Consider the following 113,944-nt stretch of genomic DNA (forward strand, 5'->3'; position numbering starts at 1 on the left):
ACCGCCGTCCTGGTCACCCACGACCAGGACGAGGCGCTCCAGTTGTCCGACACCATGGTGATCCTCAACGAGGGGCGGCTGGAGCAGGAGGGCGATCCGCGCGAGGTGTTCCCCGCCCCGGCCAACCGCTTCGTCGCCGAGTTCCTCGGCTACGAGAACTTCCTCGACGTCCCCGGCACCGGCCCGGTGACGATCCGGCCCGAGCACGTCGTGCTGTCCCCGGCGGGGGACGCCGCGGGCGGGCCCGACGGGGCCGAACTCGCCGGGACGGTCACGGACGTCACCTACCAGGGCAGCCACTGCCTGGTCGGCGCGGCCGTCGGTGCCGACCGCGTGACCTCCGTGCACCCCGGGGACGACTTCCGGCCGGGCGACGCCGTGCGGGTCGTGCTGCCCCGGCACCGCCTGGTGGTGCTGGCGGAGACCGCCCCGGCGGGTGCGCGGTGAGGCGGGCCGCCGCCGCGGCGGCCGGGGCCCTCGCCGTCACCATGGCGCTGACCTCGTGCGCCGCTACCCGCGAGAACGACACCGACACCCTGGTGGTGAGCACCTTCGCCTTCGCGACCGAGGACTTCATGCGGGTCATCGGGGAACCGTTCGAGGAGGCCACCGGGATCAAGGTGGTGCTGGACACCGGCACCAACGCCACCCGGCTGACCAAGCTCCGGATCAACAAGGACCGGCCGGACACCGACCTGGTGCTCATCTCCGACTTCTACGCCCAGATCGGCAAGGACATGGGCCTGTTCGAGAAGGTGGGCCCGGCCGAGGTCCCCGCTGTCGAAGACATCGCCCCGTGGGCGGTCGACCCCGACGGCTACGGCCCCGCCTACACCTTCCAGCTCCTCGGGCTGATGTACCGCACCGACATGGTCGAGCGGCCGCCCGAGTCGTGGGACGCCCTGTACGGGTCGGCGGTCCCCGGCGGGTACGCGCTGCCCGACATCGCGGTCTCGGCCGGGCCCATGCTGGTCGAGGCGACCGCCGAGACCTACGGTTCGGGCCCCGCCGACACCGACGCCGGGTTCGAGCGGCTCGCTGCGGCCGGTCCCGGCGCGATGCAGTTCTACACCCAGACCACCGAGCTCACCAGCCTGCTGGAGCGGGGCGAGGTCGCGATGGCGCCCGGCCTGGACAACTTCGCGATGGACGCCGTGGAGTCCGGCCGGCCCATCGGCTTCGCTGTGCCCGACGAGGGGCGGGTGATGACCGCCAACACCGCCCAGATCGTGTCCGGCGCGCCGAACCGGGCCGGTGCCGCGAAGTTCATCGACTTCATGCTCGACCCGCAGGTCCAGTCCGAGGTGGCCGAGGTCATCTACGACAAGCCGGTCCACCCCGACGCCGAGGTCACCGAGCTGATGACCGAGGTCGCCGGGGACTCGGCCGTCGACCCGACCGGGAACGGCTACCACCAAGGCGACCTGGAGCGCCTCGCCGACGAGCGCACGGCCTGGCTCGACCGCTTCGTGGAGGAGGTCGCCTCGTGAGCACGCCGGTCCTCATCGACTGCGACCCCGGCGTCGACGACGCCATCGCGCTGCTGTACGCACTGGCGTCCCCGGAACTGGACGTCCGCGGCGTGACGACGGTCGCGGGCAACACCTCCCTCACCCACGCCACCCGCAACGCCGCCCGGGTGCTCGACCTCGCCGCCGCCCGCGCCGACCTGCCCTTCGTCGCGGGGCTGGCCGGCCCTGTCGCGCGGCCCGAGCGCATCCCCGACGAGCCGATCCACGGCGCGGGCGGCCTCGGCGGGCTCGACCTCCCCGACTCGGGCCGGGCCGCGGCCGAGGGCGCACCGGAATGGCTCGCCGCGCAGGCGCTCGCCGCGCCCGGCGCGCTGACCCTGGTCGCGCTGGGCCCGCTGTCGAACGTCGCGGCGATGCTCGCCCACCGCCCCGAGGCGGGGGCGGCGCTGCGCGAGATCGTGGTCATGGGCGGCGCCGCCCACTGCCAGGGCAACATCACGCCCGCCGCCGAGTTCAACTTCTTCGCCGACCCCGAGGCCGCCCGCACCGTCCTGGAATCGGGGCTGCCGGTGCGGATCGTCGGGCTCGACGTCACGCGCGCCGCCCTGGTCCCGCTGGAGGAGGCCGACCGGCTCGCCGCGCTGCCGGGCGCCGCTGCCGCCGCCGCGGGGACGCTGCTGCGCGGGTTCGCCTTGCGCTACGGCGAACGCTTCGGCGTCGCCGCGGCGCCGGTGCACGACGCGCTCGCCGTCACCGCGGTCGCCGACCCGGGGCTGCTCGACTACGAGAGCGGGTCCGCGACGGTCGAGTGCGACGGCGCGGTCACCCGCGGCGCCCTGGTGGCCGACCTGCGCCGGCCGGAGCGCACGCGCGCGGTGCGCGTCGCCCTCGGGGTCGACGCCGCCCGCTTCACCCGCCTGCTCGCCGACCGCCTCGCCGGGTACGGCGCCGCCCCGCGGCCGCCGGCCGGCACATGACGACCGAGGAACCCGACGTGCCCTTCTCCGACCCCGTCGACCTGCTCATCCGCAACGGCAGTGTGCTGTCGGTGCAGACCGGGGAGGTCTGGGCCGCCGACGTCGCCGTCGCCGCCGACACCATCCGGGCCGTGCTGCCCCCCGGCACACCGGTCGAGGCCGCCGAGGTGCTCGACGCGACCGGGCTCATCGTCGCGCCCGGGTACATCGACGCGCACATGCACATCGAGAGCTCGCTGCTCGCGCCGCGCGAGTTCGCGCGCATCACCCTGCCGCGGGGCACCACCACCGTGCTGGCCGACGCCCACGAGATCGTCAACGTCGCCGGGCGCGCCGCCCAGGCGTGGATGATCGAGCAGGGGCGCGGCACGGCGCAGACGATGCGCTGGGCCGTCCCCTCGTGCGTCCCCGCGCTCGCCGGGTTCGAGACCGCCGGTGCGGAACTGAGCGCCGAGGACATCGACGCGATGCTCGGCTGGGACGGCGTGACCACGCTCGGCGAGGTCATGGACTACCGAGCGGTCGTCTCCGGCGACCCGCGGATGCGCGGCATCGTCGCGGCCGCCCGCGCCCGCGGTGTCCGCCTCGACGGCCACTGCCCCAACCTCTCCGGCCGCGACCTGAACGAGTACCTGTGGGCGGGGATCGACTCCGACCACTGCAAGAACACCGCCGAGGTCGCCGTGGAGAAGGCGCGGCTGGGCATGCTGCTGATGCTCCAGGAGAAGTGCCTGACCCCCGAGGTCGTCGACGCGCTGCTCGCCCTGCCGCACCTGCCGGACCTGTGTCTGGTCACCGACGACGTCGCCGCCGACGCCATCCTCGAATCCGGGCACCTCGACCGCGTCGGCCATGTCGCCCTCGACCGCGGGATGGCGCCGATCGACGTGCTGCGGGCGCTGACGGTGCACCCCGCGCACCGGCTCGGCCTGCACGACCGCGGGGTGGTGAGCCCTGGTAAGCGCGCCGACCTGGTACTGCTGCGCTCCCTCACGGACCTCACCCCCGCTGCGGTGATCGCCGGGGGCGCTGTGCACGGCCGCGGCGGGCGGCCCGTGGACGCGGCGCCGGCCGCGCCCACCGGAAACCCCTTCGCGGACACCGTGCACCTGGGGCCGCGCGGGGCGGACGACCTGCTGTGGCGGGTGGACCTGCCCGACGGCGAGCACGTCTTCCGCGCACTGCGCGTCAACGAGGTCGACACCTACACCGAACCGGCCGAGGTCGTGCTGCCGGTCCGCGATGGCGTCGTCGATTGGGAGGGGCGCACCGCCGTCGTCGCCGTGCTGGAGCGCCACACCGGCCGCGCCACGATGTCGGCGGCGCCGGTGGTCGGCCACGACCTGGGCGCGGGGGCCTACGCCGGGACCTACGCCCACGACAGCCACAACCTCACCGCCATCGCGACCGACGGCGCGGCGCTGCTGACGGCCGTGAACGCGGTCATCGGGGCCGGCGGCGGCATGTGCGCAGCGATCGGCGGCGCCGACCCCGTCCTGCTGCCGCTGCCGATCGGCGGCGTGATGTCGGAGCGGTCCGCCGACGAGGTCGCCCGGGACGGCGCGGCGCTCCGCGCGGCGCTGCGCGCCTGGGGATGGCGCAACCGCAACGTGTTCATGAGCGTGTCGACGCTCACGCTCGCGGTGTCGCCCCAGGTCAAGATCACCGATCGGGGCCTGGTCCGGGTCGTCGAGCGTGCGTGGGAGCCGCCGACACTGGGCTGAGGGGCGGCGCAGGAATTCGCCGGAGCGCACTGTTCGCCGACTGGAAGCCGCCATAAGCTGGTCGAGTGACGGAACTCGGCGGCGCCGAACCGGCCCGCGGAAACCCCCAGCCCGTGGAACTCGACCTCGGCGACGGCCGCAGCATCTTCGTGGTCGCCCACACCGACCACGGATTGCGCGAGGTCGCCGCCACGCGGTTCTCGGCCGAGGACTTCGTCGCCTCCCTCGGCGAGTTCGCCCAGCTCGTGTCGGGTGCCGTCAAGGCCGCGTCGCCGGATCGCGTGAAACTGGAATTCGGCGCCCAGGTGAAGATCGCCGCCGGAAAGGCGACCGCCATGCTCGTCGACCTCGACGGCCGGTGCGATCTCAAGGTGACACTGGACTGGGGAGCGGCCGATGGCGGCTGACCCTCCCCCACCCGAATCGGCCTCCGTTGAGTTCCTCGTCCGGTCCGCCACAGTGCGGGTCGCCCCGCTCTTCGACAACCCCGGGACGCGCTCCCCGCACGGGACCGCGTTCTTCGTCACCCGGAACCGGCTGTTCACCTGTTCCCACGTCCTGGCCGGAGCGTCGCGCGCCCGGCTCGCACTCGGCGACGGCAGCACGCTGACGGCCCGCGTCGAGTCGGTCTTCGCCAACGGCAGGGAGGTGTTCCCCGACCTGCCGACCCGGTTCCCCGACCTCGCGGTCCTCACCGTGGACGGCTACGAGCGCAGCACATGGGCGATGCTGTCCACGGGACCCGTCTCGCCCGAGAACGCCCTGCACACCACGGGGTTCCCTACCGTTGGCGGATCGTCCCGGAACCCCATCCCGACGGCGTTCAAGGCCGCCGGCCGCGCCGGCCCGGACGACGCCTCCTACCTCAAGGGCCAGGGGGGCGGCATCGGTCCGGGCAACAGCGGCGGCCCCGTCTACGGCGCCTCACAGCAGAATCCGATGCCGGTGGTCGGGTGGATGGTCGCGACGAACGGGACCGACCACTACCTCGTGCCATGGGCTTCGCTCGACGCCGCGACACGCGCACACCCCGTCCTGAAGGCCGTGGCCGCGGAGAACCCGCCCAGCGGCGACGAGCACCGGCTGTGGACGACCGCCCTGTTCCCATCACCCCTGCCCGACCGGCTGCGCAGCCACGAACGGCTGATCGACCGGCTTGCGCGCAGGTTCGGCGAGATGTCCGCAAGCGACAGCGACCTCCACGCGGCACCGGACATCCCCGCACGGCTGCTCACACGGGCCCGGAAGACGCTGACCGGCAGCAGCGAATCCGTGCTCGCGGTCAACGACTTCTCCGGGTTCTGGCCGTCGTACGCGTTCATCGCGTTCACCACCAAGGGGATGCGCTACCACACGCGCTCCCTGGCGATGGAGGAATCCGTGTTCGTCCCCTACGCGTCGATGCGGACGAACCTGCTCGACGTGTCACACGAGACCCGGTTCGTCGCCCAAGGCCAGGCGAGCTACACCGAGGACCGCGTCCACCTTTCGGGGCGCGGTCCCGCCAAGGGCCTGATGACCGGCCGCAGCAGTGGGTGGGCCGTCACCTCCCTCATCAAGAGGGTCCAGGGCGAGGTCGACGAGGTCCTCGGGTAGTCCCGCGCCGCCGTGCGGCGGCGCGGGGCGGGGGTCACGGGCGGACGGCGCCCTTGAACTGGCCGTCCCAGTAGGCCGCGAGGTCGACGACCTCGACCGTCTTCCCGCTGCTCGGCGCATGCACCATCTTGCCGTTGCCGGCGTAGAGGCCGTTGTGCCCGATGTCATCGAAGAAGAACATGATGTCGCCCGGCTGGAGCTCGCCCCGGGACACCTTGTTCGGCATCTCGTACTGGGCGTAGGTCGTCCGCGGGATGGACACCCCCGCGGCCTTCCAGGCCGCCTGGGTCAGCCCCGAGCAGTCGTAGCCGTTGGGACCGGTCCCGCCCCAGACGTAGGGGGTGCCGACCTTGCCGTAGGCGAAGTCCAGCGCCGTGCGCGCGTTGCCGGAGGCCGATCCGTTGTAGGAGGCCCCGTTCCCGCTCGACTGCCCCTGCCCGGCGGAGGAACCGCCGTTCCCGCCGAGGCCGGCGAGGACCTCCTCCTGCTCGTCCAGCTTCCGCTGGACCTTCTCCTTGTCCTTCTTCAGGGCCTTGCGGTCCTTGTCCGCCTTCTTCTGCTTGTCCTCGGCCTCCTTCTTGAGCTTGATCAGCCGCTCGTTGGAACCGGTGAACTCGTCGAGCTGCGTCTTCTGGTTCTTCGACAGGTAGTCGATGTCCGCGTTGCGGTCGAGCAGGTCCTCGGGCTTGTCGATGGTGAGGGCCGATGAGGGGGCGTCGAGGTCGCTGTTGCGGTAGCTCGCGCTGGCGAACCCCGCGACCGTCTTGCGCAGCCGCTCGTACCGGTCCTCCTCCTCTCCGACCTGGTCGTCGAGGTCGGAGACCCGCTTGTCGGCGACCTTGAGGTCCTCTTTCGCCTGGTTGTAGTCCTGGACGATGGCGCTGGACTGCTTGGTCAGCTTGTCCACGCGCTTCTCGACGTCGGCGCGCGACGGCTCGGGCTCCGCGTTGGCGGTGCCGACCGGCAGGACCAGGCCGGTCGCGGCGGCCAGGCCGAGTCCGGCGGTGATCCGCCGGCGCATGGGTGAACGGGTGTTCTCGGTCACGGGAAACTGCACTCCTCAATGGCGAGGTGATCCGGGAAAAGGGCGGCCGTTGTCCGGCGCAGGCGACACGGGCGCACGCCCGCCCGCAGCGGGGGCAGGCGGTACGCGGCGCGGGTGGGGCGCGGCCGGGAGCGGTGTCGGCGACCGCGGCGGGACCGCGGCGCTGATCGGGCGCGGCCCGCGGGCGGGCCGGCGGATCACGGACGCGTCAGAACCGGTCGCGCTGTGTCACTGCGCGGGAAGGGCCGGTCTAGACCCGGCTGATGCAGAGGGTCACCAGCAGCGGGGCCGCGCCGTGGCGCCGCGGCCCGTACCGCAGGAACGGGCTCCGGATCCGCGGCTCGGCGCGGGCCAGCCACAGCCCGCCCGCGACGAGCACGCCCGCCAGGGCGGGCAGGAACAGCGCAGGCGGGGCCGCGCGCTGCTCGGCCGCCGCACCGCTGGAGTCGCACTCGTGCGCGGTGCCGTGGCCGTGCGCCGCCGGGGCGGCGGACGCGGTGGACGCCGTGGCCGCGGCGGGCTCGGCCGCGGTCGAGGCGTGGCTGCCATCGGCGAGGCAGAGGGAGCACAGCAGGTACATGCAGACCGCGACGAGCAGCAGCACGCCCCTGATCAGGGGGCGCCGCAGGACGGAGGCGGTGTGCTCGGACACGTTCGGAAGGGTACACAATGCGGCGGCCGTTCCGGTTGGTCCGCGTTCCGTCCCAGTTCAGTGGTGCCGGACGACCTGTGGGCATTGGGTACAGTTCAGCCGTGGTACGAATGGCGACGAGGAGGCGGCGGTCCGAAGCGCGGATCGTCGTCTCGATGCTGTTCATCGCCCAGTTCGTGTGCTCGCTCTGCTTCGGCGCCCCCGCGACGGCGGCGGCCGACGAGCCCGCCGCGCCGGCCACTGCCGCTCCGGCGGCGGCCGCCGACACCGCCGACCGCGACGACCGCGACGACGACAGCGCGGCGGCGCACGCGTGCCAGGCCGGTTCCGGTGTCGGCGTCGACAACCGCGCCCCCGCCGCGTCCGTCATCGCACTGCTCGGGTTCGCGACGGTGTTCACCGTCCTGGTGTGGGCGGTCCGCACCCCCATCGCCCCGTGGCGCGGCCGGCGCCCGCCCCCGCCCGCGCGCACCTGGACCCGGCTGCGCACCGCCCTGTGCGTGCAACGCGTCTAGCAGGCCGTAGAGCGAGCCCCGCGCGCCGCTGAGGCGCGCCCGCCGCGGCCCGCCGGTCCGCGCGCCCGCGCCGTCCCGGTGCCCGGCCCGCCTCCGGCGCGCCCGCGACCGCCGTCCCCTTGCCCGCGCCACGTCCGCCCGCACCCGGCCGTGGCCGCCTCTGAACGACCGCACGGAGAGACCATGCCCGACACCGCCCATGCCCCCTCCGCCCGGCGGGCCGCCGCCCGCCTGGCCGCGCTCGCGGCCCTCGCCACCGTTGTGGCCTGCTCCGACCCCGACGCCGGCACGTCGAACTCGGAGGAGACCGCCGCCCCGGCCGAACCCGCCGCCAAGGTCCGCATCACCCCCGAGGACGGCGCCACGAAGGTCCGCCCCGACCTGCCCGTCGTCGTCAAGGCCGACGACGGTGCCACGCTCACCGACGTCGCCGTCGACATCGGCGGGCGGAAGGACGCGGGCGCCGACGAGATGACCGGCAGCTTCACCAAGGACAAGACCGAGTGGCGGAGCGACTGGACCCTGCACCCCGGCTCCGATGTGACCGTCACCGCCACGGCAACGACACCCGACGACGAGGAGACCGAGGTCGTCAGCGAGTTCGCCACGCGCGAAGCCACCAAGGGCAGGCGCCTTGAGCTGAAGTCCAACTTCCCCTCCAGCGGGGACACCGTCGGCGTGGGCATGCCCGTCATCGTGAACTTCGACCTCCCCGTGGAGAACAAGGAGCGGGTCGAGTCGGCGATGGAGGTGACATCGGAGCAGCCGGCCGAAGGCGCGTGGAACTGGTTCGGCGACAAGACCGCGGTGTTCCGGCCCAAGGAGTACTGGGAGCCGAACCAGAAGGTCACCGTCGACATGCGCCTCGCGGGCGTCCCCGCCGCCAAGGGCGCCTACGGCACCAAGAACCACCAGCTGTCGTTCGAGGTCGGCCGCTCCCAGATCAGCACCATCGACAGCGATACCAAGCGCATGACCGTCGAGCGCGACGGCGAACAGGTCAAGGACTTCCCCACCAGCATCGGCAAGGCCAGCACCCGCGCCTACACGACGACCAGCGGCACCCACCTCACGATGGAGAAGTACGACAGGCTCACCATGGACTCGGCCACGGTGGGCGTGCCCAAGGGCCACCCCGACTACTACAAGCTGGAGGTCGACTACGCGGTCCGCTTCTCCAACAGCGGTGAGTTCACCCACGCCGCCCCGTGGAACGGCAGCCTCGGCCAGGCGAACCTGACCCACGGCTGCCCCAACCTCGCCGTCGCCGACGCCAAGTGGTTCTACGACAACTCGGTGATGGGCGACCCCCTGATCGTGGAGAACACCGACCGCGAACTGGAGGTCGACAACGGGTGGGGCTACTGGCAGCGCTCCTGGGACGAGTGGCTGAATGAGAGCGCCACCGGCGAGGCCGACGACACCTCGAAGGCGGGGACGCCGGGCTCGCCGCACGGCGGGTGACGCGCACGCCGCGGGCCCGGCCGGGCCCGCGGCGCCCCGCACCACTCCCCCGTCACGCACGCGCTCGCCGGGGCGCGGCGGCAGGGCGCCCAGCGTGGCTCCCCGACCGGCGCGCCGACCTGCGCGAAGATCGGTGGGCAGGGCCCGACCACCGTCCCTCGGGAGCGCCACGATGCAGCACGCACACGAACCGGGCGCCGCCCCCGGCGACATCGGCCGCCGGGTGGCCCGGCGCCGCGCCGAGCTCGGCCTGTCGCGCGAGGAGGTCGCCGCGCACGCCGGGATGGCGGCGGGCTACGTCGCCTACGTCGAGGAGCACCCGCCGCTGCTCAGCCGGTGGTCGCTGAACCGGCTCGCCGACGCCCTGCGGACCTCGCCGGAGCACCTCCTCGGCGCCGACTCCGAGGTGCCGCCCGGCACCGCGTCGACGGCCGTCCCTGCGCCCGAGCTGCGGACGCTGAGCACGGCGGAGTGCCAGGCGCTCATCGCGCCCGGCGGCGTGGGGCGGATCGCCTTCACCGTCCCCGGCGGCCCGGCGCCCACGGTGCTGCCCGTGAACTACGCGGTCGCCGACGCCGCGATCGTGTTCCGCACGTCCGCCTGCGGCGTCATCGCCACGCATCTCCCCGATGCCGCGTCATTCCAGGTCGACCGGCTCGACGGCGCCATGAGCGAGGGGTGGAGCGTGCTCGTCAGCGGGCGCGCCGAGCGCGTCGGCGCCGGGGACGGGCCGCCCGCGGTCCCGGTCCGCTCCTGGGCCGGAGCGGACCGGGACACCGTTGTCCGGGTCGTGCCCGTCACCATCAGCGGCCGCCGCATCACCGCCCGCGGGGCACCCGACGGCGGCCCTGCCGCCTGACGGGTGCCCGGAGCGCCGCGCCTCAGGTCGCGGCGGACTCCGACCGGCTGCGCTCGTCGGCGCCGGGCCGCATCCGGCCGAAGACCAGCAGTCCGAGCAGGAGCGTGACCGCGAGCAGGGCCGTCGACGCCAGCAGGAGCACGTTCGGGCCGTACTGGAGGATCAGCGGGATCTGGATCGCGGTGATCAGCCCGCCGCCGAAGAACGGCTGGACCGCGAGCTGCTTGTAGCCGAACGCCTCGAACGCCGGGGTCTTCAGGCCGGGGTCGGCGATGCGCATCAGCAGGAGGCCGGTGGCGCTGGTGCCGAGCGTCTGCCCCAAGTTGCCGATACCCCGCTCGAACCAGTAGGACGGCAGCATCCGCGGCCCGAGCAGCAGGAACGAACCGACGCACCAGATCAGGCCCGCGACGGCCAGGATCAGGAACGGGACGATGTTCGTGGCGAGGACCGACAGGGAGAGCGAACCGAGGGCGGCGATGATGAGGACCTCCAGCGTGAAGCCCTGGATCCGCAGGGTCGTCTCCTGGTCGACGAGGTCCCGCGGCGAGACCCGGTCGAGGACGAACCGGAGCGCGATGCCGCCGATCATCGCGAGGGGGAACAGCGGGATGTAGGCGAACAGCTCGACGGAGTCGATCCAGACCGCCCGCTCCAGCGCGCGGAGCCCCGACAGCATCCCCTGGCCGATGAGGATCGCGATCCCGATGAACAGCACGTGCAGCAGGAACGGCGCGATCGACGCCCGCGGCACCCGCCACATGGCGCCAAGGCCGCCCTGTCCGCCCTCGACCCGCCCCATCTGCTGGTTCACGTGCCGCGTGCCGCCGACGTAGAGCTCGGCGGTCTCGCCCTTGCGCACACCCCAGTTGATGAGGGCGATGCCGATGATGATCGAGGACACCAGGCCGAAGGTCGCCATGCCCACGGCGAGGTCGTGGCCCTCGGCGAAGCCGGCGCGGGCGAAGGTGTCGCCGAGCCCCGCGGCGGTGCCGTGCCCGCCTTCGAAGCCGACCTCGATCAGCACCCCGCTCATCGCGGGCAGCTGGAACACGGGGCCCAGGACCAGGATCGCCAGCAGGAGGCCCACCACGTACTGCCCGGCGCACTGCATGAACCCGAAGGTCACCTGCGGGCCGGCGATCCGGGCGGCGTCGGCGATCCGGGGCAGCCGGCGGCCGAGGAACAGCCCGGCGAACACGACGGTGATCAGCAGTTCGGGCAGCAGCCGCCACACGGCGACGACGTCCGCCCCGAACAGGCCGTTGCCGAGCATCCCCGCACCCAGGAGCGGCGCGATCCGGCCGAGCACGTCCGGACCGAGGAGCAGCGCGATGCAGCCGCCGATGATCGAACTCGGCACGAACAGTCTTCGCGGCAGGCGCCACCGCACCCAGATGAGCTTGGCTGTGACCAGCAGTATCCCGAGGAGGACAAGGGCGAGCGCCGTGAACAGGGCGAACATGCGAAACCTCACTGGTGGTTGCCTGGTAGGCGGGCCTGCGCTGCGTACTGCTCCGCACCGCCTCGGCCGCCGTTCCCCGGCGGAGCTACGGGGTCATGCGGGCGCGCACGGGGCAGGGGGCGTGTCGGTGCATCGCTGTGCCGGTGCCGCGGGCTCCGCCGCGGCACCAGGGCGCTGATCGCCGCGGTGGCCGCGGCGGGCGCCGGATCGAGGACGGCACGAGGGCTCGCGCCGCGGAACGGGACCAGGGAAGGACATCGCGGAACCGGTCGTGCGCCCCGTGTCCTTCCGGCGCTTGTCGAGCATGGGCTGTTCCCTATTGGCCGAGACGTCCCGCGCCGCGCCATTCGCCGAGGGGCGGTGAATGGCATGCGGTGCGGAGCGCGGGTGGTCGGGGTATTCCACCGGCCATGTTCCTTGGCGCGTGCCCGATGATCCTGGCATATGTCCCGGGTCCACCGGTTTTTCGCATAGGACGCTTAACGGGACTGGTGCAGCGCTGTTACACGACCGATTCGGGGCCGCCGCGGCCTCGGCGCCGACCGGTTTTTCGCAATTGAAGAGGTGGGATGAAAAACGTCGGACGAATGACGGATCGGCGCGTTTTCCGCGCGCATTCTCCGGGCGCGGCCGCGCGGTGCCCGCGGAACCGCGAATTCCACCGCGGCAACGGAATTCCCCCGCGACCTCCGCGCGTACGGGAATCCCCGCACCCGACCATTCCCACCCCCGCGCACCACCCGCCCGGAGCGGACGTTACGCACCCGCCGTTGACGTCCCGGCGGTGGATGCAGTGGAGTGAATGCGGTTCCGGATCCCCTGGGAAGGCCCGATGCACGAGCGCCAGCAGAACGCCGCGCACGGCGACGTGAGCGGTCAGGTCGTCCAGGTCGGCGAGGTCCACGGCGGGATCCACCTCCACGGCCGCGGGCGCGACGGCACATTGGCGGACGTCTCCCTCGACGCACCGCGGTCGGGCACGCCGATCCGCGGCCGCGACGCGCTGCTCGCGGAGCTGACCGGCGCACTGGACCGCCCCGACGGGCTCGTCCGCGTCCTGCACGGGCTGGGCGGATGCGGCAAGACCGCCGCGGCCCAGTCGGTCGCCGACCACGCCGCGGAACACGGGATCGCGGTGTTCTGGATCCGGCCGGAAGCGGCTCTCGACGCCATGCTGCGGGTCGCGGTCGAACTCGGCGCCTCCTTTGCGGAGGCCGAGCGGTCGAAGGCGACACCGACCGCGGCGCAACGGTGGGTGTGGCGCCATCTGCACGCCGCGCCGCACCCGTGGCTGCTCGTCTTCGACAACGTCGACGAGCCGGTGGAGTTCTGCGGCGGGCGGCGACCCGGTGACGGCGACGCGTGGATCCGCGGCAGCCGCGCTGGACTCACGATGGCGACCACCCGCGTCGGCCGACCGGAGCTCTGGCGTCCGGCGCTGCTGCTGGAGGTCGGGCCGCTGGACGAGCGCGACAGCGTCCGGGTCCTGTCCGACCACGCCGGCGGCCCCGATCCCGACGACCTGCCCGACGCGGTGCGGGAGGCCGCGCGCCGGGTCGGCGGCATCCCGCTGGCGCTGCGCCTCATCGGCGGCGTCCTCCAGGAGTACCGCACCGGGTCCTCCCGCTACGAGGACGTCCTGGCGGTACTCGGCCGCTCCCTGCGTGAACTGGACGCACTGGCGGCCCCCGTCCTCGCCGCCCGCGGCGACGGGCGACGACCCGAACGACGGATGCTCGGCGGGGTGTGGGCACTCTCGCTCGACCTGCTCCGGCCCGAGATCCCGCAGGCGCCCGCGCTGCTCCAGGTGCTGTCGTTCCTCGGCGCCGACGGCGTGGAGGTGCCCTGGGGGCGGCTGCCGCATTCGGCCCTTCGGGGCGGCATCGTCGACACCGGCCCCGAGGAGCTGACCGGCTGGTCACTCGACCGCGCGGTCAACGGCCTGCGCGCCCACGGCCTCCTCGACGTCCGCGAGTCGGCCGGGGTGGCGACCGTGGCACTGCACCCCCTGGTCGCCGAGGTCACCAGGGAGCGCCTCGGCGCCGACGGGCTCGCTGTCGCCGCAGCGGTGCACGCGCTGGTCTCCCACCCCGGTGGTGACGACCTCGCCGTGGAGCAGGCCGCCTACCGCGGCGTATGCGCGGTCCGCGAGCGCGAGCTCGGCGCCGCCCATCCGCTGACGCTGGACGCGCGGTTCGGGCTGGCGTTCAGCACGCTGGAGCGCCGCTCCCTCGACGAGGCCGATACCCGCTTCCGCGCCCTGCTGCGGGACTGGGCACGGGCGCAGGGCCCGGAGCACCCCGGTGTGCTGCTCATCCGGCACGAACTGGGCCGGATCGCGATCCAGCGCCGCGACTGGGCCGAGGCCGAAGCGCAGTACCGCGCCGTCGAGGCCATGGAGGAGTCCGGCGTCCTCGGCTGGCACCTGTGGACGGGGCGCCACGGCCGCGCTCTCATCGCCTTCGAGCAGGGCGACCTCGCGGCGGCCGAGCGGCAGCTCCGCGAGGTCGTGCGGCTCCGGGAGCACGCGCGCGGGCCGCGCGACATCGGCACCATGATCTCCCGGCACGAACTGGGCCGGGTGTCGCTGGCCCGCGGCAACGCCGAGGAGGCCGAGGAGTCGTTCCGCACTGTCGCGGAGGTCCTCGACGACGTTCTCGGTCCTCTGCACCCGCAGACCCTCGCCTCGCGGTACGAACGGGCCCGGGCCGCCGCCGAGCGCGGCGCGGCCGACCGCGCGGCAGCGGAGTTCGCCGCCGTCGCACAGGCCCAGCGGCAGGTGCTCGGCGCCGACCACCCGGGCACGCGCAGGACCCGCGAGGCGCTCCAGGAGCTGCGGCGGCCTCGGCCGGAATGACATCGGGCCCGCGGGCGGGCGCGGTCGATCGAGTGAGGCGGCGGGGCCGTCCTACCGCGGGGTGTCGGGGCGGGTGGGGGCGCCGGGTTTGGGGAGGACGGCGCTGAGGTCCGGCGCGAAGGCCGCCGCCACCCGGTCGCCGGGGGCGGGCGGCGGGTGGTCCAGCGGCACCTTGGCGAGCAGCGGCGCCGCGCCTTCGAGTGCCACGGTCCAGTGGCCCGGACCCGGGGCGACCTGCGCCACGCGCATGGGGATTCCCGGCCCGTCGGCCGGTGCGAGGCGCACGCCGTTGCCGAAGACCGCGGCCGTCGCGGGGCCGGCGGGGCCGTGCCGGGTGAGCCCCGACGGGGCACCGCCGACGGTGACGGCGCCGTCGGCCTCGACGTAGGCGTCGACGAGGTTGTCGTAGCCGACCAGCGCGGCGACGCTCGCGTCGACCGGGCGCCGGGTGAGGACCTCGGGTGGCCCGATCTGGTGGACGCGCCCGTCGAGGAGCGCCATCACCTGGTCCGCGAGGAGCATCGCCTCCTCCGGGCGGTGGGAGACGTGCACGACCGTCGTCGCGCGGCCGGCCAGCGCCCGGCCGAGGTCGGCGAGGAACGCCGTCCGCGACTGGGCGTCGAGACCGGCCGCCGGCTCGTCGAGCAGCAGCACGTCGGGGTCGACGGCGAGGGCGCGCGCGAGGCTGACCCGTTGCTGCTCGCCGCCCGACAGGGCGGTCGCGGGGCGGTCGGCGAGGTGCGCGACGCGCAGCCGCTCCAGCGCGGCGGCGGCGACGGCGCCGCGGCGGCCCTTCGGCATCTTCCGCCAGCGCAACGGCAGCTCGACGTTGCGCAGCACGCTCGTTGACAGCAGGGCCGGCCGCTGCGTCACGTACGCCACGCGCCGCCGCAGCGCCACCCCGCCGTCGCGGGGGCTGATCCCGTCGATCGTGATCCTGCCCTGCCGGGGCGGCTCGACGGCGGCGACGAGCCGCAGCAGCGTCGTCTTGCCCGCGCCGTTGGGGCCGAGGACGCACAGCCGGGCGCCGTCGGCGACGTCGACGGCGCCCACGTCGAGCACGACGCGGCCGCCGCGGACGTGCCGCAGGCCGCGGACGCTCAGTTCCGCTCCCATGCCGCCCCCGTCCGCTGCACCGAGACGAGCAGGCCGTTGATGGCGAACGCCAGCGCCAGCAGGATCGCGCCGTAGCCGATCGCGACGCCGAACTCGCCGCGGCCGACGCTCTCGACGATGGCGGTCGTCATGAGCTGGGTGTGACCGTGGATGTTGCCGCCGACGATGGTCGCGGCGCCGACCTCGGAGACCGCGGTGCCGAAGCCCGCCATTGCGGCGGCGAGCAGCGACATGCGCGCTTCGAGCCACAGGCGCAGCACCAGCTGCACCCGGTTCGCCCCCAGCAGGCGCAGCTGTTCGGGCAGCTCGGGGGGGAGCATGCGGATGGCGGCCATGGTGATCGCCGCGATCAGCGGCGTGGCGATCACCGTCTGGGCGATGATCATCCCCCGCACGGTGTAGATCAGTCCGAGGCCGCCGAGGGGGCCGGTGCGCCACAGCAGCAGCGCGATGGCGAGGCCGGCGACGACCGTGGGGATCGCCATGCCGGTGTTGACGGCGGCGATCAGGATCCGCCGCCCGCCCACACGCGTGAGGGCCAGCGCGGTGCCCAGCGTGATGCCGATGAGCGACGCTATGGCGGTCGCGGTCAGCGACACCAGCGCCGATCGCGCCAGGACCTCGGTGAAGTCCGGTGCCATCAGTTCTTCGCGTCGGGGAAGAACAGCGGTTCGCCGTGCTCCTCGACGCCGAACTCCGCGATGTCCTGCTGCACGTCGGCACCGCGGATCCAGGCGGCGAACTCCTCGGCGCAGCCGGTGTTCGCCGCCTTCTCCGCCACGATCACGTGGTACTCGTTGTACAGCGCCTTCGTGCCCTCGAAGGCGATCTCGGACGCCAGGTTGCCGGTGGCGAGGTAGGTACCGCGGTCGGCCAGGGTGTACGCCTCCTTCTGGTTCGCGACCGTCAGGGTCTCGCCCATGCCCTGACCGGTCTCGACGTACCAGGACCCGCCAGGGTCGACGCCCGCCTGCTCCCACAGGGTGAGTTCCTTGGCGTGGGTGCCGGAGTCGTCGGCGCGCGAGGCGAACGGGGTCTTGCTCCGCGCGATCTTCTTCAGGGCCGCGGCTGCGTCGTCCTCGCCGCCGAGACCGGCGGGGTCGTCGGGCGGGCCGACGATGACGAAGTCGTTGTGCATGACCGCCTCACGGCTGGACCCGTGGCCGTCGGCCATGAACCGCTCTTCGTCCTCCGGCGAATGGACGAGCAGCGCGTCGGCCTCGCCCTTCTCGCCCATGGCCATGGCCTGCCCGGAGCCGACGGCGACCGGCTTCACGACGCAGTCGCCGCTCTTCTCGAACATCGGCACGAGTTCGTCGAGCAGCCCCGAGTTCTGGGTGCTGGTCGTGGTCGCGAGCACCATGGTGCCGTCGGCGCCGCCGGTCGCGCCCTCGGCCCCGCCGCCCCCGCATCCGGTGGCGGCTGCCACGGCCGCAGCGGCGGCGAGCGCGCCGAATACCGTCCTCAGACGCGTCCCGTGGATCATGCGGCCTCCCTGAGGTCGCCGGCGCGGCTGAGGTCGTAGCCCGCCATGGCGGACAGCCGGTGCCGGAAGGATGGGGTGGTGAGGACGTCGATGAGCGGGGCGATGGCGCCCAGGGACTCCGCGCCGACGGCGAGTTCGAAGTCCTCCCACTCGACCGGCACGAAGCCGGCGCCGACGGCATCGGCCGCCGCGCGGACGGCGAGCCCGGCGTCGGCGGCACCGGTGGTGACGGCGACGGCGACTCCGAGGTGCGATTCGCACAGTTCGCCGCCCGGCCCCGGTTCGGCGCCCGCCTCGCGCAGCAGCCGGCTCAGCAGCAGCCGCGACCCGGTGCCCGGGGCGCGGGTGGCGAGGGCGGCGCCGTGCAGGTCGGCGATTCCCGTGATGCCGCGCGGGTTGCCCTGCGGCACGACGATCCCCTGTTCGCGGCTCCACAGGTGGACCAGCGTCGCGGGGCGGCCGCCGAGGACGCGCCGCGCGAACGGGTCGTTGGCGCGGCCCGTGCCGACGTCGCGGAGGTGGACCGCTGCGGCGTCGACGGCCCCCTGGGCGAGCATGCCGAGCCCCGCGACACTGCCGCGCCCGGCGGGGGCGCGTTCGACGGCCGGCCCCACGAGGGTCAGCAGCAGATCGAGCGCGGGGTCGTCGCTGCCGGACAGGCGGGCGGCCCCGTCGCCCCCGGTGCGGGCCGCCATGGCGACGGCGCGCTCGGGCGCCTCGGCCGTGACGACGGCGTGCGCGCGCGGCGAGCCCTCGATCAGCCCGGCCTCGCGCAGGACGCTGTGCGCCCGCGCGGCCGTGCCGGGCGAGCAGCCCGCCGCCCGCGCGAGTTCGCGGACGGCGGGAACGGGATCGCCGGGTCCGAGGCGCCCGGCGATCATGTCGGCCGCGACGGCTGCGGCGATCTCCTCGGCTTTCTGTACCTTCTGTATCACTTATACAGTATACAGATCAGCGGATGCGGTGGCCAGTCTCCTCGGTGCCGTACCCGCCCAGCGCCTCCACCGAGGCGCGGAAGTCGGCCGAGCCCAGCAGCTCCCACAGCGGCGCGAGCATCGGATCGTCCAGGCTCTCCTCGTCGAGCACCAGGTCGTAGGGCTCCCGCGCCACCGGAACGAAGTCCAGTCCGAACGCGCGGGCCGCCGCCATGATCCCGAGGCCGCAGTCGGCCCGCCCCGCCGCGACCGCAGCGGCGACGGCGAGGTGGGTCGGCTCCTCGCGCGCGTAGCCCGCGACCGCCGCCGGATCGATCTCCAGGCCGCGCAGCTCGTGGTCGAGCAGCATCCGGGTGCCCGCGCCCCGCTGGCGGTTCACGTACGACAGGCCGCCGCCCGCGAGGTCGGCCAGCCCCGTGATGCCGTTCGGGTTGCCGGGCGGCACCAGCAGCCCCTGCTCCCGGTGCACGAGGCGCACGACGGCCGGCTTCCGGTCGGGCAGCATCTCATCGAGGTACGGGAGGGTGTACTCCCCCGTGGCGGGGTGCAGCAGGTGCGAGCCCGCCACGTGGCACAGGCCGTCGCGCAGCGCCACCAGCCCGCCGAGCGAGCCGACGTTGGACGACATCAGGGTGAGGGTCGGGTCTGCGGCGCGCAGGGCCGTCGCCGCGAGGTCGAGGACGAGGTCGTGCGACCCGATGGCGACGATGGTGCGCTCGATCTCCGGCAGCCTGCGCAGCAGCTCGACCGGGACCCGCGCACCGGCGCGGTGCCCCTCGACCGCCGACGGGACGACGAGCAGGCCGTCGGCCCGCACCAGCGAGGTCAGCACCCCGGCGCCGCGCGGCAGCGGGGTGGCGACGATCTGCCCGCCCACCGACCCCAGGCGCACCCGCACCCAGTCGTCCATGCCCAGCACCGACGGGAGCTTGCGGGTGAGCCGCGCCGTGACCTGCGGGCGGTGCGGCGGCGGCGCCCCCTCCAACTCGGCGAGCAGCGGCGCGGCGAAGATGTCGAACGTGAGCGCCGCCGAGACCGGGTAGCCCGGCACGCCGATCACCGGGGTCGACCCGGCCGTGCCCAGCACCACCGGGTGCCCCGGCCGCACCGCGACCCCGTGGACGGCGAGCGACCCGGCCGCGGCGACCACGCGCGCGGTGTGGTCGTCGCGCCCGGCGCTGGACCCGGCCACGAGCAGCACCAGGTCGGCCGCTGCCGCGGCGTCGCGGACCGCCGCGCCGATGATCTCGGCGTCGTCGGGCTGGATGGGCGCGGCCCACGCCTCGCAGCCCACCTCGCGCGCCTGCGCGAGCAGCATCAGCGAGTTGGTGTCGAGGATCTCGCCGTGCCGCGGCGGCGAGCCGATGGGCACGATCTCGTCGCCCGTGGGGATGACCGCCACCTTCGGCGGCCGCCGCACGGTCAGCTCGGTGGCGCCGGCGGCCGCGGCCGCGGCGACGTCGACCGGGCGCAGCCGGTGCCCCTCGGGCAGCAGCAGCTCGCCCGCGCTGACGTCCTCGCCGATGGAGCGCACGTGCTGGTACGGCGGGACGGCGGCGAGGAGCTCCGCGACGTCGCCCGGCGGGGCGTAGTGCACGTGTTCGCGCATGACCACGGCGTCGAGGCCGTCGGGCATCGGGTCGCCGGTGTCGACCACCCGGTAGGAGTCGGCCTTGAGGTGCAGTGGCGCGGTCTCCGACGCGCCGTGGGTGTCGGCCGCGCGGACCGCGATCCCGTCCATCGCGGCGACGTCGCCGACGGGTGAGGAGCGGCTCGCCCAGATCGGCCGCGCCGTCACCCGCCCGACCGCGTCGCCGACCGGGACGACGGCCTCGGGGATCCGCTCCGGGCAGCCGGCCTCGGCGCGGGCCCGCCGCCAGGCCGCGGTCGCCTCCTCCGCGGGCACGTCGTTCACGAAGGGGCTGTCGTGCACGCCTCCACCTACCTGTACATCGTCACGGTCACTTGGGCGTCCTCGTCGATCCCCGTCGCCGCCTCGGGGATGACGATGTAGCCGTCCGCGCTGGTGAGCAGGGACAGCAGGGCCGAGGCCCCGAACAGCGGTGTGGCGACGCCGTCGCGCACGCGCACCTGGACGACGTCGAGCCGCCCCGCGGCCGACGCGACGGCCCGGGCCATGGCCGCCGTGGCGGTCGGCTCGGCCGGTGGCAGCGCAATGCCGCCGACCCGCCGCAGCACCGGGAGGCCGACCTGGCGGAACACCACCAGGGCCGACAGCGGGTTCCCCGGCAGGCCGACGACCGGCACCCCGGAGCACTCGGCGAGCAGGGTGGGCTTGCCCGGTTTGATGGCGAGGCCGTGGCAGTACACGCGGGAGTCGGCCAGCGCCCGGACCGCGGCGGCGGTCTCGTCGCGCGCCCCGACCGACGAGCCGGCCGAGACCACGACGACGTCGCAGTCGCGCACCGCCGCGGCGAGCGCGGCGGCGAGGGCTTCGGCGTCGTCGGGGACGATCCCCCGCAGCGACGGCGCGCCGCCCGCCTCCTCGGTCAGGGCCGCCAGCGCAGACGCGGTCGCGTCGCGCACCTGGCCCGGGCCGAGGTCCGCGGTGTCGGGCGGCACCACTTCGTCGCCGGTCGAGATGATGCCGACGCGGGGCCGCGCGCGCACCTCGACCCGGGTGACGCCCGCGGCGGCGAGCAGGCCGAGGTCCTGGGCGCGCAGCGCACGGCCTGCCGGGGCGAGTTCGGCGCCGACGGCGACGTCCTCGTCGGCGCGCACGATGCCGCCGCCGACGGCGACCGGCCGCGTCACCTCGATGACGCCGGGCATCGTCACCTGCGTGTGCTCGACCATGACGACGGCGTCGGCGCCGGGCGGGATGGCGGCGCCCGTGGGGATCTGCACCGCGCCGCCGGGACGGACGGCGGCATCGGGAGCGCTGCCCATGCGCACGGCGCCGACGAGGTCGAAGTACGCGGGCAGCGCCTCACCGGCGCCGTAGGTGTCGGCGGCGCGGACCGCGTAGCCGTCGACGGTCGAGCGCGCGAACCCCGGCAGCGCCGCACCGGACGCGACCGGGGCCGCGGGCACCCGGCCGAGCGCGGCCGCGCGGTCGACCTCCTCGGTGCCGGTCCGCCGCAGCGGCCGGAACCCCGCCAGCGCCGCCGACACCGGCAGCGCCGTGAAGAACTCCGTTGCGCTCACTCCGCGCTCACTCCGCACTCATTCCGCGCTCACTCCGGCCGCCCCGCCGCACCGCTGCCGTTGAGGACGCTCACCACCGGGCCCATGGCGACCTGGCCCAGCCCGCAGATCGAGGTCTTGCGCATGACGGTCTCCAGTTCGAGCAGGCGCTCGCGGCGCTCGGCGCTCAGCTCCCCGCCGGACCGCAGGGTCTCGGCGAGCAGGTCGTGGGCCTTGGTGGAGCCGACCCGGCACGGCACGCACTTGCCGCAGGACTCGTTGCGGAAGAACCGCAGGACGTTGGTTGCCGCGGCGAGGGTGTCGGTGCCCTTGGCGATCACGACGAGCGCGCCCGACCCCAGCATCGACCCGGCCTCGGCGAGGGTGCCGAAGTCGAGCGGGGTGTCGAGGTGCGACGCGTCCAGGAAGTTGGACGAGGCGCCGCCCGGCTGGACGCAGTCGAGTTCGGCGCCGCCGGCGACGCCGCCCGCGAGGTCGACGAGGGCGCGGATGGTCGTGCCCATGGGCACGCAGTAGACGCCCGGCCGCTCGACGTGGCCCGACACCGAGAAGAACTTCAGCCCGCCGCTCTCGCCGATGCCCTGGTCCAGCCACCACTGGGCCCCGCGGGTGGCGATGACCGGCACGTCGGCGAAGGTCTCGACCGAGTTCATCAGGGTGGGGCGGCCCCACAGCCCGTGCACGCCGGGGAACGGCGGCTTGTTGCGCGGCTCGCCCCGGTGCCCCTCCATGCACTCGATCAGGGCGGTCTCCTCGCCGAGGATGTAGCCGCCGGGCGAGGTGAAGACGTCGACCACGAGCCTGCGGCCGGTGCCGAGGACGTCGTCGCCGGTGAGGCCCAGCGCGCCGAGCCGCTCGATCTCGGCGCGCAGGACGGCCTCCTCGGGGCCGTACTCGTGCCGGATGAACACCCACCCCTCCTCCGCGCCGGTGACGACCATGCCCATGAGCATGCCTTCGAGGACGAGGTGCGGCTGCTCGGCGAGGAGCTGGCGGTCCTTGAAGGTGCCCGGCTCGGACTCGTCGGCGTTGCAGATGGCGTACTTCACGCCGCCGGGGGCCTTGCGGACGAGGTCCCACTTCCGGCCGGTCGGGAAGCCGGCCCCGCCCATGCCGCGCAGCCCGGCCTCCTGGAGGTCCGCGATGACCTGCTCCGGGGCGACCGCGCCGGTCAGCAGCGCCCGCAGGGCGCCGTAGCGGTGCTCGGGGCGGTCGTAGGGGTCGTTGGGCCAGCCCTCGGCGGGGCCGTAGGCGACGGTCGCGCCGGGGTCGGCGTGCCCGCCGGACCCCGCGGCCAGCACGGCGGGGACGTCGTCGATGCGGCAGGGGGCGTCGTCGACGGTGGCGGCCGGGGCGATGTCGCAGCGGCCGGGGCAGGAGATCTCGGTGACGGCGACGTCCTCGGCGTCGCCGTAGCGCTCGCGCATGGCGCCGATGCGGCTCTCGGAGCCCTTCAGCCAGCACGCGAGGTCGTGGCAGAGCCCGACGGTGGCACCCTTGGGCTCCTCGGTGCGGAAGTGCGGATAGAACGAGACCAGGCCCTCGATCTCGTACAGCGGCCGCCGCTGCTCGCGCGCGAGCGCGGTCAGCTCCTCCCGCGGCAGCCAGCCGCGGCGCTCCTGGATGGCGATCAGCATCGGGATCAGGCTGGGGCCCCGGAACTTGCCCGCGCGCGCCTCCACGCCGGGGACCTTCGGCTGCTGGGCTTCCACTGTCACGACGCGCTACCTCCGGCTCGGGTGCTCACACGGTCCGCCGCGGGGGCCATCCGCACGGCGCAGAACTTGAACTCCGGGATCTTGCCCGTGGGGTCGATCTCGTCGATCGTCAGCAGGTTCGCCGCGGCCTCCCTGAAGTGGAAGGGGATGAAGATGTTCCCCTTGACCTCCCGGTGCGAGACCTTGACGTTGAGCACGATCTCGCCGCGCCGCGACTCCACCCGGGCGAAGTCGCCGTCGGCCAGGCCCAGCTCGGCGGCGTCCTCAGGGCTCACATACGCCTCGGCGCGCGGCGCGATGCTGTCGAGCGCGAAGGAGCGCCGGGTCATCGAGCCGGTGTGCCAGTGCTCCAGCAGCCGCCCGGTGTTGAGCACCAGCGGGTACTCCTCGCTGGGCAGCTCCTTGCCGGGCAGCCACTCGGCGGGGACCAGGTGCGCCAGGCCGTCGGCGGTGTTGAACCGCTCGTCGAACAGCACCACGGTGCCGTCGCTGCCATCGGGATCGGGGTTGGGGTAGAGCTTGCCGGTGGAGCCCAGGTTGTCGTAGTCGAGGTTGGCGTAGTCGGGCATGAGCGGGACCATCTCCTCGAACACCTCGCGCGGCGACGCGTAGTCCCAGTCGAGGCCCAGCCGCTGCGCGAGGTCCTGCACGATCTCCCAGTCGACGCGGGCCGCGCCGGGCGGGTCGAAGACCTTGTGCCCGAGCTGCACCCTGCGGTCGGTGTTGGTGTAGGTGCCGTCCTTCTCCAGGTACGACGACGCGGGCAGGATGACGTCGGCGAACTCGGCGGTCTCGGTGAGGAAGATGTCCTGCACCACGAGGAAGTCCATCTGCGACAGCGCCTTGCGGACCTTGTTGATGTTGGGGTCGGACATGAAGGGGTTCTCGCCCAGCATGTACATGCCGCGCACGCCGCCGTCGAGCACCGACGCGATGATCTCGGTGACGGTGAGCCCGTTCTCCGGGTTGAGATCGGTGCCCCACGCCTCCTCGAAGAGGACCCGCGACTTCTCGTCGCCCGCCGGCTGGTAGTTGGGGTAGAACATCGGGATCAGGCCGGCGTCGGAGGCGCCCTGCACGTTGTTCTGGCCGCGCAGCGGGTGCAGCCCGGTGCCCGGGCGGCCGACGTTGCCGGTGATGGAGCACATCGCGATCAGGCAGCGCGCGTTGTCGGTGCCGGTGGTGTGCTGCGAGATGCCCATGCCCCAGTAGATGACCCCGGCGCCGGCCCCGCCCCACACGCGCGCCACCTCGCGGATGGTCTCGGCGTCGATCCCGGTGATCTGCGCGGCGAGCTCCGGCGGGTAGGCCGCGACGGTCTCGGCGAGCCGCTCGTAGTTGGTGGTGCGCTCGGCGATGAAGTCGCGGTCGACCAGGCCCAGCCGGATGACCTCGTGCATGATCCCGTTGTACAGGGCCACGTCGGTGCCGGGCTTGAGCTGGCAGAAGATGTCGGCGTGGTCGGCGACCGTCCCGGCGCGCGGGTCGACATAGATGATCTTGGTGCCGTTGCGCCGCGCCTGCTTGAAGAACGAGGACGCGACGGGGTGGTTCGCCGTCGCGTTGCTGCCGGTGATGATGGCGACGTCGGCGTTGGCGATGTCGCCGTAGGTGGTCGACACCGCGCCGGAGCCGACGCCCTCGAACAGCGCCGCGACGCTGGATGCGTGGCACAGCCGGGTGCAGTGGTCGACGTTGTTGGAGCGGAAGGCCGTGCGGATCAGCTTCTGGAACAGGTACGCCTCTTCGTTGGAGCACTTCGCCGAGCCGAAGCCGGCGATGCCCGCCGACCCGCTCTCGGCGTAGATGCCGCCGAGCCGCTCCGCCACGAGGTCCAGCGCCTCGTCCCAGGTGGCCTCGCGGAAGTGCGGCAGCACCTCCTCATAGGGCACCAGGCCGCCGGGCCTGCGGCCGCGGCCGCGCTTCGCGAACCCGTCGAGTTGCGAATCGGCCCGCACGTCCGCGGAGAGCGGCCCCTTGGGGTAGGCGGAGTCGACGCGGATCAGGGGGGTGGTGAGCCGCTGCGGGGACGCGGCGTAGTCCCAGCCGTAGCGGCCCTTCACGCAGAGGCGCCCCTTGTTGCCCGGCTGGTCGCGGCCCTCGGCGAAGGAGATGCCGCCCCGCACGCGGTCGACGTAGTAGGTCAGGGCGCAGCCCACGCCGCAGTAGGGGCAGACGGTGTCGACCGCGTCGAGCTGGGCGCGCGGCTGGATGGGGATGTTGTTGATGGGCTTGTTGGTGAGCGCGCCGGTGGGGCACGCGGACACGCACTCGCCGCAGGTCACGCAGGACGACTCGCCCATGGGGTCGTTGAGGTCGAAGGCGATGCGGGTGTCGTAGCCCTTGCCGCTGCGCCCGATGACGTCGTTGCCCTGGACGTCGTCGCAGGCGCGCACGCAGCGGTCGCAGAGGATGCAGGCGTCGTGGTCGACGGCGATGACCGGGTTGGAGGTGTCGGTGCCGCGGCTCGGGCCCTTGAGCAGGTCGTCGATCGTCGCGATGGCGTAGGTGTCGGCGATTTCGAGCAGCTCGTTGTCCGCCGTGGTCGTCTGCTTGGGGTCGGCCTCGCGCGGCGGCTGGTCGGCGACGAGGAGCTCGGTGAGCACCGCCCGGCTGCGCTCGACCTCCGGGGTGGCGGTGGCGACCTCCATGTCCTGCTCGCACGGGCGGATGCAGGACGCGGCGAAGGCCCGGCCGCCGGTGTCGACCACGCACATGCGGCACACGCCCACCGGGTCGTAGCGCTCGTCGTGGCAGAGCGCGGGGATCTCGATCCCCGCCCCCTTGGCCGCCTCCCAGATGGTCGTCCCCTCGGGGACGCTGAGTTGCCGCCCGTCGATGGTGAGCGCCACGGTCTGCTGCTCGGTGCCGGCCGAAGCCGCCGGGGTCATTGTCATGGTCTCGACTCCGCTCTTGAATCGCTCGACGTCACCAGCGGCCGACCGTCCCGGCCCAGCCCGCGTTCGGCGTAGTAGGTATCGATCATCGCGCGCAGGCGCTCGGGTGGCAGCGTCGCCGTGCGGCCGGAGCCCAGTTCGAGCGAGCCGCCGAGGAAGCGCTCGGGCAGCCAGTCGTCGTCAGGGGTCCAGCCCTCCCGCAGGTTGTAGGCGCGTTTGGCGAGGACGATGCGGCGCGCGGTCGCGCGCAGCTCACCGCTGTCGACGTCCCACCCGGTGACCTGCGACAGCAGCCGCGCCCACTCGTCGAAGGGCGCGGTGAAGACGCCGCGGAGGAACTTGCAGAAGATCAGGGAGTCCATGATCGCCGCCCGGTCCTCGGTCTCGACGGCGGCCCGGACGTGCGCGGCCGTCCCGTGCATCCGGTCGAGGCCCCCGGTGAAGTCGGCTTCGTAGGCGCCCGAGCGGTTGTGGTCGGCGCCGCGCGCGTTGACGGCGAGGCCCAGCGCCATGGCCTGCATGGTGCGCGGTTCGTAGCCCGGCAGTTCCAAGCCCTTGACGTGCGGGGCGAACGCGCTCGAGCCCTGCCCGACGGTTTCGGCCGCGCGCCGGGAGCCTTCGGCGAGCAGGGCGCCGACGCCGGTGCGGGTGCCGATCTCCGCCAGGGCGCGCAGCAGCGCCGCGCCGTCGCCGAACCGCAGCCACGGGGCGTCGAGCATGCCGCGCTCGACGCACTCCATGGCCCAGGCGATGGTGCCGCCGGCCGAGATGGTGTCGATGCCGAGTTCGTCGCACCGGGCGCTCGCTTCGAGGACCTGGTCGGGGTCCGACACCCCGCACATGGGGCCGAGCGCGAAGACGTTCTCGTACTCCACCCGCGCCTTCGCACCCCCTTTCGAGGCGTAGATGTGCTCGCAGCCGATACTGCACGACGCGCAGCTCGACCGCGCCACCGACCGGCTCTCCGCGAGGTCCTCCGCCGAGAGCCTGGCCGCGTCGGCGAAGGTGGCGCTCTGGAAGTTGCGGGTCGGAAGGGTGTTGACGGCGTTGAAGGCGAGCAGGTTGGACAGCGTGCCGAGCTCGCGGTACTTCTCCGTCGCCGGGCCGAACGAGCGGGAGCGGAGGTCCTTCGCGGTGGCGAGCACGGCGTCGCGGTCGGCCACGGGCACCCGCCGGTCGCCCCGCACGGCGACGCACTTGATGTTCTTGGCGCCCAGCACCGCGCCGAGCCCGCCCCGGCCGGCGTGGCGGCCGTCGTGGGAGATGGTGGCGTAGCGGACCCCGCGCTCCCCCGCCGGTCCGATGCTCGCGGCGCGCCACTTGCGGCCGTGCCGCGCTCGGACGGACTCCTCGGCGTCGGCGGCCGACATGCCCCACTGCTCCGCGGCGTCGACGAGGCGGGCGCCGTCCTGGTCGATCAGCAGGTTGGCCGGCTCCCGCGCGCGGCCCACGACCACGAGGGCGTCGTGGCCGGTGAGTTTGCCCGAAATGGCGAAGTGGCTGGAGGACAGCGCGTCGTTGAGCAGGCCGGTGAGCGGCGACTTGGCGACCACGGCGAACTTGGCGCTGGTGGTCAGCGGGGTGCCGACCAGCGGCGAGAAGACGAACGCCAGTGGGGCGGCGGGGGCGAGCGGTTCGACGCCCGCCGGGCCGAGCTCGGTCAGCAGCCAGGTCCCCAGCCCGGCGCCGCCCAGGTAGCCGCGGAGCACGTGATCGGGCAGCGGCAGGACGGTGGACGAACCGTCGGTGACGTCGACGACGAGCGCCTGGCCGCAGTAGCCGCCGGGGGCGGGTCCCATGCCGCTCACCCGCCCGCGTCGGCCGAGAAGAAGGACACGGTGTCGCCCGCGAGCAGGGGCCACATGCCGTCGCCGCGGATCTGGTCGCCGTTGACGGCCGCCACCACGTGGCCGTCGAAGGGGACCCCGGCCTGCCGTGCCGCTGCGGCGAGGTTCGCGGCCCTGACCCGGGACGCGCCCCGGCCCGCGCCGCGGGTCGCCAGCACGCCGAACCGCTCCACGACGACCTCGGGGGCGGGGCGGCCGTGCGCGGCCGCGTACTCCTCGGGGGTGTTGGCGTTGACGACGGAGTCGAGGGCGGGGTCGGCCGCCGCGAGCCGGGGGTCGGCGCGCAGCCCGGCGTCGTCGAGCTGCCGCACGGCGCTCTCCTCGAAGAGGTGGGACGGGCGCAGCCGCCCTTCGCCGAGCAGCCGCTCGACGCGGGACGCGAGGGCGGTGCGGTATCCGGCCGCCATGGGCTGGCGGAAGCCGCCGACGAACGGCAGGACGACCTCCGGTGCCTCCGGCCAGCCGGCGTCCGGGTCCGGCTCGAAGCCGCGCAGCACCGCCTGCACGAATGCCGCGTGCAGGAAGGGGAGGTCGGTGGAGCACACGAAGGCGGTGTCGGCGTGGCGCGCCGCCGCGGCAAGGCCGACGGCGAGGCCCTGCATGGGGCCCCGGCCCTCCTCGGGGTCGTCGGCGACGACGACCTTGGGGTCGAGTTCCGGCAGCGGCTGCCCCGGCGCCCGCACGACGATCACCGGCCCGTCGACCGCGCGCTCGACAACGCCGGTGACGTGCCGCAGCAGCGTGGAACCGTGCCAGTCGAGTGCCGCTTTCGGGGCCCCCATGCGGGAGGAGCGACCGCCTGCGAGAACAACACCCGCACTCGGTTTCATACTGTAGACAGTATACGACATGTCAATACCCCTGCCTTGCTCTCACAGTCCCCAGTCAACGCCCTACCCACGCGTAGGCCCATAGCGTGATCACTCCCCTCCCGCGCGGATGCGACCTGCTCTCCCTGCACCGATCCGACCACAGCCCCGCCGCCGCGCCGGGCACCGCCCCCCGAGCCGCGGCCCCGCCGCCCGGCTCCCCGGCGCCATGGGCCCCGGGCTTGGGTGCACCACCGGCCCCGGCCCCGATCGGCGCCGGCGCGTTTCCCTTTCTTCCGCGATGATTCCGCCCGGCAATTCACCGATGCGGAGACCGGGATTTCGACGACGGCAGAGAACGCGTTGCATTCGCGCGGAAAAAGCCGTCGGCCGCCGTCAATTCCACCGCCGCCCCGCCGTGCCGACCCCGATTCGCGGTGTTCCGCGGTGTCGGCGCCGCGGCGCGGGCCCGGCGCACCCGCGGGACGGGCACCGGCCGCCCGAACGCGAACCGCGAATAACGCCCTCACCTGCCACGATACCAAGCAGGCTCGGCCATCGGCGGCGAGCCGTCCCCCATCCGGCGCGAATTCCGCAAACTGCCCGCGGCCGACAAGGACGAGGGAATACGATACGTACCTCGCCGCAGAGAATGGGAGCCGCAGGCACACGCCCCGTGCCCACCGGTCCCGGAATTCGCCGCGCAACGGCGGTTCCCGCCCACGGCGAGCACAGCGGCGCCCCCGATTCTCCATCGCCGGTTCCGCCCGACCCGAATGCTGTTCTGCCGCCGGCCGGACGCGAGGTACCTGATCTCATGTCGCAACAATCGCCCGCACGCCCCCCGGACCGCCACCGGTCCGGCGCCCGGGCAGTGCTCACCGCGCTCGCGGCCGCGGTCTGCGCCGGCGGACTCTGGGCCCTGGTGACCGCCGCCCTGACCGCGGAGGCCCGCGTCGCCGTCGGCGCCGCCGCCGCGGCGACCACCGTCCTGCTCGCAGGCGCCGTGTACGTCGCGGTGCGGCGCTCCGCCGACCTGGCGGCGGCAGAGGACGACGCCCACCGCGCCTGGGCGGAGCTGCACCGGGCGGGCGGCCGCCTCGACGCCGCCCGCGAGGAACTCGCGCTGCTGGTCGACCACACCCTGCCCGCCGCCGTCACCCGGCTCCGCGAAGGGGCCACCGCCGAGACCGTCCTGGCCGAGGTCGAGCACCCCGCCGACGCGGCGCACCACCGCGTCCTGCGCACCCTCGTCCACGAGATCGCGTTCGGCGAGCGCCGCCGTGCCGCCGCCACCGCCGCGTGCGCGAACGCCGCGGGGCGCGTGCAGGCGCTGTCCACCCGCACCCTCGCCGACCTGCGCACGATGGAGGACCGCTGCTCCGACGACATGCTCGGCGACCTGCTGCGGATCGACCACAGCACGGCGCAGACCGGCCGGACCGCCGACAGCATCGCCGTGCTCACCGGCGCGCGGTCGGGCCGGCGCTGGACCAAGCCGATCACCATGGAGAGCGTCATCCGCGGCGCCATGGGCCGCATCGGCGCCTACCAGCGGGTGCGCGTGCACTCCAGCAGCGCGAACGCCGTCGCGGGCTACGCCGCCGAGGACGTCATGCACGCGCTCGCCGAGCTGATGGACAACGCCACCCGCTTCTCGGCGCCCTCCGAGGAGGTCCACATCTACGTCGAGGACCTGCACAACGGCGCGGTCATCACGATCGAGGACGGCGGGCTCGGCATGAAGCCGCAGGCGCTCGCCAGGGCCGAGGCCGCCGTGTCCGACACCCAGCCCCTCGACATGGCCATGCTGTCGGGCACCCGGCTGGGCCTGGCCGTCGTCGGCTGCCTGGCGCGCAAGCACCGGCTGCACGTGTTCTTCCGGCCGTCCTCGCGCGGCGGCATCGGCGTCGTCCTGCGCATCCCCAACCACCTAATCACCCCGGTGCGCGAGGAGCCGTTCCCCGAACCCGTGCGCAGACCCGCCCCCGTCCCCGCGGCCGACCCGGCCCCGCCGGGCCCCGGGGCACACGCCGACCAGAGCGAACTCCCCAAGCGCCCGCGCGGCGCGACGCTGCGGGCCGCGTCGGCCCCACTCGCGCCGAAGGAGACCCGGGCCGCGGTCCCCCGCCCCGACGCCGGATCCCGGTTCGGCGCCTTCCAGCAGAGCCGCTCCCGCATAGGCGACCCCGGCGGCCCGCCCGCGGCGCCCCCCGCGGCAGCCGACGACGCCACCTGAGCCCGCCGTTCCGCCGCCGAACCGCGAGACCCCTGATTGGAGTGAGGGGCGGCCCCGGCACGCCGTGCCGCGGCCCGCCGCCCCGGAATCCCGATGGACGCGACGAACCCGAACCTCGAATGGCTGCTGGAGAACCTCGTCGGCAGCACCCCGGGCGCACTGCACGCGCTGGTGCTGTCCAAGGACGGACTCAAGCTGTGCCGCACCGCCGCCCTCGCCGTCGACCAGGCCGACCAGCTGGCGGCGATCGCCGCCGGCGTCCAGGCGCTGTCCCATGGCGCGTCGATGGAGTTCGGCGACGGCACCGGCGGCGTGCGCAGCTCGATGACCGAGTTCCACGGCGGCATCCTGTTCATCGTGGCGGCCGGGATGGGCGCCCACCTCGCCGTCATCGCAACCCAGGACGCCGACGTCGGCCTGATCGGCCACACCATGGACGAGCTGGTCGAGCAGATCGGCCCGTTCCTCACCGCACCGCCCCGCTACACCCCGTCCACCAGTCCGACACCATGAACCCCCGCGATGTCGCCGACGAGGACCCGGACCGGCTCTACACCGTCACCGGCGGCCGCAGCCGGGCCGACGGTCACGGCCTGGACCTCGTCACCCTGATCGTCAGCGAATCGGCCCCCGCGGCGGGGAGCCAGTCGGAGCACGTCCGGATCCTGCGGATCTGCCGCGACCCGACATCGGTCGTGGAGCTCTCCTCGGAGCTCGCGCTGCCCGTGAGCGTGGTCAAGATCCTGCTGACCGACCTCATCGACACCGGCCGCGCCTCGGCACGCCACCCCTCCTCCGCCGGGGACCCGCTCCCCGACACCGAATTCCTGCGGAAGGTGCTCGTTGGACTCCGCAAGCTCTGACCTCCCCCGGCGCAGGCCCCTGCGGTCCAGCGCCGCCGACGGCGTGAAGATCGTGATCGTCGGCGGGTTCGGGGTCGGCAAGACCACAATGGTGCGATCGGTCAGCGAGATCCGCCCGCTGAGCACCGAGGAGGTCATGACCCAGGCCGGGGCCGGTGTCGACCACAACGTCGGCGCGCCCGAGAAGACCACGACCACGGTCGCGTTCGACTTCGGCCGCATCAGCCTGGACGAGCGGATGATCCTGTACCTGTTCGGCGCGCCCGGCCAGGAGCGGTTCTGGTTCCTGTGGGACCAGTTGTTCGCGGGGACGCTGGGCGTCGTGGTGCTGGTCGACACCCGCCGGCTCGCCGACTCCTGGTACGCCATCGACCGCCTCGAACACCACGGGACCCCCTTCATCGTCGCGCGCAACAGGTTCGAGCCGCTGGCCCACGACCTCGGCGACGTCCGCAGCGCCCTCGACCTCTCCGCCGGCGTTCCGCTCGTCGACTGCGACGCGCGGCGGCGCGAGTCCGCCAAAGAGGTCCTGATCGCGCTGGTCGACCATCTCCACACCCTGTCCGCTGCCCGGGAGGCATCGCCGTGACCGACATCCACCCATCCGCCGGCACCGCCGGCACCGCCGGCACCGCCGGCAGCGCGGCCCCCGAGGAACGGGTCCGGTTGTCCGGCCCGCAGTTCCAGCAGGACCCTGCGGCGCTGTACGCGCAGATCAGGCGCAGGTTCGGCCCGGTCGCGCCGGTCCTGCTCGACGGCGACCTGCCCGCGTGGCTCGTCACCGGGTACCGCGAGGTCCACCAGATCACGGGCGACGCGCATCTCTTCGCGCGCGACACCCGGCGCTGGAACCAGTGGGACAACGTCCCCGCCGACTGGCCGCTGCTGCCCTACGTCCAGCACAACCCCTCGGTGATGTTCACCGAGGCCGCCGAGCACCGCCGACGCGCGGGCGCCATCGGCGACGCACTCGCCGGTGTCGACCAGTTCGACCTGCGGGCGCACTGCGAGCGGATCGCGGACCGCCTCATCGACGCGTTCTCGGGCAGCGGCGAGGCCGACCTCGTGGGGCAGTTCGCGCTGCGGATCCCGCTGCTCGCCGTCGCCAAGATGTACGGCATGTCCGAGTCGGCGACCCCGCAACTGGTGCGCGACGTGGCGATCTCGCTGGACGTCGGGCCGGACGCGATCCCCGCGTACCTGCGGGTGCAGGAGGCCATGGGCCGCCTCCTCGCCGCCAAGCGCGACGCGCCGGGCGCCGACGTGCCGTCGCACCTGCTGCGGCACCCGTCGCGGCTGACCGACGAGGAGATCGTCCAGGACCTCCTCGTGGTGACGGCGGCGGCCCAGCAGCCCACGGCGAACTGGATCGGCAACACGATCCGGCTGATGCTGACCGACAGCCGGTTCGCCATGACCCTGTCGGGCGGCCGCGGCAGCGTGGGCCAGGCCCTCAACGAGGTGCTGTGGTACGACACCCCGACACAGAACTTCATCGGCCGGTTCGCCACCCGCGACACCCACCTCGGCGGGCGGCGGGTGCGAACCGGCGACCTGCTCGTCCTCGGGCTGGCCGCTGCGAACGCCGACCCGCACACGTCCCTCGACATGTCAGCGGACCTGATGGGCAACCACGCGCACATGTCGTTCGGGCACGGCGAGCACGGCTGCCCCTACCCCGCGCCGGAGGTCGCCGAGGTCATCGCCAGGACGACGGTCGAGGTGCTGCTCGACCGGCTGCCGGACCTCGCCCTCGCGGTGCCGGCTGAGTCGCTGGTGTGGCGGCCGTCGGTGTGGATGCGGGGGTTGGAGCGGCTGCCGGTGGCGTTCACCCCCACCTACGCCGGGGGCGGCTGACGGCCGGTCAGGGCCGCCCGGGTTCGGTGCGGGGCCCGGGCACCGCGGCGGCCGGCGTGAACCGGACCGGCAGTGTGGCGGGGCCGCGGGTGAACACGCCCTCTTCCGCCGGTGTGTGGCCGTCGGCGATCCGGAGGTCGGGCATCGCGTCGAGGAGCTGGTTCACCCCCACGTCGATCTCTGCCTTGGCGAGGAGCGCGCCCACGCAGAAGTGCCGGCCGAGCGCGAACGACAGGTGGTGCGCCGCAGCGGAGAACGCGGTGTCGGTCGGCAGGTCGGCGCGGTGGATGTCGAAGGTGTCGGGGGCGGCGAACCGGCGGGGGTCGCGGTTCGCCGCGCCGATGAGGCAGGTGACCGTGCTCCCCGCGGGCACGGTGCCGCCGCTGAGCGCGATGTCCTCTGCGGGCTGGCGCATGATCATGTGGACGGGCGGGGAGTACCGCAGGGTCTCGGCGAACGCGTTGGCGACGAGGCCGCGGTCGGCGCGCACCTCGGCCAGCTGCTCGGGGTGTTCGAGCAGGTTCTTGAAGACGCCGGCGATGGCCTTGTCGGTGGTCTCGCCGCCCGCGGCGAGCAGCAGGCTGCAAAACGCCTTGACGTCCTCGTCGCTCATCGACGTGCCGTCGACCTCGGCGGCGCACAGGGTGGACAGCAGGTCGTCGCCCGGCTCGCGCCTGCGCCGCCGGATGACGGGGATGAGGTAGGCGGCGAGCTCCTCCCTCGTCCGGATCCCCGCCGCGGCGACCTCGGGGTCCTGAGCGAGATTGCCGAGGAAGCCGATGATGGCGGCGTACCAGACCTGGAACCGCGCGTGGTCGGACGGGTCGAGGCCGAGCATGTCGACGATGACGTTGATGGGGAAGTGCCGGGCGAAGTCGCCCACGAGGTCGGCCGAGCCGGTGGTGCGGAACCGGTCGATGAGCTCGCGGGAGTTGCGCTCGATGGCGGGCAGGAACCGCTGCTCCAGCTCCCTGCCGCGGAAGGCCGGCGCCACCAGCGCGCGGCGGACCGAGTGCTCGCGCCCGCTCATCTGGAGGATGGTGCGCCCGTGCGCGGGTTCGAGCTGCCAGGCGTAGTTGTCGGTGGTGAAGGCGGGGTCCTTGAAGGCACGGGCGACGTCGTCGTACCTGGAGACGATGTAGCTGCCCATGGCGTCGTGCCACGCCAGTGGGGAGTCCTGGAGCAGGGTCCGGTAGGCGGCGTAGGGGTCGGCCGCGAACTCGGGGGAAAGGATGTCCGGCGCGTGATCGACGGTGACCATGAAGCTCCCTCGTTCGCCGATAGGGCGTCAGAGTAGCCATCCCGGCGGCGGCCGCGAAAGAGTCCAAACGGTTGGATCGGTCTTCCCAGGAGGGTTCGCAACGATCGGCATCGCGTTCGGCGCGGCGGCGAGGTTTCGTAATGGTGCACGGGGGCGGTCGGCCGCACGCGGTGGGCAGGGGAACGCGGCGCGCGCCGTCCGAATGAGGCCGGCGCCGCGGATCCAAGGCAAGAATCGTCGGGCCGGGAATCGTCGGGTCAGGTGCGCGGGCCGTCGGGCCGCCACTCCAGCAGCAGGATCGTCGCGTCGTCGCTGAGGTGGCCGTGCTGGTGGTCGAGGATGGCGTGGATCAGCCGCCGCAGGGTCTCGGGGGCCGGCTCCTCGGCCGCTGAGGCGCGGGCGATGAAGTCGGTGAACCGCTCCAGGCCGAACAGGTCGCCCTCGGGGTCGCGCGCCTCGGTGACACCGTCGGTGTAGAACAGCACCTGGTCGCCCGGTTCGAGCGCGAACTCGTGCACCGTGCGCTCGGTCCCGGCCAGGACGTCGAGCCCCAGGGGCAGCTCCGGGGCGCGGTCCAGCGCTTCGTGGACCAGCCGCTGCCGCCGGAGCAGCAGCGGCGCCGGGTGGCCGCAGTTCGCCCACGACAGCGTCCCGCTCGACAGGTCGAGGCCGGCGAAGACCGCGGTGCAGAACCGTTCGGGCAGCCACGTGTGCAGCGCCTGGTCCACGTTGCCGACCAGGCGGGCGAGGTCGGCGCCGCTGCGGCGGGCATTGCGCGCCCCCGCCATCGCCACCGACGCCGTGAGCCCCGATGCGAGGTCGTGCCCCATGGCGTCGAGGATCACCGCGTGGAGGGTGTCCTTGGTGATCGAGTGGTCGAACGCGTCGCCGCCCAGCTCGTAGGCCGGTTCGAGGACGGCGGTCGACACCGCGCGCGTCGTGCCGAGCGTGCGCGGCGGGAGGAACGCGCGCAGCATCTCCGTCCGCAGCTGCATGGGCGCGGTGCGGGTGTGCCGGACGTAGGTGTCGCTGTAGGCGCGCTTGGCGGTGATGACCAGCGCCAGCAGGGCCGCGACCATCTGGCAGCGCCGCAGGGTGGGCTCGTCCAGCACCGGCGCGCTGATGTGCAGGACGCCCATGCGGTCGGCGCCGTCCATCAGCGGCAGCCACAGGCCCAGCTCGGAGCCGTTGCCCTCGGTCAGCCGCAGTGTCTCGCTCCGGTACGCCAGGCCGGCGTCGGTGCCGTCGATGGGCAGCGAGCCGCCGCCGGTGAGGGGGACGAGCAGGCGCTGCTGGAGGTCGACCAGGTAGACGGTGATCTCTTTCAGCCCGAGCGCGGAGCCGTAGTCGGCCGCCGTCTCCAGCACGTCGATCGGACCGCTGCGGTGGACGGAGCGGATGAGCTCCTCGAACAGCCGCTCGCTCGCCCCGATCGGGACCTGTTTGTCCATGTAGAGCAGTCTCACACCGGACTGGGAAAACCGCAGTTCACAGCGGCAGCGTGTCTCCCGGCCGGCCGCCTCGGCGCGTGCCCGCCGGCCGGGTACCGGACGCGGGACGCGCCGGGCGCGCCGCAGGGGCGGTCACTCCGGTGGGGCGGTCACTCCGGCGGGGCGTCGCAGGACGGGTTGAGGAGCTTGCGGACCTCCGGGGAGTCGACGTTGTCCTTGTCGATCACGACGGCGCCGGTGTCGGTATCGGGCGCCGTATCGGCCTTGCCGCGGATCTCGCCGATCGCCGCGTCGACCGAGTCGTAGCCCATCTTGAACGGGTTCTGCGCGATCAGGCCGGTGACCACGCCCTCGCGCAGCGCCTCGATCTCGCCCTCGGAGGTGTCCCAGCCGACGATCTTGACCTCGCCCGCCTTGCCGGCCTGGCGCACCGCCTCGGCCGCGCCGAGCACGCCCGGCTCGTTTCCGGCGTAGATCCCGTCGAGGTCGGGGTTCGCGGTCAGGATGTCCTGGGTGACCTGGAGGGCCGTGTTGTAGTCGCTCTTGCTGGACTGCCGGGCGACCAGCTCCAGCCCGGGGTGCGCCTCGAGGCCGCGCTCGAAGCCCTCCGCCCGCGTCTCGTTTGTGCTCGTGCCGGGCTGGAACTCGATGAACGCCACCTTGCCCGTCCCGCCGAGCTGCTCGGCGAGCACGTCCGTGCCCTCCTCGGCGGCGCCCACGTTGTCCGTTGCGTACACCGGGACGCCCTTGGGCTGCGGGTCGGTCCCCGAGTCCATGTTCACCACGGTCGTGTTCTGCTGCCGGGCGGTCTCGGTGACGTCGGCCATGGCCTTGGCGTCGGTGGCGGCGTAGACCAGGCCGTGGACGCCCTGCGCCAGCAGGTCCTGCAACAGGCTCTGCTGGCCGCTGACGTCGTCCTCCGAGGTGGCACCGTCCCAGTGCAGGCTGATGTTGGGGTGCTTGGTCGCGGCGCACTCGGCGCCCACGCGCACCTGCTCCCAGAAGTCGAACCCGATGGCCTTGGGCACGACGGCGATCCGGACGGTCTCGCCCTCCCCCGCCCCGGCGCCGGTGGGCTCGCGGACCTGCACGGTGCATGCCGCGGCGAGCGTCGGCACGAGCAGCAGGCTGATCGCCGACAGGACCTTGTTCATGGCACGGGCCTCCCTGGACATCGCAGTTAGCCGGTGTCACCGCTGAGCCTGCGGCGCTGGTACCGGTCCCACCACACGGCGAGCCAGATGATCACGCCGATCAGCACGTTCTGGTAGAAGGTGTTGATCTCCAGGTGGATCGCGCCGTTGCGGATGACCGCGACGAGGAACGCGCCGATCAGGGAGCCGAGCACGGTGCCCCTGCCGCCGAACAGGCTCGCGCCGCCGATGACGACCGCGGCGATCACGTCCAGCTCCAGGCCCTCGCCGAAGTTCGGCTGGCCGGAGTTGATCCGCGACGCCGCGACCATGCCGGCCAGCCCCGCCAAGGCGCCGGAGACCACGTAGACGGAGGTGAGGTGCTTTTTCACCGGGACACCGGACAGCCGCGCGGCCTCCCTGTTGGACCCCATCACATAGGCGTAGCGCCCCAGCCGGGTCCGGGTGAGGACGAGGTGCCCGGCGACGGCGACGGCGGCGATGATCAGGACCGGGATCGGGACAGCGGCGACGACGCCCTGCCCCAGCAGCCGGAAGGACTCCGGGGCGCCGAACACCGCGACCGCACCGGTGGCGATGAGGACCAGGCCCCGGCCGACGCTGAGCATCCCCAGCGTCGCGATGAACGGCGGGAGGCCGACGACCGACACCAGGAGACCGTTCACCAGCCCGGCGGCCATGCCGACGAGGATCCCGCCGAGGATGCCCAGCAGCGGGTCGAACCCGAAGTCCGCCATCAGCAGCACGCCGACCACGCCGGACAGCGCCGCCACCGAGCCCACGGACAGGTCGATCCCGCCGGTGATGATCACGAGGGTCACGCCGACGGCCATGACCGCGTTCACCGAGGTCTGGGAGCCCAGGTTGAACAGGTTGTCCGCCGTGAGGAACGACGGCGCGCCGATCGACAGCGCCACGAAGATCACGATCAGTGCGCCCGCCGCCGCGACCTGCGACACCGCGCCCGTGATCCGGGGGGCCAGGCCGCCGAGCCCGCCGCGCGGGCCCGCATCCGTCCGGTTACTCATGGCCGTCCTTTGCTCCGGTCGCGAGTGCGACGATGCGTTCCTCGGAGAAGTCCGCGCGGGCGACCTCGCCGACGATCCGGCCGGCCCGCATGACCAGGATCCGGTCGCACATGTTCAGCAGCTCGGGCAGGTAGCTGGAGATCAGCACGATCGCCCTGCCGTCGGCGGCGAGGGCGTCCACCTGCTGGAACATCTCCGACTTCGCCCCGACGTCCATACCGCGGCCGGGTTCGTCGAAGAACAGCACGTCGGCGCCGGTCTCCAGCCAGCGGGCCAGGACGACCTTCTGCTGGTTGCCGCCCGAGAGGAGCTGGACGGGGCGGCCCACCCGCGGCACGCGGATGCGCAGCCGGTCGCGCTCGCGCTCGGCGGTCCGCCGCTCGGCGCCGAGGTCGATCAGGCCGGCCCGCATCGGCAGCCGGGCGAGCGTGACGTTCTTGTCGAGCCCCAGTTGCAGGGCGAGGCCGTCGGTCTTCCTGCTCTCGGTGAGGTAGCCGATCCCGGCGGCGATCGCGTCGGCGGGGCCGCGGATCCGCAGCTCGGTGCCGTCGAGCGTGACGGTCCCCGCGTGAGGCGGTTCGGCGCCGAAGACCGCGCGGGCCAGCTCGGTGCGCCCGGCGCCGACGAGCCCCGCCAGTCCGACGACCTCGCCCGCGCGCACGTCGAACGAGGCGTCCCGGACGGCGGTCCCCCGGCTCAGGCCGCGCACGCTCAGGCGCACCGCGCCGGGCTCCCGGAAGGTCCTGGGGTACAGGTTGGCGACGTCGCGGCCGACCATGAGGCCGACCAGCCGGTTCTCGTCGAGGTCGGCGACCGGCTTCGTCGCCACGACGGAGCCGTCGCGCATCACGGTGACGGTGTCGCCGATCTCGAAGATCTCGTCCAGGCGGTGCGAGATGTAGAGGACCGCGATGCCCCTGGCGGTGAGGGTGCGGATGATCGCGAACAGCTCCCGCGCCTGCTGCTCGGTGAGGCTGGCCGTCGGCTCGTCGAGGATGAGCACCCCCGCGTCGACCGCCAGCGCCTTCGCGAGCTCCACCCGCTGCTGTTCGGCCGTCGACAGCCGGCCGACCCGCTGCCCCGGGTGGACGTCGAGCCCCACGGTGCGCAGCAGCGCGTCGGCGGCGCGGCGCTCGGCGCCGCGGGAGATCCAGCCGAACCGGCCGGGCTCCTGCCCGATGGAGAGGTTCTCGGCGACGGAGAGGTCGGGCGCGAGCGCGAACTCCTGGTGGACCATTGCGATCCCCAGCCGCCGCGCCTGCCCGGGGCCCTGGTAGTGCACTGCCGCGCCGTCGACCTCGATGCGGCCGGCGCTCGGCGGTTCGATCTGGGCGATCAGTTTCATCAGGGTGGACTTGCCGGCGCCGTTCTCCCCCGCGAAGACGTGCACGGCGCCCGGCTGGATCTCCAGGTCGACGTCCGAGACCGCCGCCACGCCGGGGAACCGCTTCGCCAACCCGCGCAGCACGACCGCGGGCGGTGGGTGCTCGGGTCGCGCGTTCGGCGCCACGGCGCCTCCCCATCGATCATTCGTGACCGGTTTCGACCGGATCGCGGCACGGCGGAGCCTACCTAGCCCGCCGACCGATCGATAGGGGTGCAGAACAAAATCGAGCAATCGATTTCTGACATCGGGCGGCCGGAGCGGTCCGCCGAGCGGTCGCCCGCACGCGGCCCGGCCCGGCGGCGGGTCGGGCCGCGCCCCGCTCAGTCCGCCGTGTGCTCGGGGCCGGGGCGGGTCACGACGACGGGCACCGCGGCATGGTGCAGGACCGCCTGCCCGACCGAGCCGAGCAGCAGGCCGCGGAAGCCGCCGCGGCCCCGGGATCCGACCACGACCAGGTCGGCGGACTCGCTCTCGGTGAGCAGCGCCTGGGCCGGATGCTCCTCGACAACAGCGACCCGCACCCGGACCCCGCTCTCCTCCTCGGCGAGGACGCCGTCGACCAGGCCGTGGACGCGCTTGCGCGCACCGGCGACGACGGCGTCGCGGTCGATCGCGTACCCCGATGCCAGCAGCATGGTCGAATCGGCGGCCGCCGGCGGCTGCCAGGCGTGCACCGCGACGACTTCGGCGCCCCTGTGCGCCGCGGCGCCGATGGCGAAGCGCAGCGCGGCGGTCGACGCCGGTGAGTCGTCGACGCCCACCACCACCCGGTGGTGCTCGGCGGTCTCGTGCGCCGGCCGGGGCGGGACGACGGCGACCGGGCAATCGGCGTGCGCGCTCACCCGTACGCTCACCGAGCCGAGGAACAGCGACGCCACACCGCCGAGCCCGCGCGAGCCGACGACGACCAGCGCGGCGTTCTTCGACGCGGCGAGCATGGCCGGCGCGGGCTCGTGCGCCGACACCGTGGTCTCGACCGTCAGCCCCGGGTACCCCCCGGCGAGGTGGTCGACAGCGGCGGCGAGCAGCTCCCCCGCCCGGTCCGCGATCTCCGGTGTGGGCGACATCCGCACCGGCCGCGACAACGGCATCGCGATCAGCGGCATGCTCACCGCGTGCACGACCCGCAGGACCAGCCGCCGCTCCCAGGCGGCGCGCGCGGCCCAGGCGAGCGCGGTCCTGCTCGGCGGCGACCCGTCGATCCCCACTGCGACCTCGCGCCGGGCGGGCCCGGGGTTTCCCGGCCCTGCCGACTCCGTGCCGTTCATCGGCCGGTCCTCTCGTTGGACGACGTTTCGGTGCCCGGCCCGGCGGGCGGGCGCGGGCCGCGGCCGACCGCCAACGGCCCCCGACCTGCGGCGGGGTTCCCCGGCCTCGCACCGCGGCGGTATCGCGGCCGGGCGGTTCGCGGCCGCACGCGGCCGGCCCCGGGGCCGTGCGGTGGTCCCAGTCTCGCCACGGCGCCCGCCGACCGCCAGTGTCCCGGCCCCCGTGTCGGGCCGCGGAACGGTCGCGGCCCGTGCGGCGTGGCGGCGGGCGAAAGGTTTGGCGAGCGGGGATCGTGAACAAGGAAGGGGGTACGACGGGAGGATCCGCGACCGCCCATCGGCGCCCGCCCATCTGCCCCACCACTCCGGGAGGCCGGCATGGCAGCGATCCGCCCCGGCGCGCTCGACCCCGCCCGGCCGCTCGCCGCGGTACCCCCCGGCGACCCCGGCGACCCCGGCCTCGCCGAATCCGTCGCACGCTGCCTGAACGACTTCTTCACCGCCCGGCGCGGCGCCGCCGATCCCACCGACCCCCGCTTCGACGGCGAGGTCGTGGCGCGGCTGGAGCGCTTCACCCTCCTCGGCGGCAAGCGGATCCGGCCGACGTTCGCGTGGTGGGGGTGGCGGGCCGGCGGCGGCCCCGGCAGCGGGCCCGGCGCCGCAGCGGCGCTGCGCGCCGTGTCGGCGCTGGAGCTCATCCAGTCCTGCGCCCTCATCCAGGACGACGTCATGGACGGTTCCCCGACCCGCCGCGGGCAGCCCGCACTGCACCGGGAGTACGCCGAGGCGCACCGGTCCGGCTCCTTGCGCGGCTCCCCCCGGCGCTACGGCGAGTCCGTCGCCGTCCTCGCCGGGGACCTCGCGCTCGCCTGGGCCGACGACATGCTCGACGACGCGCTCGACGGCACCGACCGGCGGGCGCGCGTCCGCGCGCCCTGGCGCGCCATGCGCACCGAGATGATCGCCGGCCAGTTCCTCGACCTGCACGCCCAGGCGCAGGCCGACGTATCCGAACCGACCGCGCTGCGGGTCGCCCGGCTGAAGACCGCCGCCTACAGCGTCGAGCGGCCGCTGGAGTTCGGCGCGGCGCTGGCCGGAGCGGGCAGCGGCGCCGTCGCCGCGCTGCGCTCCTACGGTTCCGACGTCGGGACCGCCTACCAGCTCCGCGACGACCTGCTCGGCGTCTACGGCGACCCCGCCGCGACCGGCAAGCCCATCGGCGACGACATCCGCGAGGGCAAGCCGACCCTGCTGCTGGCGATCGGGCTGCGCCGCGCCCGCGAGCGCGGCGACCCCGCCGCCGCCGACACCCTGCGCGGCGCCGTGGGCGACCCCGGCCTGACCGACGCCGACGTCCGCGCGGTCGGCGCCCTCCTCGACGACCTCGCCGCACGCTCCGCCGTCGAGGCGCACATGCGCGCCCTGCTCGACAGCGGGCTCGCCCACCTCGCCGGGGCCCCCTTCGCCGCCACCGCCCGCGACGCGCTCACGGCCCTGGCCGGGCACGCCGTGGCGCGCCTCCGATAGCACCCGAGACGAGGCAGCCCATGAACCCGCGGACGACACAGCAGCGCACCGTCCCCGGGCGCACCGACCACGTCGTGGTCGTGGGGGCGGGCATGGCGGGGCTCGCCGCGGCGCTGCACCTGCTGGGGGCCTGCCGGCAGGTGACCGTCCTGGAGCGCGACCCCCACCCGGGCGGGCGGGCCGGCCGCCTAGACGTCGACGGGTTCCGGATCGACACCGGCCCGACCGTGCTCACCATGCCGGAGCTGATCGACGAGGCGCTCGCCGCCGTCGGAGACTCGGTGACCGACCGGCTGGACCTCGTCCGGCTCGACCCCGCCTACCGCGCCCGGTTCGCCGACGGGTCGGCGATCGACGTCCACACCGGTGCCGAGGCCATGGCGGCGGAGGTGGAACGGGTCGCCGGCCCGCGGGAGGCGGCGGGGTACCTGCGGCTGCGCGACTGGCTCGGCCGCCTCTACGCGCTGGAGATGCGCCGGTTCATCGACACGAACTTCGACTCGCCGTTCGCGCTGCTGTCGCCGGAGCTGGCCCGCCTCGCCGCGATGGGCGGGTTCGGCCGGCTCGCGCCCGCCGTCGGCCGCTTCCTCTCCGACGAGCGGCTGCGCCGGATCTTCTCCTTCCAGGCGCTCTACGCCGGTGTCGCGCCGCAGCGGGCGCTGGCGGCCTACGCCGTCATCGCCTACATGGACACGATCGCCGGCGTGTACTTCCCCAAAGGGGGCATGCGCGCGCTGGGCGACGCCCTAGCCGGATCGGTCGCCAAGGCCGGCGGCACCCTCCGGTACAACACGCCGGTGCGGCGGCTGGAGCGCCGCGGCGACCGGATCGTCGCGGCCGTGACGGCCGACGGCGAGCGGATCGGCTGCGACGCCGTGGTGCTCACCCCCGACCTGCCGATGGCGTACCGGCTCCTCGGGCGCACGCCGTGGCGGCCGGTGCCGCTGCGCTTCTCGCCGTCGGCGGTGGTGCTGCACGCCGGAACGGACCGGCGCGACACCCGGTCCGGGCACCACACCATCTCCTTCGGGTCCGCATGGGAGCGCACCTTCGACGAGATCACCCGGCAGGGGCGCACCATGAGCGACCCGTCGCTGCTGATCACCCGGCCGACCGCCACCGACCCCGCGCTCGCCCCACCCGGCGGCGAGCTCTACTCCGTCCTCGCCCCGTGCCCCAACCTGCGCGCGGGCGGGCCGGACTGGGCGCGCGCGGCGGGGCGGTACCGCGATCACCTCGTCCGCACGGTCGAGGAGCGGGGCCTCGACGGCTTCGCGGCGTCCATCGTGGCCGAGCGGCTGATCACCCCCGCCGACTGGGCGCGCAGCGGCCTCGCGTTCGGCACGCCCTTCGCGACGTCGCACACCTTCGCGCAGACCGGGCCGTTCCGGCCGCGCAACCTCGTGTCGGGCACCGCCAACGCGGTGCTGGCCGGGTGCGGCACCACACCGGGGGTCGGGCTGCCCACCGTCCTGGTCTCCGGCAAGCTCGCGGCCGCCCGCATCGCGGGCGCCGCGGCCGTTGGGCGCGGGGCCCGGTGATGGGCACCGCCGCCGAACTCGACGCGGCCGGGATCACCGGCCCCGGGCTGCGCGCGGCCTACGCCGCCTCCCGTGCGCTGCACGCCCGCCACGGCCGCACCTACTACCTGGCGACCCGGGTGCTGCCCGCCGCACGCCGCCCCGCGATCCACGCCCTCTACGGATTCGCCCGTTGGGTCGACGACATCGTCGACGACATCGAGCCGCGGCGCACGAACGCCCAGCGCCTCGCCGTGCTCGACGCCGTCGAGGACGACCTGCGCACCGCGCTCCGCTCGGGCGCGGCCCGGCGGCCGGTGATCCGCGCCCTCGCCGACACCGCCGGGCGCTACGCGATCCCCGCCGAGTACTTCACCGCGTTCACCGCGTCCATGCGCGCCGACCTCACCGTCACCGAGTACGCCAGCTACGAGGAGCTGCGCGGGTACATGTACGGCTCGGCCGCCGTCATCGGCCTCCAGGTGCTGCCGGTGCTGGGGACCGTCGTGCCCAGGGCGGAGGCCGCCCCGCACGCCGCGGCGCTGGGCGAGGCGTTCCAGCTCACCAACTTCCTCCGCGACGTCGCCGAGGACCTCGAACGGGGCCGGGTCTACCTGCCGGCCGACGTCCTCTCCGCGCACGGCGCGGGCCGCGAGCTCCTGGAGCACTGCCGGCGCACCCGCGTCCAGGACCGCAGGGTACGCGCCGCGCTCGCCGAACTGGTCCGCATCAACCGGGAGGTGTACGGCAGGGCCGAGCCCGGCTGCGCCATGCTCTCCCCGGTGTCGCGCCCGTGTGTCACCACCGCGCTGCGGCTCTACCGCGGCATCCTGGACGCGATCGAGGCCGCCGACTACGACGTGTGGGTCCGGCGGCACCGCGTCCCCCGCTCCCGCAGGGCCGCGGTCGCGCTCCCCGCGCTGGCACGCGCGCTGGCGGCCCGCGCGACCGGCTGACGGCCCCCCTTGCCGACCGCACCGCTCCGACCACAACGGGAAGGACCCGACACCATGGCACTCCCGGACCCGGCCCCGCGGCGCATCCCCCTGCGCCGGATGCCGGCGACGACCTGGCAGCGGCAGCGCCCCACCTGGCGCGGCGCCGCCCCCGGCCTGATCGACGCCGCGCTCAAGCGCGCGCTCGCGCGGCCCTCCGGCAACTGGTTCGTCCTCGCGGCGAGCAGCGAGGTGCGGGACGACCGGCCGTTCGGCCGGGTCGTCGCCGGTACCGAGATCGTCGCGTGGCGCGGCGCCGACGGCGGGCTGCTCGCGGCCCCCGGCGCCTGCCCGCACCTGGGTGCCCCGCTGTGCCGCGGCGCGGTGGCGGAGGGGCGGCTGACCTGCCGCTGGCACGGGCTCTCCCTCGACGCCGGCGGGTTCCCCGGCTGGGACCCGTTCCCCGCCTACGACGACGGCGTCCTCGCCTGGGTGCGGCTGGACCGGGTCGGCGGGGAGCGGCCGCTGCCGCGCCCGGTGCTGCCGGTGCGGCCGGACCCGTCGGGCACCATCGCGGCGGTCGAGAGCGTCGCGGGGCGGTGCGAACCGGAGGACGTCGTCGCCAACCGGCTCGACCCCTGGCACGGCTCGTGGTTCCACCCCTACTCCTTCATCGGCCTGCGCGTCACCGAAACACCCTCGGGCCCCGATCCCGACCCCGATCGCATGGTCGTCGAGGTCGCCTACAAGGTGGCGGGGCGGTGGGGCGTGCCGGTACGGGCGGCGTTCAGCTGCCCCGAACCGCGCACCGTGGTCATGCACATCATCGAGGGCGAGGGCGAGGGCAGCGTCGTCGAGACGCACGCCACCCCGTTGGGCGTGCGCGACGGGATCCCGCGCACAGCGGTCATCGAGGCGACCATCGCCACCTCCGAGCGGTCCGGGTTCGCCGTCGCCCGCCGCCTCGCCCCCGCGATCCGCCCCCTGGTGCGCGCCGCGGCCCGCCGCCTGTGGCGCGACGACCTCGCCTACGCCGAACGGCGCTACACCCTCCGCACCACCGGCCGCTGGCCGGGATAGCCCGCATTCGACCGGAGACCCGGACGACAGGGGGTGGGCGGCCGTCGCGGCTGCGAAGCACCCGGCGGCACGAAACACCACGCTGGAGTTCTCCCACCAGTCCGGTCCACCGCATGGCAGCCATCCTGTGCGTACGGAACCGAGGAGGTGCCGGGGCGCGCTGTCTGCGGCGGTGGGGACGACCGGCTACGCGCCGCGCGCCCAGCGGGCGAGGGCGCGGAGCGGGGCGCTGCGCCCGCCGAGCGGGACGCTCCACACCGTGTGGCCGGGCAGCCCCCAGCGGCCCAGCAGGGCGTTCGCGGCGAGTGTCCCGCTGGTGGCCGCGCGCTCCATCAGCGCGACGGGCAGGCCGACCCGCACGTGGTCGCCCGCCACCACCAGGTCGGGGTCTGGCGTGCGGATTCCGGGGCGGTCGCGGTACCCGCCGGGCGGAAACAGCGGGCAGTCGGCGCGCAGCTCGTGGCGCTCGTCCACGATAACGGCCCGCGCGGTCTCGGGGTAGAGGCGGTGCAACTGGTCGAGCAGCCGCGCGCGCTCGGTGTGCTCGTCGCAGCCCTCGGGCAGGGCGTAGGCGTGCAGTTCCACTACCGAGCCGCCGGTGCGCGCCGCCCAGGAGCGCGCCTCGTCCTCGTAGCGGTCGAGCACGCTGACGTTGTCGAGCGTCGCGAACCCGGCGGTGCCCGCGAACCCCGGCCTCTCGGCGCGCACCGGGCGGTCCAGCCACAGCCGCGACACCAGGAACGGCGGTGCGCTCGGCGCCCGCTGGACCCGCGCCCGCCACTCCGATCCGGCGAGCCACGGCGAGGCGCCCGCGAGCGCGCGCAGGCTCGGTACGTCGGCGGCGAGCACCACGGCGTCGAACTCCCGGACGGGGTCCCCGTCGACGTGGACGGCGAACCTGCGCCGGCGGCCCGGCCCGACGCGCTCGACGTCCGCACCGGTGCGGACGTCGGCCCCCATGCGCTCCAGGTACGCCCCCATGGGGTGCCACAGCGCCTGCGGGAACGGCGACCGGGGGACGTCGAACACCAGTCCTTCGCTGGACCCGAGGAAGTAGATGTGGAACATGGCGGCCAGCTCCGCGGCGGAGAGGCGGCGCGGGTCGGCGAAGAAGCTGCGGGAGAACACCTCGAACGCGAGGTGCCGGGCGCTCGGCGGGAAGCGCACGGCGTCGAGGAGCGCCTGCGCGTCGAGGTGGTCGAGCCGGTCGTAGACGCCCGGCACGTCCACGTCGAGCAGTTGCAGCGCCGCCGCGATGTTGACGCGGGCCAGTTCGCGCGGCGGGAAGCTCCGGCTGCGTACCGCGAGCGCCGCGGCGTTCCACGGCGGGGTGCGGGGCAGCCCGGCGAACCGGTCGCGCGGGCCGTCGGCGTGGACCAGCGGGTAGTCGGCCAGGGGGACGAGCATCCCGAGCCCGGGGTCGGCGCGGCCCAGGAGGGCGCGCAGGTTGTAGTACTGCCGGAAGAAGGCGTGGAAGCCGCGGCTCATGGTGGCGGTCGTGCCGTCGCGCAGCACGGTGGGCCAGCCGCGCAGGCGCCCGCCGAGGCCGGGATCGCGCTCCAGGACGGTCGTGCGGACGCCGCGCTCGGCCAGCGCGGTCGCGGCGGCGATCCCGGCGATGCCGCCGCCGATGACCGCCGCCGACGGGGCGGAATCGCGCCGCGCGCCCATCGGGGCCGCCGGTGCCACGGCGACCGCGCGCGGGTCGCGCCGGCCGGCGTTCACGCGCCGCCGCGCGGTGCCGCAGCGGCGTCCGGCACGCGGCCGGTGAAGGTGTGCACGATGCCGTGCTGCCACCCCGGCATCGGCGCCGTGCGGACGCTGTCGAGGCCGGCCGCGCGCAGGCGGGCGCGCAGGGCCGCCGCGCCGTCGAAGTCCAGGACGCTGCGCCACAGGTAGCGGTACAGGTCGGCGCGGCCGGTGACGGCGCGGCCGAGGGGGATGATGATGCTCCAGCAGACCAGCGACCACACGGCGCGCGCCGCGGCGGAGTCGGCGACCGAGTACTCGTGCAGGACGATCCGGCCACCGGGGCGGAGCAGCGCGCGCATGGCGGCGAGCGCGGTGTCGGGCTCAGGGCAGTTGCGCAGCAGGTAGGCGGCGAGGACGGCGTCGGCCGGGCCGTCGATGTCGGCGGCCGACAGCTCCTCGGCGCGGGCGTGCACGAACCGGACGCGCGCCGGCCAGCGCTTCGCCCGGGCTGCGGCGAGCATGCCCGCCGAGGCGTCGACGCCGATGATCTCGGCCCGGGGCAGCACCCGGGCGAGGGCGGCCGTGGAGGCGCCGGTGCCGCAGCCGAGGTCGAGGACGCGCAGGCCTGAGCCGCCGGAAGGGAGACCCAGGCGCCGCGCGGAGATGCGCAGGTGGCGGTGGTAGCCCGGGTTGGCGCCGACGAGGCGGTCGTAGGAGGCGGCGTGGTGGTCGAACGCGTCGGTGACCGATACCGCTACCGCTGCTGTGTCGCTGCCGCGCATGCTCACCCGTTCCCGTGGAACCGCCCCGGCCGTGCGTGCAATGCTAGTCGGCATGCGCGAGTTCGACATCGCCGTCGTCGGCGCCGGAGCGGCGGGACTCTCCCTCGCCCACCGGCTCGCGCACTCGACCGCGCGGGGCCTCTCGGTCGCGCTGCTGGAGCCGCCCGACGGCCCGCTCCGTCCCCCCGAGCGCACCTGGTGCTACTGGGAGCGCGGCACCGGGCCGTGGGACCCCGTCCTCGCGGCCCGCTGGGACCGGCTCGCCGTTGTCGACCCCGCGGGCCGGCGGCTGCGCTCCGGCATCGCCCCGCTCGCCTACAAGATGCTGCGGTCGCGCGACTTCGAGGCGCACGTGCACGCCGGGCCGGCCGGCGGCGCCACCCGCTACCGGGCCGCGGTCACCGCGATCGAGGACGGCGCGGCGCGCGCCACTGTCCGTGCCGTCGGCGCCGACGGCGCGCCCGTGGAGATCGCGGCCCGCTGGGTGTTCGACTCTCGGCCGCCCAAACCGCTCCCCCCGGCGCGCACCACCCTGCTCCAGCACTTCCGCGGCTGGTTCGTGGCCACCGAGGCCGACGCCTTCGACCCCGGCGGCGCCGTCCTCATGGACCTGCGCACACCGCAGCCCCGCTCGGGCGTGTCGTTCGGCTACGTCCTGCCACTGTCGGAGCGCACGGCGCTGGTCGAGTACACCGAGTTCACCCGCGCGGTCATCGACGACGCCGGATACGACGCCGCGCTGCGCGACTACACCGGCCGTGTCCTCGGCCTGGGCCCGTTCACCGTCACGGCGTCGGAGCAGGGCGCGATCCCGATGACCGACGCCCGGTTCCGCACCCGCACGGGGCGCCGAGTGTTCCGCATCGGCGCGGCCGGCGGGGCCACCCGCCCGTCGACCGGCTACACGTTCAGCGGCATCCAGCGCCAGACCGCGGCGGTCGTGCGGGCGCTGGAGCGCGGCGCGGTCCCCGTGCCGCCGGTCCCCCACCGCCGCCGGCACCTGGCCATGGACGCGATCCTGCTCAGGGCCCTGGACCGCGGCCGGGTCGACGGCGCGGCGTTCTTCACCCGCCTCTTCGGCCGCAACGGGATGCGCGACGTCCTGGACTTCCTCGACGGCGCGTCGGCGCTGCCGCGGGAGCTCGCCATGGGCACCACGACACCGCTGCTGCCGATGGCGGCGACGACCGCCGAGCACGCCTGGTCCGCTGTGCGCCGCATCCCGCCCCGCGCAGCCGGCCGGGACCGGCCCCCGGCACGCTGACCTGCCGGACCGCAGCCTATGCGGGTTCGGCAAAAGCCCCCATGAGCCGACAGGGCTGCCGCCTATCCTGGTCTTCGGCTTCAGCGGAAGGCAGGTGCCCATGCCCGCGGACGACTCCCCCGACCCCGCAGGAACCGAATTGGCCTTCGGGCAGCGGCTGAAGCTGCTGCGCACCCGGCGCGGCATGACCAGGGAAGTCCTCGGCGGCCTGGTCGGCCGGTCCGGGTCGTGGGTGAAGGCGGTCGAGTGCGGCAGGCTGGCGACCCCGAAGCTGTCGCTGCTGCTGCGCCTGGCCGAGGCGCTGCGCACCCGCGACCTCGCCCAGCTCACCGGCTGCCAGTCGGTAGACGTCGACTCTTCCTCGCCTACCAGCCGGCACAGGACCTGCTGTGGCGGGTGGCCGAACGCGGAATGGTCGCCGCACAGGACTTCGGCGACCCCCACGCCATCGGCATCGCGTCCTGGCTCATGACCCAGGCGCATCGCGACTCCGGCGACTGGGACGCCGCCGACACCGTCACCGGCGAGACCATCGCGGCACTCGCACCCCACGTCGACAACGCACCGGCCGCCGTGCTCGCGATCTGGGGGGCGCTGCGGTTCGAGGCGGGGTACACCGCAGCCCGGCGGGGCGAGAGCGGTACGGCGTGGGGGCACTGGGACGCGGCCGACGCCATGGCGGCGCGGCTGCCCGGCGGCTACTACCACCCGGTGACCTCGTTCTCCCGGGCGATCATGGGGGCGCACGCCACGACCATCGCGGTGGAGTTGCGCGCCGGGGGCGAGTCCGTGCGCCAGGCCCGGCGCGCCGCCGCCCGGCTGATCCCCTCGCGGCCGCGGCGCGCGCGGCACGCCATCGAGCAGGCGCGCGCCTACCAGCTCGACCGGCAGCCCGACACCGCACTGGCGGTCCTGTCGGCGGCGCACGAGGCGGCGCCCGAGACGGTCCGCTACAACGGCTACGCCCGCCGCATCATCGTGGAGGAGCTGGAGACCGGTTCGGCGCAGCGCCGGAGCCGCGCCGCGGAGCTCGCCGACCACGTGGGCCTGCTCCACTGAGCCGCCCGGCACGAAGGGGGCACAGTTTGTGCCCCCTCTCCCGCCGCGGCGCCCTACCGTCGGCTGATGGTCTCCAGCTCCGATGACGCCGCGCTGGCGGCACTGCGGGAGAGGTACGGCGACAGGTACGGGATCCGGCGCGCCGGGTCCCTGTGGGTCGCCAACCCCAGACGCGAGTGCGACATCGTCGCCCCGACCATCACCGAGGACTCCGGGACGGCGCTCGCCGAGGCCCTGGACAATCCCCCGCTGCGCGCGGGCCGACCGCTGGCTGCGCTGGGGCTGGGGCCGATCGACGCCGAGGCGCCGCCCCGTCCCGCGCCGGCTCCCGCAGCAGAGGACGGCCCCGCCGCCGCCCCGGCGTGAGGGCGGGCCCGGCGGCGCCCCGGCCTGAGGCGGGCCCGGCGGTCCCGCCCGCTGCGGCGGGCGGCGTGTCACGGACCCGATGCCGCGGGCGGCAGCACGGCGAGCGCCTGCACCCGCGAGGCGGCGAAGCTGCTGCCGCACGCGGCGCACCCGTCGACCGGCCGGTGGGCGGACGCGGCGCGGTCCCCGCCGCCGAGCGCGCCGCCGGGGTAGACGCCGCGGACCGTCGTCCCGCAGACCCGGCACGTGAGTCGCTGGACCTCCGCGAACACGAGATCGCGCGCCTCACCGGCGGTGAGCGGCCCGCCGCCGGTGAGGCGCGGCACCGGGCGGTCGGGCGGCCAGACCGCGGCGTACGGGGCCCGCCTCCCCTCCCCTATCCGGAACCGGAGCAGGGCGGGGCGGAACCGGGGGCCGAGGGGCGCGAGGTCGCGGGCGAGGGTCCGCAGCTCCGGGGGCACCGGCTCCGCGGCGTAGACCTCGGCGGTGCCCCACGGTGCCTCGAATCGGCGCATGGCCGCTCCCATTGTCGGGACCGCCGAGCGGGCGGCGCGCACGGTCCGGCGGTGCCGCCCGCTGTCAGGCCGCTGTCAGGCGGGCTTGCGGGCGTCGATCAGGAAGCGCGCGGAGTGGGCGACGAAGGGCCCCTCGGCCTCGATCCGCTCGTGCAGTTCCCGCAGCCGGTCGCGGTGGCCGTCGACGGTGAATCCCGGCACCATCCAGACGACCTTGCGCAGGAAGTAGACGACCGCGCCGATGTCGTGGAACTCCATGCGCAGCGACTCGGCGCGCAGCTCGGCGACCCGGAGCCCGGCGGCCTCCGCCGCCGCGCGGGCGTCGTCGGGGCGGCGGGCGCGGCGCGCCTCCGGCTGCGGCCCGAGGAAGTACTCGACCAGCTCGAACACGCTCGCCGGGCCCACCTGCTGGGAGAAGTACGTTCCGCCGGGCCGCAGCACCCGGGCGATCTCCGTCCACCACACGGTCACCGGGTGGCGGCTGACCACCAGGTCGAACGCCTCGTCGGCGAAGGGCAGCGGCGGCTCGTCGGCATCGGCGACGACCGCGGTGCCGAGGGGGTGCAGCAGCCGGGTCGCCTCGGCGACGTTGGGCGGCCACGACTCCGTCGCCACCATCAGCGGCGGCCGCGCCGGGACACCGGCGAGGACCTCGCCGCCGCCGGTCTGGACGTCGAGGGCTGCGGTCGCCGCCGCCAGCCGCTCGCCCATGGCGCGCTGGTAGCCCCAGGAGGGGCGCTGCTCCGTTGCGCGGCCGTCCAGCCAGGAGAAGTCCCAGCCGTCGACCGACACGGCGGCGGCCTCGCCGACCAGGTCGTCGAACGTTCGCTTCATCGCGCGATCATGGCAGCCGGGCAGCCGGGGGCGCCACCGGGTTTTCCGCCGCGCCGGGGCGGACCGCCTGCGCACAGCTTTGGGGCGCCGGTCCGGCGTGCGTCCCGCGGACCGCCCCGGCCGGAGCCGCCCGGATCGGCGTCCCGCAGTCCGGTCAGGCGGTGGCCGGCGCCGCGGCCGGCCCCTGCTCGGCGTCCAGCTCCTTCAGCGGGGCGAGGTGGCGGCGGCGCAGCACCAGGATCCCCATGGCGACCGCGCAGCACGCCGCGCCGACGATGTAGGGCAGCGCCGGGGAGACCTCCTCCCCGAGCTTGGTGGCGATGAAGGGGGCGAGCGCGCCGCCCATCCAGCGCACGAAGTTGTAGCCGGCCGACGCCACCGGGCGCGGCGCGTCGGAGACCTCCATGGCCGCGGCGGTGAACACGGTGTTGTTCAGGCCGATGGGCACCCCCGTGAGGACGACGGCCACGACGATGCCGGCCTGCCCGCTGAACGCGACCACGAGCATCAGCGCGCCCAGCAGTGCGAGCGCGGTGTGCAGCACCGCCGCCGACCCGATGCGCCGTTGCAGCGCAGGCGCGCCGAACACCGAGGAGACCGCGACCATCAGCCCCCAGCCGAAGAACACCGCGCCGATCCCGTAGGGCGACATGCCCAGCAGGAACGGGGTGAACGCCAGCACCGTGAAGAAGGCGAAGTTGTAGAACAGCGCGGTGAACGCCGTCGTGGACAGGCCGCCGTGGGCGAGTGCGCGCAGCGGGTCGGCGAGCCGGATCCGCCGCTCGGGCCGCGGCGTCGCCTTCAGCCACGCGGCGATGCACAGGAAGCCCACGGCCATGAGGGTGGCGGTGCCGAAGAACGGGGCGCGCCAGTGCCAGTTGCCCAGCAGCGCGCCGACCAGGGGTCCGGACGCGATGCCGACCCCCAGCGCCGCCTCGTACAGCACGATGGCCGATTCCATCCCGCCCGCGGCCGACCCGACGATCACCGCAAGGGCCGTGGCGATGAACAGGGCGTTGCCGAGCCCCCAGCCCGCGCGGAAGGCGACGAGTTCGCCCACGGAGCCCGAGGCGCCGGACAGCGCGGCGAACACCACCACCAGCGTCAGTCCGAGCAGCAGGGTGGCCTTGCCGCCGATCCGGCTGGACACGAACCCGGTGAGCAGCATGGCGACGGCCGTGACGAGGAAGTAGCTGGTGAACAGCAGTGACACCTGGCTAGGGGTGGCGTCGAGGCCCTCGGCGATGGAGGGCAGGATCGGGTCGACCAGGCCGATGCCCATGAACGCGACCACGGCGGCGAAGGCGGTCGCCCAGACGGGGGCCGGCTGGCGCCACGGCGAGTCGCGCCGGGCGGCGGGGGCGGATAACGCTGCGTCGGAGGACGCGGACATGAGCACTCGCAATCATCGGATCATAGGATGTACTGGAGATGCGGAACAACCGGGGCGCGGAGCGGCGGTGCGGCTCAGCCGCCGGGGACGCGGGCGCCGACCGCGTCGGCGGGGCCCGGCTCGCACAGTTCGGCGAACGCGGGGAGGGCCCGGGCGATCGCCGCCCGTTCGGCTGCGCTCAGCGCGTCGAGGCGTTCGGCCAGGCGCGCCGCGCGGACCGCGCGGACCTCGACCAGCAGCCGCCGGCCCTGCTCGCTGAGCCCGATGTCGACGGCGCGGGCGTCGGCGGAGTCGGCGGTGCGGGTCAGCAGCCCGGCCTCCGCCATGCGCCCCAGGTGCGCGGTCATGGTCGGGGTCCGCACGCCGTGCTCCTCGGCGAGTGCGCCGACCCGCCGCGGGCCGTGTTCGAGTGAGCCGAGGATGGCGAGCTGCTGGGCGGTGACGGGCTGGTCGGCCGTTGCCTGGCGCATGAGCAGCACCAGGTCGCGCATTGCCCTGGTGAGGTGCTGGGCCAGCCCTTCCGACGTCGATTCCACCCGCCCAGCATATAGTTAGCTAGGCTAGCTAATCAAATGCCTCCGCTACGGACACCGCCCCACAACCCAGCCGCAGCGAGTAGCCGCCGGGCGTGGAGGGTGGGCGTGGGATGGGCCGGACTCCTTACGTCAACGGCATTGGGTCAGGGCGACCCCTACGCCGGTGGCGTCGCGGTCAGCCTCCTACCGGCGTCCGGGCGAGGTAGACGGTGTTGGTCGACTCGCGCTGCTGGATGGGGTTGGGGAAGCCGACGACCTCGGCCCGCACGTCGGTGAACACCTCGGCGAGCGCCGCCGTGTAGCCGTCGTCCGGCGGGTCGTTGGACCACAGGGCGAACACCCCGCCCGGGTGCAGCCGGTCCGCCAGGCGGCGCATCCCCTCCGGCTCGTAGAACCCCGCGTGTCCGGGGTGCAGCAGGTGGCGCGGCGAGTGGTCGATGTCGACGATGACGGCGTGGAAGCGCCGCTCCGGCTCCGCCGGGTCGAGGCCCGTCGCCCCCTCCACCATCGCGAAGAAGTCGCCGTGGACAAGGGTGCACCGGGGATCGGCCGCCAGCACGGCGCCTGCGGGGATCAGGCCGCGCCGATGCCAGTCGATCACCTCAGGGAGCGCCTCCACCACCGCCAGGGAGCCCACGTTCGGGTGTTCGAGCACGGTCTCGGCCGTGTAGCCGAGCCCGAGGCCCCCCACTGCGACGTCGAGCCCCTCGCCCGGCAGCTCCGCCAGCGCGAGCCGGGCGAGCTCGATCTCGGCGGCCGTGAACATGCTGGACATCAGGAAGTCGTCGTCGAGCTTGATCTCGTACACGTCGCCGCCGACGAGGGCGTCGTGGCGCCGCCGCAGGCTGATATCGCCCATCGGCGTCGCGCGCCAGTCGAGCTCCTGGAAGCGAGCACTCATCTGTTCCCCCGGCCTGTACGCATGGACGCCCGTCCCTCCCGACCCTAGAGCGTGTCCGCACCGCCGCGCGCCCGGATGCCGTGGTCGCCATGCCCCCGACCTCGTTATAACGTTATTGACTTATATAAGTGGAACCTGAAACAATGGAACCGCCGTCGGACGGCACCGCACGGCGACCCGCACCGGCCACCGGAGGAGAGCACGTGTCCGACAACCACGATCACATCAACGGGACCCACCGCGCGCTGGGCACCCGCCGCATCCCCGCCGGCGAGGGCACCGCCGTCCTGCTGCGGCGGCACTACGCCGCCGACGTGGCCGACGTCTGGGACGCGTGCACCGACCCCAAGCGGATCGGCCGGTGGTTCCTCCCCGTCGAAGGCGACCTCCGCCCCGGCGGCAGCTACCAGCTCGACGGCAACGCCGGCGGCGACATCCTCCGCTGCGAGCCGCCCCGCCTGCTCAAGGTGACCTGGGTGTTCGGGGAGGACCCGGGCGAGTCCGACGTCTCCGAGGTCGAGGTCCGGCTGACCGCCGACGGCGAAGGGACGCTGTTCGAGCTCGAACACACCGGGGTCGTCCCGCCGGAGATGTGGGCGGAGTTCGGTCCCGGCGCGACCGGGGTCGGCTGGGACCTCGGGCTGCTCGGTCTCGCCTGGCACCTGGCCGACGGCCGGACGGCGGACCCCGACACCTGGGCGGGGACCCCCGAGGGCCGGGAGTTCGTCACCGCCAGCAGCCGGGCGTGGGGCGCGGCCCACCGCGCAGCGGGCGCCGACGCCGAGACCGCCGACACCGCCGCGCGCAAGACCGCCGCCTTCTACGCCCCGGAGCCCGGCGCGCAGGGGTGACCGGCGCGCCCGGCCGAACCCGTCGGCGCGCCCCGGCCCCGCCCGGCGCCGTTCCGGCACGCCCGGTGCGATACTCCGTTGCGACGCGCACCGGCGCGCCGCTGAGACGGAGGAGCGGGCTGTGACCACGCGATGGACCGCCGACTTCTGGTTCGACCCGTCCTGCCCCTACACCTGGATCACGTCGCGGTGGGTCCTGGAGGCCGCCGCGGTCCGGCCCATCGACGTGCGCTGGCACGTCATGAGCCTCTCTGTCCTCAACGAGGGGCGCGACGACGACCCCGAAGGCGACCCCGAGGGCTACCTGTGGGTCCCCGTGCGCATCTGCGCCGCGGTGCGGCAGGAGTACGGCGGCGCGGCGCTCGGCCGCTTCTACACCGCGCTGTGGACCGTCGACGGCGCGGGCGACGACTGGGCAGGCCCGCTGGACGACGCGCTCACCATGGCGGGGCTGCCGCGCGCGCTGGCCGAAGCGGGGATGTCGACGGACTACGACGACGCGGTCCGCGCGTCGCACGCCGAAGGCATCGCGCTGGTCGGCGGGCACGTCGGCACGCCCGTGGTGGCGGCGACCGACCCCGCGGGCCGGCGGACGGCGTTCTTCGGCCCCGTGATCTCCCGGCTCCCGCGCGGCGAGCAGGCCGGCGAGCTGTGGGACGGCACCGTGCTGGTCGCGGGGACGCCCGGCTTCCACGAACTCAAGGGCGCCCCGCACGCCGACCCCGACATCGCCGGTACCCGCTGACCCGCGCCCGGAGCCGGGCGGTGCTCCGGCGCCGGGCCGGGCGGCGCGTGGTGTTACGGAGTCGGGTCGGGCGCGTCGGTGGCGGGGGCCGCGGCCCGCGCCGCGCGCCCGCGGAGGATGTCGGGCTCGATGTAGACGAGCCGGGCGATCGGCACGGCCGCGCGGATCCGCGCCTCGGCGCCGTTGATCGCGGCGGCGACCTCGCGCGCGTCGTCCTCCAGGTCGATGGCGATCTTCGCCGCCACCAGCAGCTCCTCGGGGCCCAGGTGCAGGGTGCGCATGTGGATCACGTGGTCGACGTCGTCGCCGGCCACGATCGCCTGCTCGATCAGGCGCACGTGCTCGTCCGTCGCCGACTCCCCGATCAGCAGGCTCTTGACCTCGATGGCGAGGACGATCGCGATGACGACCAGCAGGACGCCGATGGCGCCGGTGCCGAGTCCGTCCCAGATGCCGTTGCCCGTGATCAGCGTCAGGCTCACCCCCGCGAGCGCGAAGACCAGGCCGAGCAGCGCACCGGTGTCCTCCAGCAGGATCACCGGCAGCTCCGGCGACTTGGACCGGCGGATGAACTGCACCCACCCCGCCGAGCCGCGCACAGCGTTGGACTCGCGGACGGCGGTGCGCAGTGCCAACGACTCCAACACGATGGCGACGAGCAGCACCGCGATCGGGACCCACTGCCATTCGGTGATCGGGTGCGGATCGCTGATCTTGTGCCATGCCTCCCACAGCGCGAACAGCCCGCCGACGCTGAACAGCACGATGGCGACGATGAACGCGTAGATGTAGCGCTCGCGGCCGTACCCGAACGGGTGGTCGGGGGTCGCCCCGCGCCGCGCCCGCTTGCCGCCGAGCAGCAGCAGCGCCTGGTTCCCCGAGTCGGCGACGGAGTGGATCGACTCGGCCAGCATCGACGAGGATCCGGTGAGGACGTAGGCCACGAACTTGGTGACGGCGATCCCGAGGTTCGCGCCGAGCGCGGTCACCACCGCTTTGGTGCTGCCTTCAGTGCTCACGGATGTCAGGCCCTTCTGGTCGGTGCCGCACGCGTTCCCTTGGGGTGTGTCCCGGTGGGCCGTCGGCTCGCCAGGGCGCTGCGCCGTCCCGCGGACCGTGCCTGCTGCGCGGCGCCGCCGCGGGGCGCGAAAGCACAGGCTATCGGCCCCGCGGCGGCCGCCGGACGGACGGCGCTCCGCACGCCGACGGCCCCGCCCGCCGCCGCGGATCACGTCAATCCGCGCCGGCGGCCGCGTGCGGCAGCCGCAGCGGCGCCTTTCCGCTCATCCAGCGGGCGAGCCGCTCGCGGTCGACCAGGATCAGCACGCTGTGGCCCGCTGCGGTGCGCGCGGCGGCGGTGAACCCGCCGGAGGCGACGAACACGCCCGCGTGGCCCCGGTGGGTGGTGGCCAGCACGCCTTGGAAGTCGCGGATCTCCTTGGGCGGTACGGGCCGCTTCCACAGTTTGCACTGGACGGCGAACGGGACGCCGCCGGGTGTGCGGCCGGTGATGTCGACCCCGCCGTCCCCCGCCTTGCCGATCACCGCCACCCGGGTGCACCCGTCGCGGCGCAGCAGCATCGCCACGTGCAGCTCGAACGCCGGGCCGGTCAGCCCGTCGACGAAGCCGAGGTCGGCGTGGTCGGCGAGGTAGCGCCGCAGCCGCGCGTCGCGGAGGCGCCGGGTGAGCCAGACCAGGGCGACGGCGAGGACCGCGGCGGCGATCGCGACCGGCGCCAGCCACGGCAGCACCTCGGCGCGATTGCGCCACAGCCACGCCCCTGCCAGGAGCAGGAGCACCCCGGCGGCGGCAATGGCGAAGCGGTACTGCTCGGACCTGCGGCGGCTTCGCCGCCGCCTGCGGGCGGGTGCCACGGGGACCTTCCGGTGCGGGTGTCGCGGACCCCCATCCTCCTCCCCCGGCGCCCCGCACCGCCCGGCGGAGCCCGAATCGCCGCCGCCGCGATGCCGTTGCGGCGGCGGCCGGGCCGATCAGGGGCAGGGTTGGAACGGGGGCGCGGTGGAGGCGGGATCGGCGGCCCCCTCCGCGGGACGGCCGCGGGCCGCGACCCGGACCCCCGCCTCATCGATCACGCGTACCTGCAAGGACCCGCACCAGCAGCGCGCCCACACGGTCAGACCGGTCGCGGTCCGATGGCGCGACAGGGTCCGGAACGGGTGCGCGTCGGTCCAGCCGCAGTGCGGGCACCTGCCCATCGACATTTCGCCTCCCTGTTCCCGCCGTCCGGCGGGGCCTCCGTGCCTCGGAGTCCGCGTTCCAGCATGGAAGGCCGGGCGATACAGGTCCAGGTTGGATTTCCGCACTGAATTGTGAAGACTGACCTACATGATCGACCTTCGGCGGCTGCGGGTCCTCCAAGCGGTGGCGCACTACGGCACCGTCACCGCCGCGGCGAACGCGCTGCACATGACCCCCTCGGCAGCCTCCCAGCAGGTGCGCCAGCTCGGCCGCGACCTCGGCACCGTGCTGCTCGAACCGCACGGCCGCCGGGTCCGCCTCACGCCCGCGGCCCGCGGCCTGCTCTCCCACGCCGCCGCCATCGAGTCCCGCTGGCAGCAGGCCGCCGCCGAGCTGAGCGCGAGCAACGGCCGCCCCGCCGGGGTCCTGCGCCTGGCCGGGTTCCCCACGGCGATCTGCACCCTGCTCACGCCGATCTCCCAGGAGCTGGAGGACGCCAACCCGAACCTCACCGTCCAACTCCGGCAGGCCGAGTCGGCCGACTGCTTCGAGCTGCTCTTCAACGGCGGCGCCGACCTCGCCATCGTCGAGGCGACCCCCAGCGGCCCGGCGGCGACCGACCGGCGGTTCGACCAGCGCCCGCTCATCGACGACCCGTTCGAGCTGCTCGTCCCCGAAGGGCACCCGCTGGCCGCGCGCACCAGCGTCCGGCTCGAAGAGGCCGCGGAGGAGCGGTGGATCCTCTGCCTGCCGGGGAGCACATCGCGAGAGCACGTCCTCGCAGCGTGCAGCCCGGCGGGGTTCAGCCCCAGCATCGCCCACGAGGTGCAGGAGTGGACGGTCGCGGCGGGCATGGTCGCGCACCGGCTCGGGGTCGCCCTGGTCCCGCGGCTGGCCCAACTCCCGCCGGGACGGCCGGTGACGCACCTGCCCATCGCCGCCGACCAGGCACCGTCGCGGCGGTACCTCACCTGCACGCGGCGCGGCAGCCGCGGCAGCCCTGCGATCGCCGCCGCCGTCGACGCGCTGCACGCCCGCGCCGCGATCCTCGAAGCGGAACTGAAGACACCCGCCCGCTAGCCGAACGGACGGCCGGGGGTCCCGCCGCCGACCTCGGCGGAGTGTGCGCGACAGATGCGCGACAATCGCCGGATGACCGACGACCGCTTCATGCGGATCCACGACCCCGAGCTCCTGGCCAGGGGCGAGCGTGTGCTGGGTGTCGAGTTCACGGCGATGCACGAGAGGGTGCTGCGGGTCACCGAGCTGACCTCGCGCCTCAACGTCCTCCCGTTCGATGATGCGGCGGGGAAGGCGGAGCTGCTCGCGCAGATCCTGGGCGGCCCTCCCCCTGCGAACGTGACGATCTACCCGCCCTTCTACACGGACCACGGCCTCGGCTTGGACCTGGCGGAGCGCGTCTTCGTGAACCAGGGCTGCACGTTCCTCGACTACGCCGGAATCCGGTTGGGCGAGCGCGTGATGGTCGGCCCGAAGGCCACGTTCATCACCATGGGCCACCCCGTGGACCCCGACGAGCGGCGCCGCTTCCTCGGCGGCGCGCCCATCGACGTGGCGGAGAACGTGTGGATCGGCGCCGGAGCGACGATCCTGCCCGGCGTCAGCATCGGTCGCGACGCCGTTGTCGCGGCCGGGACGGTCGTCGCCGACGACGTACCGGCGGCGAGCCTGGTCGCCGGGCCCAAGGGCACGGTGCGCCGACGCTGGTAGTACCGGAGTCGCGCCGACCCCGGTCCTCGGTGGGATCCGCCGCCGCACGCACCACCCGACCGCGGTGACGCGGCACGGCGCACCCGACGTCTTGGCAGGGCGACGTCCCCCGGCCATGGGCACGCCCGCGGATGCGCCGATCCCCCGGCGGAGGACCGGCGCCCCGGCGGGCTCTCAGCCGTCCGGCGCGGGATCGCTCGCGCGGCGCGCGAGCAGGAGCAGCGCCAGCGGGATGAGGACCCCCACGCCCAGTGTCAGGACCTGCACGGTCGCCTCAGCGCGGGTGAAGTGCTCGGTGTGGGTCGCGTGGAACAGCACGTGCGACGACGAGTACATCAGGAAGGCCAGGAGCGCCGTCACGACGAACCGGCGTTCCAGCACCAGGGCGGCACCGGCGAGGACCACGCCGAGCGCCAGGTTCAGGCCGCCGAGGTCGCGCATCAGGTGGTCGTTGAACGGCGGGTACCGCGCCACCCAGTCGATGTCGTTGTAGAAGGATGCCGGCAGGAGCGCCTGCCACGCCCCGACGGTGAACTCGACCAGGGCGAGGCCGACCAGCCCGGCCCGGAGCCAGGCGCGGGCCGCCCCGGTCACCGCTCCTCGGTCCCGCCGCTCGCGGGCAGCCCCGGTCACCGCTCCTCCGTTCCACGGCGCGGGTGCGGACGCCGGGCCGCGAGGAACTCCTCGAAGCCGATCCGGCCGACCGCCGGCGCCAGATGCCGCCCCGCGCGGAAGGCCGCCATCGTCCGCCCGGGCAGCGGCGCGGGCATCAGTGGCCTGCGGCGCCCTGACCAGCGCAGGTAGCAGCGCATGAGGTCGGGGAACGTAGCGACGCGCGGCCCGCCGAAGTCGGCGGCCCGCCCTGCGGGCTCCCGCGTTGCGAGTGCCACCAACCGGTCGGCGACCTCTCCCGCGTCGACGGGCTGGAGGGGGATCAGCGGGACCACCGCCAGCGGCGCCTTCGCCAGCAGCGCGCAGATCTTCTGGACGAGGCCGTGGAACTGGGTGGTGCGCAGCAGCGTCCAGCCCAGGCCCGAGTCGGCCAGCGCCTGCTCCACCCGCAGCTTCGTCCTGTAGTACGGCAGCGGGCTGCGGTCCACTCCCGCGATGGAGATCAGCACCACGTGCGGCACCTCGGCGCGGCGGGCCGCGCCGAACAGGTTCGCGGCCGACCGCGTATCGCCGCCAGTGGGGGTGCTCGCCAGGTGGACGACGGTGTCGGCGCCCTCGACGGCCGCCGCCAGCCGAGGGCCGCCCGAGCGGAGGTCGGCCGCCAGCGTCGCGGCGGCCCCCGGCACCGCTTCGGGTGCGCGCCTGCTCAGTACGCGGACGGCGTGCCCTTCGGCGGCAAGCCGGTCGACCACCAGGCGGCCCACCATGCCGGTACCCCCGGTGACCAGGATCGTCTTCGTCACGGATGCTCCTTGTGCCGCCGCCGCGCCCCTGCCGGGCGGCAGGGCGCGGGCCGCGGCTCGTGCGTCACCCGCTAAGAACCGGGACCCACCGCCGGATGTGACAGCTCCGGGAGCTGCTCTTCGAGGTACCGGAGCTTCTCCGGGTTGAGAACGGCGCGCAGCGCGCTGACGCGGCCATCGGCGACGTCCACGACGAGCACGCCCATGAGCCGTCCGCCGCGGTGGCCGATGACCGCCGGGGCGCCGTTGACCTCCGCCATCGCGACCCGGACGTCGGTGCCGTACTTGGCGAGCCCGAGAGCGAGGAGCCGCGCGACGTTCGCGCGTCCGACCACGGGACGCCGGCCGGCCCTCGCCTTCCCGCCACCGTCGGACCAGGTCACGACGTCCTCGGCGAGCATCTGCTCCAGCGCGCCGAGGTCGCCCTCGCCCGCGGCCCGGAGGAATCGCTCGACGAGCCGCCGCCACTGCCCCATGTCGGGGGCGAACCGCGCGCCGGAGTCACCGAGGCGCAGCACGGCGCGGCGGTAGTGCTGGCGGCCGTTCGCCTCGGACACGTCCAGGATCGCCGCGATCTCGCGGTGGGAGTAGCCGAACGACTCGCGCAGCACGAAGGCGGCCCGTTCCACGGGGGTCAACCGCTCCAAGAGCGTCAGCATCGCCAGCGAGACGGACTCGCGCTGCTCAGCGGTGTCGAGAGGGCCGAGCGCGCCGTCGGCGGTCGCCACCGGTTCGGGCAGCCACGGGCCCGCGTAGCGCTCGCGCCGCGCCCTGGCGGAGGTGAGCCGGTTGAGGCACAGGTTCGTGACGACGCGCGCCAGCCATGCCGGCACCGCGATGATCGCCGCGTGGTCGGCGGCCGACCACCGGAGGTACGCGTCCTGGACGACGTCCTCGGCCTCCTCGGCCGAGCCGAGGAGGCGGTAGGCGAGCCCGAACATCCGGCCGCGCTGCGCCTGGAACTCGTCGACCGAACCCGTTGCCACGGGTTCACGGTAGCGCCGCCCGACACACCCCGGCACGCCGGTTCCCGCGGGCGCATGGCAAACCGGGCGGCGCCGTCCCCTGGCCGCGCACGCACCGGGTGGCGCCGTCCCCTGGTCGCGCGCGTCGTTGTCCGGCGCCTAGATTGGGTGCCGCACGGATCGGCGACCGAGAGGGACACCCGAAATGCCCAATGCCGCGCGCCACATCGTCGGCGCCGCCGTCGGACTCATCGCGTTCCCCCTTCTCGTACTCGGTGTCACCGAGACGATGGCCCTGCACTTCCGGGCGATCACGCGGTTCGAGTTCGGCGCCGGGGGCCCACTGCTCTGGCTCCTCCTCCTCGTCGTGGTCGGGATGCTCATCGGCGGCCTCGTCGGCCCCCGGGTCTCGCCACTGGCGTCGCTCATCCCCGGGGTGCTGCTGGTCCTCTTCTCCGCCGCGGCCAGCACCGTGGGCGAAACGGCCAGTCTCATAAGCGACATCTACGGCGGCCCGAACATCCTGACGTCGACACCGGCGCTGGGCGTCCTGGGCGGGCTGCTGATCGCCGCCTCGCTGTTCCCCTCGCGGTGGCGCGCAGCGCCGCCCGCGAACGCCTCCGGGTACCCGCCGCCCGGCTATCCCGCGTCCGCAGCGCACGGCCCGCAGCAGGGGTACGCCGGACCCGGCCACGACGCCGGCCAGGACTCGTACCAGTACGGCGGGCCCGGCCCGCACCCCTACGGCGAGGCCGCCCCGAGCCCCTATGGGGAGCCCGGCCAGGGCTACGGGCCCGGCGCGCCCCGCTGACGCCCGGCGTCAGGGCACCGCGGCGGCGCAGCGGGCCGCGCGGGTGAACAGGCCGCTGAACGCGATCCCCACGACCACCGCGATAGCCCCTGCCGCGAGGATCGGCAGCGCCAGGTCCACCCGGGCGAGCAGCCCGGCCCCCACCGCGGCGAGCGGCCCCAGGCCGCGGGCGACGACCCTGCGGACGCTGATCGCGCGCCCCAGGATCCCCGCCGGCGTGATCGCCTGCGTGATGGTCATCAGGTTGATGGTGACGATCATCGTGGCGATCCCGGTGAGGAACAGGCCGAGCACCGACGTCACCGGGTGCGGCAGTACCGCCATTTGCGCGGCGGACACGCCCAGGACCACGTAGCCGGAGACGAGGGCCCGTGCGCGGCCGGTACGGGCCGTCACCGCCTCGGACGACACCGCGCCGAGCACCGACCCCAGCGCGAGGGCGGTCACGAGCGCGCCGTACCAGGCGTGCGGGACCCCGACGCGCTCGACGGCGAACACCACGAGGACGGCGTTGAGCATCGCGCCCGCGATACTCACCAGGAAGCTCGTCACGCACAGGCCCCGCTGCACTGGATCGCCCCAGATGAAGGCCAACCCTTCCTTGATGTCGCGCAGCAGTGGGCCGCGCGCGGCCCGTTCCGCGGGTGCCCCCGCGCCGCCACCGGGTCCTCGCGGCATGACAGCGGCGCTCGCGACATAGGCGATGGTGTTGAGCCCCAGCGGCAGCAGCGGCGACGCCGCGAGGCCGAAGCTGGCGGCCGGGGCCGCGACGAAGCCTTCGGCGACCGTGCGGCCGCCCTCCAGCCTGCTGTTGGCGCGGCCCAGCAGCGGGGCCGCGACGTACTCCGGGACGATCGCGCGCCCGGCACTGTCCACCACGGTCTCGCACGCCACCAGGAGGAACATCGCCAGGTACAGCACCCAGATCCGCAGCCCGCCGGCCGCGACCACGGCGAGCAGCGCCAGCATCAGGGCGCCGCGCAGCGCATTCGCGCCGACGATGAGCCGGGTGCGGTCCATGCGGTCGGCCAGCGCCCCGGCGTGCAGCCCGAACAGCAGCCATGGCAGATACCACATGGCGGTCAGCCCTGATATCAGCAGCGGGTCCCGCGTGAGGGTGAGCGCCATGAGCGGCAGCGCGGTCAGCAGCACGCCGTCGGCGAAGTTGCTCGCGACGTAGCCGCCCCAGAGCCGGTGGAAGCGGTGTCCCAGTCGCGCGGGGACCGCGTCGTCAGCCACGGTTAAGCCTTCCGTTGCAGCCTTCGGATCTCAGCGGCCGCTCGCTAGAGGGTCAGCCGGAACGCGCCCGGCCCTGCCGGGCGGCGGCGCTGCGGGGCGTCCCCCGCCATGGGGTCGCCCGGCGCCACCCCGGCCGCGAGCACGTAGAGCGCCGTCTCCGAGACACCGTCGACGCCCAGCGCCGCCTCGACCGCGGCGTCGTCGAACGCCGCGGTCTGGAAGGGGCCGAGCCCCAGTGCCGTGGCCGTCAGGGCGAAGGTCTGGCCGAGGTGTCCGGCGTTCATCAGCATCACACGGTAGGCGCGGGCCGTGCGGTACTTCGCGGACATCCGGCCGATCACCCCGGTCAGGAACACGGCGAACCCGGCGCCGGAGACCCCCTCCTGGCCGGCGCACAGCGCGTTCAGCCCGGCGCGGTCGGCGCCCTCGGTGAGGAGTTCGAGCGCGTGCTCACGGGGGTTGTAGTGGTAGAAGCCCGCGGGGACGTCGGCGACGTCGAGGACGGCGACGTAGGCCTCGATCTCCTGGCGCGCCCCGCCCGCGGCGCTGGTCCGCAGCATCATCGCCCCGAAGCCCGGTGAGTCCACGAAGTCGCTCGGCCCGAACACGGCCGCCAACAGGGTGGCGAACGAGACCCGCGGCACCGGGCCCGGGGCGAAGGCGCGGTGGGTGCGCCTGCGGTACAGCACACTGTCGAACGCCTCCCCCGTGCTGAGCGGGCGGCGCGGGAGCAGGATCCGGTCGGCGTCGGGGTAGCTCTTGAACATCGGCGCGCGCTGGTCGGCGCCGACCTCGGCGCGCAGGCGCCGCTGCTCCTCCGGCGCCGCGAAGGGCAGGTTCCTGGTGCCGAAATGGAGCAGCGGCCCCGCCGGTGCCCAGTGCCGCCACTGCTCGGCGACGGCGTCGTCGGCGGCCGCGCGGGGATCGTCCTCGGTGAACAGCAGGGCGCATTCGCACAGCGCGTCGGCGGTCTTGGCGAGGTCGGCGGGGTCGTGCCCCAGGCGTTCGGCGGCGTCCTCGACCGTCGTCCAGCCGTCGAAGGCGGTCAGGACGGCGGCGGCGGCGGGGTCGATCCGCACCGTGTCGCCGGTGAGGTAGTTCGTGACAGCGAACCGGCCGTCGCGCCAGAAGCACGCGGTCGTGCGCGCTCGGCGCAGGCGCATAGGGGGATCCTTCGTTGTCGATGGCCGGTGCGGACGCCGGGACCGGCGGCATCCGCACCGGCGCGGTACCGCTCCTCCGCTACTCCTGCCAGATCCACAACGGGGTTTCCTCAACGCGTTCGATGTCCAACGGGCCCACCTCCCTCCTCTGCACGGCGCGGCAGGACTACGGGTGCCCTCACACTCGGCGTGCGGCGTAGAGACCGAGGACATCGTGCTCCTCGTCGAGGCCCTCGTGTGCGGCCCCGGCGCGGAACCCGTCCGCGCCGAGCGGCTCGAAGCCGGATTCGGCGAGAGCGGCGCGAACGGCGCGGTCGGGGAAGTGGTGGTACGGGTGGACGGTGCTGACGCGGGTCCAGGCGCCGTCGGCGCGCCGCACGAACAGGTCCATGTTCTGACGGACGGGTGAGGTCGCGGGGAACGCGGCGCCGATCTCGGTGCGCCACAGGGTGATGTTCGCGCCGCGGTCGCGGACCTTGGGCCCGGCGGCCTGGCGCTCCCAGGTGCGGGCGGTCAGCATGTCGAACACGAGGATCCCGCCGGGGGCGAGGTTGCGGGCGAGTCCGGCGAACGCCGCGCGCAGTCCCTGTTCGCCGTCCATGTAGTGCAGCGGCTGGTTGGTGCAGACGGCGACGTCGAACGCGCCGAAGGCGGGGAGGTCGCGGAGGTCGCCGTGGCGGAAGTCGATGCCCTCGTTCGCGGGGTCGGCGCGGGCCTGGTCGAGCATCTCCGGCACGGCGTCGACACCGGTGACGGCGTAGCCCAGGTCGGCGAACCGCACCGAGCTGAGCCCGGTGCCGCACCCGGCGTCGAGGAGCAGCTTCCCGGCGGGTCCGTGGCGCTGCACGATCCCGTGCAGCAGCCCCATCCACGCACCGTAGTCGGGGTCGGCGGCGAACGCGTTGTAGTAGGGCGCGATCTCCGCGTAGGCGCGCAGGGCCGCATCGGGGTCGGGGCTTGCCAATGCCGGGGCTCCGATTCGCTTGCGTGACACTGGGTGTTCGACTTGTACCGAAAGGTCCGGTTGAGATCTATCGGTCCGCATCCGCGCGCGTCAACCCCATGTCCGCATACGGCCGCGACAATTCGTTCCGGTGCAATGCGACCACGCAGAGTACACGGCCGGCCGCCCCCGCATCGCCCCGCTCCAGGCCGACCCGCCGCCGGGCCAGCAGCCAAGAATCACTCTCCGGTGAGGTTGCGGGGCCGCCCCACCGATCATGAACAGGAGCGGAGGTGGTGACCCTCATGACCGCACCACACAGGCTCGAACCCTTGGCGACCTTCTGCGGAAAGTGCGATTGCGGCTGCCCGCAGTTGTGGGTGGACCCCGGCGCCGAACCGGAACGACGGGTCGTCATCACCGACGACTTCGGCCAGCGCGTCCAGATGAGCTCGGGGCAGTTCGCCTCGCTCATCGAGCAGGCCCGTGCGGGCGAACTCGACCACGCGGCCCGCGAGCCGGTCGGCTGAGCCGTCGGGGCGCCGCCCGCAGGACGGGCGGGCGGCGCGCAGCGGACCCGCCCCGCGGCCCCGCGGCAGCGGCCCCTACACGTCCGGCGCCCGCATAGGACGCCCCGCCGATGGGCGGTGCGAGCGCGCCCGGCTCAGCGGGCCGGCTCGGCGTGCGCCCGGTCGTAGGCGGCTCTGGCCGAGGCGATCGACTCGCGGTGGCGCTCGGCCCACGCGGTCAGTTCGGCCAGCGCACCGTAGACCTCGCGGGCCCACTCCGTGGCGCTGTACTCGACCTTGGGCGGGACCGTGGGGTAGACGGTCCGGGTGACCAGGCCGTCGCGTTCGAGGTTGCGCAGGGTGAGGGTGAGCATCCGGCGGCTGATCCCCTCGACGCTCCGCTCCAGTTCGGTGAACCGGATGGGGCCGTCGACGGTGGCGACGATGATCGAGATGGCCCACTTGCCGCTGACCCGGTCGAGGATCTCGGCCACCGGGCAGGCCGCCGCGACGACCTGCTGGGACACATCGGTGTTCCGCTGTGACATGAAAGTGCCTTCTTCCGCTCCCGTCCATCGTCACAGATCATGCCTTCAGTAACAAGACGTGCCCTAAGGGCATCATGTGGAACGAAGGCATCTCATGATCGACACGAACGCCGCCGGCGCCGCCGACGACGCCCGCCCCGCACCGGCAGCGACGGTGCCGCCCGGACCGCCGCCGCGGTCCGGCCTCGTCCTCGCCCTGCTGGCGCTCACCCAACTGCTCATCGCCGCCGATTTCGACATCGTGTTCGTGGCGCTGCCGGAGATCGGGCGCGGCCTCGGTTTCTCCGCGCAGTCCCTGCAATGGGTCGTCAGCTCCTACGCCGTGGTCCTCGGCGGGTTCCTGCTGCTCGGCGGCCGGGCCGCCGACCGGATCGGCGCCCGCCGGGTGTTCATGCTCGGCCTGGCGCTGTTCGGCCTGTCCTCGCTGGCGGCCGGCCTGTCCGGCGGCGCGGCGGCGCTGATCGCCGCCCGCGCCGTGCAGGGGCTGGGCGGCGCGATGCTCATCCCCGCCGCGCTGAAGCTCATCAACACCATCTTCCCCGAGGGGCCGCAGCGCACCCGGGCGCTGGCGGCCTGGGGCATGGCGGGCAGCACCGGCGCCGCGATCGGCGCCGTCGGCGGCGGGGTCCTCACCGGCTCGCTCGGCTGGGAGTCGATCTTCTTCGTGAACGTGCCGCTGACGGTGCTCGCCCTCCTCGCGACCCCGTACCTGCTGCCCGCCGGGGCTCCCGCCGCCGACGGGCGCGGGTTCGACCTGCCCGGCGCGCTGATCGCCACCGCCGGATCCTCACTGCTGGTGTTCGGCCTCGTCAGCGGGCCGGAGGCCGGTTGGTCGGCCGCGCGCACCCTGCTGCCCCTGTTCGGCGGGATCGCGCTGCTCGGGATCTTCCTGCTGGTGGAGAAGCGCACCCGCGACCCGCTCATGCCCCTGCGGATCCTCGCCCACCGCGGCCTCTCCACGGCGATGGCGCTGATCTTCGTGTTCGTCGGGGTGATCGGCGCGCAGTACTACCTGACGACCACCTACCTCCAGGACGTCCTCGGCTTCGGCCCGCTCCAGGCGGGGCTCGGCTTCTTCCCGCTCAGCGCGCTGAGCGTGATCGGCTCGGGCGTGCTGTTCCCGCGGCTCCTCGCCCGGTGGGGGCTGCGCGCGACCCTGTTCACCGCCCTCCTCGGGGCGGGCGCCACCATGGCGCTCCTCGCAGCGGGCATGGCCTTCGGGGACTCCTACTGGGCGCTGCTGCCCGGGTTCCTGTGGGCCCTGTTCGGCGGGATCGGACTCCCGGCGCTCTTCCTCGCCGCGGCGTCCGAGGTCGCCCCCGCGGAGCAGGGGGTCGCCGGGGCGCTGGTGACGACCGCCCAGAACATCGGCGCGGCGGTCGGCCTGGCCGCGCTCCTCGCCGTCGCGGGGATCGCGGCGGACCTGACCGCCGGCACCGAGTCCCTCGTCCGCGGGCTCACCGCGGCGGGATTCACCGGAGCCGCCGTCATGGCGGCGGGGTCCCTCCTCGCCCTGCTGCTGAAGCGCACCGCCGCGCGCGGCTGAGCCCCCTCGCGGGCGGGCGGCGGGCGGCGGGCGGCGGGGCGCGGTGCCGGCGGGCGCCGACCGGCGGGCGGCGGGGCGCCCCGCTCAGCGCGCCGCGGTCGGGCGCGGCCCCGCCGCGAGCCGCGCCGCCGAGGTCCCCAAGCCGGTGGGCGGCCACGCGTAGGCGGCGGGGATCTCCGGCGGCATGTGGTGCCGGCGCTCCGCCTCGGTGTAGCGGACGCACTTGCGGTGCCACTCCAGGATCCCCGACATCCACTCCTTGTGGTCGTCGGCGTGGCGGGCGAGGATCCGGCGGACCGGTTCGTCGAGGCCGAACTCCTCGAACAGCTTCGGCAGGTCGACGGCGACGATGTGCTCGAACTGCGCCATCCGCGCCCGCATCAGGTCGGCCACCACGTCCCGCGCCTCGAAGCGGTCGACGCCGAGGAAGTTCTCCACGACCAGGACCATGTTGTGGACCTCCCCCTCGAACTCCACCTCCTTCTGGTAGGAGAAGAGGTCGTTGGTGAAGCAGGCGTAGTCCTGGGCCGCGGTATCGAGCTCGCGCATGACCCGCGTGTCGTAGATCTCCTGCGGGACGTCCCCGGCGTGCGCGAGCCGGGCGAGGCTCATGGTCATGTCCGACCCGAAGGTCTTGCGGCGCATCTCCATGTAGTCGATCGGGTCGGGCACGCGGTTCTGCGTCTGGTTGTCCAGCTCCCACACCCAGCTCGCGGTCATGTCCGCCACCGCCGCGCGGAACTGCGCCCGGGCGGGCGGCGCCATGGGGCCCGCCGTGCGGCGCCACAGGTCGTCGAGGCCGCGCTCGATGGGGTTCTCCGGTTCGGGGGTCGGCTCGCCGTCGAGCGGCATGAAGGCGGGCAGCCGCTCGTTGCAGAGCCGGGCCGCCGCCGGGTTCCGGGTCATCCCGAACACGAGGGGGAAGTAGTCGTCGCCGTAGGTCCCCCAGGCCAGCCAGTCCGAGGACAGGTCGAGCCCGTCCGGGTCGGCGTCGGCGTGGATCATGGCGGCGCAGTGCGGCAGGTCCAGGCCGATGAACCGCTCCTCGTCCCACACCCCGCCGTGCTCCACCCCCGGCACCGAGTCGAACATGCCCATGCGGCGCGCCCAGGCGACCGCGCGCACCCGCGCCCCGTCCAGATGCGGGCTGGTGCGGACGGGGAACGGCATGGGCAGCTCCGGCAGCGGCAGGTGCCCGACCGGGCGGAACAGCGGCTGGGATTGCTGCCGCGACCTGCGCCGCAGCCCCGGGACGGCCGAGGAGAACGCCGGCCGGGCGGTCGCGGTGCCCAGCCCGGTCGGCCCCGACAGCGAACCGGCCGGGCGGTGGGCCGCGCCCTCGTTCATGTACCGGCTGGACCGCGCGTGCCATTCGTGCCCGCCCGCCTGCCAGTCCTGGAGCCCCTTGACGTAGGCGGCGACCCCGGCCTGCCCGTCGGGACGCACGGTGTGCTCGCCGAACAGGACCGGCAGCTCCCCCAGGGCCGTGTTCTCGAACTGCACCAGCCGCGACGTCAGCAGCTCGTTGACCAGGTCGGCGGACTCCTGCGTCGAGCGGCCGAGGAACCGCTCGAAGACCAGCACCGCGTTGGAGTTCTCCCCCTCCTCCTGGACCTCGCGCTGGTAGGAGAACAGGTCGTTGCGCAGGTGCACCGCGTCCGAGAAGGTGTCGGCCAGCACCCGCATGGGCCGCGTCGCCGCGATCTCCGCGGGGATCTCGGCGCCGACCGCGACCTCGACGAGGTTGGCCGACCACGGTGCCCCGCCGACCCTGCGCCTCATCTGGATGTACTCGATGGGGTTGGCGACCCGGTCGAGCTCGATGTTGTCCAGCTCCCACATGGACTCGACCATGAGGTTGTGCGTGCTGGTGACGAAGCGCCGCCGCCAGTCCGCCGACATCGCGGGCACGGTGCGCCGCCACAGGTCGGCCAGCCCCGCTTCGGTGGCGTTCTCGGGTTCGGGCGGCTCCTCCCCCTCCTCTGTCATGAACCGTTCGAGGTGGTCGAGGTAGGTCTTCGCGCCCGCGAAGTCGCGGGAGTACTTGAAATGCGCGAGGAAGCAGTCGTCGAAGAAGAACACCCACACGTACCAGTCGGTGATCAGGTCGAGCATCGGGCCGTCGCAGTCCGGATGGGTGTAGGCGCACATCAGCGCGTAGTCCATCCCGGCGAGCGCCGCGTCGTCCCAGACCATGCCGCCGCCGGGTTCGGGCGTGTCGAGCATGCCCATCCGGCGGGCCCATTCCGTGCTGTGCTCGCGGGTCCGCTCCAGATGCGGGTTGAGCCTGGCCGGGTGCGGGAGGTAGAAGTCGGGCAGGTCGAATGCTTCCATTGGCGTTCCTGCTCTCGTCAGCCGACGGGGGCTGCGTTGGTCTCGAAGGTCGGCGGGGTCGGGCTGCGGCGGCGCGGCACGCCCGTGGCGCCCGCTGCGGGCGGCACGGCGATCCCCCGCGTGCGCGGCCCGGGTGGTGCCGTCCGGTGCCGTGCCGCTGCGCCGCGGGCCCGGGTCGGTGCCGGAGCCGTCAGTGGTCGCGCCGGATGGCGAGCCGGGCGAGCGTGCCGAGCTCCCCCGCGGGCCCGCTGCGCACGTCCGCGCAACGGAGCCGGTGCAGCGCCCGCGCCAGCAGGTCGTCGGCCTGGCTGCGGCTCCACTCGCGCCCGCCGGCGAGGTCGACCAGTTCGGCGGCGCGGGCGAGTTCCGCGTCGGAGAGCTCCCGGTCGGCGACGTGGAGCGCCGCGAGTTCCCGCCCCGCCGGGGTGCCCGACCGCAGCGCGGTCACCACCGGCAGGGACTTCTTCCGGCTGCGCAGATCGGAGCACACCGGCTTGCCCGTGGTCTCGGGGGACCCCCAGATCCCGAGCAGGTCGTCGACGTGCTGGAACGCCAGCCCGAGGTGCTCGCCGTAGTCGCGGAGCAGCGCGACGAGGTCGCGGTCGCCGCCCCCGTAGGCGGCGCCGAGCGCGCAGGCGCAGCCGAGCAGCGCCCCGGTCTTGCCTTCCGCCATGCGGACGCATTCGGCCACGTCGACGTCCTGCCGGCTCTCGAAGGCGAGGTCGGCGCTCTGCCCCTCCAGCAGCCGCAGCACCGCGGCGCTGAGCATCCGCATGCCGTCGGTCGCCGCCGGGCTCTCGCTCGCGGCCAGCACGTCCATGGCCAGGGTGAGCAGGGCGTCCCCGGCGAGGACCGCCGCGCTCGTGCCGAACACGGTCCACGCCGTGGGGCGGTGGCGGCGCGTGGTGTCGCCGTCCATGACGTCGTCGTGCAGCAGGGAGAAGTTGTGCACCAGCTCCACGGCCACCGCCGCGGGGACACCCGAAGCGGGGGTCCCGCCCGCCGCCTCGGCGGCGAGCAGGACCAGGACGGGGCGGAGCGCCTTGCCGCCGTCGGCGTCGTCCGGGTCGCCGTTCTCGTCGCACCACCCGAAGTGGTACGCGGCGATGCGCTGCATCGCGTCCGGCAGGGTGCGGACCGCGGCGCGCAGGGCCGGGTCGATCAGGTCGCGGCTCTGCGCGAGGACCTCGTGTGCCGAACGGCCCGCTGCCTTTTCCTCGATGGTGGCCATGTGCCCCTCCTCAGCGCGCGATCTCGACGTTTTCGAGGACCCCGAGCGCGTCGGGAACGAGTACGGCGGCGGAGTAGTAGGTGCTCACCAGGTAGGAGGTGACCGCCTGCTCGCTGGCGCCCATGAACCGCACGTTCAGGCCCGGCTCGTACTCGTCGGGGATCCCGGTCTGGCGCAGGCCGACGACGCCCTGGTCCTCCAGCCCGGTCCGCAGCACCATGATGGAGCTGGTCTTCGCCCCGGTGATGGGGATCTTGTCGCACGGCAGGAGGGGGACACCGCGCCACGACGGCATCGGGTGGCCTTCGACCTCGACCGTCTCCGGGTGGACGCCGCGGCGGCTGCACTCCCTGCCGAACGCGGCGATCGCCCGCGGATGCGCCAGGAAGAACCGCGACTTCCGCCGGCGCGAGAGCAGTTCGTCGAGGTCGTCGGGTGTGGGCGGGCCGGTGCGGGTGTGGATGCGCTGCTTCAGGGCCGCGTTGTGCAGCAGCCCGAAGTCGCGGTTGTTGACCAACTCGTGCTCCTGGCGCTCCCGCAGCCCCTCGATGGTCAGCCGCAGCTGCTGCTCGACCTGGTTCATCGGCTCGTTGTAGAGGTCGGCCACCCGCGTGTGCACCCGCAGCACGGTCTGGGCGACGCTCAGCTCGTACTCGCGCGGCGCCGCCTCGTAGTCCACGAAGGTCCCCGGCAGCACCGGCTCCCCGCCGTGCCCCGACGACATCCCGATCTCGGCCTCACCGTGCTTGTTGTGGGGCCGCCCCGGACCGGCGCGCCGCCGCTCGACGTGGGCGCGCAGCGCCGGGGAGTCGCCGCTGATACGGCGGGCCGCCTCCCGCGGCAGGGTCAGCACGATGCACGGGGTGCGGGCCTTGACGGTGCAGTCCCATTCCGACTCCGCCTCGGCCAGGGCCTCGCCGCCGAAGTGCGACCCGTCCGCCATGACGTCCAGGACGGTGTCGTCGCCGAACTTGCCCCGGCCGATCCGGTCGGCCTTGCCGTGCGCGAGGAGGTGGACGCCGTCCACGGGCCGCCCTGACTCCACGATCACCGCACCCGCCGGGAACTCCCGCTGCTCGAACCGGCCGGCCAGCTCCGCCAGCACCGCGTCGTCGCCGAACCCGCGCAGCAGCGGCAGCTCGCACAGCTCCTTCGGGACGACGCTGACGTCGGCACCGGTGTTGACGCACGTCACCAGGCCGTCGCCGAGTTCGTAGGTGAGGCGGCGGTTCACCCGGTACGCGCCGCCGCGCGCCTCCACCCACGGCAGCACCTTCAACAGCCACCGCGACGTGACGCCCTGCATCTGCGGCGCGGTCTTCGTCGTCGTCGCCAGATTGCGCGCCGCCGAGGTCCCCAGGCTCAGCCGGGCCTGCTCCTGTTCCCGTGTGCCGCTGTTCGATTCCGTCACAGTCACAACCAGATCCACCAATTCCGCTAGGGAGTGTCACGGCCGAGAGGCCGCTGCTCAGGGGCCGCCCCGGTGGCCGCCACCGGGGCGGCGCTCAGGCGTCCCTGCCGAGCTCGACGTCCTCCAGGACTCCCAGGGCGTCGGGTACGAGCACGGCGGCGGAGTAGTAGGTGCTCACCAGGTAGGACAGGATGGCCTGCTCGCTGATGTTCATGAACCGCACCGAGAGGCCGGGCTGGTACTCGTCGGGGATCCCGGTCTGGTGCAGCCCGACGACACCGCGGTCCTGCTCGCCCAGGCGCATGAGCATGATCGAGCTCGTGCGGGTGTCGGTGACGGGGATCTTGTTGCAGGGCAGCATGGGGACGCCGCGCCACGAGGGGACCTTGTGGCCGGCCATGTCGATGCTGTGCGGGTAGATGCCGCGGCGGCTGCACTCCCTGCCGAACGCGGCGATCGCCCGCGGATGCGCCAGGAGGACGCCCGGCTCCTTCCACACCGTGGCCATGAGCTCGTCGAGGTCGTCGGGGGTGGGTGGGCCGGTGCGGGTGTGGATGCGCTGGTCGGGGGACGCGTTGTGCAGCAGCCCGAAGTCGCGGTTGTTGACCAGTTCGTGCTCTTGGCGCTCGCGCAGCGCCTCGATGGTCAGTCGCAGCTGCTGCTCGACCTGGTTCATCGGCTCGTTGTAGAGGTCGGCCACCCGCGTGTGCACCCGCAGCACGGTCTGGGCGACGCTCAGCTCGTACTCGCGCGGCGCCGATTCGTAGTCCACGAAGGTCCCCGGCAGCACCGGCTCGCCGCCGTGCCCCGACGACATCCCGATCTCGGCCTCGCCGTGGGCGTTCATCGGCTGCGAGCGCTGGTTCCGCGCCTGCTCGGCGTGGGTTCGCAGGGCCTCGGAGTGGCCGTTCATCTCCCCGAGGGCGCGGTGCGGCAGCAGCAGCACCGTGCAGCGGGTGACGGCCTTGGCCGTGAAGTCCCACTCGCCCGGGTTCGGGGCGAGCGCGGCGTCGCCGAAGTACCCGCCGTCGCCGATCGAGCCGAGGACGGTGTCGTCGCCGTACTTGCCCGGGCCGATCTTGTCGACCTTGCCGTGCGCGACGAGGTAGACGCCGTCCACGGGACGGCCGGACTCCACGATCACCTCACCGGCCTGGAACTCCCGCTGCTCGAACCGGCCGGCCAGCTCCGCCAGCACCGCGTCGTCGCCGAACCCGCGCAGGGAGGGGAGTTCGCGCAGCTCGGCCGGGATGACGCGGATGTCGGCGCCGGTGCTCACGAACGTCATCCGGCCGTCGCCGATGGTGTAGGCGAGGCGGCGGTTCACCCGGTACGCTCCGCCGCGCGCCTCCACCCACGGCAGCACCTTCAACAGCCACCGCGACGTGACGCCCTGCATCTGCGGCGTGGTCTTCGTCGTCGTCGCCAGATTGCGCGCCGCCGAAGTGCCCAGACTCATCCGCTGCTGTTCGTCCTGCCGCGCGGGATTCGATTCGACCGTCTCCGTCACAGAGCACACCACCATTCTAGAAAGCAATTTGAGAGTCCGGCACGAATATTAAGCAGATCAGGGGGATCAGGGGGGATCTCATCACCGGACCAGCACCAAAGAGAACACAGAAACCGCAAGCCGTGCAAGCGGAATGGAAATTCTCCGACGACGGGTACAGCTGTATATCTGAGCAGCCATACCCAATCGGAGATCCGCGATTTCAGTGGCCGGTTGGCCGATTTCGGCATCGTGCGGAAAGTTTCCGTGTGTGGCGGTCATAAAACGGGAGAGAACCGTGCGATCTGCTCGTTCGGGACACCCGGACAAATTTGCAAACATAACGAAATGCCGTAGTTGTCCACCGGCGTCCGACCGATTCCAGATCGGCCATGGACGTTTTTCTGGGCGGCCAATTGGGCGGACGGACGCCATCCGGAAACTCGCGAAACCCTGTGTTTCCACATATCCGGACGCACGACGGCGACCACGGAAAACATGTCCGGCCGACCATTGAGAACAATACTGATCGCACAGGCATTCGAGTCGCCTTTCCCCGCCAGCGCGGAGTACGTCTCCCGGTGCCACCGATTCGCCGGCATCGGAAAATCGAATTGGCCCGAGAGGGCCGCCGAAAACCGGTTTTCGGCCGACGGGGGCGGGCTCGGGCGCGGGGATGCCGACCGGGCCCGCGGTCCGCCGCCGGGCCGCGATCTGCCGCCGGGGCGGCCGACCGCCGCTGGGCACGCGGTCCTCCGCCGGGGCCGCCGCCCGCCCGGGAGCCGGCCTCCTCCGGGTAAAGATTCGGCGCGGCCGACACCCGGCGCGAACGGCCGAATCCCCTGCGCCGCAAAGGATTCGCGCACTTCAGAGGGGTCAACGGCGCCTCGGGGCGGGTGGACGGCACAATGATCTTGCTGCGAACATGAGTTCGAAAGCCGCCGGTCTTCCCCCCGGTGGACGGTGCCGCCGCTGTGCGGCCGCGGTCGAGGGGGGACGTGTCGGTCACCGAAGCACAGGGGCAGCCGCGCGTACGGCACTTGCGGAGTGCGGTGGCGGCGGCGGAGTCCGACGTCCCGGTGCGGGGACGCCCGGCGGCCGCCGTCCTGCCCGCCCTGCGCACCCTCGTCCCGGAACTGCCGGCCGGCTCGCTGGTGTCGGTGGCCGGCGGCGGTTCGGCGTCACTGGCGGCCGCGCTGGTGGCAGGGGCGTCCGAGGGCGGCGCCTGGTGCGCGGTGGTGGGGGTACCGGAGTTCGGCGTGCGCTCCGCCGTCGGCATGGGGGCCGACCCGCAGCGCCTGCTGCTGGTGGACGACCCCGGCCGCCGCTGGGCCGAGACCGTCGCCGCGCTCGCCGAAGGGGTCGGCCTGGTCCTGACCCGTGCCCCCGCACCGGTCGCCCCCGCGCTCGCGCGGCGGCTGACCTCGGTGGCGCGGCGGCACGGCTGCGTCCTCGTCGTCGCCGGTACGGCGTGGGAGGGGACCTGGCTGCGGCTGGAGGTCACCGCGTCGGTGTGGACCGGCCTCGCCCAGGGGCACGGGCACCTGCGCGGCCGGCGGGCCACGGTGGCGGCGCTGGGCCGCGGAGCGGGCGGCGGTCGCCGGGCCGCCCTGTGGCTGCCCGGCCCCGACGGCGCGGTCGGCCCCGACCGGACAGCGGAGGCGCCGCAGGACGGCGGCGTCCGGCCGGTGCGCGCGGCCCCGCGCACCGCGGGGACGACGACCACGGAAGTGGCGTGACCGCCCCGGACCCCCCATGCGGCCCCCGCCCACTGCCCCCTGCCGCCCGCGGCCCTGGCCATGGCTCTGGCCCTGACAAGGGCGCCGGCAAGGGCACTGGCCGCCCCGCACCGAACACCCCGGACCCGAGCACCCCCGTCCCGCAGGCACCCGGCCGAGCGGGCCCCGATCCCGAGAACGCCCCACGCCATGCGCCCCGAGGAACCACCGGACAGCAGCGACCGCCCCGCGGCGGCCGCCCCGGACGCGCACTGCCGGGACGTGCACTGCCGAACCGCACAATGCCGGACAGCGGCGTGACCGCGGACGGGCCGGTGCGCACCATGGCCGTGTGGTGCCCCGACTGGCCGGTCACCGCTGCGGGCATCGACCCGGACACCCCCGGGGCCGTGCTGTCGAAGGGGCGGGTCGCGGCGTGCTCGCGTGCGGCGCGCAGCACCGGGGTGCGCCGCGGCCAGCGCCTGCGCGACGCCCAGCGCCTCTGCCCCGACCTGGTGGTACACCTGCGCGACATCGAGACCGAGGGCCGACTGTTCGAGCCGGTCGTCGAGGCGGTCACCGCCATCACCCCGTGGGTGGAGGTGCTGCGCCCGGGCCTGTGCGCGTTCTCGGTCCGGGGTCCCGCCCGCTACCACGGCGGGGAGAAACCCCTGCGCGATGCGGTCCGCGACGCGGTGACGGCCCTGGGGCACGCCTGCGGCGCCGGTGTCGCCGACGGGGTCTTCGCGGCGGTCCTGGCGGCGCGGACCCGGGGCGAGGGCGTCGTGGTGCACCCCGGCCGCACCCCCGACTTCCTGGCGCCCTTCCCGGTACGGATCCTGGAACGGCCCGAACTCGCCGACCTGCTCGGCCGGTTGGGGGTGCACACCCTGGGCGCGTTCGCCGCGCTGCCCCCCGGACGCGTAGCCCAGCGCTTCGGCGCCGAGGGGACGGCGGCACACCGCTTGGCGGGCGGCCTGGACGCCCGGCCGCCCGCACCGGCTCCCCCGGCCACCGACCTCACCGTCGGCGCGTCCTTCGAACCGCCCGCCGAACGCGCCGAGACCGTGGTCTTCCAGGCCAAGGCGCTGGCGGGGCAGTTGCACGCGGGGATGGCGGCGAAAGGGCTGGTCTGCGTCCGCTTCGCGGCCGAGGTCACCTGGTCCGACGGCCGGGTGCTGCGCCGACTGTGGCGGCACGACGGAGCCCTGTCGGAGCTGGCCGTGGCCGAACGGGTGCTGTGGCAGCTCACCGGCGCACCAGAGGGAGCCGGCCGGACGCGGGCAGGGGACGGCGGACCGGGGACCGGGAGCGGTGGAACGCGGACCGGTGACAGCGGAACGCGGACCAGGAGCGGCGGCACGCGGACCGAGGACGGCGCCGGCGAGGGGGCAAGGGGTGGCCCCGGGGACGGCCTTGCTGGGAAAGCAGGGGCCAGCACCTGGGACGGCCCTGGTGAGATGGCACGCGAGGGCTCCGGTGAAAGCGCGGGCGAGGACCCCAGCGACGGCGCGGGCGGGGTCGTCGCCCTGCGCCTGATCCCCGACCACCTGGTCCCCGACAACGGGCGGCAGTCCGCGCTGTGGGGCCGGGCCGACGCGTCGAGCCGGGTCGAGCGCGCCGCAGCGCGAGTGCAGGGCATGCTCGGCCACCACGCCCTCGTCCGGGCGGTCCTCGGCGGCGGCCGCGGCCCCGCCGACGGCATCGTCCGGGTACCGATGGGCGACCTGCCACCGCCTACCCCCGCTGAGCAGGGCCCCTGGCCGGGCGGGGTCCCCGACCCCGCCCCCAGCGTGGTTCCGCCCCACCCTCTACCGGCCGCCGTCCTCGACGCCGACGGGGCCCCGGTCGCGGTCGACGGGCGCGCCGCCGTCTCCGCTCCCCCCGCCCGCCTCGGCATCGCGGGGGCCGACCCGGTGGACATCGACTCCTGGGCCGGTCCCTGGCCCTGCGTCGAACGCTGGTGGGACCCCGCGTCCCGGCACCGCCGCGCCCGCCTCCAGGTCACCTCCGGCCCGCGCGCCTACCTCCTCGTCATCGAAGACCGCCAATGGCAGGTCGAGGCGGTCTACGACTGACGGGCCCGCGAGAAGGTGTAGCGGGTGTGGCTGAACACCTGGCCATCGTGCCCGAATCCGTACGCGGTGCCGGGTGCCACCGCGAACAGCATGTCGTTGCCTTTGCGGATATTGTCGCCGAAGCCGTGGAAGACCCCCTCAGGCGAGGTGATGTGGTCCCCGTACTGCTCCTCGAACGCGGCGATGACCTCTTCCTGACGCGCCGGATCCGTTACCCGCTCTGCCGTGCCCTCGACCACCATGTCGATGCCGCCGGAGAGTGCGTTGTGCCCTGTGGTCAGCGCGCATTGGGCATTGGCGGCCAGGTTCTTCGCCTTCTGCTCGCCCGACCCGGTGCTGAAGTGCAGGGCCCCGTCGTGCCAGGCGGCGACCAGCGGCGTGACGTGCAGCCGGCCGTCCGGCCGGACCGTGGTGATCCAGAAGACCTCGGCCGCCCGCAACAGGCCCTGGGCCTCGGCCCAATCGACGGCGGTGACGTCCTCCGCGCCTGGACGCGGGTTGAGTGCGGCGCTGTAGCGGGCGTCAAGCTCGGTCTTGGGCTGCTTCGGCGCCATGGGAACTCCCCTTCTTTCTCCATTTCCCGCCAAGATTACGCACCCCGGCCTGAGCCCCCGGATGACGATCGTCCGGGGGCTTGGCCGTGCGCGCTTGGGGCCGCGACGCCACCCGCCGGGACTCACCGGGCGGCGGTGGCCGCTCCGGGGTGCGGGGTGTGGAAGCCTCGGCAACCGGATGACACCGGCATCACCTCAGGGGGGAACCTTCATGCGGTCACCGATCCTCGATTACCTCGACACGATCATCGCCGAGACGGAGCACGTGGTCTCCGGGGAGTCGGCCGACTACATACCGGAACTGGCCGCCGCCGACCCCGACCGGGTGGCCGTCGCGCTGTGCACGGTCAACGGGACGGTGTACGCGAGCGGCGACACCGGTCACCGCTTCAGCATCCAGTCGATGTCCAAGCCCTTCGCCTACGCATTGGCGATCGAGGACCGCGGCCTGGAGTCGGTGCTCCACCACATCGGCGTCGAGCCGAGCGGGGAGGCGTTCAACGAGCTGTCCCTGGACCCCGAGACCGGGCAACCGCGCAATCCGATGATCAACGCGGGGGCGATCGCGGCCCACTCACTCATCGACGACGACCGGCAGTCGGCCGTCGACCGGCTGCTCGCGCTGTTCTCCCAGCTCGCGGACCGCCCGGTCGAGATCGACGAGGCGGTCGCCGCCTCCGAGCTGGCGACGGGCGACCGCAACCTCGGCCTCGCCTACCTGCTGCACTCCTCGGGCCGCCTGACCAGAGAGCCCCGGAGCGCCGTCGAGGGTTACATCCGCCAGTGCGCGGCGTCGGTGGACGTCCGCGACCTCGCCCTCATGGCCGCCACGCTCGCCAACGGAGGCGTGCAGCCCAACACCGGAGATCGGCTGTTCAGCAGGGCGGGCACCCGGCACCTGCTCAGCGTCATGGCCTCGTGCGGCATGTACGACGCCGCCGGGGACTGGCTGACCGCTGTCGGCATCCCCGCGAAGAGCGGTGTGGCCGGGGGCATCATCGGCGTGCTCCCCGGGCAGGTCGGCGTCGCGGTCTTCTCCCCCCGCCTCGACCCGCACGGCAACAGCGCACGGGGCGTCGCGATGATGCAGCGCCTCTCCGACGACCTCGGCCTGCACCTCATGGAGGCCAACCGGCCGTCGCGGTCGTCGCTGCGGGAGACCCGCACGGCGTCGGTGGACGGGCAGGAGGCGACGATCTACGTCCTCCAGGGGGACATGGTGCTCAGCAGCATCGAGTCGCTGGTCCACGAACTCATCACGAACCCGCCGAAGACCGAGCTCGTGGTCTTCGACATGAGCCGGGTCGCCGAGGTCCTGCCGGTGGCCCGCCGGACCTCGGCGGAGACGGCGACCAAGCTCTGCGACGAGGGCCACCGCATCATCCTGGTCGATCCCGAGAGCACCGTCCCCGACTTCCAGGACAGCCGGGGCCGCTCGATCGAGCGCTGGACGCGCGAACGCCTGGAGCAGAGCCAGCGGTAGCGTCCGGGCACCGGCCGCCGCGGGACCGAGGCGGGGACGCGGGACCACCGCCCCGACGCGGGGCCGGGGCGGGGACGGCGAGGCCGGAGTGGGGACGCCGGGACCGGAGCGGGGTGGAGGCGCGCCGGCCCCGCCCCCGGTCAGCCGCCGGAGCGGACGAGGGCGTCGGCCAGGTCGCGCAGGGCCGTGCTGTCGCGGGCGGCCCCGGCGGCGGTGGAGCGTACGGGGGCGCCCTCGGTGATCGCGGCGTGCAGCTCGATGAGCTCGTGCACGAACCCGGTGCGGTGGTCGGAGCGCAGGGCCGCCGACATCCGCTCGGCACCGTCCGCGCGCTCCACGGTGAGCGTCGCGCGGTGGTCGAGGAGGTAGGGGCCCGGGTAGTCCAGCCGCACGCTGCCCGCCGAGCCGAAGACCGCGATCTCCTCGCCGTAGTCGGGGTGATCGGGCAGCCAGTTCCACGACAGGGCGAGCTGGGCGGTGCCGAGGCGGCCGAGGGCCTGCAACTGGGGCGGCTCGGACAACGGCGCGCCGGGGGTGACCGTGCCGGCCCCGACCTGGGCGTGGTCGAAGTGCGGCCGCGCCTCGTCGAAGAGCGCCCGCAGCACCGACAGCTCATGGACGACCGAACCGTGCAGGACATCGCTGTACAGCGAACGCCAGGGTTCCGCGACGTCGCCGATCCCGGCGTCGAGGTCGGCCAGGCCGGCGGCCCGAGCGGCGTCCAGAGCAGCGGGGTCGACGTCGTTGTGGCGCAGCAGCCGCACGTGCCCGAACTGCGGGTCGTCGGCGGGGTGCAGGACGGTGACCCGCACCAGGCGCGGCGTCCCGATGGCGGCGATCTCCTCGCGGGCGCGCCGCACGATGGGGTCGTACATCTTCATGTAGCCGACCTGGAGCACCAGCGAACGCGCGTCGGCGTCGCGCTGGGCCTGCTCCGCCCCTTCCGCCGAGAAGCTGAACGGCTTCTCAGCGAAGACGTGCTTGCCGCGTGCCAGCGCCCGGTGGGCGAGGTCGGTGTGCGCGTCGGGGGTCAGCAGCAGCACCGCGTCGACCCGGTCGTCGGCGAAAACGGCCTCGGCGTCGGTCGAGTGCCGCACATGCTCGCCCCACTCCGCGGCGACCTGCCCGGCGAGCCCCGGCGACAGGTCGCAGACGTGCACCAGCTCGAACCGGTCGCGCAACACCCGCAGCGTGTGCAGGTGCACCGCCTGGGCGATCAGGCCGAGGCCGATGACGCCGACCCGTACCCGTGTGTCCCCCATAGTTCGCTGCTCCTCTCCTCGCACGGCGGCCCACTCGGTCCGCCGCCCCGCCCGGTCGTCCTGTCCGCCGAGCGGCTACGCGGGGCGCCCCCGCGTCCCGCACCCGCGTCATGCGGGCGTTTCAGTGCCCGGACGCGGCCAACAGCTCCCGCAGGACGCGCAGGTTCTCGCCCTGTTCGAGGGCGATCGCCCCGTAGTCGGCGTCGGGGTCGGGGTCGCGGTCCTGCTCGACCACGAGCCAGCCGTCGTAGCCGACGCGGCCGAGTTCGGCGGTGAAGGCGGCGAGGTCCACGTCGCCTGCTCCGAGCGGCACCGATGCCTCCGCCATGGGGAACGCCGTCCCCGGCGCGTCCAGTGTCGCCCGCAGCACGTCCATGCGCACGTCCTTGATGTGCACGTGGTTGATCCGGTCGGCGAAGGTGCGGAGCAGCGCCACGGGGTCGTCACCGGCGAGGCGCGCGTGGCCGATGTCGAGGGTGAGCGGGACGTCGGTCAGGTCGCACAGCCGCTCGATCTCCGCCGCCGACTCGATGTGGGTGCACATGTGCGGGTGGAACGACACGGGCAGCCCGTGCCCCTCGGCGACCGCCATGGCCTCCTTGGTCAGCCGCGCGCACCGGTCCCACTGCGCCGCGTCGAAGGCGAGGGCGGTGTCGGCGGGGTCGTGTGCGGGGTTGCGGTCGAGGAGCGGTTCGGTCTCGTCGGCGAGGATGACCAGGCCCCCGCCGCAGGCGTCGAGCACCGCGCAGGTCTGCTCCAGGACGGCGAAGTCCTCCTCGATCGCCGCGTCATCGGCCGGGTAGCGGATGGGCACGTAGGCGCCGATCATCGACATCCCGCAGGACGCGAACAGCTCCGCGGTGCGCGCCGCGTCCCCGAACAGGCCCACGGGCCCCAACTCGCTGCCCGCGTAGCCGGCGTCGGCCATGGTGCGCAGCAGGACATCGGGCGCGCCGCCGGATTTCGCGGCCTCGCGCGACCACATGCCGTAGCTGACGGGAGCGTTGCCGATCCGAATCGGGTCCTGGGGCATGTGCGTCCTCCTCTGGCGAGCACCGGTCGGGCCGGCGCCCAGTCTGCCGCCCTCCCCCTGCGGCCGGTGCGGGCGGCCCCGCCGTTGGGAGAGCTCCGCTGCCGGACGCGGCGCCGTCGGCCGCACTTCACCCACCGGGCCTCTCAGTGGAACGGGTGAATGGCCGACCACGCCATGGAGGCCCGTCCGCGGCGGCGGCGCCCGGCGATGAGTTCGGTGCCCGAGCGCGGTCAGACCCGGTACACGCCGCGCATCCCGCCGCGGCGGCGACTACGACGGAGGGACGACCATGCTCGCGAACAGCAAGGCCTTCAGCGGCTTCTCGGTGGACGACGCGACTGGCGCCGTCGGGTTCTACGGCGACACACTCGGCCTGGAGGTGGCGACCGACTCCGCGGAGCACGGCATGCTCACCCTGCGCCTCGCCGGCGGCCGCGACGTGTTCGTCTACGCCAAACCCGACCACGTGCCGGCGACCTTCACCATTCTCAACTTCCCGGTGCCGGACATCGACGCGGCCGTCGACGAACTGAGCGCCCGGGGCGTGCGCTTCGAGCACTACGACGGCGCCGGCATGGACGAGAAGGGCATCCACCGCGGCGGCGGGCCGCTGATCGCGTGGTTCAAGGACCCCGCGGGCAATGTCCTGTCGGTGATCCAGGAGTGATCGCGCGGCGGGGCGCGGGGGACCGCCCCGCACCCTGCGGGCGCCCGCAAGGGCTGCGGGGACCTGCGCCTGGCCCTACCGTGCCGCCACCACCCGCGCGGTCCTGGCCCTGCGACCGCGCCCCCGACTCCATGAGCAGCAGAAAGAGATAGAATGCGAACACGAGTTCGAATCAATCTCCGAGGAGGCTGCCAATGGGGTTCGACAATCCGCCGGTCCCCTGGAAGGAGTTGGAGCAGCGGCTGTCCTGGGGTGGTACTCCGGTGGCGGGGGACGCCCCTCCGCGGCCGGAGGCCCCCGCGCGCCCGGCCCCGGCGGTGCGCCCGCCTTCCGGCGGGCCGGAATGGGCCGAACTCCACGTCCATTCCTCCTTCAGCTTCCTCGACGGCGTGTGCACCCCCGCGGAGCTGGTCGCCGAGGCGGCCCGGCTGGGCATCGGCACCTTGGGGCTCACCGACCACGACGGCATGTACGGCGCGGTGCAGTTCGCCGCCGCCGCGAAGGAGGCCGGGGTCGCCACCGTGTTCGGCGCCGAACTGAGCCTCGACCTGCCCGCCCCGCAGAACGGCCGCCCCGACCCCGCGGGCAGCCACCTGCTGGTCCTCGCCCGCGACCCCGAGGGCTACCGGCGGCTGTGCGCCGCCATCAGCGAGGCGCAGCTCGCCGGAGGGGCCAAGGGCCGCCCCGTCTACGACCTCGACTCCCTCTCCCGGGCGCACGGCGGGCACTGGGCCGTGCTCACCGGCTGCCGCAAGGGCGGCGTGCCCGCGGCCCTCGCCGCCGACGGACCCGATGCCGCGCTGGCGCGGCTGCACGACCTGCGCGACCGGTTCGGCGCCGACAACGTCCACGTCGAGCTCACCGACCACGGCCACCCGCTCGACGACGCCCGCAACGACGCCCTCGCCGACCTCGCCGCCCGCGCCGGAGCGGGCCTGGTCGCCTCCTGCAACGCGCATTACGCCGCCCCGCGCGACGCCCCGCTCGCCCAGGCGCTGGCTGCGGTCCGGGCGCGGCGCGGCCTGGACGACATGGAGTCGTGGTTGAGCGCCGCTGGTGGCGCGCACCTGCGCTCCGGCGCCGAGATGGCGGCCCGTACCGCCCGCTTCCCCGGTGCCGTGGCCGCCACCGCGGCGCTGGGCCGGGCCTGCGCGTTCGACCTCACGGTGATCGCCCCGCGCCTGCCCGACTCCCCCGTCCCCGAGGGGCACACCGAGGCGAGCCTGCTGCGCGAGCTGGCCGCGCAGGGGGCCGAGCGCCGCTACGGCCCGCGCGGGTCGCCGGGCACCGCCGACTGCTACGCCCAGATCGAGCGCGAACTCGACCTCATCGCCTCCCTCGGCTTCCCCGGCTACTTCCTGATCGTGCACGACATCGTGCAGTTCTGCGAGCGCAACGGCATCCTGTGCCAGGGGCGCGGCTCGGCCGCCAACTCCGCCGTGTGCTACGCGATCGGCATCACCAACGTCGACCCGGTCCGCCACGAGCTGCTGTTCGAGCGGTTCCTCTCCGCCGAGCGCGACGGCCCGCCCGACATCGACCTCGACATCGAGCACCGCCGCCGCGAGGAGGTCATCCAGTACGTCTACGACCGCTACGGCCGCGAGCGCGCCGCCCAGGTCGCCAACGTCATCACCTACCGCCCCCGCATGGCGGTGCGCGACGCCGCCCGCGCCCTCGGCCACTCCCCCGGGCAGCAGGACTCCTGGTCGCGCCTTGTCGACTCCCGCGACTGGGACCCCGACGACCCGGAGTCCCGCGGGGTGCCCCGCCCGGTGGCCTCGCTCGCGCAGCGGATGCTGCGGCTCCCCCGCCACCTGGGCATCCACTCCGGGGGCATGGTCATCTGCGACCGCCCGGTGGGCGAGGTGTGCCCCGTGGAGTGGGCGAGCATGCCGGGGCGCAGCGTGCTGCAATGGGACAAGGACGACTGCGCCGCCGCAGGGCTGGTCAAGTTCGACCTGCTCGGACTGGGGATGCTGGCGTGCCTGCACGACGCCTTCGACCTCATCGCCGATCACCACGGGGTCCGCTACACGCTGGGCGACATCCCCACCGAGGACCCCGCCACCTACGCCATGCTGTGCGGCGCCGACACCGTCGGGGTGTTCCAGGTCGAGAGCCGGGCGCAGATGTCGACCCTGCCCCGGCTGCGCCCGGAGCGCTTCTACGACCTGGTGGTGGCGGTGGCGCTGATCCGCCCCGGCCCCATCCAGGGCGGATCGGTCCACCCCTACCTGCGCCGCCGCGACAAGCTCGAACCCGCCGAGTGCCCGCACCCCCTCATGGAGCCCGCGCTGGGGCGCACCCTGGGCGTGCCGCTGTTCCAGGAGCAGATGATGCAGCTCGCCATCGACTGCGCCGGGTTCACCCCCACGGAGGCCGACCTGCTGCGCCAGGCCATGGGCTCCAAGCGCGCCCCGGAGAAGGTCCACGAGCTGCGCGAGCGGCTGCTGCGCGGCATGGCGGCGAACGGCATCACGCCCGAGGTCGCCGAGGACGTCTACACCAAGATCCTCGCGTTCTCCAACTACGGCTTCCCCGAGTCGCACGCCATCAGCTTCGCGCACCTGGCCTACGCCAGCGCCTGGATCAAACGGCACTACCCCGCGGCGTTCACCGCCGCGCTGCTGCGCAACCAGCCCATGGGCTTCTACCACCCGCAGACCCTCATCGCCGACGCCCGGCGGCACGGCATCGAGGTGCTCAGGGCCGACGTGAACGCCAGCGCCGACCAGGCCACCGTCGAAGGTCCGGGCCGGGTGGTGCGCACCCGGCACCCGCACGCGCCGCAGGCCCCGCAGCCGGCCGTCCGCCTGGGCCTCGACAGTGTGCGCGACCTCGGCGGCCCGGCCGCCGAGGCGGTCGCCGCCGGGCGCCCCTACACCGGCCTCGCCGATTTCGCCCGCCGCACCCGGCTGTCCGAAAAGGCGCTGGAGGCGCTGGCGACCGCCGACGCGTTCCGCTGCTTCGGGCTGAGCCGCCGCGAGGCGCTGTGGGCCGCCGGCGCGGTCGCGCGCGCCCGCAACGGCCAGCTCCCCGACATGCTGCCCGGCACCGAGCCCCCCGGCCTTGAGCCCATGACCCCCGTCGAGGAGACCCTGGCCGACCTCTGGTCGACCGGCACCTCCGCCGTCCACCCCATCGCGCACCTGCGCCCCGCCCTGGAGCGTCGCAGGGTCCTGGCGGCCCGCGCGCTCGCCTCGGTGCCCGACGGCACCGGCGTCGAGGCGGCGGGGCAGGTCACGCACCGGCAGCGGCCCGAGACCGCGGGCGGGGTGGTCTTCATCAGCCTTGAGGACGAAACCGGCATGGTCAACGTCGTCTGCCCGCCCGAGGTCTGGCGGCGGTGCAAGGGCGCCGGGGCCCGCTCGGCGGCGCTGCTGGTCGGCGGGCGACTCGAACGCCGCAACGGGGCGATCAACCTCGTCGCCGCGCGCCTGGAGGCGCTCCCGGCCCCCACCGTGGCGCAGAGCCGCGACTTCCACTGACCCCCGTGCCCCCGGCGGCCGCTCGCGCTGCCCCCTGCCCCGCCCGCACGGCCGTCCGCCCGGGCGGGGCAGGGGTCAGCGGATGCCCTCGGCGCGCAGGCGTGCGGCGAGGCGGTGGACGTGGTCCCGCACGAGCTCGGCCACCCGCCGCAGCTCGGCGTCTGTCGCGGCGCCGATGGGCACGGAGCAGCTGATCGCGTCGGTGGCGGGGATCCGGTACGGCACGGCGACGCTCACACAGCCCAGGCCGGGGGTGTTCTGCTCGCGCTCCACCGCGTAGCCCCGCTCCCGCGTGCCGTGCAGCTCCTCGGCGAGCCCGGCGCGGTCGGTGATGGTTCCGGGGGTGAGCGCCGGCAGCTCCCCCAGCGGCGCGAGGACCGCGTCGACCTCGGCGGGGGTCAGCTCGGCGAGCAGCGACTTGCCGAGCGCGGTGGCGTGCGCGGGCAGCTGGCGGCCCACACGGGAGGTCGCCCGGCGCGGCTCGGTGGCCTCGCGGGTGCCCAGGTAGATGACGTTGGGGCCGTCGAGCCGCGCGTAGTGGGTGGTGTAGCCGACCTGCTCGCGGACCAGTTCCAGGGTGCGCACCGCGTACGGCAGCGCGGGGTCGTGGTCGAGGTAGGAGGTGCCGCACAGCAGGGCGTGCGGGCCCACGCTGACCGCCGAACCGTCGGAGCTCTGCTGGATCCAGCGCATGGCCAGCAGGGTGTGCAGCAGCTGGTGCAGGCTCGACCGCGGGTAGCCGGTGCGGCGGTGCAGTTCGATGACCGTCATCGGCCCCTGGGCGGCGCCGAGGGTCTCCATGATGACGATGGTCCGCTGCGCGGACTTCACCAGTTTGGTCTCGGGGAGCGGGGCCGGACCGGGGGTCGCCTCGGCCGGCCGCTGCACCGCTCGGGTCATCGCATGTCCTTCAGGTGCGGGGCTTCGGATGCGGGGCCGGAATCGGGTTCGGCGGTCATGGCAGCCGGGGGTTCCGCTGCTCGGCGCGGCTACCGGGCGCCGTGCCCCGCGGCGGCCTCACCAGCGCCCGCCGAGCGGGGAGGTGTCCGCGGTGAAGGTCCCGCCGATGCGGATGCCGGGGCCGGGAGCGCCGCCGGGCTCGCCCGCTCCGGGGACCTGGGCGGCGTGGTCCTCGGCGTCGTCGCGCGGGTGGAAGCCCATGGCCTCGCCCTCGGCGAGGGAGAACCAGCGGCGGGTGTTGCGGGAGATGCCCCACACCAGCCGGTGCCCGGGCTCCTCCAGCGCGAGGCTGGCCTCGACCAGCCGGGCGGCGTCGCCGGGCGAGAACCAGGTGGCGAGGGTGCGGATGTCGGCGATGTCGGCGGCGGCGGCGAACGTGCCGATGCGCGCGGACACGACGCTCATGGCGAACCGGTCGGCATAGACGCTGCCGAGCGCCTCCATGGCGGCCTTGCTGACGCCGTAGTAGGTGTCGGGCCGCGGGACGAGGACGTCGGTGTCGGCGGCCGCCGCTGCGGGGACGAAGCCGACCGCGTGGTTGGAGCTGGCGAGCAGCACCCGGCGCACGCCCTGGCGGCGCGCCGCCTCCAGCGTGGTGTAGCAGCCGTGGATATTGGTGTCGAGGATCTCCGCCCACGGCCGTTCCGAAGGGTGGCCCGCGAGATGGACGACGAGGTCGACGCCCTTGCACGCGCGTTCCATGGCGGCCATGTCGGTGACGGAGCCCGCCGCGGCCTCCTCGGCCGCCGGGTCGAGCCCGGTGGGCGGCGCGGTGTCGAGGAGCCGGAGCATCCGGCCCGGTCGGGCGATCAGCGGCCGCAGCAGTGTGCCGATCCGCCCCGACGCACCCGTCACCAGCACCCGTTCGACCACGTCGGCTCCCTCTCTCTGCGGGGCGGACCGAAACCGGGTTTCGCCCTCGCGCACGCCTTGACACCTGAAAATGTGATCCATAACATACCGCAAAGTTTACAAATATAGAAACGATTCATATAGGCGAATGGAGTCGGCATGCGAGGGTCACCCCGGGCCACGGGAACGATGGCAATGCTGTCCACCGCCGCGCTCCTCGGGCTGACCGCCTGTAGCGGGGGTGGCGGCGGCGACGACAGCGGGCCCCTCGAAGTCTGGAGCCGCAGCGCCCCCGACCCGGCGAAGACCTACGAGAAGGTCTTCGCCGCGTTCACCGAGAAGACCGGCGTCAAGGTCGACTACAAGCCGGTCATGGAGTTCGACCAGCAGCTCCAGACCCGCGCCGGCTCCAAGGACCTGCCCGACGTCCTGATCAACGACAGCGGCTCGCTCGGCAACTACCAGTCGCAGGGCCTGCTGACCCCCATCGAACCCGGCGACATCAAGGGGAACGAGGACATCGCCGACTCCGATTGGAAGGGCTCGGTCGGCGTCGACGGCAAGACCTACGGCATCCCGTTCTCCCGCCAGGCGTTCGGCACCTTCGTCAACAAGGAGTGGCGCGAGAAGCTCGGCAAGGACGTCCCCGAGACGTGGGCGGACCTGGAGGAGCTCGCGACGGCCTTCGCCAAGGACGACCCCGACGGCAACGGCAAGGACGACACCTACGGGATGGTCGTGCCCGGCAGCACCGAGAACGGCTACCTCGGCTGGTGGGCGTCCAGCTACCTCTGGCAGGGCGGCGGCGACATCGTCGCCGACACCGGCGACGGCACCTTCGAGTCCGCCGTCGCCTCCCCGGAGAACGAGAAGACCGTCGAGTGGATCCGCACCCAGTTCTGCACCAAGGGCAACGTCCAGCCCGGCGCGCTGACAGCCACCACCAGCAACGCGCCCTTCTTCCCCGAGGGCACCGCCGGGATCTACCTGACCGGCCCCTACGTCATGGCCGAGTACGACAAGAAGCTCGGCAAGGAGAAGTACGAGGTCATCCCCACCCCCGCCGGCCCGGGCGGCGCCACGACCCTCGCCGAGGGCGAGAACATCTACTTCGGCGCCGGCTCGGGCAAGGAGGCCGACAAGAAGCAGCTCGCCGAGTTCCTCATCTCCCCCGAGGGCCAGGAGATCGCGATGACGGGCACCAGCCAGCCCGTCGTCCGGCTGCCCGTCAACACCGGGCTCGACGCCGCCGAGGTGCGCAAGGACGACCGCTGGAAGGTCTTCCAGGACTCCTACGAGAACGACGCCAAGGCGTTCCCCTCCGCCATCAACTTCACCCCCGTCCGCCAGGGCCTCGCCGAGGGCCTCAACGCGGTCATGGCCGACTGCGACAGCGACATCCCCGCCGCCCTCGATGAGCTCGACACCGCGATCAACGACGAGCTCGAATCCCAGGACGTGCTCAAGTGACGGTGCCCGCACGCAGCCGCGCCGCCGAGGGGGCCGGGGCGCCGGCCGGCCCTCCGGCGGCGCCCGCGGGCGGACGGGCGCGCCCGGCGTTCCTGCGGGGCCGCTCCTGGCTGCCGTGGCTGTTCCTGGCGCCGGGCCTGCTCCTCGCGACGGTGTTCAAGTTCTACCCGATGGTCGAGGGCTTCCGGCTGAGCCTGTTCGAGGTGCAGCCGTTCCTCGGCAACATCTGGGTCGGGCTCGACAACTACGCCACCGTGCTGACCGACCCCCGGTTCCAGTCGGCGATCGGCCACACCGTGATCCTCGCCGTCGGCCAGACCGCCGGCGGGCTGATCGTCGGATTCGCGCTGGCGCTGCTCCTCGAAGGGCAGGCGCGCTCACTGTGGTTCCTGCGCACCGCGGTGTTCCTGCCGGTGGTCACGGCCCTCGCGGTCGTCGGCGAGATCTGGCGGCTGCTGTACTTCCCCACCGAGGGCGGCTTCCTCAACTCGCTGCTCGGCGCGGTGGGGGTCGGCCCGATGCCGTTCCTCGACAGCCCCGACAGCGCACTGTGGTCGGTCATGGCCGTCGGGATCTGGGTCCTCGGCCCGTACAACATGGTCATCATCCTGGCCGGGCTCACCGGGGTCGACCGCAACCTCTACGAGGCGGCGGCCGTCGACGGGGCGAGCATCGGGCAGCGCCTGCTGCACATCACCCTGCCGGCGCTGCGCCCGGCGCTCGCCATCGTGCTGACCCTCTCGGCGATCCGCGGCCTGCGGATCTTCACAGAGGTGTACGTCCTCACCGGGGGCGGCCCGTCGGGCTCCACCGAGGTGTGGATGACGCGGGTGTTCTCGCTCGGGTTCGAGCGCAACGACATCGGGGTCGCCTCGGCGGCCTCCGTCCTGCTGCTGATCGCGACGATGCTGCTGACGCTCGGCGTGCAGTACGCCACCCGCAGGAAGGCCGCCTCATGAGCATCCTGACCTCCGCGTCCGGCAACGTCGGCGGGACCGTGCCCGGCGGCAACGGCCGCCGCAGGCGGAACGGCGCCCGCACGGGCCACCGGTTCGACTCGGCGCTCGGCTGGTCGCCGCGGCCGGGCCCGGGACTGGCGCTGCGGATCCTGCTGTGCGCCATCGCGCTGTTCGTGTTCGCCGCGCCGTTCGTCGCCATCGTCTCCGGCGCGTTCGACGCCCGCACCGACTCCACCCAGCTGTCCCTGATCCCCAACTCCCCCACCCTGGACAACTTCGAGGCGGCCGGCCCGGCCGGGGTCTGGGGCTACTTCGCCAACTCGCTGTTCATCGTCGGCGGCGGCCTGCTCTTGCAGATGACCGTCGCCGTGCTCGCCGCCTACGCGCTGGCGCGCCGCAAGTTCCGCGGGCAGGCCCTGGTCATGGTGCTGTTCCTGCTCACGATGATGCTGCCCGAAGAGATCATCGCGATCCCGCTGTCGATCGTCATCGGGGACCTGCCACTGGTCGGCATCAGCCTCAAGGGCACGGTGTTCGGCGTCATCCTGCCCGTCGGCGCCTGGGGGTTCTCCATCCTCGTCATGAGCGAGTTCATGAAGGAGATCCCCAAGGAGATCGAGGAGGCCGCCCGGTTGGACGGTGTCGGGGAGCTGCGGATGCTGCTCCAGATCGTGCTGCCGCTGTGCCGCCCCGCCCTCGGCGTCATCGGCGTGTTCGGCTTCATCATGATCTGGGACCAGTACCTGCTGCCCATGATCGCCGCCAACGACCCCGGCGACTACACGCTCACCGTCGCACTGTCGCTGCTCCGCTCCGACCCCGAGGTCGGCCCCGGCCTGGTCGTCGCCGGAGCGGTCATCGCCCTGGTCCCCAGCCTGATCGTCTACCTGTGCCTCCAGGGCTCCCTGGTCCGCGGGCTCACCTCCGGCGCAACGAAGGGCTGAGCCGGCGCCGCACACCCCGTCCGCGCACATCCTGCAACCGCGATGAGGAACCGATGCAGCTCGAAGGAATCCTGTTCTTCCCCGTGACCCCGTTCCGCGACGACGGGGGCGTCGACGAGGGCGCGCTCGCCGCGCACGTCGACGCGGGCGTGGCCGCCGGGGCGGGGGGCGTGTTCGCCGCGTGCGGGACGGGCGAGTTCAACGCGCTGGCGCCCGCCGAGCTCGAAACCGTCACCCGGGTGGCCGTCGCCGCTGCCGCCGGGCGGGTCCCGGTGCTCGCCGCGGCCGGCGGGCCGGTGCCGGTCGCCCAGGAGCAGGCGCGGCGGATCGAGGGCGCCGGGGCCGACGGCATCCTGCTGCTGCCCCCCTACCTGGTCACGGCGCCGCAGCAGGGCCTGGTCGACTACGCGGCGGCGGTCACGTCCGCCTCCGGGCTCGACGCCATCTTCTACCAGCGCGCCAACGCCGTCCCCAGCCCGGAGACCGCGGTGCACCTGGCGCGGCTGCCGCGGGTCTCCGGCATCAAGGACGGGGTGGGCGACATCGAGCTGATGCAGCGCACCGTGCTGCGGGTGCGCCAGGAGGTCGACGAGGACTTCCGGTTCTTCAACGGGCTGCCCACAGCGGAGATCACCGTCCCCGCCTACCGGGGGCTGGGCGTGTCGCTGTACTCCTCGGCCGCCTTCGCCTTCGTCCCCGAGGTGGCGCTCGCGTTCAACCGCGCCGTCACCGGGGGCGACGACGCCACCGTGCGGCTGCTGCTGGACGAGTTCTACGCGCCGTTCGCCGCGCTGCGCGACGAGGTCCCCGGCTACGCGGTCGCGCTGGTGAAGGCGGGCGTCCGGCTGCGCGGGCACGCCGTCGGCGGGGTCCGCCCACCGCTGCGCGACCCGGGGACCGACCACGTCGACCGCCTGGCGAAACTCATCGAACACGGCCTGGGGCTGGTCGCCTGATGCTGATCCGCGACGTCCGCATCACCCCCGTCGCCTTCCGCGACCCGCCGCTGCTCAACGCCATCGGCGTCCACGAACCCCTGGTGCTGCGCTGCATCGTCCGACTCGTCCTGGACGACGGCGTGGTGGGCCTGGGCGAATGCGCGGGCCAGCGCCCCCAGCTCGACCGGCTCGCGGCGGTGCGCCCGCACCTCATCGGCATGAGCGTGTTCGACACCAACGGGATCGAGCGGACGATCGGCACCGTCCTGCGCGCCGGCACCCCGCCCGGCGGCACCCCGGACCCCATGGGGGCGCGCAACGCCTTCTCGGTGATCGAGACGGCGTGCATGGACGCCCAAGGGCGGCTGACCGGCCGCTCCGTCAGCGAACTGCTCGGCGGCGCGGTCCGCGCCACGGTGCCCTTCAGCGCCTACCTGTTCTACAAGTGGGCCGAGCACCCCCCGCTCGACGGCCGCCCCGCGATCCCCGACGAGTGGGGCGCGGCACTCGACCCCGCCGGTGTGGTCGACCAGGCCAAGGCGATGATCGAGGAGTACGGGTTCCGCTCGATCAAGCTCAAGGGCGGCGTGTTCCCACCCGACGAGGAGATCGCCGCGGTCCGCGCCCTGCGGGCGGCGTTCCCCGACCATCCGCTGCGCATCGACCCCAACTGCGCGTGGACGGTCGAGACCGCGCGCCGCGTCGCCGCCGAACTCGACGGGGTGCTGGAGTACCTGGAGGACCCCGTCCCCGGTATCGCGGGCATGGCGCGGGTCGCCGCCACCGCGCCGATGCCGCTCGCGACCAACATGTGCGTGGTCGCCCCCGAGCACCTGCCGCCCGCCATCGCCCAGGACGCCGTCCAGGTGCTGCTCACCGACCACCACTACTGGGGCGGGCTGCGCCGCACCGGCGAGCTGGCCCGGCTGTGCGCGACCTTCGGCATCGGGGTGTCCATGCACTCCAACTCGCACCTCGGCGTCAGCCTCGCCGCCATGACCCACGTCGCGGCGGCGACGCCCGAGCTCACCTACGCCTGCGACACGCACTACCCGTGGAACCGCAGGGACGACGTCGTCCGCCCCGGTGTGCTGCGCTTCGCCGACGGCGGCGTGCCCGTCCCCGAAGGGCCCGGCCTCGGCGTGGAGCTCGACGACGAGGTCCTCGACCGGCTGCACCGCGCCTACCTGGCGGCGCGCCGCGAGGCCCGCGACGACACCGGGTACATGCGCAGGTTCGACCCCGCCTTCGACCCCTCGCCGGCGCGGTGGTGACCCCGCCGGCCCGCGACCCGGGCCCTGTCGGCGCCACCGCCTACCTCTACCCCTGGGACGTGGTGGGCGACCCCGCTGCTGCGGAGCGGACCGCGCGGCTCGGCGTCGGCACGGTCGCGCTCGCCGCCGCCTACCACTCGGTGCGGGCCGCCACCCCGCGCCACCCCGACCACCGGGTGGTCTCGGCCCGCCACGCGGCGCTCTACGTCCCCATCCGGCCCGACCGCTGGCGGGGCTCCCCGCTGGTGCCGCCGTCAGGAGCCGAATGGTCGGGCGGCACCGACTCCTTCGGCGCCGCCCGCGACGCCCTCCGCGGGCACGGGCTGGCCGTGGACGCCTGGACGGTGCTGACCCACAGCTCCGTCCTCGGCACGGCGCACCCCGACCTCGCCGTCCGCAACGCGTTCGGCGACCGCTACGCCTACGCGCTGTGCCCCACGTCGGCGGTCGTGCGCGAGTACGCGGTGCGCGTGGTCCGCGAGGTACTCGACCTGGGCCGCCCCGACGGCCTGGTGGTCGAGGCGTGCGGGCCGCTCGGCTTCGGCCACCAGAGCATGCACGAGAAGACCGACGGCGCCGACTGGTCGCCGGTGGACCAGGCGCTGCTGTCGGTGTGCTTCTGCGCGGCCTGCCGCAGGGAGCTCGCCTGGTCCGGGACCGACCCCGGCGACGCGGCCGCGGCCGTGCGCGACGCGGTCGGAACGGGCGCCGCGAGCCCGGACGAGGCGCTGGGCGGCGCCGGAGGCCCGCTGCTCGCCGTGCGCTCCGCAGCGGTCACCGCCCTGCGCGACGAGGTCGCCACCACCGCCCGAGCGGCGGGCGTCGGGCGGCTGTCGTTCTTCGCGAGCGCCGACCCGTGGTCGACGGGCCCCTCGGCGGCGGTACTGGGCCCCGGTGCCGACGCCGACGCCTACCTCGCGGGCTGCTGGGGGCCGGCCGTGGAGGGTGCGGCCGCCGTCCGCGCGCTCCGCGCGGCCACCCGGCCGCCCAAGGGAGCCGCCGGGCCGGGGCCGCGTGTCGGCGCCTACGTCACCGTGCTGCCCCCGCACCCGGCCGACCCCGAACAGCTCGGCGGACATTGGGCGGCGCTGCGCGCGGCGGGAGCCGACGACCTGCACATCTACCACGCCGGACTCGCCTCGACCGCCCGCCTCGACGCGGCCGCCGCGGCGCTGGCCGCCCTCAGCCCCTGACCGCGGGCCGACCGCGGCGGACCCGGGCCGGGCCCGCCGCGCGGCCGCGGGGGCGCCGGGTCAGGAGACGGCGACCAGGTCGCAGACGAAGACCAGGGTCTCGTTGGGCTCGATGACGCCGCCGGCGCCGCGCTCGCCGTAGGCGAGGTGGGACGGGATGACGAGCTGGCGGCGGCCGCCGACCCGCATGCCCATGACGCCCTGGTCCCAGCCGCTGATGACCTGGCGTGCGCCGAGCGTGAACTGCAAGGGCTCGCCCCGGTTCCAGGAGGCGTCGAACTCCTCGCCGGTGGAGTGCGCGACGCCGACGTAGTGGACGCTCACGGTGGCGCCGTGCCCGGCCTGCGCGCCCTCGCCCACCGTGATGTCGGTGACCTGGAGGTCGGCCGGCGGCGGGCCGTCGATGAAGTCGATCTCGGGACGCTCAAGCGCCATGGTGGGGTGCCCCCTGCTCGTCTGGTCGGTACCGCCCCAGGCTAATGCCGCCGCGACGGCACCGCGCCGCGCGCCGCCGCCTCGCCGGCGGTCACGGCGCCCACTGCGGCCGTCAAGGCTCAGCCCCGGGTCGGGGAGGACCGCAGCAGGGAACCCAGCCCGCCGATTCGGAGGACCCGGCTGACCCGCCCGTCGTGCGCGAGGACGGAGAGGCCGCGGCCGGCACCGGCCAAGCGCCGCTCCAGCCGCAGGAGCGCGCCGAGGACGGTGGAGTCGACGAACCCCATGCCGGTCAGGTCGACCACCATCCAGGGGGCGTCCACCGCTTCGGCCGCCGCCAGGCGGGCTTCGAGGGCCCGGACGTTCGACAGGTCGACATCGCCTGTCAGGCGCACCACCGTGGCGCCGTTGTGTCGCAGGAACTCAGCCCGAAGTCGCCGCATCGCAGCCCACTCCCGTTTATCCGGGCGCGCCCGGGCTCGGCTGCGGGAAGCCACGGGTACTGAATCGTGTAGGAGCCATCAATGTAGAGCGCGCCTGGCGTGCGCGTATGCGCTTTCGGAATTCTCTCCGCTCCGGTGACCGCCGCCGCCCGCGTCGCCGGGGCGCTCCCGGCCCCGCATCCGGTGCGCCGCCGCTTGAGCAAGACGCCCGCCGCGGGGAATGAACCCGTCATGGCAAAGCACTTGTTGATCAACGGCCCATCGGGGAACATCCTGCTGCCCGCCGACACCGATACCGACGCGGTACTGCGGGAACTGGAGGACGGCGCGCTCGACGGCCGGATCGTCACGGTCAACGCCGAGGACCAGGGCGACCCGAGCGCACGCTTCACGGTCTATCTGAACCTGAAGAACGCCGTGTGGTGGGCCATCGTGGAACGCTGACCCCCTCAACCCCCCGCGTACCGGGGGCGTGGCGAATCCATCTCCACCCGCGGATGGCCAATCGGGCAATCCAACCGTCCGAACAGTCGGACCCATTCGTACCGTTGGTACACTTAGTACATGAGTGACATGCAGACCCAGTCGATCCGCGATGTCCGCGACCACCTCTCTGATGTCGTCGAGCGTGCCGACCGTGAGGATTCCCCCACCGTCATCACCCGTCACGGCAAAGAGGTGGCCGCCGTCGTCTCCATGGACACCCTTCGCCAGTTCCAGGAGTGGGAAGAGCGCGAACTGAACCGGATCATCGATGAGCGCATGGCCGCCTCGACCGGCGAAGGCGCCACTCTCGAAGAGGTCATGGCCGAGACCCTGGCCCGACCTGAATGAGTAACAGCAAGTACGTCACCCGATTCGAGCCCGCCGCTCAAGCCGATCTGCGCAAGATCCCGAAGCGGCAGGCCATCGCGATCCTCCGTAAGCTCGGCGATCTCGAAACCGATCCCTACGGCTTTGGCACGACGGCCATGGTCTCCCAGCCGGATCGCCGTCGACTCCGAGTCGGTGTCTACCGGCTCAGCTACACCGTGGACAACGGTGAACTCGTGGTCTGGGTGCTCAAGGTCGGGCACCGTTCAACCGTCTACGAATAACCCGGAGGGCGGTTGCGGTGAAGACCTACCAGGCGCACGCCAAACGATGGAAGCACGAAGGGGAGCTCCACATCGACGGCGTGGGAGTGACCCAGGCTCACCGCATCAACGAGGCTGAAGCGATGGCGCGCGAATATGTCGCCTTGGATCTCGCCATTCCTGAGGGCTCCTTCGACGTGGTGGTCAAGGACAGCACGATCGACGCGGAGACTGTCAGCCTTCGATGAGCTGTTTCAGGGCTGCCAGGCGGTCGCGCCAGAATTCCTTCGCCCGGGCGGCGGCCTCGGCGTCGGCCAGCTTCTCGTGCTGGACGGCGACCCGGCTCTTCGCCGGGCCCTTCGCCGTGAATCCCACCGCGATCCGCGACGCGTCGGCGTCGAGGTCGGCGCGGAACCACTTCGGCGCGGTGGCGGTGCGGACCGTGAGGGCCGCGTCGGGCAGCCACCGCTGCCGCAACGCGGTGTCGGCGAACGCCTCGAACAGGCGCTCGACCGGCACGGCGATGGTCGTGCTCCCGCTGGCGGAGAACGAGCCGTCGCTCCGCTGGCCGGGCGCGCGCATCCCGCGGGCCTGCTCGTAGGCGACCGTGATGCTCTGCGCCCACCAGCCGTCGACGGCGTGCTCCTCGACAAGGTGGCGGGCGATCCCGGTGTGATCGCGCCCTGCGGCGCCCCACGCGTCGAGCACCGCGAACCACGCCGCCATGTCGCGGCCGGTGCGGTCGCGCACCGATGCCTCGGACGGCTGCCGGGCGCCGACCCCCGGCCCGCGAACCGCCTCCCGCTGCTCCTGCTCCTGCTCCTGCTCCTGCTCCTGCTCCTGCTCCACGGCTACCCCCCGCCGACCGTCGCGGCCACGAAGTGGCCACGACCCGTTATCGTCACCGGTCCCTCAGCAGCGGTGGCGAAGGCCGACTCCCCTTGGCGCAGGGTGAGCGGCGCGCCGCCGGTGCAGCCGAGCTCGGCGCGGCCGCTGAGGGCGAGGACGACCCAGGGGACGCCGCCCGGCAGGACCGTCCGGACCGCTCCCGGGCCCATCACCGACAGCGCGAAGTCGTCGGCCTCGGGCCGGTACTCGCTGCGGCCGCCGACCGCGCGGCCCTGCGCGTAGGGGATGGGGAGCACCGAGAAGTCGACCACGTCGAGGAGTTCGGCGGGGTCGACGTGCTTGCCCGTGAGTCCGGCCCGCAGCACGTTGTCGGAGCTCGCCATGACCTCCACCGCGGTGCCGCGCAGGTAGGCGTGGACGTTGCCGGCCGGCAGGAACAGCGCCTCGCCGGGGCGCAGGGTGATGCGGTTGAGCAGCAGCGCGGCGACGGCCCCCGGGTCGCCGGGGTAGCGGTCGGCGAGTTCGAGGACGGTGGCGGCGTGGGCGCCGGGTTCGGCCGCGCGTGCGGCGGGGACCCCGCGCCCCGCGGCGGCGCCGCCGGCGAGCCCGGCGACCAGTTCGGTGACGAGCGCTCCGCGGCGGGCGCCGGGGAGCGTGAGCAGCCGGGTCATCGCGGCGCGCAGCGCGGTGCCGGGCCCGGGGGCGGACAGGTCGGCGCGCAGGGTCGCGGCGAGTTCGCCCGGGATCCCGGCGAGCTCGGCCCGCGCCGCCGCGGGGGCGCGGAACCCGCACAGCGCCTCGAACGGCTCCAGGGCGAGCACCAGCTCCGGCTTGTGGAAGGGGTCGCGGTAGTTGCGGTGCGGCGCGTCGACCGGGATCCCGGCGGCGTCCTCCGCGGCGTAGCCCGCGCGGGCCCGCACGGCGTCGGGGTGGACCTGCAAGGACAGCGGCTGCTCTGCCGCGAGCACCTTCAGCAGGAAGGGGAGGCGTTCGCCGAAGCGTGCGACGGCCCGCTCGCCGAGGACGCCCTTGGGGTCGGCGGAGATCACCTCGTCGAAGCCGACGGGACCGTCGTCGGTGCGCAGCATGCTGGGCGCGCCGGGGTGCGCGCCGAGCCACAGTTCGGCCTGCGGCCCTCCATCGGCGGGCACTCCGAGCAGGCGTGGGATGGCCGTCGTGGAACCCCACGCGTAGCGGCGCACCTCGTTGCTCAGCCTGCGCATACGCTCCGCTCGTCTCGTCCGGAGCACCGGGCTCGCCTGCTCGATCATCTCGTGCTCGCCTCCACTCGACACTCCCCCGTTCGGCTTACGGAAGTCTCTCGGGTCGCGTGCGGGGGCGCACCGGTGGTGTCCCCACGCCGACGGTAGTGCGAGCACTACCCGGCACACTCCACTGACCGGGCACTATCGACCCAATAGCAGCCGGACCACCTCATTGTCCCCGCCTTCGCGGCCGACCCTGGTCATCCGGGTGCCCCGCGTGGCGCACCGAAGCCGCTTTATCTAAAGTCTTGACTAAGGCTCCGGTGACTTGGGACGGTACCGGCAAGGACCCCCACGACGATTACGGAGTCTTGATGCACGACGACCGCAAACTGGTGGAGGACCGGCTCGAGCGGGTTCTCAGTGAGCGCATTCGGCCCGCTGCGCACCGCTCCCCGGTTCCCCTGTCGGTCCGGCGCTGGGACGCGCCCGGCGAGCCGGTCCCGGTCGCCGAGGGCCTCGCAGCCGAGTACCGCCCGGCGCGGGTCGGCGAGGCGTGGGGACCTCCGTGGGCGACCACCTGGTTCGAGGTGTCCGGCCGGATCCCGCAGGAGTGGGCCGGGCAGGTCGTCGAGGCCGTCATCGACCTCGGCTTCGCCCCCGACCGCCCCGGGTTCTGCGCCGAGGGGCTCGTCTACCGCGCCGACGGCAGCGTCGTCAAAGGGCTGAACCCGCGCAACGCCTGGGTGCGCGTCGGCGCGCCCGCCCAGGGCGGCGAGGAGATCCTGCTCTACGTCGAGGCCGCCGCGAACCCGCTGATCCTGGACGCCAACGGCTTCCAGGCCACGGCCTTGGGCGAGCGCGAAACAGCGGGCGACGAGCCGCTGTACGCCCTGACCCGGCTCGAACTCGCCGTCTTCGACGAGACCGTCTGGGGGCTCGCCCTCGACCTCGACGTCCTGGGTGAGCTGATGCGGGAGCTGCCGGCGGAGTCGCCGCGCCGCTGGGAGATCCTGCGCGCCGTCGAGCGCGCCCTGGACGCCGTCGACCTGCACGACGTCAACGGGTCCGCCGCCGCCGCGCGTGCGGAGCTCGCCCCGGCGCTGGCAGCCCCGGCGCACGCCAGCGCCCACCAACTCTCCGCCATCGGGCACGCCCACATCGACTCGGCCTGGCTGTGGCCGCTGCGCGAGACGATCCGCAAGGTCGCGCGCACCGCGTCCAACGTCACCGCGCTGATGGACGACGACCCCGGCTTCCTGTTCGCGATGAGCCAGGCCCAGCAGCTCGAATGGCTCAAGGACCACCGGCCCGAGGTGTTCGCCCGCGTCAAGGAGAAGGCCGCCACCGGCCAGTTCATCCCGGTGGGCGGCATGTGGGTGGAGTCCGACACCAACATGCCGGGCGGCGAGGCGCTTGCGCGGCAGTTCGTGTACGGCAAGCGATTCTTCCGCGAGGAGCTGGGCATCGACACCCGCGAGGTGTGGCTGCCCGACTCGTTCGGCTACTCCGCCGCCCTGCCGCAGCTCATCGCACTGTCGGGGTCGGAGTACTTCCTCACCCAGAAGATCTCCTGGAGCCAGACCAACACCTTCCCGCACCACACGTTCCGGTGGGAGGGCCTCGACGGCACCCGGGTGTTCACGCACTTCCCGCCGATCGACACCTACAACGCCGAGCTGACGGGCGCCGAACTGGGCCACGCGGTGCGCAACTACCGGGAGAAGGGCCGGGCGACGCGCTCCATGGTCCCGTTCGGCCACGGCGACGGCGGCGGCGGGCCCACCCGCGAGATGCTGGCCCGCGCCGAGCGCCTGGCCGACCTCGAGGGCTCGCCCCGAGTCGCAATCGAGCGGCCCGACGAGTTCTTCGCCAAGGCGGCCGCCGAGTACCCCGACGCCCCGGTGTGGTGGGGCGAGCTGTACCTGGAGTTCCACCGCGGCACCTACACCAGCCAGGCAAAGACCAAGCAGGGGAACCGGCGCAGCGAGCACCTGCTGCGCGAGGCCGAGCTGTGGGCGGCGACCGCGGCGGTGCGCACCGGCTTCGACTACCCGCACGACCGGCTCGACACCATCTGGAAGGCGGTGCTGCTCAACCAGTTCCACGACATCCTGCCCGGCTCCTCCATCGCGTGGGTGCACCGGGAGGCGGCCGACACCTATGCCGCGCTGGCCGTGGAGCTGGAGGAGATCATCGCGGCGGCGCAGCACGCGCTCGCCGGCGGCGGACCCGGCACCGTGGTGTTCAACGCCGCGCCGCACGGGCGCGGCGGGGTCCCCGCGCTCGGCGCGACCGCGCGCCCCGCGCAGGACGGCGGCGACGTCGCCGCGGCGGCCGACGGCGGCGGCTTCGTCCTCGACAACGGGCTGCTGCGCATCCGCGTCGACGAGCGGGGCCTGGTCACCTCGGCCTTCGACATCGCCGCCGACCGCGAGGCGCTGGCGCCGGGCGCGATGGGCAACCTGTTGCAGATCCACCCCGACCTGCCCAACGCCTGGGACGCCTGGGACGTCGACTCCTTCTACCGCAACCGGGTCACCGACCTGGTGGACGCCGAGGACGTCGCCCTCACCGAGAAGGGCGCCGACGCCGCCGCGGTCACCGTGGTGCGCGCCTTCGGCGCCTCGCGGGTGACCCAGGTGCTGCGGCTGCGCCGTGGCGCCGCGGTGCTCGACATCGACACCGAAGCCGACTGGCACGAGCGCGAGACCTTCCTCAAGGCGGCGTTCCCGCTGGACGTGCGCGCGGAGTCCGCCGCGTCGGAGATCCAGTTCGGGCACGTCCACCGGCCGACGCACACCAACACCTCCTGGGACGCCGCCAAGTTCGAGACCTGCGCGCACCGCTGGGTGCAGGTGGCGGAGCCGGGGTACGGCCACGCCGTCGTCAACGACTCCACCTACGGCCACGACGTCACCCGTGACGTACGCCCCGACGGCGGCACGACAACGACCGTGCGGCTGTCGCTGCTGCGCGCGCCGCGCTTCCCCGACCCGGAGACCGACCAGGGCCTGCACCGGCTGCGCTACGCGCTGGCGCCGGGCGCGGCGGTGTCCGACGCGGTTCGGGAGGGCTACCGGATCAACCTCGCCCAGCGCGAGGCGCCGGGCAGCGCCGAGGTCGCCCCGCTGGTCGCCGTCGAGGGCGACGGCGTGGTGGTGGAGTCGGTGAAGCTCGCCGACGACCGCAGCGGCGACGTCGTCGTGCGGCTGTACGAGGCGCACGGCGCGCGGGCCGTCGGCCGCGTCGCCGCGGGGTTCGCCTCCGGTGCGGCCACGGCGGTCGACCTGCTGGAGGACGCGCTCGAAGAGGGGCCGGAGCTGCGCACCGAGGACGGGGCGACCGTCGTCGCGCTGCGCCCGTTCCAGATCGTGACGCTGCGGCTGCCCCGGGCCGAGTAGCGCCACTGTCCCACCCGGGACCCGGCACCGGACGTCCGGTGCCGGGTCCCGGCGTTTTCCCGAGCGTGGTGCCGGGGCCGCCCCGGGCCGGACGGCGGCGCCGCCCGGCCCGGCCCCATGACCCCCAGGCCGGGTGGCGGCGTTTCCGGATGCCCCCGTACATTTAGGTTAGGCATTCCTAAAGTGCGAACAACTGGAGAACCACCCATGGCCCCCTTCCGCCCCTCCACGCCTCTGCGCCGGTCCACCGCGGCGGTCCTCTGTGCCGGCGCCCTCCTCACCGCCGCGGCGTGCGGCGGCGGGGCCGCGGAGGGCGGCGCGGACGCCGCGATCTCCGTGCAGCACTCGCTGGGCACCGTGCGGCTCGACGCCCCGCCCAAGCGGGTGGTCAGCCTCAGCGTCATCGACACCGACCTCGCGCTCTCCGTCGGCGTCACCCCGGTGGCGGTGGAGGCGTTCTGGGGCGCCTCCTCCGGCATCGCGCCCTGGCAGGAGGACGCGCTCGCCGACTCCGATGTCACCGTCATCAAGCCCGACGGCGACGGCGCGATCCCCATCGAGCAGGTCGCCAACGCGCGCCCCGACCTCATCCTGGCCGGTGGCCTCCACACGGTCGCCGACCAGTACGACCGCCTCGCGGAGATCGCCCCCACTCTCGGCCCGGTCACGGCGGCCAACGCCGACACCTGGCAGCAGTCCGCGAAATCGGCCGGCGCGGCGCTCGGCCGCTCCGACGAGGCCGCCGAGGTCGTCGCCGACCTGGAGGAGCGCATCAACGGCACCGCGGCGGAGCACCCCGAGTTCAAGGGCAAGGAGTACAGCTTCAGCCAGGCCGGGCGCCCCGGCGTCCTCGACACCATGCGCACCGAGGACGACGTCACCGCGCACTTCTTCGCCGACCTGGGGCTGCGGATGTCCGACACGGCCCTGGGGCTGGAGGGCGAGGAGTTCGTCGCCGACGTCAGCTACGAGGCCGTCGAGGCCATCGACGCCGACTTGGTGCTCGTGCACTACTCGGTGCCGAAGCTGCGCAAGGGGCTGGAGGACGGCCCGGTGTTCAAGCGCCTCACGGCGGTCGAGGACGGCGGCTACGTCGCGTTGAGCAACGACGACTTCGCCCCGGTGCGCTCCTCCACCGTCCTCAGCATCCCCGAGGCCCTCGACCTCCTGGTCCCCCGCCTGGAGAAGGCTCTCGGCTGAACCGAGGCACCGCGCTCCGCGGATCGGCGGGACGCACAGCACTCCGTGGATCGGCGGGAGTGACCCGGGACACGATCGCCGCAAATCGTATTACCATTGCGGCCATGTGTTCGGGGTGCAGACCGCCCGTGTCGGCCTCCGCCCCCCGTCGGCCACGTTCTACCGGAGGCACGTGTGGAGACCATCGAACCCGTCTACGCCACAGGGCCGCTGCTGCTCATCGCAGCGGCGTCCGTCGCATTACTGCTGTTCCTGGTGATGAAGGTGCGCCTGCACGCCTTCGTCGCGCTCGTCCTGGTGAGCCTGCTCGTCGCGCTGGCGACCCGGATCCCGCTCGCCGACATCATGCCCACGCTGCTCGAGGGGTTCGGCAGCACACTCGCGAGCGTCGCGCTGCTCGTCGGCCTTGGTGTGATGATCGGCCGGCTGCTGGAGGTCACCGGCGGCGCCGCCGTCCTCGCCAACGCCCTGATCGGCCTCTTCGGCGAGAAGCGGGCGCCACTGGCCCTCGGCGTCGCCTCCCTGCTCTTCGGCTTCCCGATCTTCTTCGACGCCGGGTTCATCGTGATGCTGCCCGTCATCTTCGGCGTGGCCCGCAGGCTCGGCGGATCGGTGCTGACCTACGCGCTGCCCGCAGCGGGCGCCTTCGCCGTCATGCACGGCTTCGTGCCGCCGCACCCCGGCCCCGTGACGGCGGCCGACCTCATCGGCGCGAACATGGGTCTGACGGTGGTCGTCGGCACCCTGCTCGCCATCCCCACCTGGTACGTCGCCGGCTACCTCTACGGCCTCTACGCGGGGCGGCGCTTCAGCATCCCCGTCCCCGACGACTTCACCGCCGACGGCGAGCTCAAGTACGAGCACCCCCCGCACGTCGGCACCGTGCTCGGCGTGCTGCTGCTGCCGATGGTGCTGATCTTCTGCAACACGGGCGTCGACACGCTCATCAAGGCGGGCGTCGCCCCCGAGGGCGCCCTCTGGGCCGACATCCTGCTGCTCATCGGGCAGACCCCCGTCGCACTGCTGATCACCGCGCTCGTGGCGATGGTCGTCCTCGGCCGCGGCCGGCACCCGCGGGAGCGGGTGGAGGAGATCGTCAACGACGCGCTGGGGCCGGTGTGCGCCATCATCCTCATCACCGGCGCGGGCGGCATGTTCGGCGGCGTGCTCCGCGCCAGTGGCATCGGCACGGCGCTCGCGACCAGCCTGGAGTCCACCGGGCTGCCGGTGATCGTCGCGGCGTTCGTGATCGCGCTGGCGCTGCGCGTCGCCCAGGGATCGGCGACCGTCGCGCTGACCACGACCGCCGCGCTGGTCGCCCCGACGATCGAGGCGACGTCGGGCCTGTCGGGCATCGACCTCGCGCTGATCGTCGTCGCGATCGGCTGCGGCTCCACCGCGCTGTCCCACGTGAACGACTCGGGGTTCTGGCTGGTGGGCCGGTTCCTCGGCATGGACACGAAGACCACGCTGAAGACGTGGACGGTCATGGAGACCCTGATCGGCGTGATCGGGTTCGTGCTGGCGTTCGCGCTCAGCCTCGTCCTCTAGGCCGGGCGCTCCACCGGCGCCCCGCCGCACGGCTACGGTCCGGTCCCGGCGTAGGCGTCCAGGCCGTCCAGCGCCTCGACGACCTCGGTCACGATGGCGCGCATGGCCGCGTCGGCCACCGACGGCAGTCCGCTGTCGATGGCCGACGCGACATGGGCGTGCAGCCGCAGGGCCTCCGGACGGGGGTGGTCCGGCATCAGGTCGTGGGCGGTGCGCCCCCGAAGGACCTCGGCGACCACGTCGGACAGCCCGGCGAACATCTCGTTGCCGGACAGCTCCAGGATCATGCGGTGGAACTCGATGTCGAGCCGGAGGAACGAGTCGAGGTCGCCGGCCTCGCCGAACGCCGCCATCCGGCGGTTCAGGTCGGTGAGCCGCGCCCGCTGCGGCGCCGTCGCGCGCTGCGCCGCGGCGGCGGCCGCAACCGGCTCGACCGCGGCGCGCAGCCCCGTCAGCGAGCGCAGTTGGTCCATCCGGTCGGGTCCGGCCAGGCGCCAGCGGATGAGCTGCGGGTCGAAGACGCTCCATTCCTCCCGCGGCAGCACCCGCACCCCGGTGCGGGGCCGGCTCACCACGAGCCGCATCGATTCGAGGACCCGGACGGCCTCGCGCGCGACCGTGCGGGACACCCCGTAGTCGCGCTCCAGCCGGTCGAGGGTGAACACGTGGCCCGCCGCGTACGCGCCCGCCGCTATCGAGGGGCCCAACTCCGCGAGCACGCGGTTGTGCAGGGTCACCGGATCGGCGCTGGGGCTCATGGGTCTCCACAGGTCGTCGGCCGGCGCGCGGTCCGACCGTGACGCGCCGACACATTGGTCATACGATTCAGAATATCGGGGGTCTCACGGCCACCGCGGGAGGACGGGAAATGCACTTCGTGTTCATGGGTGTCTCGGGCAGCGGCAAGAGCACCGTGGCCGTGGCGGTCGCGCGCCGCCTCGGGCTGCCGTTGGCCGAGGCCGACGCCTTCCACCCGCCGGCCAACATCGCGAAGATGTCGGCCGGCGTCCCCCTCACCGACACCGACCGCGAACCCTGGCTGCGCGCGCTCGCCGAGTGGATCGCCGAGCGCGAGCGCGCCGGCGAGCACTCGGCCATGGCGTGCTCGGCGCTGCGCCGCGACTACCGCGACATCCTGCGCAGCGGGGCGCCCGACGTCAGGTTCGTCCACCTGGACGGCGGCGTCGACCTCATCGCGGCCCGGCTGCGCGAGCGGTCCGGGCACTTCATGCCGGCCGGCCTGCTCGCTTCGCAGGCGGCGACCCTCGAACCGCTCGCGCCCGACGAGCCCGGCACGGTCCTCGACATCGGCGCGTCCCCCGAGGAGCTGATCGGGCGCGCCGAGGCGGAACTCGCCGCGGCGCTGCGCGAGCGGGAGTGACGCCGGCCGGTCACGGGCCGGGCATGTGCCCCATGCGCTCGGAGATCTCGGCCGCGGCCTTCGCGACCGCCTCGCCCACCTCGTCGAGCCGCTCCTCGGCCATGCGGTAGGACGGCCCTGATGCGCTCACCGCGGCGATGACGTCGCCGGCCACCCCGCGCACCGGGGCGGCGACCGCGTTGAGTCCGACTTCGAGCTCCTCGGCCGCCGTCGCGTAGCCGCGGTCGAGGATGTCCAGCAGTTCCGCGCGCAGCACCTCGGGGTCGGTGACGGTGTCGGGGGTGACCGCGTCGAGGTCGCCGCGCAGCACCCGGCGCTGGTCGACCGGGCGCATGTGGGCCAGCAGCACCTTGCCGCTGGAGGTGGCGTGCAGGGGGTTCTGGCGGCCGATCCAGTTCTGGCTGACAACGGCGGACGAGCCGCGCACCTGGTCGATGTTGACCACGGTGTCGCCGCTGGGGATGGCGACGTTGACGGTCTCGCCGAGCTCGGCGGCGAGGTCCTCGCAGACGCGGCGGCCCTGCTGGGTGAGGTCGAGGCCGGACGCCATCGAGCCGGCCAGCCGGATGATGCCGAACCCCAGGCGGTACTTGCCGCGCAGCCCGGGCTGCTCCACGAGGCCGCGGCGTTCGAGTGCGCCGACGAGGCGGAACGCGGTGGACTTGTGCACGCCGAGCTCGACGGCGATCTCGGTGACCCCGGCCTCGCCGTTCTGCGCCAGGATCTCCAGCACCGTCACAGCCCGGTCGACCGATTGCACGGGCGCCGCCTCCTTGCCGGAGACCGCGACCGAAACGGAACGGGACGATTCCGATTCCCCTCCCGGCTTGCGCCGCGGACCTCCTGATTCCGCCCTGTTCTCCGCTCTCGACGTACGTTGTTGATTGGAGGGGTCGTAGGAAGCCATAACGACCACGATAGTGGGGCTTCTCCAACATTCCCGGATACGACGCCCGCCACGCGCTCGAATATGACCTGATTGATACGCTCTGAGCTGCGATTTCGATACCCGTTCACAAACTCGGCGGCCCGGCCGCCGTGCCCGCGTACCCCCCGTGCACCGTTCACTCCGCGTACTCGGTCATGGCGTCCAGCAGCCACCGGGTCAGATGCTCGGCGTGGGCGGCGCGCACCAGGACGCGGTAGGTCGGCGCCGCGTCGGTCTGCTGGAGGCCCACCGCGGCGCCCGCCAGCAGGGTCTGGGTGTAGCCGCCGGGCCCGAACACCCGCGGGTGCAGGTCGAGCATGCAGCCGTGCGCGAGGACGTCGCGCGCGTGCGGGCCGCTCAGCTCCAGCACGGTGCGCTGGGCGGAGACGTCGGTGACGCTGCCGCACGCCATGCCGTACTCGCCGCCCACCGCGCATTCGAGCGCCGCGGCGAGCCCGGGCCCGCTCGCCGAGGAGTCGACGACCAGGTACCAGCCGGGCCCGCACCACAGGGCGTAGGGGCTGCCGTCGCCCCGCGCCGACCCCGGCCCCGGCAGCGGGCAGCCGAGGAACTCCGCTGCCAGCCGGACCACCGCGGCCTCCTCGTCCTCGCTCACCCGCAGTTCGGCCTGCGCCGGGAACGGGACCTCGCGCAGCCGCACCGTCGCGGCCGAGCCGGTGCCGGCGCAGCGGTCCGCCAGGTGGGCGATGGGGCTGCGCCGTTCCGGCCGCGGCCGGGGTACGGCGGTGCGCTCATCCGTCACGTCGACTGCCCTCCTTGTCGTAGAACACGGGATCGACCACGCGCGCCGGGGTCGCCTCGTCCAGGTGCACGGCGAGCACGCGTTCGCCGTGCCGGTCGCGGCCGCCGCGCAGCAGCGCCAGCGCGAAGGAGCGTCCCAGCGCCGCGCTGTCGTAGGAGGAGGTGACGTGCCCCTGCATGGGCACCGGAGGGGCGGCGCCGGCGTCGGACGCCGCGACGAGCTGCGCCCCCTCGGCCAGGACCCGCCGCGGGTCGTCGGGGACCAGCCCGACGAGCTGGCCCCGGTCGGCCCGCGCGGAGTCGGCGCGGGCCAGCGAGCGGCGCCCCACGAAGTCCTTCTTCGTGGAGACCGCCCAGCCCATGCCGGCGTCCAGTGGCGTGACGCTGCCGTCGGTCTCGTGGCCGACGACGATGAAGCCCTTCTCCGCGCGCAGCACGTGCATGGTCTCGGTGCCGTAGGCGGTGATGCCGTGCTCCAGGCCGGCGTCCTGCACGGCCTCCCACACCGCGGCGCCGTAGTGCGCCGCGACGTTGATCTCGAAGGTCAGCTCGCCGGTGAACCCCACCCGCAGCACCCGGGCCGGCACCCCGGCGACCTCGCCGTCGCGCCAGGTCATGAACTTGAACCCGGCCGCGGAGACGTCCATGCGCGGCGCGAGCCCCGCCATGATCTCGCGCGAGCGGGGGCCGGTGAGGCTGACGGTGGCCCAGTGGTCGGTGACCGGGGTGAACTGCACGCACAGGTGCGGCCACTCGGTCTGCGCCCACTCCTCCAGCCAGGCGAGCACGGTGTCGGCGTTGCCGCTGGTGGTGGTGATGAGGTAGCGGTCGTCGGCGAGCCGCACCGCGACACCGTCGTCGAAGACCATGCCGTCGGCCGTGCACATGATCCCGTAGCGGCAGCGGCCGACCTTGAGGGTGGACGCCATCCCGGTGTACATGGCGTCGAGGAAGACCCCGGCGTCGCGGCCCGCCACCATGATCTTGCCGAGGGTGGAGGCGTCGAGGACGGCGGCGCCGCTGCGGGCCGCGCGGCACTCCCGCAGCACCGCGGCGCCCATGTCCTCGCCCTCGCGCGGGTAGTAGCGGGGCCGCTTCCACTGGCCGACGTCCTCGAACACCGCGCCGTGCGCCTCGTGCCAGGCGTGCATGGGGGTGCGCCGCACCGGGTCGAGGAACTCCCCGGTGTCGCGCCCCGCGAGGGCGGCGAAGGGGATCGGGGCGTAGGGCGGGCGCCGGGTGGTGCCGCCCACCTCGTCCATGCCGCGGCCCAGCATCGCGGCGAGGAGCCCGGTGAGCAGGACCCCCGATGTGCGCCCCTGGTCGGGCCCCGTCCCGATGGTCGTGCTGCGCTTGACGTGCTCCACGGAGCTGCGCCCCGCGGCGACGGCGGCGCGGACGTCGGCGAGGGTGGCCTCGCGCGCCAGGTCGACGACGACCGCCGCCTCGTCGGTGTCGGGACCGGCGGTCGCCCACAGTGCCATGGGCGGCGCGCCGCCGTCCGCGGCACCGTGCGCCGTTCGCGCGGCGACGGGTCCCGGTGCCGCGCCGCCGCCGGGCACCTCCGGCCCGGCGGCAGCGGCGGCCCCGGCGGCGGCCCCCTCGGCCACGGCGTCCTCGGCCGCGCGGGTGCCCGCTGCGGCGCCCGCGCAGTGCAGACCCTCGGGCAGCGCAGCGGGCAGGAACGCGGCGCGGGCGGCGGACCAGCGGGGGCGCAGCCCCGTGTGGGCCGCCAGGTCGAGGACCGGGTCGTGGCCGCCGGAGACCGCGAGCAGGTCGCAGGGGACCTCGACGGGGTCGCCGCAGGCGCGGCCGGCCGGGTCGACCGGGGCGAGCACGGCGGCGTCGAGGGTGCCGTCGGCGCCGCCCCGCGCGCGCAGGACGCCGTGCCCCCGGTGCAGCGCGATGCCGCGTTCGGCCAGCGCCGCGGCAGGGGCCGCGCCCGGTTCCGGGCGGGCGTCGGCGACCGCGGCGATCCGCACCCCGGCGTCGTGCAGTTCGGCGGCGTTCCACAGCGCCTCGTCGTGGCAGCCGAACACGACCGCGCTGCGCCAGGGCCGCACGCCGAAGCGGCGGGCGTACCCGGCGGCGGCACCGGCCAGCATGACGCCGGGGAGGTCGCAGCCTTCGAAGGCGATGGGGCGCTCCGCGCCGCCGGTGGCGAGGACCACCGCGCCGGCCCTGATGTGCCAGAGGCGTTCGAGCGCCCCGCCCGCGGGCGCATCGGGGCGCCGTTGCAGGGCGATGAGTTCGCCGTGGTCGTAGCGGCCGGTGACCACGGTGCGGCGCAGCAGTCGGACCTCGGCCGCCGCGGCGAGCGCCGCCGCCTGCCCGGCCCGCCACTCTCGCTCCGGCACGCCGCCGATCGCCGCGGCGGCGCCCGTGAGCCCGCCGCCGAACTCCGCGCCGCGCCCCGCGAGGATCACCCGCGCCCCCGCGTCCGCCGCGGCGCGGGCGGCGGCGAGCCCCGCCGGGCCGCCGCCCACGACGCACACGTCGCAGTGCGCCCACACCTTGTCGCGGCGCACGGCGGCGGGTTCCTCCTGACCGGCGGGCAGGCGGGCGAACCCCGCGAGTCCGCTCGCGCGCAGCCCGTCCTCGACCGCCACCTCGGTCGCCGCCGCCATGGGCGCGCCGACCGCCGACTCGACCCGGACGAAGGCGCCCGGCTCCTCGGCCCCGATGCCGTACACGCCGCGCGGCCGCCCGGTGGCGGCGCCGGTGGAGACGGTGCGCACCCCGGCCTCCAGCAGCGCGGCGGCGAGGCTCAGCCCGCGCCGGGCGGCCAGCGTGCGCCCGTCGAAGACGATCTCGACCCGCTCCGGCCCGCTCACCGCGGCACCTCCGGCAGCGTCCCGCCCGGCGGGCAGGCCCCGGCGATGGCGTTGTCCTCGGTGTTGCGGAGGGCGTCGCACCAGCGGCGGCACCCGGCCGTGTGGAACCACCGCTCGGCGAACCACCCCGAGGGGTTGTCCCGGAAGAAGAGGTACTCGGCCCAAGCGGCGTCGGAGAGTGCGGCCGGGTCGGCGGGGTAGCCGATCCCCGCCTGCCCGCCGTAGCGGAACTCGGCCTCGTCGCGCGGGCCGCACCACGGGCACGGTATGAGCAGCACGGCGGCCTCCTTCTGTGGCGGCTCGGTTCGTGTCATGGGGTCAGTGGGCGACGGCGGCGGCGCCGTGCTCGTCGACC

General features: G+C 74.0%; 103 protein-coding genes (2 of these 103 only partly in view). 49 read left to right on the plus strand and 54 right to left on the minus strand.

Going from position 1 to position 113,944, the window contains the following annotated elements:
* The 6 genes from CLV63_RS11990 to CLV63_RS12015 all read left to right on the plus strand — a co-directional run.
* A protein-coding gene (locus CLV63_RS11990) for an ABC transporter ATP-binding protein (protein WP_106583056.1) crosses the window boundary here: on the plus strand, window positions 1-447 show its end. It extends 570 nt beyond the left edge of the window; 447 of the gene's 1,017 nt are visible here — the last part of the coding sequence; its start codon lies off the left edge, out of view; the stop codon is at window positions 445-447.
* Window positions 444-1,490, plus strand: a complete 1,047-nt coding sequence (locus CLV63_RS11995; RefSeq protein WP_245928750.1) for an ABC transporter substrate-binding protein — start codon at window positions 444-446, stop codon at window positions 1,488-1,490. Before CLV63_RS11990 ends, CLV63_RS11995 begins: the two co-directional genes overlap by 4 nt.
* The gene (locus CLV63_RS12000) at window positions 1,487-2,449 is read left to right on the plus strand and encodes a nucleoside hydrolase (protein ID WP_106583057.1); all 963 of its coding nucleotides are present in this window, start codon (window positions 1,487-1,489) and stop codon (window positions 2,447-2,449) included. The genes CLV63_RS11995 and CLV63_RS12000 overlap by 4 nt, the downstream gene beginning before the upstream one ends.
* On the plus strand, window positions 2,446-4,173 hold the full coding sequence (locus CLV63_RS12005) for an adenine deaminase C-terminal domain-containing protein (RefSeq protein WP_106583058.1): 1,728 nt from the start codon (window positions 2,446-2,448) through the stop codon (window positions 4,171-4,173). The genes CLV63_RS12000 and CLV63_RS12005 overlap by 4 nt, the downstream gene beginning before the upstream one ends.
* Window positions 4,174-4,238: 65 nt before the next feature.
* Entirely contained in the window at window positions 4,239-4,580 is a 342-nt protein-coding gene (locus tag CLV63_RS12010; protein WP_106583059.1) for a CU044_2847 family protein, read from the plus strand.
* Entirely contained in the window at window positions 4,570-5,769 is a 1,200-nt protein-coding gene (locus tag CLV63_RS12015; RefSeq protein WP_106583060.1) for a trypsin-like peptidase domain-containing protein, read from the plus strand. The genes CLV63_RS12010 and CLV63_RS12015 overlap by 11 nt, the downstream gene beginning before the upstream one ends.
* Window positions 5,770-5,803: 34 nt before the next feature.
* Here CLV63_RS12015 and CLV63_RS12020 read toward each other — a convergent pair whose 3' ends face one another.
* Window positions 5,804-6,814, minus strand: a complete 1,011-nt coding sequence (locus CLV63_RS12020; RefSeq protein ID WP_245928751.1) for a C40 family peptidase — start codon at window positions 6,812-6,814, stop codon at window positions 5,804-5,806.
* 250 nt (window positions 6,815-7,064) lie between these two features.
* Window positions 7,065-7,466, minus strand: coding sequence for a hypothetical protein (locus tag CLV63_RS12025; RefSeq protein WP_106583061.1), 402 nt, complete (start codon window positions 7,464-7,466; stop codon window positions 7,065-7,067).
* 101 nt (window positions 7,467-7,567) lie between these two features.
* Between CLV63_RS12025 and CLV63_RS33190 the strand changes: the two genes are divergently transcribed.
* From CLV63_RS33190 to CLV63_RS12040, 3 genes are all read left to right on the plus strand, one after another.
* On the plus strand, window positions 7,568-7,981 hold the full coding sequence (locus tag CLV63_RS33190) for a hypothetical protein (protein ID WP_170134207.1): 414 nt from the start codon (window positions 7,568-7,570) through the stop codon (window positions 7,979-7,981).
* A 183-nt stretch (window positions 7,982-8,164) separates the two neighbouring features.
* Window positions 8,165-9,445: a L,D-transpeptidase gene (locus CLV63_RS12035; RefSeq protein WP_106583062.1), complete on the plus strand. Its 1,281-nt coding sequence runs from the start codon at window positions 8,165-8,167 to the stop codon at window positions 9,443-9,445.
* Window positions 9,446-9,617: 172 nt separating this feature from the next.
* A complete protein-coding gene (locus tag CLV63_RS12040) occupies window positions 9,618-10,304 on the plus strand; it encodes a helix-turn-helix domain-containing protein (protein WP_106583063.1) in 687 nt (228 codons plus the stop codon).
* Window positions 10,305-10,326: 22 nt separating this feature from the next.
* Here CLV63_RS12040 and CLV63_RS12045 read toward each other — a convergent pair whose 3' ends face one another.
* Window positions 10,327-11,769: a sodium/glutamate symporter gene (locus tag CLV63_RS12045; RefSeq protein WP_106583064.1), complete on the minus strand. Its 1,443-nt coding sequence runs from the start codon at window positions 11,767-11,769 to the stop codon at window positions 10,327-10,329.
* A gap of 832 nt (window positions 11,770-12,601) precedes the next feature.
* Here CLV63_RS12045 and CLV63_RS12050 point away from each other — a divergent pair.
* Window positions 12,602-14,626 carry a tetratricopeptide repeat protein gene (locus CLV63_RS12050; protein WP_170134208.1) on the plus strand — a complete coding sequence of 675 codons (2,025 nt, stop codon included), beginning with the start codon at window positions 12,602-12,604 and terminating at the stop codon, window positions 14,624-14,626.
* Window positions 14,627-14,677: 51 nt separating this feature from the next.
* Here CLV63_RS12050 and CLV63_RS12055 read toward each other — a convergent pair whose 3' ends face one another.
* From CLV63_RS12055 to CLV63_RS12100, 10 genes are read right to left on the minus strand one after another with little or no spacing between them, the layout of a single operon-like run.
* Window positions 14,678-15,742 (minus strand): ABC transporter ATP-binding protein, encoded by a 1,065-nt coding sequence (locus tag CLV63_RS12055; protein WP_106583066.1) that lies wholly within the window; start codon window positions 15,740-15,742, stop codon window positions 14,678-14,680.
* Complete coding sequence (locus tag CLV63_RS12060) at window positions 15,727-16,383, minus strand: ABC transporter permease (RefSeq protein WP_106583067.1); 657 nt, start codon at window positions 16,381-16,383, stop codon at window positions 15,727-15,729. The genes CLV63_RS12055 and CLV63_RS12060 overlap by 16 nt, the downstream gene beginning before the upstream one ends.
* Window positions 16,383-17,228: a substrate-binding domain-containing protein gene (locus CLV63_RS12065; protein WP_106583068.1), complete on the minus strand. Its 846-nt coding sequence runs from the start codon at window positions 17,226-17,228 to the stop codon at window positions 16,383-16,385. The genes CLV63_RS12060 and CLV63_RS12065 overlap by 1 nt, the downstream gene beginning before the upstream one ends.
* Complete coding sequence (locus tag CLV63_RS12070; RefSeq protein WP_106583069.1) at window positions 17,225-18,163, minus strand: substrate-binding domain-containing protein; 939 nt, start codon at window positions 18,161-18,163, stop codon at window positions 17,225-17,227. The genes CLV63_RS12065 and CLV63_RS12070 overlap by 4 nt, the downstream gene beginning before the upstream one ends.
* Before the next feature lie 16 nt (window positions 18,164-18,179).
* Window positions 18,180-20,096, minus strand: a complete 1,917-nt coding sequence (locus CLV63_RS12075) for a molybdopterin biosynthesis protein (RefSeq protein WP_106583070.1) — start codon at window positions 20,094-20,096, stop codon at window positions 18,180-18,182.
* Window positions 20,097-20,104: 8 nt separating this feature from the next.
* Window positions 20,105-21,331, minus strand: a complete 1,227-nt coding sequence (locus CLV63_RS12080; protein WP_106583071.1) for a molybdopterin-binding protein — start codon at window positions 21,329-21,331, stop codon at window positions 20,105-20,107.
* A 29-nt stretch (window positions 21,332-21,360) separates the two neighbouring features.
* Window positions 21,361-23,049, minus strand: a complete 1,689-nt coding sequence (locus tag CLV63_RS12085; RefSeq protein ID WP_106583072.1) for an NADH-ubiquinone oxidoreductase-F iron-sulfur binding region domain-containing protein — start codon at window positions 23,047-23,049, stop codon at window positions 21,361-21,363.
* Window positions 23,046-25,946, minus strand: a complete 2,901-nt coding sequence (gene fdhF / locus CLV63_RS12090) for a formate dehydrogenase subunit alpha (RefSeq protein WP_106583073.1) — start codon at window positions 25,944-25,946, stop codon at window positions 23,046-23,048. Before fdhF ends, CLV63_RS12085 begins: the two co-directional genes overlap by 4 nt.
* Complete coding sequence (locus tag CLV63_RS12095) at window positions 25,943-27,745, minus strand: aldehyde ferredoxin oxidoreductase family protein (protein ID WP_106583074.1); 1,803 nt, start codon at window positions 27,743-27,745, stop codon at window positions 25,943-25,945. The genes fdhF and CLV63_RS12095 overlap by 4 nt, the downstream gene beginning before the upstream one ends.
* Before the next feature lie 5 nt (window positions 27,746-27,750).
* Window positions 27,751-28,644, minus strand: coding sequence for an NTP transferase domain-containing protein (locus CLV63_RS12100; protein WP_342751386.1), 894 nt, complete (start codon window positions 28,642-28,644; stop codon window positions 27,751-27,753).
* 775 nt (window positions 28,645-29,419) lie between these two features.
* Here CLV63_RS12100 and CLV63_RS12110 point away from each other — a divergent pair.
* The 5 genes from CLV63_RS12110 to CLV63_RS12130 all read left to right on the plus strand — a co-directional run bounded on the left by CLV63_RS12110 (window position 29,420) and on the right by CLV63_RS12130 (window position 33,561).
* Window positions 29,420-30,841, plus strand: coding sequence for an ATP-binding protein (locus CLV63_RS12110; protein WP_106583077.1), 1,422 nt, complete (start codon window positions 29,420-29,422; stop codon window positions 30,839-30,841).
* Between the two features lie 93 nt (window positions 30,842-30,934).
* On the plus strand, window positions 30,935-31,354 hold the full coding sequence (locus tag CLV63_RS12115) for a roadblock/LC7 domain-containing protein (protein ID WP_106583078.1): 420 nt from the start codon (window positions 30,935-30,937) through the stop codon (window positions 31,352-31,354).
* Complete coding sequence (locus tag CLV63_RS12120; protein WP_106583079.1) at window positions 31,351-31,704, plus strand: DUF742 domain-containing protein; 354 nt, start codon at window positions 31,351-31,353, stop codon at window positions 31,702-31,704. Before CLV63_RS12115 ends, CLV63_RS12120 begins: the two co-directional genes overlap by 4 nt.
* Complete coding sequence (locus CLV63_RS12125) at window positions 31,685-32,293, plus strand: GTP-binding protein (protein WP_106583080.1); 609 nt, start codon at window positions 31,685-31,687, stop codon at window positions 32,291-32,293. Before CLV63_RS12120 ends, CLV63_RS12125 begins: the two co-directional genes overlap by 20 nt.
* A 5-nt stretch (window positions 32,294-32,298) precedes the next feature.
* Window positions 32,299-33,561, plus strand: a complete 1,263-nt coding sequence (locus CLV63_RS12130; RefSeq protein ID WP_106583176.1) for a cytochrome P450 — start codon at window positions 32,299-32,301, stop codon at window positions 33,559-33,561.
* Window positions 33,562-33,568: 7 nt separating this feature from the next.
* Here the strand turns inward: CLV63_RS12130 and CLV63_RS12135 are convergent, their stop codons facing one another.
* From CLV63_RS12135 to CLV63_RS12160, 6 genes are all read right to left on the minus strand, one after another.
* On the minus strand, window positions 33,569-34,822 hold the full coding sequence (locus CLV63_RS12135) for a cytochrome P450 (RefSeq protein ID WP_106583081.1): 1,254 nt from the start codon (window positions 34,820-34,822) through the stop codon (window positions 33,569-33,571).
* Between the two features lie 257 nt (window positions 34,823-35,079).
* Complete coding sequence (locus tag CLV63_RS12140; protein ID WP_106583082.1) at window positions 35,080-36,273, minus strand: PP2C family protein-serine/threonine phosphatase; 1,194 nt, start codon at window positions 36,271-36,273, stop codon at window positions 35,080-35,082.
* A gap of 149 nt (window positions 36,274-36,422) precedes the next feature.
* Window positions 36,423-37,427 carry a sugar ABC transporter substrate-binding protein gene (locus tag CLV63_RS12145; protein WP_106583083.1) on the minus strand — a complete coding sequence of 335 codons (1,005 nt, stop codon included), beginning with the start codon at window positions 37,425-37,427 and terminating at the stop codon, window positions 36,423-36,425.
* Window positions 37,428-37,453: 26 nt separating this feature from the next.
* Window positions 37,454-38,455: an ABC transporter permease gene (locus CLV63_RS12150; RefSeq protein ID WP_106583084.1), complete on the minus strand. Its 1,002-nt coding sequence runs from the start codon at window positions 38,453-38,455 to the stop codon at window positions 37,454-37,456.
* Window positions 38,448-39,965 (minus strand): sugar ABC transporter ATP-binding protein, encoded by a 1,518-nt coding sequence (locus CLV63_RS12155; RefSeq protein WP_211301273.1) that lies wholly within the window; start codon window positions 39,963-39,965, stop codon window positions 38,448-38,450. The genes CLV63_RS12150 and CLV63_RS12155 overlap by 8 nt, the downstream gene beginning before the upstream one ends.
* Window positions 39,966-40,162: 197 nt before the next feature.
* Window positions 40,163-41,110: a universal stress protein gene (locus CLV63_RS12160; protein WP_106583085.1), complete on the minus strand. Its 948-nt coding sequence runs from the start codon at window positions 41,108-41,110 to the stop codon at window positions 40,163-40,165.
* 378 nt (window positions 41,111-41,488) lie between these two features.
* On the opposite strand from CLV63_RS12160, the gene CLV63_RS12165 reads away from it, so the two are divergent.
* Genes CLV63_RS12165 through CLV63_RS12180 form a run of 4 tightly spaced genes read left to right on the plus strand, consistent with a single transcriptional unit; the run spans window position 41,489 to window position 46,172 of the window.
* The gene (locus tag CLV63_RS12165; protein WP_106583086.1) at window positions 41,489-42,637 is read left to right on the plus strand and encodes a polyprenyl synthetase family protein; all 1,149 of its coding nucleotides are present in this window, start codon (window positions 41,489-41,491) and stop codon (window positions 42,635-42,637) included.
* A 20-nt stretch (window positions 42,638-42,657) separates the two neighbouring features.
* Window positions 42,658-44,178 (plus strand): phytoene desaturase family protein, encoded by a 1,521-nt coding sequence (crtI, locus tag CLV63_RS12170; RefSeq protein ID WP_106583087.1) that lies wholly within the window; start codon window positions 42,658-42,660, stop codon window positions 44,176-44,178.
* Window positions 44,175-45,113 carry a phytoene/squalene synthase family protein gene (locus tag CLV63_RS12175; protein WP_106583088.1) on the plus strand — a complete coding sequence of 313 codons (939 nt, stop codon included), beginning with the start codon at window positions 44,175-44,177 and terminating at the stop codon, window positions 45,111-45,113. The genes crtI and CLV63_RS12175 overlap by 4 nt, the downstream gene beginning before the upstream one ends.
* A 54-nt stretch (window positions 45,114-45,167) precedes the next feature.
* Window positions 45,168-46,172: a DUF5914 domain-containing protein gene (locus CLV63_RS12180; protein WP_106583089.1), complete on the plus strand. Its 1,005-nt coding sequence runs from the start codon at window positions 45,168-45,170 to the stop codon at window positions 46,170-46,172.
* A gap of 186 nt (window positions 46,173-46,358) precedes the next feature.
* Here the strand turns inward: CLV63_RS12180 and CLV63_RS12185 are convergent, their stop codons facing one another.
* Both CLV63_RS12185 and CLV63_RS12190 read right to left on the minus strand, forming a co-directional pair.
* On the minus strand, window positions 46,359-47,897 hold the full coding sequence (locus tag CLV63_RS12185; protein WP_394339762.1) for an FAD-dependent oxidoreductase: 1,539 nt from the start codon (window positions 47,895-47,897) through the stop codon (window positions 46,359-46,361).
* Entirely contained in the window at window positions 47,894-48,646 is a 753-nt protein-coding gene (locus tag CLV63_RS12190) for a class I SAM-dependent methyltransferase (protein ID WP_106583090.1), read from the minus strand. The genes CLV63_RS12185 and CLV63_RS12190 overlap by 4 nt, the downstream gene beginning before the upstream one ends.
* 52 nt (window positions 48,647-48,698) lie before the next feature.
* Here CLV63_RS12190 and CLV63_RS12195 point away from each other — a divergent pair, with 52 nt between their 5' ends.
* The 4 genes from CLV63_RS12195 (at window position 48,699) to CLV63_RS12205 (ending at window position 51,335) form a co-directional block, all read left to right on the plus strand.
* Entirely contained in the window at window positions 48,699-49,910 is a 1,212-nt protein-coding gene (locus tag CLV63_RS12195) for a lycopene cyclase family protein (RefSeq protein WP_106583091.1), read from the plus strand.
* 100 nt (window positions 49,911-50,010) lie between these two features.
* Complete coding sequence (locus CLV63_RS34530; protein WP_245928752.1) at window positions 50,011-50,382, plus strand: helix-turn-helix domain-containing protein; 372 nt, start codon at window positions 50,011-50,013, stop codon at window positions 50,380-50,382.
* A complete protein-coding gene (locus CLV63_RS12200; protein ID WP_245928753.1) occupies window positions 50,322-50,969 on the plus strand; it encodes a hypothetical protein in 648 nt (215 codons plus the stop codon). Before CLV63_RS34530 ends, CLV63_RS12200 begins: the two co-directional genes overlap by 61 nt.
* A gap of 66 nt (window positions 50,970-51,035) precedes the next feature.
* Window positions 51,036-51,335 (plus strand): hypothetical protein, encoded by a 300-nt coding sequence (locus CLV63_RS12205; RefSeq protein ID WP_106583092.1) that lies wholly within the window; start codon window positions 51,036-51,038, stop codon window positions 51,333-51,335.
* Window positions 51,336-51,403: 68 nt separating this feature from the next.
* Here the strand turns inward: CLV63_RS12205 and CLV63_RS12210 are convergent, their stop codons facing one another.
* From CLV63_RS12210 to CLV63_RS12230, 5 genes are all read right to left on the minus strand, one after another.
* Entirely contained in the window at window positions 51,404-51,850 is a 447-nt protein-coding gene (locus CLV63_RS12210) for a hypothetical protein (RefSeq protein ID WP_106583093.1), read from the minus strand.
* 75 nt (window positions 51,851-51,925) lie between these two features.
* The gene (locus tag CLV63_RS12215) at window positions 51,926-52,684 is read right to left on the minus strand and encodes a class I SAM-dependent methyltransferase (RefSeq protein ID WP_106583094.1); all 759 of its coding nucleotides are present in this window, start codon (window positions 52,682-52,684) and stop codon (window positions 51,926-51,928) included.
* A 154-nt stretch (window positions 52,685-52,838) separates the two neighbouring features.
* Window positions 52,839-54,083, minus strand: coding sequence for an MFS transporter (locus tag CLV63_RS12220; RefSeq protein ID WP_245928766.1), 1,245 nt, complete (start codon window positions 54,081-54,083; stop codon window positions 52,839-52,841).
* A 68-nt stretch (window positions 54,084-54,151) separates the two neighbouring features.
* Window positions 54,152-54,613 (minus strand): MarR family winged helix-turn-helix transcriptional regulator, encoded by a 462-nt coding sequence (locus CLV63_RS12225; RefSeq protein ID WP_245928754.1) that lies wholly within the window; start codon window positions 54,611-54,613, stop codon window positions 54,152-54,154.
* A gap of 175 nt (window positions 54,614-54,788) precedes the next feature.
* Window positions 54,789-55,514 carry a spermine/spermidine synthase domain-containing protein gene (locus CLV63_RS12230; RefSeq protein WP_106583096.1) on the minus strand — a complete coding sequence of 242 codons (726 nt, stop codon included), beginning with the start codon at window positions 55,512-55,514 and terminating at the stop codon, window positions 54,789-54,791.
* Between the two features lie 203 nt (window positions 55,515-55,717).
* Between CLV63_RS12230 and CLV63_RS12235 the strand changes: the two genes are divergently transcribed.
* Both CLV63_RS12235 and CLV63_RS12240 read left to right on the plus strand, forming a co-directional pair.
* Complete coding sequence (locus CLV63_RS12235; protein ID WP_106583097.1) at window positions 55,718-56,365, plus strand: SRPBCC family protein; 648 nt, start codon at window positions 55,718-55,720, stop codon at window positions 56,363-56,365.
* A gap of 121 nt (window positions 56,366-56,486) precedes the next feature.
* Window positions 56,487-57,110 (plus strand): mycothiol-dependent nitroreductase Rv2466c family protein, encoded by a 624-nt coding sequence (locus CLV63_RS12240; RefSeq protein WP_106583098.1) that lies wholly within the window; start codon window positions 56,487-56,489, stop codon window positions 57,108-57,110.
* Between the two features lie 53 nt (window positions 57,111-57,163).
* Here CLV63_RS12240 and CLV63_RS12245 read toward each other — a convergent pair whose 3' ends face one another.
* Together CLV63_RS12245 and CLV63_RS12250 are read right to left on the minus strand one after the other, a co-directional pair.
* Window positions 57,164-58,129, minus strand: coding sequence for a cation diffusion facilitator family transporter (locus CLV63_RS12245; protein ID WP_106583099.1), 966 nt, complete (start codon window positions 58,127-58,129; stop codon window positions 57,164-57,166).
* Window positions 58,130-58,343: 214 nt separating this feature from the next.
* Window positions 58,344-58,985: a restriction endonuclease gene (locus tag CLV63_RS12250; RefSeq protein ID WP_106583100.1), complete on the minus strand. Its 642-nt coding sequence runs from the start codon at window positions 58,983-58,985 to the stop codon at window positions 58,344-58,346.
* 472 nt (window positions 58,986-59,457) lie between these two features.
* Between CLV63_RS12250 and CLV63_RS12260 the strand changes: the two genes are divergently transcribed.
* Window positions 59,458-60,390, plus strand: a complete 933-nt coding sequence (locus CLV63_RS12260; protein ID WP_106583101.1) for a LysR family transcriptional regulator — start codon at window positions 59,458-59,460, stop codon at window positions 60,388-60,390.
* Between the two features lie 72 nt (window positions 60,391-60,462).
* Complete coding sequence (locus CLV63_RS12265; protein WP_106583181.1) at window positions 60,463-61,041, plus strand: DapH/DapD/GlmU-related protein; 579 nt, start codon at window positions 60,463-60,465, stop codon at window positions 61,039-61,041.
* Window positions 61,042-61,215: 174 nt separating this feature from the next.
* On the opposite strand, the gene CLV63_RS12270 is transcribed toward CLV63_RS12265, so the two are convergent.
* The 3 genes from CLV63_RS12270 to CLV63_RS12280 all read right to left on the minus strand — a co-directional run bounded on the left by CLV63_RS12270 (window position 61,216) and on the right by CLV63_RS12280 (window position 63,442).
* The gene (locus CLV63_RS12270) at window positions 61,216-61,635 is read right to left on the minus strand and encodes a hypothetical protein (protein WP_106583102.1); all 420 of its coding nucleotides are present in this window, start codon (window positions 61,633-61,635) and stop codon (window positions 61,216-61,218) included.
* Window positions 61,636-61,670: 35 nt separating this feature from the next.
* Complete coding sequence (locus tag CLV63_RS12275) at window positions 61,671-62,456, minus strand: SDR family oxidoreductase (protein WP_281260726.1); 786 nt, start codon at window positions 62,454-62,456, stop codon at window positions 61,671-61,673.
* A gap of 71 nt (window positions 62,457-62,527) precedes the next feature.
* Entirely contained in the window at window positions 62,528-63,442 is a 915-nt protein-coding gene (locus tag CLV63_RS12280) for an RNA polymerase sigma-70 factor (protein WP_211301276.1), read from the minus strand.
* A 184-nt stretch (window positions 63,443-63,626) separates the two neighbouring features.
* On the opposite strand from CLV63_RS12280, the gene CLV63_RS12285 reads away from it, so the two are divergent.
* A complete protein-coding gene (locus tag CLV63_RS12285; RefSeq protein WP_106583103.1) occupies window positions 63,627-64,232 on the plus strand; it encodes a hypothetical protein in 606 nt (201 codons plus the stop codon).
* A 9-nt stretch (window positions 64,233-64,241) separates the two neighbouring features.
* Here CLV63_RS12285 and CLV63_RS12290 read toward each other — a convergent pair whose 3' ends face one another.
* From CLV63_RS12290 to CLV63_RS12300, 3 genes are all read right to left on the minus strand, one after another.
* The gene (locus CLV63_RS12290; RefSeq protein WP_106583104.1) at window positions 64,242-65,471 is read right to left on the minus strand and encodes an MFS transporter; all 1,230 of its coding nucleotides are present in this window, start codon (window positions 65,469-65,471) and stop codon (window positions 64,242-64,244) included.
* A gap of 44 nt (window positions 65,472-65,515) precedes the next feature.
* Complete coding sequence (locus tag CLV63_RS34055; RefSeq protein ID WP_211301277.1) at window positions 65,516-66,634, minus strand: SagB/ThcOx family dehydrogenase; 1,119 nt, start codon at window positions 66,632-66,634, stop codon at window positions 65,516-65,518.
* Window positions 66,635-66,812: 178 nt separating this feature from the next.
* Window positions 66,813-67,598 carry a class I SAM-dependent DNA methyltransferase gene (locus CLV63_RS12300; RefSeq protein ID WP_170134209.1) on the minus strand — a complete coding sequence of 262 codons (786 nt, stop codon included), beginning with the start codon at window positions 67,596-67,598 and terminating at the stop codon, window positions 66,813-66,815.
* A gap of 284 nt (window positions 67,599-67,882) precedes the next feature.
* Here CLV63_RS12300 and CLV63_RS12305 point away from each other — a divergent pair, with 284 nt between their 5' ends.
* Window positions 67,883-68,107 (plus strand): hypothetical protein, encoded by a 225-nt coding sequence (locus CLV63_RS12305; RefSeq protein ID WP_106583185.1) that lies wholly within the window; start codon window positions 67,883-67,885, stop codon window positions 68,105-68,107.
* Between the two features lie 134 nt (window positions 68,108-68,241).
* On the opposite strand, the gene CLV63_RS12310 is transcribed toward CLV63_RS12305, so the two are convergent.
* A complete protein-coding gene (locus CLV63_RS12310; RefSeq protein WP_106583106.1) occupies window positions 68,242-68,634 on the minus strand; it encodes a winged helix-turn-helix transcriptional regulator in 393 nt (130 codons plus the stop codon).
* Between the two features lie 94 nt (window positions 68,635-68,728).
* On the opposite strand from CLV63_RS12310, the gene CLV63_RS12315 reads away from it, so the two are divergent.
* The gene (locus CLV63_RS12315; protein ID WP_106583107.1) at window positions 68,729-70,180 is read left to right on the plus strand and encodes an MFS transporter; all 1,452 of its coding nucleotides are present in this window, start codon (window positions 68,729-68,731) and stop codon (window positions 70,178-70,180) included.
* 84 nt (window positions 70,181-70,264) lie between these two features.
* On the opposite strand, the gene CLV63_RS12320 is transcribed toward CLV63_RS12315, so the two are convergent.
* The 4 genes from CLV63_RS12320 to CLV63_RS12335 form a co-directional block, all read right to left on the minus strand.
* Complete coding sequence (locus CLV63_RS12320; protein WP_106583108.1) at window positions 70,265-72,514, minus strand: terpene synthase family protein; 2,250 nt, start codon at window positions 72,512-72,514, stop codon at window positions 70,265-70,267.
* Between the two features lie 190 nt (window positions 72,515-72,704).
* A complete protein-coding gene (locus tag CLV63_RS12325) occupies window positions 72,705-73,745 on the minus strand; it encodes a family 2 encapsulin nanocompartment cargo protein polyprenyl transferase (RefSeq protein WP_106583109.1) in 1,041 nt (346 codons plus the stop codon).
* 10 nt (window positions 73,746-73,755) lie between these two features.
* Window positions 73,756-75,156, minus strand: coding sequence for a family 2B encapsulin nanocompartment shell protein (locus CLV63_RS12330; protein WP_245928755.1), 1,401 nt, complete (start codon window positions 75,154-75,156; stop codon window positions 73,756-73,758).
* A 94-nt stretch (window positions 75,157-75,250) separates the two neighbouring features.
* Window positions 75,251-76,666, minus strand: a complete 1,416-nt coding sequence (locus CLV63_RS12335) for a family 2B encapsulin nanocompartment shell protein (protein WP_245928756.1) — start codon at window positions 76,664-76,666, stop codon at window positions 75,251-75,253.
* Between the two features lie 1,019 nt (window positions 76,667-77,685).
* Here CLV63_RS12335 and CLV63_RS12340 point away from each other — a divergent pair.
* Window positions 77,686-78,384, plus strand: a complete 699-nt coding sequence (locus tag CLV63_RS12340; protein WP_211301279.1) for a hypothetical protein — start codon at window positions 77,686-77,688, stop codon at window positions 78,382-78,384.
* 296 nt (window positions 78,385-78,680) lie between these two features.
* The gene (locus CLV63_RS34535; RefSeq protein ID WP_245928757.1) at window positions 78,681-80,441 is read left to right on the plus strand and encodes a Y-family DNA polymerase; all 1,761 of its coding nucleotides are present in this window, start codon (window positions 78,681-78,683) and stop codon (window positions 80,439-80,441) included.
* Here CLV63_RS34535 and CLV63_RS12350 read toward each other — a convergent pair.
* Complete coding sequence (locus tag CLV63_RS12350; protein WP_106583111.1) at window positions 80,432-80,995, minus strand: pyridoxamine 5'-phosphate oxidase family protein; 564 nt, start codon at window positions 80,993-80,995, stop codon at window positions 80,432-80,434. The genes CLV63_RS34535 and CLV63_RS12350 overlap by 10 nt on opposite strands.
* 211 nt (window positions 80,996-81,206) lie before the next feature.
* On the opposite strand from CLV63_RS12350, the gene CLV63_RS12355 reads away from it, so the two are divergent.
* Window positions 81,207-82,478, plus strand: coding sequence for a glutaminase (locus CLV63_RS12355; RefSeq protein WP_106583112.1), 1,272 nt, complete (start codon window positions 81,207-81,209; stop codon window positions 82,476-82,478).
* Between the two features lie 140 nt (window positions 82,479-82,618).
* Here CLV63_RS12355 and CLV63_RS12360 read toward each other — a convergent pair whose 3' ends face one another.
* Both CLV63_RS12360 and CLV63_RS12365 read right to left on the minus strand, forming a co-directional pair.
* Window positions 82,619-83,740, minus strand: coding sequence for a Gfo/Idh/MocA family protein (locus CLV63_RS12360; protein WP_106583113.1), 1,122 nt, complete (start codon window positions 83,738-83,740; stop codon window positions 82,619-82,621).
* Window positions 83,741-83,861: 121 nt separating this feature from the next.
* On the minus strand, window positions 83,862-84,773 hold the full coding sequence (locus CLV63_RS12365; RefSeq protein WP_106583114.1) for a sugar phosphate isomerase/epimerase family protein: 912 nt from the start codon (window positions 84,771-84,773) through the stop codon (window positions 83,862-83,864).
* 289 nt (window positions 84,774-85,062) lie between these two features.
* Here CLV63_RS12365 and CLV63_RS12370 point away from each other — a divergent pair, with 289 nt between their 5' ends.
* Complete coding sequence (locus CLV63_RS12370; RefSeq protein ID WP_106583115.1) at window positions 85,063-85,440, plus strand: VOC family protein; 378 nt, start codon at window positions 85,063-85,065, stop codon at window positions 85,438-85,440.
* Between the two features lie 194 nt (window positions 85,441-85,634).
* Window positions 85,635-88,931, plus strand: coding sequence for an error-prone DNA polymerase (locus CLV63_RS12375; RefSeq protein ID WP_106583116.1), 3,297 nt, complete (start codon window positions 85,635-85,637; stop codon window positions 88,929-88,931).
* A 75-nt stretch (window positions 88,932-89,006) separates the two neighbouring features.
* Here the strand turns inward: CLV63_RS12375 and CLV63_RS12380 are convergent, their stop codons facing one another.
* Together CLV63_RS12380 and CLV63_RS12385 are read right to left on the minus strand one after the other, a co-directional pair.
* The gene (locus CLV63_RS12380) at window positions 89,007-89,831 is read right to left on the minus strand and encodes an IclR family transcriptional regulator (protein WP_106583117.1); all 825 of its coding nucleotides are present in this window, start codon (window positions 89,829-89,831) and stop codon (window positions 89,007-89,009) included.
* A 117-nt stretch (window positions 89,832-89,948) separates the two neighbouring features.
* Complete coding sequence (locus CLV63_RS12385) at window positions 89,949-90,764, minus strand: NAD-dependent epimerase/dehydratase family protein (protein ID WP_211301280.1); 816 nt, start codon at window positions 90,762-90,764, stop codon at window positions 89,949-89,951.
* A 168-nt stretch (window positions 90,765-90,932) separates the two neighbouring features.
* Between CLV63_RS12385 and CLV63_RS12390 the strand changes: the two genes are divergently transcribed.
* Genes CLV63_RS12390 through CLV63_RS12415 form a run of 6 tightly spaced genes read left to right on the plus strand, consistent with a single transcriptional unit; the run spans window position 90,933 to window position 97,521 of the window.
* Entirely contained in the window at window positions 90,933-92,213 is a 1,281-nt protein-coding gene (locus CLV63_RS12390; RefSeq protein WP_211301281.1) for a sugar ABC transporter substrate-binding protein, read from the plus strand.
* Entirely contained in the window at window positions 92,210-93,172 is a 963-nt protein-coding gene (locus tag CLV63_RS12395; protein WP_211301282.1) for a carbohydrate ABC transporter permease, read from the plus strand. Before CLV63_RS12390 ends, CLV63_RS12395 begins: the two co-directional genes overlap by 4 nt.
* The gene (locus CLV63_RS12400) at window positions 93,169-94,116 is read left to right on the plus strand and encodes a carbohydrate ABC transporter permease (RefSeq protein ID WP_106583119.1); all 948 of its coding nucleotides are present in this window, start codon (window positions 93,169-93,171) and stop codon (window positions 94,114-94,116) included. Before CLV63_RS12395 ends, CLV63_RS12400 begins: the two co-directional genes overlap by 4 nt.
* 53 nt (window positions 94,117-94,169) lie before the next feature.
* Entirely contained in the window at window positions 94,170-95,072 is a 903-nt protein-coding gene (locus tag CLV63_RS12405) for a 5-dehydro-4-deoxyglucarate dehydratase (RefSeq protein WP_106583120.1), read from the plus strand.
* Window positions 95,072-96,328 (plus strand): glucarate dehydratase family protein, encoded by a 1,257-nt coding sequence (locus CLV63_RS12410; protein ID WP_106583121.1) that lies wholly within the window; start codon window positions 95,072-95,074, stop codon window positions 96,326-96,328. Before CLV63_RS12405 ends, CLV63_RS12410 begins: the two co-directional genes overlap by 1 nt.
* A complete protein-coding gene (locus tag CLV63_RS12415) occupies window positions 96,325-97,521 on the plus strand; it encodes a hypothetical protein (protein WP_106583190.1) in 1,197 nt (398 codons plus the stop codon). Before CLV63_RS12410 ends, CLV63_RS12415 begins: the two co-directional genes overlap by 4 nt.
* A 60-nt stretch (window positions 97,522-97,581) precedes the next feature.
* Here the strand turns inward: CLV63_RS12415 and CLV63_RS12420 are convergent, their stop codons facing one another.
* Both CLV63_RS12420 and CLV63_RS12425 read right to left on the minus strand, forming a co-directional pair.
* The gene (locus tag CLV63_RS12420; RefSeq protein WP_106583122.1) at window positions 97,582-97,956 is read right to left on the minus strand and encodes an FKBP-type peptidyl-prolyl cis-trans isomerase; all 375 of its coding nucleotides are present in this window, start codon (window positions 97,954-97,956) and stop codon (window positions 97,582-97,584) included.
* Between the two features lie 119 nt (window positions 97,957-98,075).
* Window positions 98,076-98,399: an STAS domain-containing protein gene (locus tag CLV63_RS12425; RefSeq protein ID WP_106583123.1), complete on the minus strand. Its 324-nt coding sequence runs from the start codon at window positions 98,397-98,399 to the stop codon at window positions 98,076-98,078.
* A 231-nt stretch (window positions 98,400-98,630) separates the two neighbouring features.
* On the opposite strand from CLV63_RS12425, the gene CLV63_RS12430 reads away from it, so the two are divergent.
* From CLV63_RS12430 to CLV63_RS12445, 4 genes are all read left to right on the plus strand, one after another.
* Complete coding sequence (locus CLV63_RS12430) at window positions 98,631-98,843, plus strand: hypothetical protein (protein WP_146165553.1); 213 nt, start codon at window positions 98,631-98,633, stop codon at window positions 98,841-98,843.
* Between the two features lie 120 nt (window positions 98,844-98,963).
* A complete protein-coding gene (locus CLV63_RS12435) occupies window positions 98,964-99,233 on the plus strand; it encodes a type II toxin-antitoxin system Phd/YefM family antitoxin (RefSeq protein WP_106583125.1) in 270 nt (89 codons plus the stop codon).
* Window positions 99,230-99,496, plus strand: a complete 267-nt coding sequence (locus CLV63_RS12440; RefSeq protein WP_106583126.1) for a type II toxin-antitoxin system RelE family toxin — start codon at window positions 99,230-99,232, stop codon at window positions 99,494-99,496. The genes CLV63_RS12435 and CLV63_RS12440 overlap by 4 nt, the downstream gene beginning before the upstream one ends.
* Window positions 99,497-99,513: 17 nt before the next feature.
* Window positions 99,514-99,723 carry a hypothetical protein gene (locus tag CLV63_RS12445; protein WP_106583127.1) on the plus strand — a complete coding sequence of 70 codons (210 nt, stop codon included), beginning with the start codon at window positions 99,514-99,516 and terminating at the stop codon, window positions 99,721-99,723.
* Here the strand turns inward: CLV63_RS12445 and CLV63_RS12450 are convergent.
* Window positions 99,710-100,324 (minus strand): hypothetical protein, encoded by a 615-nt coding sequence (locus CLV63_RS12450; protein ID WP_106583128.1) that lies wholly within the window; start codon window positions 100,322-100,324, stop codon window positions 99,710-99,712. The genes CLV63_RS12445 and CLV63_RS12450 overlap by 14 nt on opposite strands.
* 2 nt (window positions 100,325-100,326) lie before the next feature.
* A complete protein-coding gene (gene manA, locus CLV63_RS12455; protein ID WP_106583129.1) occupies window positions 100,327-101,547 on the minus strand; it encodes a mannose-6-phosphate isomerase, class I in 1,221 nt (406 codons plus the stop codon).
* Window positions 101,548-101,903: 356 nt separating this feature from the next.
* Here manA and CLV63_RS12460 point away from each other — a divergent pair, with 356 nt between their 5' ends.
* The 3 genes from CLV63_RS12460 to CLV63_RS12470 all read left to right on the plus strand — a co-directional run bounded on the left by CLV63_RS12460 (window position 101,904) and on the right by CLV63_RS12470 (window position 107,684).
* Window positions 101,904-104,933, plus strand: a complete 3,030-nt coding sequence (locus CLV63_RS12460) for an alpha-mannosidase (RefSeq protein WP_106583130.1) — start codon at window positions 101,904-101,906, stop codon at window positions 104,931-104,933.
* A 207-nt stretch (window positions 104,934-105,140) separates the two neighbouring features.
* Window positions 105,141-106,133, plus strand: coding sequence for an ABC transporter substrate-binding protein (locus CLV63_RS12465; RefSeq protein ID WP_170134211.1), 993 nt, complete (start codon window positions 105,141-105,143; stop codon window positions 106,131-106,133).
* Between the two features lie 174 nt (window positions 106,134-106,307).
* Window positions 106,308-107,684, plus strand: coding sequence for a GntP family permease (locus CLV63_RS12470; RefSeq protein ID WP_106583132.1), 1,377 nt, complete (start codon window positions 106,308-106,310; stop codon window positions 107,682-107,684).
* Between the two features lie 32 nt (window positions 107,685-107,716).
* On the opposite strand, the gene CLV63_RS12475 is transcribed toward CLV63_RS12470, so the two are convergent.
* The gene (locus tag CLV63_RS12475) at window positions 107,717-108,442 is read right to left on the minus strand and encodes a FadR/GntR family transcriptional regulator (RefSeq protein ID WP_106583133.1); all 726 of its coding nucleotides are present in this window, start codon (window positions 108,440-108,442) and stop codon (window positions 107,717-107,719) included.
* A 110-nt stretch (window positions 108,443-108,552) separates the two neighbouring features.
* Here CLV63_RS12475 and CLV63_RS12480 point away from each other — a divergent pair, with 110 nt between their 5' ends.
* Window positions 108,553-109,065: a gluconokinase gene (locus CLV63_RS12480; RefSeq protein ID WP_106583134.1), complete on the plus strand. Its 513-nt coding sequence runs from the start codon at window positions 108,553-108,555 to the stop codon at window positions 109,063-109,065.
* Window positions 109,066-109,075: 10 nt separating this feature from the next.
* Here the strand turns inward: CLV63_RS12480 and CLV63_RS12485 are convergent, their stop codons facing one another.
* The 5 genes from CLV63_RS12485 to CLV63_RS12505 form a co-directional block, all read right to left on the minus strand.
* Window positions 109,076-109,825, minus strand: a complete 750-nt coding sequence (locus tag CLV63_RS12485; protein WP_245928758.1) for an IclR family transcriptional regulator — start codon at window positions 109,823-109,825, stop codon at window positions 109,076-109,078.
* 304 nt (window positions 109,826-110,129) lie between these two features.
* A complete protein-coding gene (locus CLV63_RS12490; RefSeq protein ID WP_245928759.1) occupies window positions 110,130-110,756 on the minus strand; it encodes a sarcosine oxidase subunit gamma in 627 nt (208 codons plus the stop codon).
* Window positions 110,746-113,589: a glycine cleavage T C-terminal barrel domain-containing protein gene (locus tag CLV63_RS12495; RefSeq protein ID WP_106583136.1), complete on the minus strand. Its 2,844-nt coding sequence runs from the start codon at window positions 113,587-113,589 to the stop codon at window positions 110,746-110,748. The genes CLV63_RS12490 and CLV63_RS12495 overlap by 11 nt, the downstream gene beginning before the upstream one ends.
* Window positions 113,586-113,903, minus strand: a complete 318-nt coding sequence (locus tag CLV63_RS12500) for a sarcosine oxidase subunit delta (protein ID WP_342751389.1) — start codon at window positions 113,901-113,903, stop codon at window positions 113,586-113,588. The genes CLV63_RS12495 and CLV63_RS12500 overlap by 4 nt, the downstream gene beginning before the upstream one ends.
* 4 nt (window positions 113,904-113,907) lie before the next feature.
* Window positions 113,908-113,944, minus strand: partial view of a sarcosine oxidase subunit beta family protein gene (locus CLV63_RS12505; RefSeq protein ID WP_106583138.1) — the 3' end only. Its footprint extends 1,175 nt past the window's final position; the window shows 37 of its 1,212 coding nt (coding positions 1,176-1,212); its start codon lies beyond the right edge, outside the window — the gene reads right to left on this strand; it ends in the stop codon at window positions 113,908-113,910.

The sequence above is a fragment of the Murinocardiopsis flavida genome (genome assembly GCF_003014485.1).
Taxonomy (GTDB): Bacteria; Actinomycetota; Actinomycetes; order Streptosporangiales; family Streptosporangiaceae; genus Murinocardiopsis; species Murinocardiopsis flavida.

Bases quoted from the DNA above. Each gene is read 5' to 3' on its own strand.
- manA (WP_106583129.1), bottom strand. From the start codon at position 101,547: ATGCGCAGGCTGAGCAACGAGGTGCGCCGCTACGCGTGGGGTTCCACG.
- CLV63_RS12135 (WP_106583081.1), bottom strand. From the start codon at position 34,822: ATGGTCACCGTCGATCACGCGCCGGACATCCTTTCCCCCGAGTTCGCG.
- CLV63_RS12285 (WP_106583103.1), top strand. From the start codon at position 63,627: ATGCCCAATGCCGCGCGCCACATCGTCGGCGCCGCCGTCGGACTCATC.
- CLV63_RS12045 (WP_106583064.1), bottom strand. From the start codon at position 11,769: ATGTTCGCCCTGTTCACGGCGCTCGCCCTTGTCCTCCTCGGGATACTG.
- CLV63_RS12190 (WP_106583090.1), bottom strand. From the start codon at position 48,646: ATGCGCGGCAGCGACACAGCAGCGGTAGCGGTATCGGTCACCGACGCG.
- CLV63_RS12100 (WP_342751386.1), bottom strand. From the start codon at position 28,644: ATGTCGTATACTGTCTACAGTATGAAACCGAGTGCGGGTGTTGTTCTC.
- CLV63_RS12420 (WP_106583122.1), bottom strand. From the start codon at position 97,956: ATGGCGCTTGAGCGTCCCGAGATCGACTTCATCGACGGCCCGCCGCCG.
- CLV63_RS12390 (WP_211301281.1), top strand. From the start codon at position 90,933: ATGGCAATGCTGTCCACCGCCGCGCTCCTCGGGCTGACCGCCTGTAGC.
- CLV63_RS12150 (WP_106583084.1), bottom strand. From the start codon at position 38,455: ATGAGTAACCGGACGGATGCGGGCCCGCGCGGCGGGCTCGGCGGCCTG.
- CLV63_RS12405 (WP_106583120.1), top strand. From the start codon at position 94,170: ATGCAGCTCGAAGGAATCCTGTTCTTCCCCGTGACCCCGTTCCGCGAC.
- CLV63_RS12480 (WP_106583134.1), top strand. From the start codon at position 108,553: ATGCACTTCGTGTTCATGGGTGTCTCGGGCAGCGGCAAGAGCACCGTG.
- CLV63_RS12320 (WP_106583108.1), bottom strand. From the start codon at position 72,514: ATGGAAGCATTCGACCTGCCCGACTTCTACCTCCCGCACCCGGCCAGG.
- CLV63_RS12435 (WP_106583125.1), top strand. From the start codon at position 98,964: ATGAGTGACATGCAGACCCAGTCGATCCGCGATGTCCGCGACCACCTC.
- CLV63_RS12055 (WP_106583066.1), bottom strand. From the start codon at position 15,742: ATGGGAGCGGAACTGAGCGTCCGCGGCCTGCGGCACGTCCGCGGCGGC.
- CLV63_RS12370 (WP_106583115.1), top strand. From the start codon at position 85,063: ATGCTCGCGAACAGCAAGGCCTTCAGCGGCTTCTCGGTGGACGACGCG.
- CLV63_RS34530 (WP_245928752.1), top strand. From the start codon at position 50,011: ATGCCCGCGGACGACTCCCCCGACCCCGCAGGAACCGAATTGGCCTTC.
- CLV63_RS12475 (WP_106583133.1), bottom strand. From the start codon at position 108,442: ATGAGCCCCAGCGCCGATCCGGTGACCCTGCACAACCGCGTGCTCGCG.
- CLV63_RS12355 (WP_106583112.1), top strand. From the start codon at position 81,207: ATGCGGTCACCGATCCTCGATTACCTCGACACGATCATCGCCGAGACG.
- CLV63_RS12120 (WP_106583079.1), top strand. From the start codon at position 31,351: ATGAACCCCCGCGATGTCGCCGACGAGGACCCGGACCGGCTCTACACC.
- CLV63_RS12060 (WP_106583067.1), bottom strand. From the start codon at position 16,383: ATGGCACCGGACTTCACCGAGGTCCTGGCGCGATCGGCGCTGGTGTCG.
- CLV63_RS12205 (WP_106583092.1), top strand. From the start codon at position 51,036: ATGGTCTCCAGCTCCGATGACGCCGCGCTGGCGGCACTGCGGGAGAGG.
- CLV63_RS12180 (WP_106583089.1), top strand. From the start codon at position 45,168: ATGGCACTCCCGGACCCGGCCCCGCGGCGCATCCCCCTGCGCCGGATG.
- CLV63_RS12195 (WP_106583091.1), top strand. From the start codon at position 48,699: ATGCGCGAGTTCGACATCGCCGTCGTCGGCGCCGGAGCGGCGGGACTC.
- CLV63_RS12200 (WP_245928753.1), top strand. From the start codon at position 50,322: ATGGTCGCCGCACAGGACTTCGGCGACCCCCACGCCATCGGCATCGCG.
- CLV63_RS12465 (WP_170134211.1), top strand. From the start codon at position 105,141: ATGGCCCCCTTCCGCCCCTCCACGCCTCTGCGCCGGTCCACCGCGGCG.
- CLV63_RS12310 (WP_106583106.1), bottom strand. From the start codon at position 68,634: ATGTCACAGCGGAACACCGATGTGTCCCAGCAGGTCGTCGCGGCGGCC.
- CLV63_RS12315 (WP_106583107.1), top strand. From the start codon at position 68,729: ATGATCGACACGAACGCCGCCGGCGCCGCCGACGACGCCCGCCCCGCA.
- CLV63_RS12015 (WP_106583060.1), top strand. From the start codon at position 4,570: ATGGCGGCTGACCCTCCCCCACCCGAATCGGCCTCCGTTGAGTTCCTC.
- CLV63_RS12500 (WP_342751389.1), bottom strand. From the start codon at position 113,903: ATGACACGAACCGAGCCGCCACAGAAGGAGGCCGCCGTGCTGCTCATA.
- CLV63_RS12115 (WP_106583078.1), top strand. From the start codon at position 30,935: ATGGACGCGACGAACCCGAACCTCGAATGGCTGCTGGAGAACCTCGTC.
- CLV63_RS12035 (WP_106583062.1), top strand. From the start codon at position 8,165: ATGCCCGACACCGCCCATGCCCCCTCCGCCCGGCGGGCCGCCGCCCGC.
- CLV63_RS12140 (WP_106583082.1), bottom strand. From the start codon at position 36,273: ATGGACAAACAGGTCCCGATCGGGGCGAGCGAGCGGCTGTTCGAGGAG.
- CLV63_RS12160 (WP_106583085.1), bottom strand. From the start codon at position 41,110: ATGAACGGCACGGAGTCGGCAGGGCCGGGAAACCCCGGGCCCGCCCGG.
- CLV63_RS12210 (WP_106583093.1), bottom strand. From the start codon at position 51,850: ATGCGCCGATTCGAGGCACCGTGGGGCACCGCCGAGGTCTACGCCGCG.
- CLV63_RS12095 (WP_106583074.1), bottom strand. From the start codon at position 27,745: ATGGGACCCGCCCCCGGCGGCTACTGCGGCCAGGCGCTCGTCGTCGAC.
- CLV63_RS12005 (WP_106583058.1), top strand. From the start codon at position 2,446: ATGACGACCGAGGAACCCGACGTGCCCTTCTCCGACCCCGTCGACCTG.
- CLV63_RS12040 (WP_106583063.1), top strand. From the start codon at position 9,618: ATGCAGCACGCACACGAACCGGGCGCCGCCCCCGGCGACATCGGCCGC.
- CLV63_RS12110 (WP_106583077.1), top strand. From the start codon at position 29,420: ATGTCGCAACAATCGCCCGCACGCCCCCCGGACCGCCACCGGTCCGGC.
- CLV63_RS12265 (WP_106583181.1), top strand. From the start codon at position 60,463: ATGACCGACGACCGCTTCATGCGGATCCACGACCCCGAGCTCCTGGCC.
- CLV63_RS12305 (WP_106583185.1), top strand. From the start codon at position 67,883: ATGACCGCACCACACAGGCTCGAACCCTTGGCGACCTTCTGCGGAAAG.
- CLV63_RS12410 (WP_106583121.1), top strand. From the start codon at position 95,072: ATGCTGATCCGCGACGTCCGCATCACCCCCGTCGCCTTCCGCGACCCG.
- CLV63_RS12065 (WP_106583068.1), bottom strand. From the start codon at position 17,228: ATGATCCACGGGACGCGTCTGAGGACGGTATTCGGCGCGCTCGCCGCC.
- CLV63_RS12050 (WP_170134208.1), top strand. From the start codon at position 12,602: ATGCACGAGCGCCAGCAGAACGCCGCGCACGGCGACGTGAGCGGTCAG.
- CLV63_RS12460 (WP_106583130.1), top strand. From the start codon at position 101,904: ATGCACGACGACCGCAAACTGGTGGAGGACCGGCTCGAGCGGGTTCTC.
- CLV63_RS12230 (WP_106583096.1), bottom strand. From the start codon at position 55,514: ATGAGTGCTCGCTTCCAGGAGCTCGACTGGCGCGCGACGCCGATGGGC.
- CLV63_RS12380 (WP_106583117.1), bottom strand. From the start codon at position 89,831: ATGACCCGAGCGGTGCAGCGGCCGGCCGAGGCGACCCCCGGTCCGGCC.
- CLV63_RS12360 (WP_106583113.1), bottom strand. From the start codon at position 83,740: ATGGGGGACACACGGGTACGGGTCGGCGTCATCGGCCTCGGCCTGATC.
- fdhF (WP_106583073.1), bottom strand. From the start codon at position 25,946: ATGACAATGACCCCGGCGGCTTCGGCCGGCACCGAGCAGCAGACCGTG.
- CLV63_RS12365 (WP_106583114.1), bottom strand. From the start codon at position 84,773: ATGCCCCAGGACCCGATTCGGATCGGCAACGCTCCCGTCAGCTACGGC.
- CLV63_RS12215 (WP_106583094.1), bottom strand. From the start codon at position 52,684: ATGAAGCGAACGTTCGACGACCTGGTCGGCGAGGCCGCCGCCGTGTCG.
- CLV63_RS12430 (WP_146165553.1), top strand. From the start codon at position 98,631: ATGGCAAAGCACTTGTTGATCAACGGCCCATCGGGGAACATCCTGCTG.
- CLV63_RS12325 (WP_106583109.1), bottom strand. From the start codon at position 73,745: ATGGCCACCATCGAGGAAAAGGCAGCGGGCCGTTCGGCACACGAGGTC.
- CLV63_RS12400 (WP_106583119.1), top strand. From the start codon at position 93,169: ATGAGCATCCTGACCTCCGCGTCCGGCAACGTCGGCGGGACCGTGCCC.
- CLV63_RS12425 (WP_106583123.1), bottom strand. From the start codon at position 98,399: ATGCGGCGACTTCGGGCTGAGTTCCTGCGACACAACGGCGCCACGGTG.
- crtI (WP_106583087.1), top strand. From the start codon at position 42,658: ATGAACCCGCGGACGACACAGCAGCGCACCGTCCCCGGGCGCACCGAC.
- CLV63_RS12165 (WP_106583086.1), top strand. From the start codon at position 41,489: ATGGCAGCGATCCGCCCCGGCGCGCTCGACCCCGCCCGGCCGCTCGCC.
- CLV63_RS34055 (WP_211301277.1), bottom strand. From the start codon at position 66,634: ATGCGCCTGCGCCGAGCGCGCACGACCGCGTGCTTCTGGCGCGACGGC.
- CLV63_RS12260 (WP_106583101.1), top strand. From the start codon at position 59,458: ATGATCGACCTTCGGCGGCTGCGGGTCCTCCAAGCGGTGGCGCACTAC.
- CLV63_RS12145 (WP_106583083.1), bottom strand. From the start codon at position 37,427: ATGAACAAGGTCCTGTCGGCGATCAGCCTGCTGCTCGTGCCGACGCTC.
- CLV63_RS12350 (WP_106583111.1), bottom strand. From the start codon at position 80,995: ATGGCGCCGAAGCAGCCCAAGACCGAGCTTGACGCCCGCTACAGCGCC.
- CLV63_RS12375 (WP_106583116.1), top strand. From the start codon at position 85,635: ATGGGGTTCGACAATCCGCCGGTCCCCTGGAAGGAGTTGGAGCAGCGG.
- CLV63_RS12440 (WP_106583126.1), top strand. From the start codon at position 99,230: ATGAGTAACAGCAAGTACGTCACCCGATTCGAGCCCGCCGCTCAAGCC.